The organism is Flavobacterium tibetense (genome assembly GCF_003293845.1).
GTDB classification, from domain to species: domain Bacteria; phylum Bacteroidota; class Bacteroidia; order Flavobacteriales; family Flavobacteriaceae; genus Flavobacterium; species Flavobacterium tibetense.
Map to the genome: position 1 here is coordinate 114,527 of NZ_QLST01000003.1, position 115,343 is coordinate 229,869.

The window sequence follows — 115,343 nt, forward strand, 5'->3', positions numbered from 1 at the left end:
CCAATGGTACTTCGAAAGAAGATAGTGTTGCTATTGTTAAATCTTTTATTGATCGCTGGGCAACACAAAAATTATTGTTTGAAGCAGCAGAATTGAATCTGAATTCGGAAAAGGTTGATGAACTGAATCAATTAATGAAGCAATACAAAGTAGATTTGTTTACTAATGCTTATTTGGAAGAGTTAATTATTAGAAAAATTGATACCGTAGTTTCTAACGATGAAATTAACCAATACTACGAAGCCAATAAGCAATTTTTCAAAAATCCAAACGAACTGGTTAAGTTGCGTTACATTAATTTAGTTAAAGAAAATCCAAAATTTGAAAAAATTAGAGCAAAATTTAATTCCTTTACACCGAAAGATAAAAAAGAATTAGCGGAAATGGCCATTCAGTTCAAAAGTTATGCTTTTAACGATTCCATTTGGGTTGATGTTAACCAAGTTTATCAAAAGTTGCCATTTATAAATGCAGATAACAAAGAGAACTACATTTCAAATGGAATGAGTTACCAATATCCAGATTCAACAACGGTTTGGTTAGTAAAAGTAAAGCAAGTCTTACCAAAGGATAATCCAACGCCATTGCAGTTTTTGAGACCAACAATTAAACAAGTTATCATCAATAAAAGAAAAGTAGAATTAATAAAAACAATAGAAAACGAGATTACAAACGATGCATTCAAAAATAACAAATATGAAATTTACAAATAAGAATACCTTTTTACTTTTAGCATTTCTAGCTGCATTTTTAACTTATGCCCAACCCAAAAAACAAAAAGTGGATGGCGTAATTGGGGTAGTGGGCGATTATGTTATTTTGGATTCGGACATTGACTTAGAGTTTATTAATTTAAAAGCACAAGGGATTGATACTAAAAACATCACACGATGTGAAATGTTTGGTAAACAATTAGAAGATAAACTATACGCGCATCACGCTATTCAAGATAGTATAGTGGTTACTGATATGGAAGTTAATGCCTTTTTAAATGAGCAAATTAATGTAGCAGTAGAGCAAATGGGTTCAATGGAAAAAGTGGTGAAATACTACAAGAAAAAAAGTGAAGAAGATTTACGTTCTCATTTCTTTGATGTTGTAAAGTTGAACAAGTTGACTACGCAAATGCAAAAACAAATAATCGATAAAGTTGAAATAACACCTGAAGAAGTTCGTAACTTTTTTAGAGAAATCCCACAAGATGAAATTCCAATTTTTGGAGCAGAAGTTGAGATTGCTCAAATCATAGTGAAACCTGTAATTAATGAAGAAGAAAAACAAAAAGTAATTACCAAGTTGAAAGAACTTCGTCAAGAAGTTTTAAATGGTTCTAGCTTCTTTTCAAAAGCCGTTTTGTTTTCTGAAGATCCAGGTTCTAGTTCTAATGGAGGTTACTATAAAATGAATAGAAAAACACCATTTGTAAAAGAATTTAAAGATGTAGCATTCAGTTTAGGTGAAGGTGAAATTTCAGAACCTTTTGAAACTGAATTTGGTTATCATATTATTTTAGTCGAGAAAATTAGAGGTCAAGAAGTAGAATTACGTCATATTTTAATGGCTCCAAAAGTGACGCCTCAAGCAATGAAAGATGCAAAAGATAAAATTGATGCTATTAGAGCTAAAATTGTTAGTGGTGAAATTTCTTTTGCCGATGCAGCTAAGTCAGATTCAGACGAAAAAGAGACCAAAAATAATGGTGGCGTTTTGCTAAATCCAAGAACTATGGAACCAAGATTTGAATTAACCAAAATGGATCCTTCTTTATATGGTCAAGTTTCAGCTTTGCAAGTTAACGATGTATCAAGACCAATTTTAGAAGATGATAGAGGAAAGAAGTTTTACAAAATTATTACTGTAAATAAGAAAACAGAAGAACATAAAGCCGAATTTTCTCAAGATTATATCAAAATCAAAGAATTAGCTTTAAGAGATAAGCAAATCAAAGAAATTGGTAAATGGTCTGAAGAAAAAATCAAAGAAACGTATATTAAAATTAACGATGAGTACAAGTCGTGTGAATTTACCAATAACTGGTTGAAAAACTAAACTAAATTTTAAATTAACCCTTTGAGTTTTCGAAGGGTTTTTTATGAATTTTTTTTCTATTTTAGTATTTTATTAAATGTAATTCAATTTCTGAATTCTAAATTCAAACTATATTATGTCAGACGTAGTAGCCATTCAAAATTTAGTGCAACGCCAACACCAACTGAAACAAGAAATTGCCAAAGTTATTGTAGGTCAAGACGAAGTGGTTAATCAAATTGTATTGAGCATTTTTTCAGGCGGACATGCCTTGTTAATTGGTGTTCCAGGTTTAGCAAAAACCTTAATGGTAAATACTATTGCGCAAGCTTTAGGACTGAATTTTAAACGTATTCAATTCACACCCGATTTAATGCCGTCAGATATTTTAGGAAGTGAGATTTTGGATGAAAACCGTCAATTTAAATTTATAAAAGGACCGATTTTTTCTAATATTATCTTAGCTGACGAAATAAATAGAACGCCACCAAAAACTCAAGCGGCTTTACTTGAAGCAATGCAAGAACGCATCGTTACAGTAGCTGGACATTCCTATCCATTGGATTTACCTTACTTTGTTTTGGCAACACAAAACCCTATTGAGCAAGAAGGAACGTATCCGTTACCAGAAGCGCAGTTGGATCGTTTTATGTTCGCAATTAAACTAGATTATCCATCGTTTGAAGAGGAAGTACAAGTTGTAAAAGCAACTACTACAGATTATAAAGCTTCTGTTAACGCGCTTTTTTCAGCGGATGAAATCATTGCTTTTCAAAACGTAATCAGAAAATTACCAGTTGCTGATAATGTTATAGAATATGCGGTTACTTTAGTTAGTAAAACAAGACCAGATAATCCATTGGCACCTGATTTTATTAAAACCTACATTGATTGGGGAGCAGGACCGCGAGCTTCGCAAAATTTAATTCTAGCTGCCAAAACACAAGCCGCATTAAATGGAAAATTTTCTCCAGATATTGAAGATGTACAAGCCGTTGCTTTCGGAATATTACGTCATAGGATTGTGAAAAATTACAAAGCCGATGCTGAAGGAATTTCAGATGAAACTATTATCAAAAAGTTGTTTTAAAATTGTTGCATGTTTGGACTAGCGATTGATTTAAATAAACGAATGCATGGTTTAGATATTGCTAGAGCTATTGCAATTTCATTAGTCGTATTTGCTCATTCCCTTTGGATTAGTGATTTTTTTCCACCAGTAGTGAGTTGGTTAATGCAATTGAGTGGTACTATCGGAGTTGAAATTTTCTTTGTAATTAGTGGATTTCTAATTGGTAAAATTGTACTTCGAATGCTTGAGAAAGAAGATTTTTCTTTTTCAGTAATAATGGATTTTTTAAAACGACGATGGTTTAGAACTTTACCTAATTACTATTTAATTCTCTTTGTTAATGTATTGCTTTGGTATTTGATTTATAAGGAAATACCAGAAAAACTATATCTTTATTTTGTTTATTTACAAAATCTAACCCAAACATCTCCTGATTTTTACAGAGTTTCATGGAGTTTGGCGGTTGAGCAATTTTGTTATATAATTGGACCTTTTACCTTGTTGTTTTTAGTTAAGTTATTTCCCAAAGCAAATCGAAGATATTTGTTTTTAGGAATGAGTTTGTTTATGATAGCTTTGTTTTTTGGGACTAGAATTTATTTTAATGCTACCTATGAATTGACTTCTATAGTAGATTGGAACCAATCCTTGCGAAAAGTTACTATTTACAGATTAGACGCCATTTACTATGGATTTGTACTTTATTATTTGTATTCTAGAAATTGTATAGCTGAAAAAATGAATTCCATTTTGTTTGTTTGTGGAGTTTTGGGAATTTTTATACTTCATATTTTAATTTTTGCTTTAGGAATTCAAGCAGAAAATCACCCTTTTTTCTTTAATGTACTTTATTTACCATTGAATTCTATTTCAATTTGCTTGACGATTCCTTTTTTGGTGGGCATCAAATTAAGAGAAAGTCTTTTTTTAAAATGGGTAACGCTTTTGAGTATTATCTCTTACAGTATCTATTTGTTGCATTACACAGTAATTCTTCACGCCATGAAAGTCTTGTTTCCGTCTGAAAGTCTTCGTGGATTTTCTCTTTTTGGATATACTTTTGTTTATTGGGCATTAGTAGTTGTCTTATCTTATTTTTTCTATCGTTTTTTTGAAAAACCAATGACTAATCTTAGAGATAAGAAAACTTTTAATTGATAGAAATTAAGGTTTTTTTGAACCGTTTTAAGAAATTAATAAAAAAAGACTTTATATTTAAGAATTCGTTAATAAATGATTCTTTTTATTGGTTTTGTTGAATTATATTTATCAAAATAGAATCTTTATAAATAATATTTCTTCTATTTAGCCTTTTTATTAAAAATTTTTAAATCTGATTAAGATTTATTAATTTTGTGCCACAAAAAAATACAACAATCACTAAAACAACCTATTTATAGTATGACACTAGATGTTGAAATGAATCTTTATAAAGAGTATATTAAAGAAATTGAAGAAAGAAAAGGTCAAGGATTACATCCAAAACCGATTGATAGTGCTGATTTGTTAAACGAAATCATTGCTCAAATTAAAGACACAAACAACGCTAATAGAGCTGATTGTTTGAAGTTTTTTATATACAATACTTTACCAGGAACAACTCCTGCAGCTGGTGCCAAAGCAAAATTCTTAAAAGAAATTATTTTAGGTCAAGAAGCAGTTGCTGAGATTACACCAACTTTTGCTTTTGAGTTATTATCTCACATGAAAGGAGGACCTTCAATTGTAGTTTTATTAGATTTAGCTTTAGGAAATGACGTTGCAATTGCTACTCAAGCTGCTGAAGTTTTAAAAACACAAGTATATCTTTACGATGCCGATATGGCTCGTATCAAAGAGGCTTATGAAAATGGAAATGCGGTTGCAAAAGATATTTTAGAGAGTTATGCGAAAGCCGAATTCTTTACTAAACTTCCTGAAATTGCTGAAGAAATTAAAGTAGTAACCTTTATTGCCGGAGAAGGTGATATTTCAACCGATTTATTATCTCCAGGGAATCAAGCGCACTCGCGTTCTGACCGTGAATTACACGGAAAATGTATGATTACGCCTCAAGCGCAAGAGGAAATTAAAGCCTTACAAGCACAACATCCAGATAAATCGGTAATGTTAATTGCTGAAAAAGGTACGATGGGAGTGGGTTCTTCTCGTATGTCGGGTGTAAATAACGTAGCGCTTTGGACAGGAAAACAAGCAAGTCCTTATGTGCCATTCGTAAACTTTGCTCCTATCGTAGGAGGAACTAACGGAATTTCTCCAATTTTCTTAACTACTGTTGACGTTACGGGCGGTATCGGAATCGATTTGAAAAACTGGGTTAAGAAAACAGATGCAAACGGAGAGCTAGTTCGTGATGAAAATGGAGAACCCATTTTAGAACAAGTATATTCTGTTGCAACTGGAACGGTTTTAACAATCAATACAAAAACAAAAAAATTATACAACGGTGATAAAGAATTGATTGATATTTCAAGATCTTTCACACCACAAAAAATGGAGTTTATCAAAGCTGGTGGTTCTTACGCAATTGTTTTTGGTAAAAAAATCCAAACTTTTGCTGCTAAAACATTAGGAATTGAAGCGCCTTTAGTTTACGCACCTTCAAAAGAAGTTTCAGTTGAAGGACAAGGACTTACGGCAGTTGAAAAAATCTTCAATAGAAATGCAGTTGGAACCCTTTCTAAAAAAGCATTACACGCAGGTTCTGATGTTCGTGTTACGGTAAATATCGTAGGTTCGCAAGATACTACGGGTTTAATGACGGCTCAAGAATTAGAATCGATGGCAGCGACTGTGATTTCTCCAATTGTTGACGGAGCATATCAATCAGGTTGTCATACTGCTTCGGTTTGGGATAAAAAAGCACAAGCTAATATTCCAAAATTAATGCAATTTATGAACGATTTCGGTTTAATCACCGCTCGTGATCCAAAAGGCGTTTATCATGCGATGACCGACGTAATTCATAAAGTATTAAATGATATTACTGTAGATGAATGGGCTATCATTATTGGTGGTGATTCACATACAAGAATGTCAAAAGGTGTGGCGTTCGGTGCAGATTCAGGAACGGTTGCTCTTGCTTTAGCAACAGGTGAAGCTTCAATGCCAATTCCAGAATCAGTAAAAGTAACTTTCAAAGGACAAATGGCAAGTTATATGGATTTCCGTGATGTGGTTCATGCAACACAAGCACAAATGCTACATAAATTTGGTGGAGAAAATGTTTTCCAAGGAAGAATTATCGAAGTACATTTGGGAACATTAACTGCTGACCAAGCGTTCACATTTACAGATTGGACTGCCGAAATGAAAGCTAAAGCTTCAATTTGTATTTCAGAAGATGAAACGTTAATCGAATCATTAGAGATTGCTAAATCAAGAATCCAAATTATGATTGATAAAGGCATGGACAATAAAAACCGTGTGCTTCAAGGATTAATTGATAAAGCAAACCAACGTATTGCAGAAATCAGATCAGGTGAAAAGCCAGCTTTACGTCCAGATGCTAATGCAAAATACTACGCAGAAGTAGAAGTAGATTTGGATGTGATTAACGAACCAATGATTGCTGACCCAGATGTAAATAATAAAGACGTTTCTAAACGTTATACTCACGATACAATTCGTCCACTTTCTTTCTACGGAGGTGATAAAAAAGTAGATTTAGGTTTCATCGGTTCTTGTATGGTTCACAAAGGCGATATGAAAATCTTAGCGCAAATGCTTAAAAATATCGAGAGACAACAAGGTAAAGTGGAATTCAAAGCTCCATTAGTAGTTGCTCCTCCAACATACAATATTGTTGACGAATTAAAAGCTGAAGGTGATTGGGAAGTATTACAAAAATATTCAGGTTTCGAATTTGATGATAATGCACCAAAAGCTGCGGCTCGTACTGAATATGAAAACATGTTGTATTTAGAGCGTCCAGGTTGTAATCTTTGTATGGGGAACCAAGAAAAAGCGTCTAAAGGAGATACGGTTATGGCAACATCAACACGTTTATTCCAAGGTCGTGTAGTAGAAGATTCTGCAGAGAAAAAAGGAGAGTCTTTGTTGTCATCTACTCCTGTGGTAGTTTTATCTACTGTTTTAGGAAGAACACCTTCTATTGAAGAATACAAACAAGCTGTAGAAGGAATTAACCTAACTAAGTTTGCTCCATCACACAAATTATTAGTAGGATAATTGGTTTACTATAATGTTATTAAAGTCTAAGTTTCACGCTTAGACTTTTTTTTATGCTCTTTTTTTCGTAACTTGTGTGTTTAATAACTAAACAAACAAATAAATATATGGCTTTTGATATTGAAATGATTGAAAAGGTGTACGCAAACATGGCTGCAAGAGTTGATATAGCTCGCGAGTTAGTTGGTCGTCCACTTACTTTGTCTGAGAAAATTTTGTATTCGCATTTATGGGAAGGAACTCCTTCTCAAGCATTCACTAGAGGAAAAGATTATGTTGACTTTGCTCCAGATCGAGTAGCATGTCAAGATGCAACTGCGCAAATGGCTTTACTACAATTTATGCACGCTGGAAAGAAGACAGTAGCTGTCCCAACAACTGTTCACTGTGATCACTTGATTTTAGCAAAAAATGGCGCTAAGCAAGATTTAGAGCTAGCCAATAAACAATCTAAAGAAGTTTTTGATTTTTTATCATCAGTATCTAATAAATACGGTATTGGGTTTTGGAAACCGGGTTCAGGAATTATTCACCAAATTGTTTTAGAAAATTACGCTTTTCCAGGCGGTTTGATGATTGGAACCGATTCACATACGGTTAACGCTGGTGGTCTAGGAATGTTAGCCATTGGTGTTGGTGGTGCTGATGCAGTAGATGTAATGTCGGGCATGTCTTGGGAATTGAAATTTCCAAAATTAATCGGAGTAAAACTAACAGGAAAATTATCAGGTTGGACTGCTCCAAAAGATGTTATCTTAAAAGTAGCCGATATCTTAACCGTAAAAGGTGGAACAGGTGCTATAGTAGAATATTTTGGAGAAGGTGCTGAAGCAATGTCTTGTACAGGTAAAGGAACCATTTGTAACATGGGAGCTGAAATTGGCGCAACCACTTCAACTTTTGGTTATGATGATTCTATGAGAAGATATTTAGCAGCAACCGGTCGTCAAGATGTGGTTAATGCAGCTGATAAAGTAGCTTCTTATTTAACGGCTGATGCCGATGTTTATGCAAATCCAGCAAATTATTTCGATCAACTAATTGAAATCAATTTATCAGAATTAGAACCACATATCAACGGGCCATTTACTCCAGATAGAGGAACGCCAGTTTCAAAAATGAAAGAGGAAGCTGCAGCTAACGGATGGCCATTAAAAGTAGAATGGGGATTAATCGGTTCTTGTACCAATTCTTCTTACGAAGATATGTCGCGTGCGGCTTCGATTGTTAGACAAGCAGTGGCTCACGGAATTACACCAAAAGCAGAATTTGGAATCAATCCAGGTTCAGAGCAAATTCGTTTCACTATTGAAAGAGACGGTATTATTGCTGATTTCGAGAAAATGGGAACCAAAGTATTTACCAATGCTTGCGGCCCTTGTATTGGCCAATGGGATAGAGAAGGAGCTGATAAACAAGAAAAAAATACAATCGTTCACTCGTTTAATAGAAATTTTTCTAAACGTGCTGATGGTAATCCCAATACACATGCTTTTGTAACGTCTCCAGAAATGGTAGCGGCTTTAGCAATTTCGGGTCGTTTGGATTTTAACCCAATTACAGATACTTTAATTAATGATAAAGGAGAAGCAGTTAGATTAAATGCGCCTTTTGGTGACGAATTACCTACCAAAGGTTTTGATGTAGAAGATCCAGGTTTCCAAGCGCCGGCTGAAGACGGTTCGTCTGTTCAAGTGGTAGTTTCACCAACATCTGATCGTTTGCAGTTATTAGAGCCATTTTTACCTTGGGACGGAAAAAATATTACAGGAGCTAAATTGTTAATCAAAGCTTTTGGAAAATGTACCACCGACCATATTTCAATGGCTGGTCCTTGGTTGCGTTTCCGTGGCCATTTGGATAATATTTCCAATAATATGTTGATTGGTGCCGATAATGCTTTTAACAGAAAAACAAATTCAGTTAAAAATCAATTAACAGGTGCTTATGATGAAGTCCCGAAAGTACAAAGAGCATACAAAGCAGCTGGTGTCCCTTCAATTGTTGTGGGTGACCATAATTACGGTGAAGGTTCTTCTCGCGAGCATGCAGCTATGGAACCTCGTTTCTTAGGGGTGAAAGCAGTTTTAGTGAAATCTTTTGCACGTATTCACGAAACGAATTTGAAAAAACAAGGAATGTTAGCCTTAACTTTTGCTAACGAAGCGGATTACGATAAAATTCAAGAAGATGATACCATTAACTTCTTAGATTTAACCGAATTTGCTCCAGGAAAACCACTAACATTAGAGTTTGTGCATGCTGATGGTTCAAAAGACATTATCATGGCAAATCATACGTATAATGATAGTCAAATTGGTTGGTTTGTAGCTGGTTCAGCTTTAAACTTAATTGCAGCTGGTAAAGCTTAATAGCAATAACTAAATAGTAAAAATGCGTTTGTGATAAGCAAACGCATTTTTTTTGAAAATAACTTAACGATATATTTCCAATTGGTTTTAGAAATTACATATTCAAAATTCAGCTTTTCAGTTTCACCATGATAGGCAACATTAATTTCTCTAACTTTTATTGCTCCTAATCGCTCCATTGCAATTTGCGAACGTATATTTTCTGTACCAACGTGAAAATATACATGATCAATAAATTGAAAAGCATAATCTAACATCATTTTCTTTATCATTGGATTGTACTTTGAGCCCCAATAGTTTCTCCCGTAGAAAGTATAGCCAATTAGAACACTTTTTTCGTCAGGATTCCAATCGTAAAAACGCGTACTTCCAATGATTGCATTGGTTTCTTTATCCACAATAATAAAAGCTCCTTTAGAAAGTAAAGCACCATTAAAAAAGTTTTGAAAAACAGCTTTTTGGTAGCGGTTTTTATTGGGATGTTGTTCCCAAATCAAAGGATCAGACGCCACATCATACAGCGCTTCAAAATCGGAAGCTTGCAAAGGAATAAGTTGGATGGTATCGTTTTCTAAAAAAGGTTGTAAGTTCATGATTGGCTTTTTGTAAAAATACAAAATCCGTCTCAATTGCTCAAGACGGATTTGTTAAATGCTATTTTTATGACTACTAGTAGTACATATATCTTCTTACTTTTGCAATGTATTTTGCCAAACGAATTACTTGGTGGCTATAACCATATTCGTTATCATACCAAACATACATAACCACGTTTTTACCATCGGCAGAAACGATTGTTGCATTGCTGTCAAAAATTGCTGGAGCTGATGTTCCAACAATATCTGAAGAAACCAATTCGTTGTTTAAAGAATATTTGATTTGCTCTACTAAATTACCTTCCAATGCATATTTTTTCATGATTGCATTCAATTCTTCTCTAGTGGTAGTTTTGTTAACTTCTAAATTCAAAACCACTAATGAACCATTTGGAACTGGAACACGAATTGCGTTAGAAGTTAATTTTCCAGCTAAACTTGGTAAGGCTTTAGCAACGGCACTTCCCGCACCAGTTTCGGTGATTACCATATTCAAAGCAGCTGCTCTACCACGACGGTATTTTTTGTGCATGTTATCTACCAAGTTTTGGTCGTTGGTATATGCATGTATTGTTTCTAAATGTCCTTTAACAACACCTAAAGTTTCTTCCATTGCCGCTAAAACGGGTGTAATAGCATTGGTCGTACATGAAGCTGCCGAGAAAATATTTACATTATCTGGGTTGTAATCGCCGTGATTAACTCCGTAAACGATATTTGGAACTCCTTTCCCAGGTGCTGTTAATAATACTTTCGAAGCTCCTTTTGATGTTAGGTGGCGACTTAAAGCTTCTTCTGTTGTAAATGCTCCTGTGTTATCAATTACCAAAGCATCTTCAATACCATATTGCGTGTAATCGATTTCTTCTGGACCATTTGCTGTAACAATGTAAACTGTTGTTCCGTTGATAATTAAAGCATTATTTTCTGGATCTGCATGAACCGAACCTTCAAAATCACCATGAACCGAATCATAACGCAATAGAGACGCTCTTTTTTCTAATAAAACCGCATCACTTTTATCTCTAGTTACAATCGCTCTTAAACGTAATTGTTGACCTTTACCAATTTTACTCATCATTTCACGAGCCAATAAACGACCAATTCTACCAAAACCATAAAGCACTACATCTTTTGGTTTGATTTCCGAATATTCTTTTGCATGCTTTAATTTGTCGATTACAAAAGCAGTAGCATCATTGTATTTATCGTCTTCTAAATGGAATTCATAAGTTAATTTTCCAATATCAATTCTTGCTGGCGGCAAATCCAAACTCTGAATAGCTTGTGCAATTTCTACCGAATCGAATACATTGATTGGTTTTTGAACAAATTCACCAGCATATTCATGTAAATTGATGATATCACTCACACTTCTGTCGATTAATTGATTTCTAAAAAGGATCAATTCGATAGATTTGTCGTACCATAAATCACTGATGATTTTAATAAATTCCACGCAAGCTTTCCTTCTATCTGCTTGAAAAGCAAGTTCTTTCTCGTATAAAACAGTGTTACTCATGAAGTAGTTTGTATAAAGTGTTGTTTGAAGGTGCAAAAGTAAAGATTTATAATGTTTTAGGGAAATTTTTTGCATAAAAAAACCAGTCGCATCGGACTGGTTTTTGTGGTTTTAACGTTTTTACATGATAATACTGTAGCGTTGTCCATTTTGTGTAATAATTTGATAACGCGCTTTCGTATTTTCTTTTCTTGACAAATAATTGGAAATCGTTTCAACATCTTTAGCCTTTACACCATCTACGCTAAGAATAATAGCTCCTTCCAAAGATTCTGCATATTCAATATAATCCGGATTATTCAATTTTTTGATTTTAATTCCTTCTTTTAAATTGAATCGCTTTTTATCGTCGGTATCAATGTCTTCAAATTCAATTCCGTTGAATTCGTAATTCAAAAATTCTTTTTTGGTTAGTTGTACCGAAATGTTTTTGGTTTTTCCTTTTCTTAAAATGGTAACTTCAACAAAATCGTTTGGTCTTTTAGTATTCAAATGCATCGTTAAGTCTGAAAAACTAGAAACTTTCTTGTTGTCAACGGCAATAATTACATCACCTTTTTCAATTCCTGCTTTTTCTGCTCCCGAATTTTTAGTCACATTACCCACATAAAATCCTTGGGTTTCATTGATGCCAATTTCTTTCGAGAAAGCACTGTTCAATTCGCGACCTTCAACACCCAAAACGCCGCGTTGTACGTTTCCAAATTCCATTAAATCTTCAATAATTTTTCGAGTCACATTGGAAGGGACAGCAAAAGAATAACCAGCATAACTTCCTGTTGGAGAAGAAATCATCGTGTTAATTCCAATTAATTCGCCACGAGTGTTGACCAATGCGCCACCACTATTTCCGGGATTCACAGCAGCATCCGTTTGAATAAAAGATTGTAAGCCTTGATTGCTTAAATCTCTGGCCTTGGCAGAAACAATTCCTGCAGTAACGGTTGAGTTTAAATTGTATGGATTACCAACGGCTAAAACCCATTCCCCAACTTTGATGTTATCTGAGTCTCCAAAAATAATATAAGGTAATTTTTCATCAGCATCTACTTTCAATAAGGCAATGTCCATTTTGGAATCTGTACCAATGAGTTTTGCTTTGTATGATTTGTTGTTGTTCATCGTTATTTCTAACTCTGTTGCATTTTGAATCACATGATTATTAGTTACAATATAACCATCTTCCGAAATGATTACTCCCGAACCTGTTCCAATTTGCGTTTGCTCTTGATTGCCTCGGTAACCATAAAAATATTCCAATATTGGATTCGATGGCATTCGAGAAACTGTTACGTTTTTAACGTGAACTACCGTGTGAACCGTGTTTTCAGCTGCCGATGTAAAATCGATTGCTTCCGCTCCAAGATTCACATTTCTTGAATAATTAGGAGCAACCGTGGTGATGCCATTGGTAGTTTTTGGCTCAAAAAATAACTTATAGGCTCCTAAAGTAATTCCGCCACTTAAAAGCGAAATAAAAAATAAACTTCCTAACTTCTTCATATTTTTTCGTTTTTACTAATGATAAAATTACACACTAAAATTTAACAAAAAATCACTTTAACGCTCGATTAACAATGTTTAACATCTTATTAATATTCGTACTTTTGTGCTAGAATTTGCAATTATGAAACTTACCTTTTACAAATACCAAGGCACTGGAAACGATTTTGTTATGATTGATAACCGACAAAATATTTTCCCCAAAAATAATACCAAACTCATCGCGCAGTTGTGCGACAGAAAATTTGGCATTGGTGCTGACGGTTTAATTTTATTAGAAAACCATCCACAATACGATTTTAAAATGGTATATTACAATTCCGATGGTAATGAAAGTTCGATGTGTGGCAATGGCGGTCGTTGTTTGGTAGCTTTCGCAAAGCAATTGGATGTAATTTCAGAAAAAGCCAAATTTGAAGCCGTTGACGGTTATCATTTCGCAACCATTGATTCTAAAAATATAGTTTCATTGCAAATGATTACAGTTGATAAAATTCAAGTGAATCCTGAGTATTCGTTTTTGAATACGGGTTCTCCGCATCATGTAGCATTGGTAGAAAACCTAAAAACATTTGATGTAAAAACCGAGGGAGCCAAAATCCGTTATTCCGATTTATACGGAAAAGCGGGAAGTAACGTGAATTTTGTAAACCAATTAACCACTGACAAATTTGCAGTTCGCACTTATGAAAGAGGCGTTGAAGATGAAACCTTGTCTTGTGGAACTGGAGCAACAGCAGTAGCTATAGCGATGCATAAAACCAATAAAACAGCAGCAAAAACTATCCAAATTCAAGTAGAAGGCGGCGAGTTAGCAGTAAGTTTTGATGAAGAAAACGGTGTGTATTCCAATGTGTTTTTGATTGGACCAGCTACTTTTGTGTTTGAAGGAACAATTGATGTTTAGGATTTTCGGATGTTCTGATTTCGGATGTTTGATTTTTTTGCCACGAAGACGCAAAGTCGCAAAGATTTTTTTAATTTTTTAATTTCTTAAATCTGTGTTCCAAAAAATGAGATTTTATATTAAGTTGTTGGAATTTGGAATTTAAGATATTGGAATTTATAAATTTGATTTTTTTGCCACGAAGACGCAAAGGCGCAAAGATTTTTTTAATTTTTTAATTTCTTAAATCTGTGTTCCAAAAAATAAGATTTTATATTAAGTTGTTGGAATTTGGAATTTAAGATATTGGAATTTATAAATTTGATTTTTTTGGAACACAGATTTGTGAAATTTCAGAAATAGTTAAAATCTTATATGAACTTTTAACAGCAATCAAATGTTTCTTAAAAAAAAACTTTTATGCCTTATATGGTTTAATATTTTGAACTTGAACTTGATTTTTTTGCTCGCAAAGACGCAATCCGAAAATTTTAATCAACTTTTTGGGACTTTGTGTTAAACTTTGTGATACTTTGTGAAACAATACTTGAACTTGAAAATGAAAACACTAACAGGAAATACCATCTACTTAAGAGCACTCGAACCCGAAGATTTGGAGTTTATCTACAACATAGAAAACGACGAATCTATTTGGGAAATCAGTCATACCCAAACACCATATAATCGGTTTTTAATTAAGCAGTATTTAGAAAATGCGCATCAAGATATTTACGAGGCCAAGCAATTACGCTTGGTAATTTGTGAAAAAGAAACGCAAAGTACTTTAGGATTGATTGATTTGTTTGATTTTGATCCTAAAAATCTTCGTGCTGGCATTGGAATTTTACTTCAAAATCCCGAAAGTCGTCAAAAAGGTTTTGGTTCTGAGGCTTTGGATCTTGTAATTGCTTATGCCTTCACACATTTGCAGTTGCACCAACTCTTCGCAAATATTAGCACAGAAAATGAAGTTAGTTTGGCACTTTTTGCTAAATTTGGCTTCGAAACTATTGGAATTAAAAAACAATGGAATAAAGTTGGAAATTCCTATAAAGACGAGTTGCTAGTGCAATTAATTAACCCAAATTCTTAAATTTTGAACGCAAAAAAAATCTTCACTTTAGTAGCGGTTTCAGGCGTATTTGTTGCCTTGGCTATTTCCGCTTATTTGTATTACATGGCATTTACTGCCAATACCAGCTTCAGTCAAAATGAAGTCTATGTGTATATTCCAACGGATGCTACTTACGAAATGGTTTTAGAAGAAGTAAAACCGTTTGTGACTGATATTGATAAGTTTGATTTTGTAGCTCAAAAAAGAAATTACACCCCAAAACCAGGAAAATATTTGCTAAAAAAAGGAAGCAATTCGTTTGCTTTAGTTCGTGCTATGTATGCCAATATTCCTGTGAAAGTGGCTTTCAATAATCAAGAAACCATTAATGATTTAGCTGTTCGTCTTTCCGCTCAATTAGAACCAAGTGTTGCAAGTTTTGAAACTGCTTTTACTGATTCTACGTTTTTAGCAAACAATAATTTGAACAAAGAAGCCGCTTTAGCGCTTTTTATTCCTAATACGTATGAGTTTTATTGGAATACATCTGCTCAAAAAGTAGCGGATAAATTAGCGAAAGAATACCAAAAATTCTGGAATCACGAACGTTTAGCTAAAGCCGAAGCCAAAGGTTTAACGCCAGTTCAAGTAGCAATTTTAGCTGCTATCGTTCATAAAGAAACCGCAAAAGTCAGCGAAAGACCAACAGTGGCTGGTGTTTATTTGAACCGTTTAGCTACCGGAATGCCGTTACAAGCAGATCCAACAGTGATTTTTGCCATCAAAAAAGAATCAGGAAATTTCGACCAAATTATCAAACGTGTTTTTTATAACGACTTGAAAATCAATTCGCCATACAATACGTATTTGAATACAGGTTTGCCACCAGGATTAATCGCAATGCCTGATATTTCTGCTATTGATGCCGTTTTAAATGCGCCAAAACACGATTATTTGTATTTCTGCGCTAGTCCAGAACGCCCGGGTTATCACGAATTTGCAGCAAATTATGCCCAACACCAAATCAACGCTAAAAAATACAGCGAATGGGTAAATAAATTAGGAATTGAACGCTAATTTTTTGAAACGAATCGTCAGTGTGTGTCAGCAATCCCTATTCCTGCTGTCCGTTACAATTTTTTGTAAAATGGTAACATTTCACAAAAAGATTTCCACTACCATCAGGGTTATGGGGCTGACTATTGGATTATTGGGAAGCTTTTGGGCTAATGCACAATCCGATAGTCTTTCTACTTCTTTTTTCAAACCGTCAGATACACTCAATAAACCACGTAGAAATGCAGTGTATATTGGAGAATCAGTAGTTTTGGGAGCTACATTAGTGGGTTTGCATCAAATTTGGTACAAAGATTATCCCCAATCCAATTTCCATGTCATCAACGACAACAACCAATGGAAACAAATGGATAAAATGGGACATTTTTATTCCACGTATCATTTAGGAAGAGCAGGAGCGGAGTTGTTGCAATGGAGCGGTGCCAGTCAAAAAGAGCGATTAGTTTATGGTGCTGGAATAGGATTCACATTTCTAACTGCCGTAGAAGTCTTCGATGGATTTTCACAAGAATGGGGTTTCTCTTGGGGCGACATGCTAGCTAACGCATCAGGAACCGGATTATATATTGGACAAGAATTACTTTGGAACGAACAACGCATTATTCCAAAATTCTCTTTTAACCAAACGAAATTTGCAGCACAACGCCCAGAAACATTGGGAAGTTCGTTTCAAGAACAAATTCTAAAAGACTACAACGGACAAACGTATTGGTTGTCGTTTAATTTGCATGCATTCACTAAAAGTGATTTTTTTCCTAAGTGGTTAAATCTAGCCATTGGTCACAGCGCTAATGGAATGCTTTACGGAAATACCACCGAAGCCAATTTGAATGGCTACAAGCAAAAAGCCTATCGTCAATTCTTGTTGAGTTTGGATGTTGATTTGACGAAAATTGAAACCAACTCCCATTTTTTGAAGACACTTTTTAGTGTTTTTAACACCATTAAGGTACCTGCTCCAGCACTTCAACTCGATGAGTTTAACGGACTTAGAGGGCACTTTATCTACTTTTAGAAAAAATTAACACACTGTAAATCAATACTATAATATTTTTCGTATCTTTGCCTCGCTAATTTCAGATGGGTGACAGACGCTGAGAAAACAAAAAATATGATAAAAAAAAGTTCTTATTTTTTAGGAATTGGAATTCTTGTTTTAGTAGTTTCATCGGGTTTTAACTCGTTTAAAATTGAAAAATTAGAAGGATTTCATTTGGAAGATGGAGAGACAATCGTTTACCATGTTCCTTCCGAAGAAGAAGAAGTTGAGGAAACAGTTGAAAATACAATTGCTGTTCCTTACGTAGGTAAGACATATGCAGGTTTTAAACAAGCAATGGCTTATAGAGAATCAAGAGGAATTTTACATTTAGTAAATCCTTATGGTTACATGGGAAAATACCAATTTGGAAGAAGTACATTACGAACCATTGGTATTTATGATTTTCAGGAGTTCTTAAGAAATGCCGAGTGGCAAGATAAAGCGTTCAGAGCTTTATTAGAAAAAAACAAATGGGAGCTTCGTAAAGAAATCGAAAAGTATTCTGGTAAAGTAATCAATGGTGTTCAAATTACAGAATCAGGATTATTAGCAGCAGCGCATTTAGCGGGAGCTGGTTCAGTTAAAAAGTACTTAAGAAGTAATGGTTCTAACGGATTTAAAGACGGTTTTGGAACTAGTTTAAGAAGTTACATTAAATTATTTAAAGGCTATGACGTTTCGCACATAGAAGCGGATGCCAATGCAAAAGTGCTTTTAGACTAAAAATTACACGAGTTGTAATTAAAATTTATGGATAATAAAAATGCAAGGTCGCTTATGTAAGTCGACCTTGTTTTTTTTCCAATCGTTTACCGTTAGCGTTTTTATGAATTCTGTGGGTAAGGTGATATCACAAGCCACACAAATATGGGTGTTGGGCTGAAGTGTTGCCAACATATCTTCAAAAATTTTATTGTTTCGATACGGTGTTTCAATAAACAATTGCGACTGATTTTTTTCAAAAGAAATGCGTTCCAATTGTTTTAAGGTGCTTTTCTTTTCGCTAGCATCAATGGGTAAATAACCGTTAAAAGTAAAACTTTGACCATTCATACCGCTAGCCATTATGGCTAATAAAATAGAACTTGGTCCTACTAATGGCACCACTTGAATCCCTTTTTCATGAGCTAATTTTACAATAACAGCGCCAGGATCAGCTATACCTGGGCAGCCGGCTTCACTCATTAACCCTATATTTCTTCCTTCTAAAAGAGGTTGAATCATATTTTGATAATCGGCAACCTCAGTGTGTTTGTTGAGTAAAGAAAGTCTTAATTCGGCTTGTTTTTTATCGGGAGCAATGCTCTTTATGAATTTTCTTGCGGTTTTGTCGTTTTCCACAATGTAATCATCAATGAAATCGATACTTCTTTTAATAGTTTGCGGCATTACATCTTCAGGATTCATTTCGCCTAAAGTGGTTGGAATAAGATATAATTTGCCTAAAAAAGTGATGGGTTTCATGGGATTTTATTTATTGCAAAAATACAAATAAAAAAAGTCCCACCGAAGCAGGACTAAAGATTTTCATCTACGGCATATAGCCTTATTGTGATAAGATTAAAGATTTGAAAGTTTAATCTGTTGCAAATTAAATACATTTATTGTTAATTTGCAAATTAAGATAAACAATTCGAGAGTGTTTGGACTTTTGTTAATGATACAAAATCTAATTACTTTTCAACTAGGATATTTTTTCTAGTCATTTTAATCAAATTATTTATAAAACACCTTTGCAGAGGTGTTTTTATTTTTCAAATCACAATTTTATACAAATAATACATAAATTAGGATTCTTTATACAAATAAATACATTATTATATAGCAAAGATATTTTTTTTATTTATATTTGGACTATAAAAAGAGGAAAAAATATCAATTATTTTGTAAAATATTCATTATGAGCGGTTTAAAACTTGGATTAGATTTAGGAACGAATAGTATTGGATGGGCAATTCGAGACACAAATAAAAAAGGTAATCAAATTATTGGTGCTAATGTGATTGTGTTTCCACAAGGAGTTGGAGAAGAAAAAGGAGTGGAATTTTCTTTGGCTTCTGAAAGAACAAAACATAGAGCTTTAAGAAAATTATATAAAAGAAGGAAAAAGAGAAAAACTGATTTATTAAAACTTTTAATAGAAAATGGCTTTTGTCCTTTAACCAATGATGAGTTATTGCTTTGGTCTGTTTATAAAAAAGGACAGGAAATGAGATATCCAACAGGGAATTATGATTTTTCAGAATGGATAAAAATTAATCCTTATGAAGTAAGAGCAAAAGCAGTTAATTCTATTGTTTCAAAGTTAGAGTTAGGACGTGCTTTGTATCATATGTGTCAAAGAAGAGGCTTTAAAAGCGGGCGAAAAGATGCTGATGCTGGAAAAGACTTAATTCAATTTCAAAAAGAAAGAGAGTTATTAGAAAAAAATGGTTTCAAAACTTTAGGCGAATATTACTTTGATTTACTTGTAAAGGGTGAAAAAGTAAGAAAAACAAAATTTAGTGCCGACGATCAAGAGGTGAATTCGTCACGAATTAGTTATGTTGAAGAATTTAACTTTTTAATGAAGAGCCAGAACATTGAGAAAGAATTAGCAGATAAGTTTTTTGATACTATCTTTTTTCAAAGACCATTAAAATCTCAAAAAGGGTCGGTTGGTAAATGTACTTTAGAGAAAACAAAGTCACGCTGCGCTATAAGTCATCCATTGTTTGAAGAGTTTAGAATGTTTCAGTATTTGAATTCTATTAAAATTAAAGAGAGAAACAGCGAAAAGTTTATTTTTCTGTCAGAATATCCAGAATATTATAAAATAGCCGAAGATAAGTTCTATAGACTTAGTGCCAAAAATTTCAAATTTGTTGATATTTCAAAAGGTATTAATAATCAAGCAAAAAAAGAAAGTCTGTTTTTTGAGTTTAATTATAATGATAAATACCCAGTTGTAGGAAGCCCAACGGTTAGTAAGTTGATTGAGGTTTTTGATGCGGAAAATTGGAAGGATTGTAAAAGAATAATTCAATCAAAATATAAAAAACAAGACAATAAAAGTGTTGATGAATTGATTGATGAACTTTGGCATACACTTTTTTTTTCGGGAGATTTTGTTAATGATGTTACTTCGGATAAAATAAAAAGTTTTATTAGAAACCGTTTTTCGATTTCTGAAGAAAAAGTAAATTACTATGAAAGTATAAATTTAAAACAAGGCTATTCTTCGTTGAGTAAAAAAGCAATTGTAAAGATTTTACCTTATTTAGAAGAAAAAATAATTTATCCGTATGCTGTTTTCTTCGCAAATATTGATGTTATTATTGGAAAAGAAAAATGGAATGAAAACAAGCAATTTATTCAGGATACTATTATTGATATTATTTCGAGATATAAAGATGAAATATTAAAAATTGATATTGTTAATGGTTTGGTTGGTGATTTTATTAAAGAATACGACAATTCCAATTATGATTATTTTCTGGACGAAACAGATAGAAAGAATGTTTTAGAAAAAATCAAAGTTTTTTATGGAAAATATCTTTGGGATAAAATGTCTGAACTTGAAAAAGAAGCACTTCAGAATGAAATTGAAATCACTTTTCAAAACCAGTTACAGAAAAGAAGAGTTGGAGGATATTATTTATCTAAACCAAGAATAGATGAAATCATCAAAGACTTTTTAATTCAAGAATATAAAGTTTCAAGAGAACAAGCTGATAAATTGTATCATCCATCAGCAATGGATGCTTATCCGCAAAGTCAAGATGGTTTTTTAGGGTTGCCTTTTACTAATTCGATTAAAAATCCAATGGCAATGCGAACACTGTTTTATTTGCGTAAATTGGTAAATACATTATTAAAAGAAAAGAAAATTGCTCCAGATACAGAAATTATTATAGAATTAGCTAGAGAATTGAATGACAAAAATAAAAGGTTGGCAATTGAGAGATGGCAACGCGAAAGAGAAAGTGAAAATAAGAAGTTTAGAGAAAAATTAGAAGAATTAGCAAAAGATACCAATTCAATTGTCACCGAAACAGATGTAATTAAATACAGATTATGTCAGGAACAGAATAATAAGTGTTTATACACTAATGAAACTATTAATTGCGAAAAATTATTAGGGTCTAATCCTCAATTTGATATAGAACATACTTTTCCTAGAAGTAAATCATTTGATAATTCATTAGTTAACAAAACATTGGCTGATAAAAAATTCAATCAAATAAAAGGAAATCAAATTCCACAAGAATTGCCAGATAGATACAAGCAAAATTTCATAAATAATACAAGCCATTGGAAAGAAACAATTGAAAATTTAGAAGAGAGAATTGAGCAGCAAAAATATTTTTCCAAAGTTGCCAGTACTGTTGAGCAAAAAAATAGGGCTATCCAGCAACGACATTATTTGAAATTGGAATTGGATTATTGGAAACAAAAATTATATAGATTTACTGCGACTGAAATAAAACCTAATTTCAAAAACAGCCAGTTGGTTGATACAGGAATTATTACAAAATATTCTGAATTGTTTTTAAAATCGTTATTCCAAAGAGTCTTTCCTGCGAAAGGAACAATGGTTGCAGATGTCAGAAAATCTTGGGGTATAGAAGCAAAAGACAGAAACTATCATTATCATCACGCTATTGATGCGATTGTGCTTTCGTGTATGGATAAAAGTATTCGTGATGGATTGGCAGAAGCATTCAAAGAATCGGAGGAGAATAGATATAATGATAAGTTTAAAATCAAAAAACCTTGGAATACTTTTACAGAAGATGTTAATCAATTAAAAAATAATATAATTGTAGTTCATAATCATAAAAATACGATTGATAAACAAACGGTAAAGAAATTAAGAAAGAGAAATAAAATTCAATATGATAAATTAGGAAATATTATCTATGAGAAAGGTCAAGGCATAAGAGCATCATTACATAAAGATACTTTCTATGGCGCAATTGAAAGAGAAAATGAAAATAGTGAAAAGGAAATATGGTTTGTTATTCGAAAACCTGTTACAAATGCGTTTTCTGATGCTGAAGTAAATGCTATTGTTGACGAAGGAATTAAAAGTAGAATTATAAAACATGGACTTAAAAATGTAAAAACTGAAGAAGGATGGATTTTATTGCCAAGCGAAAAGGATAAACAAGGAAAGGAAATCAAGGAAATGTTGATAAAAAAAATCCGGGTAAAAACGGCTAATAAAAATCTTCCAAAAATAAAAGCGCAAAGTCATGTTGCTCAGGGGAAAAGAAAAGAGTATAAAGAAAGTTATTATGCTACTTTAGAAAATATTTTCGCAATGGCAATTTATGAAACGGTGAATGATAAAGGTAAAAAAGAACAAGCTTTTAATACTATTTCGGCTTTTGATTTGGCAAAACATAATCAAGGAAATGTTAAATTAGAAATGCCAGTAGAAGAAAATGTTTTTAAAAATAAAGGAAAAAAAAGTGAAATTTTAATTCCGTTATCTAAGGTTTTAAAAGTGAATCAAATGGCTCTTTTTTATGAAAATAATCCAGAAGAATTAAAAACTATTTCTAACGAAAGTTTGAGTAAGCGATTGTTTAAAATAACACAATTTGAAAGTGATGGCAGAATTCAATTTCGTCATCATGCTCAAGGTGGAGCCGATAAAGATTTAAAAAAGGAATCTTCTTTGGATTTTGAAAAATCAGCTCAAAAATTGAGGATTAGTTTAAGTAATATAAAGGCAATTTATGAGGGAAAAGATTTTATAATACATCCTTCAGGAAAAATTGATTTTTTGATTTAGCAATATTGGTGTATATTTACACCACTAAATAAAAATAGTATGGCACGTCAAAGTATCACTTTAGCCAATCAAAACGATGAATGGTTAAAACAACAAGTAGCAAATGAAGAATTTACCAGCAAAAGTGAAGCTGTAAATTATTTGATTAAACAAGCACGTGAACAAGATGCTTATGTAGAGTTTGTTCGAATGAAATTAGAGAAAGCAGAAAAAAGTGGTTTTAGCACAAAGACTAAAGAAGAATTATTAGCAGAAATTAAGAAAAAATTGAATGTATAGTTATAAACTTAATGTTCAAGCTGAAGAAGATTTGACTCGGATTTTTGAATATGGTGTTGGTAAATTTGGATTGGAACAAGCGGAGAAGTATTATGAGATGTTTTTTGAATCTTTTTCCTCGATAGCATTAAATCCTTTTCTTTTTCCCAATGCAAATCATTATAAAAAAGGATATCGCTACTGTGTTTGTGGTGTAGATACCATTTTTTATAAAGTAAATGGCGATGAAATCGAAATCATGGCGATAATAGGAAGGCAAAATTTTTAAAGTTCATTGACATAAAGTTTTTCAAAAGCTTAAACAACTAAAACCACAACAGAGTTTCTGCGATAGCGCACTCAGTTGTGGTTTGATTAAAGATTTGAAAACACGATATTCATTGTAATTGACTTGATGCCACCAGAACCGTTGTGGTTTGATTAAAGATTTGAAAACACGATATTGCCCTTTAAAAATTGTGGATGGCGAACTTGGTTGTGGTTTGATTAAAGATTTGAAAACACGATATTTTAAAAAAAGTCAACAATGCAGTTAATCAAGTTGTGGTTTGATTAAAGATTTGAAAACACGATATTTACTCCGTATTTTTCAACATAATCCAACCAGTTGTGGTTTGATTAAAGATTTGAAAACACGATATTAAGTTACAGGATCATAAGCCTTAACTCTATGTTGTGGTTTGATTAAAGATTTGAAAACACGATATTTTGGAGTTGAAATTATTAAGCAAACCACCCGTTGTGGTTTGATTAAAGATTTGAAAACACGATATTGATTTAGAATTGAAAGTTCAGCAGATTTACGTTGTGGTTTGATTAAAGATTTGAAAACACGATATTTAAAGCCGCCTTAATTTGTGGAAGCTCTGCGTTGTGGTTTGATTAAAGATTTGAAAACACGATATTAACGTAAACGAATACGGAATCGTGCAAGTAGTTGTGGTTTGATTAAAGATTTGAAAACACGATATTGAACGTAACCAGTTACAGGACCATATTCATGTTGTGGTTTGATTAAAGATTTGAAAACACGATATTAAGATTAAAGAGGACTACATCAGACATGATGTTGTGGTTTGATTAAAGATTTGAAAACACGATATTCGTGAATTAGGAATGGCAACAGGCGACAACGTTGTGGTTTGATTAAAGATTTGAAAACACGATATTTTGTTTCGGCTTCCATTAATGCTAGTTCAGTTGTGGTTTGATTAAAGATTTGAAAACACGATATTAACGATACATACAATGTGTGGCGGAAAACAGTTGTGGTTTGATTAAAGATTTGAAAACACGATATTTTACCGATTAAAAATATTATTGACATCGTTGTTGTGGTTTGATTAAAGATTTGAAAACACGATATTTCAAACGCAAACTAGAATCAGGCGGTTATGGTTGTGGTTTGATTAAAGATTTGAAAACACGATATTCCCGAAAGAAATCACTGATGGCTTTTATGGTTGTGGTTTGATTAAAGATTTGAAAACACGATATTTACCAGTTCCAACATTGTTTTCGTCCTCTAGTTGTGGTTTGATTAAAGATTTGAAAACACGATATTCAAGTTCTACAGCTACACGAGTTTTACCAGTTGTGGTTTGATTAAAGATTTGAAAACACGATATTATTCTGCTTTTTTTAGAGTGGCCATAGCTGTTGTGGTTTGATTAAAGATTTGAAAACACGATATTAAACTCACCATCAGCAGTAAGTACATCATAGTTGTGGTTTGATTAAAGATTTGAAAACACGATATTTTGTACGGCAAACTGCCAACATAACCGAAAGTTGTGGTTTGATTAAAGATTTGAAAACACGATATTGAAGTTTATCAGAGTAAATTCCTAGATCAGTTGTGGTTTGATTAAAGATTTGAAAACACGATATTCTTTGTTTATTCCAAATCCACCGCCAGCTAGTTGTGGTTTGATTAAAGATTTGAAAACACGATATTATGTTGAAGGAACTATCTTTAAAAACGATGGTTGTGGTTTGATTAAAGATTTGAAAACACGATATTGAAATATTATCAAACCAAACATTCTCGACAGTTGTGGTTTGATTAAAGATTTGAAAACACGATATTAATAACTGATTTTCATCTGCTAAAGGCAAAGTTGTGGTTTGATTAAAGATTTGAAAACACGATATTAAAAATTATTCAATCAAGAGGTTGGGATAAGTTGTGGTTTGATTAAAGATTTGAAAACACGATATTCCCTAACTCCTTTACCTCATGGATTTGATAGTTGTGGTTTGATTAAAGATTTGAAAACACGATATTTACAGATAGTTTTATTAACCCATATTCATGGTTGTGGTTTGATTAAAGATTTGAAAACACGATATTATGTGTTATAATAAGGCAACAAAAAAGGTAGTTGTGGTTTGATTAAAGATTTGAAAACACGATATTTGCCGACATACGATTAGTAAAAGACGAAAGGTTGTGGTTTGATTAAAGATTTGAAAACACGATATTCTAAAAATGTTTGTATTCTGCCATGTTATGGTTGTGGTTTGATTAAAGATTTGAAAACACGATATTGGACAACTCAATTTGCGACATTAATAGGTAGTTGTGGTTTGATTAAAGATTTGAAAACACGATATTGGCGACGCCTTTATCGATTGACTATCAATAAATTATCGTGTAATTTGCAAATAAAAAATGCTTCTTTTTTGTGGTGATAAGGCAAAATTGACGCATTTTTTGTTTTCTGTAATAGTAGCTTTGCTATTTTAACTAAAAAAAGCGACTTATAAAGCCGCTAATTGTAGAAGCTAGGTAATACCATGCTTCGTTTTTGTAATGTATTTTCTTGGAACAACCCGCGAACGTAATTACAATACAAATATACAAAACTAGTTGCAAATTGACCTTTTTTATATTATTGATTTTATGTACTAAAGTAACGAGCATATTTCTGCTATTTTTAAAATAAATAAATATCGTTTTTTCTTTTTTGTATCTTTGTAAAAATACCTTGATTATGAGAGTAGTAATAGAAGCAGATAGTCAATTTAAAAAAATGTTAGAAGAAATTGCTATTGCTATAAAAGCTAAAATAACTTTTGAAGAAAATGAAACTGATTTTTGGGATGAGTTGCCGGCTCATGTTCAAAAAGGAATTTTAGATGCTAAATCTCAAGTAGCACAAGGCAATTACAAAGTACATGAAGATGTAATGGAGGAATACAAAAAGCGTTACAAATAATGCAAATTATTTGGTCTAAAAATGCTCAAATTACTTTTGATGCTATTGTAGTTTATCTTGAAAATAATTTTGGCAATACTGTTGCAAAGAAATTTATTGCCAAAGCCAATTCAAACATTCAAGTTATTGCTAAATTTCCAAATCTTTACAAAGCCATTTCATTAAAACAAAGCGTAAGAAAAGCAACCATAAGTAAAGTTTGTTCTTTTTACTATGAAGTAAATGAAGATACAATTGTTGTTTTATACTTTTGGGATAACCGACAAGAACCCATTGATTTTTAAAATAATTCTAATTGGGTAGGTTGTGGTGCTTTTGGTACTTCGGCTTTGCCCCAAAAATTTAAAATATTACCAAATTGTTTATCGGTTATTCGTAAGATGCTCACTTTGCCTAATGGTGGAAGTAATTGGTGAATTCTTTTTTCGTGAACATCTGCACTTTCGCTACTGGCACAATGCCTAACATAAACCGAATATTGCATCATAGAAAAGCCATCTTTTAAAAGATTATTTCTAAAACCAGAAGCATTTCTTCGGTCTTTTTTAGTTTCGGTTGGTAAGTCAAAAAATACAAATAGCCACATAATTCGGTATCCATTTAGTTCCATAATTTGGGATATTTAATTTTCTTTCTATCGCCCGTGTAACATTGTTGTAAAGAACTTGCCGTTTTTTGTAATGCTACCATCAACGGACTTTTTTCTTCTTTAAAATACACCGTTCGGGTTAGAATTTGCAATAATTCAGCTTTTATTGCTGTGTTTAATTCTTGTTCAGTATAGTTTTGCATTATTTCAGCAACTTTTTCATCAACAATTGGTCGGAAAGGTTCCATGATATCATCTGCCAATGCGAATGCGTTGTATTTACTTTTATGGTGAATGCCTAAAGTGTTTAATAAGCCACTTCCCGAAAGTGCTCTAGCGGTTGCAGCTCTTAAAATAGCATAACCATAATTTAAGAAATTGTTGGGATAATCGCCAAATCGTTCTCTTTTGAAATTGTGTTCAAAAAATGATTTCCAATAAAAGTTGGCTGCAACACCTTCCATATTTGAAGTATCACCGCTCAATACTTTTGAAGCAAGAAAATCAAAATTATTGGTTTTGGAAGTTATGTTTTGAAGTAATATACCTTGATTGGTAATTTTTTCCATTACGGTTTGTTGCCAAAGTTGTTTTTTTAGTGGAACACTTGCATTGATTTGATTTTTAAAAATCTCTTGTTGGATGTGATGGCTGTTGAGGTTCAAAAACATGCCATTAGGTAAATGATTGGTGTTGCAAATGATAACCGCAGTATTGTTATCAACAAGTAAATTTAATGCTGGAACACTCAAATAGATTTCTGGATGATCAATAACAATATAGCCAATATCTTCTATCGGAATATTGGTTTCACGCGTATCGGTTTTAATTACAAGTTGTAAATTTTTGGTAGTAAGAGAGGCTTTGTTTTCGAGTAAAATTGATTTTTTTAGCATGAAAAAAGAGTTAAAATTTACTCTAATTTACTAAAAATCAATTTAATGGTTATTTTTTTTTTGATTTTCTTACTTGATTAATCGCTTTGCTATTTGTTCACAAACTTCATCTAATAATTGAAAAACATGTTCAAATCCGTCTTCACCTCCAAAGTAAGGATCTGGAACTTCTGCTTTTTTATTGGGTGTAATTTCGTCTAAAATTAGCTTCACTTTTGATTTTACGATTTCATTAGGTGCTAATTGCAATACATTTTGATAATTGGATTGGTCCATTACATAAATGTAGTCAAAAGTATGAAAATCTTGAACTTGAAATTGGCGTGCACGTTGGTTCGAGATATCAATTCCATATTTTGAAGCGATTTTCATAGAACGACTATCGGGCAATTCGTCTGCATGCCAACCACCAGTTCCAGCAGAATCTACGTGGAATTTATCTTTGGGTAATTTGGATTGTAAAATGCCTTCTGCCAATGGCGAGCGACATATGTTTCCCAAACAAACCATTAAGATTTTAGTAGCCATTACAACGACAATTTCTTGTTGATATCGTCAACGAATTTTTTAAATTGTTTATCGGTAGTCACCAAGTTGTCTACAGTTTTACAAGCATGCAATACAGTAGCGTGATCGCGATCTCCTATTTGTGATCCAATATTAGCTAATGAAGCTTTGGTAAATTTCTTAGCAAAAAACATGGCTAATTGTCTAGCTTGCACAACGTGACGTTTTCTAGTTTTAGATTTCAATGTTTCTAAATCCAATTGAAAATAATCCGATACTACTTTTTGAATATAGTCAATAGAAACTTCTCGTTTTACATTTTTAACGAATTTTTCTACTACTTGTTTCGCCAATTCAATTGTAACTTCTTTCTTGTTGAACGAAGATTGGGCTATTAAAGAGATTATAGCACCTTCTAGTTCACGAACGTTGGATTTGATATGTTTGGCTACATATTCAATAATATCTTCTGGTATTTCAACGCCATCTCTGTAAAGAATGTTTTTTAAGATAGAAATACGGGTTTCAAAATCAGGTTGGTTCAATTCAGCAGACAATCCCCATTTGAAACGTGATAATAAGCGTTGCTCAATATCTTGCATGTCAACAGGTGCTTTATCAGAAGTTAGGATAACTTGCTTGCCATTTTGGTGCAAATGATTGAAAATGTGAAAAAACACATCTTGTGTTCCCGATTTACCTGATAAAAATTGGACGTCGTCTATAATTAAAACATCGATTAATTGGTAAAAATGAATAAAATCATTTCTAGTATTTTTCTTAACCGAATCAATGTACTGTTGGGTGAAAATTTCAGCAGAAATATACAAAACCGTTTTTTCTGGAAATTTATCTTTGATTTCCACACCAATAGCGTGTGCTAAATGCGTTTTTCCAAGTCCAACTCCTCCAAAAATCAACAAAGGATTGAAAGAAGTTCCGCCTGGTTTATTGGCAACAGCCATGCCAGCACTTCTTGCTAAACGGTTGGAATCTCCTTCTAAGAAATTATCAAAGCTATAATTGGCATTCAATTGCGAATCAATGTTGATATTTCTTATTCCAGGTATTATGAACGGGTTTTTAAGTTCTGGGTTTTTTTGAACAATTGGTACATCAACCTCTTGCATTTTTACAGCTTGTCTGTTGTTGCTAGGAATTTGTTCAGTAAATGGAAGTTTATTGCCATAAGTGTTTTCCATCTTAATTTTATACAATAACTTTGCATTTGGTCCTAGTTCTTTGGTTAATGCAACTTTTAAAAGTTTTACATAGTGTTCTTCTAGCCATTCGTAGAAAAACTTACTAGGCACTTGAATAGATAATGCGTTATCGTTAAGGTCAACTGATTGGATAGGTTCAAACCATGTTTTATAGGCTTGCTCCTGAATATTATCTTTTATAAAAGACAGACAGTTTTCCCATACTGATTGCGCAGTTTTATTCATAGATGTAATTTTTATAGTTGTTTTTTTGTTCGATTAACCAAGGAAGTCTTACAGAGTAGGGTAGACTATCCTCGTAAAGTTTGGGATGACAAATATGTGAACAAAATATTGTAAAAAAAAACTAAATGCCTATTGATTTTTTAAAAAAATTATTGTAAGCCTATAGACTCTTTTTTTAAGAAATTTTTAAGAATAGTTTTTTTGTTGATAAATATCTTACAATTGTGTTTTTTGTCGATTATTGTTTTAAATAGTTATTGTAAAAAGTATAAATAAAAAGAATGAAAGAATATCAATTTACCGTAAGAGTGCGTTATGCAGAAACGGATCAAATGGGAGTGGTTTACCACGGAAATTATGCGCAATATTTTGAAATGGGACGCGTGGAGTGGCTACGAAATATGGGGGTTTCTTATAAATGGATGGAAGAAAATGGGGTGATGCTTCCAGTAGTTTCTTTGCAAATGAATTATAAGAAACCTGCTCGTTATGACGACCTTTTAACGGTTAAAACTATTTTTAAAAGTCAAACTTCGGTTAAGATTGAGTTTGATTATGAAATATATAGTGAAGCAGGTGAGTTATTAACAACAGGCTACTCGATGTTGGTTTTTGTTGATATGAAAACAGGACGTCCAATGTTACCTCCAACGTATGTATCGGAAAAGTTAATTGGTTTATAACTCTTCTTTTTCTTGAATGGTTATTTCGAATAAATTTTCAAAAATGTCGGCAATAGTGTCGGCATTTTTTTTTCTAGTCTTGATTTCGATTTCGCAACTCAATTCCATTTTTTGATTGACAATGTCTAAGTTTTTTTCTTTGATGATGCGCATTACTTTGTTCATGTTTTTATAATCAAAATGAATCAGAAAATGTTTGTCGATTGTTTTTTCAATGATAGTAGCATTTTCCAAAGCCATTTGAGCAGCCGTTTTGTATGCGGAAATCAATCCCCCAACTCCCAATTTCACGCCGCCAAAATAACGAACCACTACCACTAAAACATTGGTAACATCAAACGATTGAATTTGTCCGTAAATAGGCATTCCGGCGCTGTTGTTAGGTTCGCCATCGTCATTTGCCCGATATTGTATTTTTTCTGTTCCAATTTGATACGCATAACACCAATGACGTGCTGAAAAATGTGCTTTTTTAATTTCAGTAAGTATATTTTTTACTTCTTCTTCATTGGTTACAGGAAATGCCAAACCAAAGAATTTGCTATTTTTTTCTTTGAATAAAACTTCTTCTGAAGGCGCAGCAAGTGTTTTGTAAGTATCTTTTTCGTTAGGATTCATGCTAATAAGTTACTAGGAAAATAGCCAACAAAGCTAATAAAATTCCAAAAATATTTCGTTTGTTGAGATTTTCTTTAAAAAAAAGCATGCCTACTAAGGATGTTAATATAACAATGGAAATATTGTTAATCGTGAATAAAGTAGCACTTTGAAAAGCCTTGGCTTCAAGCATTTTAATTAAATAAAACAACGAAAAGTAATTGGGAATTCCTAAAATAATTCCTCCTAAAACATTTCGTCCTTTGATTTTTGTTTGTTGGAAAATAATTTTATAACCAATTAAAAAAATCCCCACAATGAAGGCAAATAAAAACGTTACTGTGGAAAAAATTCCTACTTGATTTTCTGGTAAATAATGACTTTGCAAGTATTTTAAACTAGCATCAATTGTTCCTGCTCCAACGAATACCAATGTTGGAAAAAGTAAATTACCAAAGGATTGAACTTCTCCTTTTTCTTTTTTAGATGTAAAATAAACAGCAATTAAAGCTAAAATTATTCCACCAATTTTTATACTATTCAATACTTCTTGAAATAGTAAAACCCCAGAGAGAATAGGAATAACTACAGACATTTTTGAAGCAACAGAAGCAACCGACAAGCCATTTTTCTGTGAAGTTATTGCAGTAGCATAAAAAGTTCCAATGAAAAGAAAGCCAAGAAAAACACTTCCAATTATCCATTCTTGATTAAAAATAGATGAAGAAAAGGTTTGATTGTCAAGAAATAGTACACCAACTAAAAAAGCAACTAAATAATTCACGACTAAAGCCTGAAGTGTATCAATGTTGAATTTTGCAAAGGATTTAATAATGACAAATAAAATAGCATTAAAAAAAATGCTTAAAAGTAGGTATAGCACTGGATTTTATAGTAAGTTTTTTTCGAATAATTGGGTTACATCTTCTTTGCCAACTTGCAAATTCCAGGTGACAAAGCCTAGTTTCTTCGCAGCATTTATATTCTCTTTTTTATCATCAATGAATAGTGTTTTTTTGGGAATTAAATTATGATTGTTGATTACAAATTTGAATGCATTTTCGTCGGGTTTTCTTAAATGAATGTCGTAAGAAAAATACACTTTTTCAAAACAGCCATAAAAATCTCTAGCAAATGATTGACCTACTTTATGTTCAAATTTATCAATATGGGTTTGATCGGTGTTACTCAACAGAAATAATCGGAATTTACCACTTAAAAGTTGTAAAAACTCCAATCGATACAAGGGGAAATCTAGAAGAATAGCATTCCAAGCTTCTCTAATAGCTAGAATATCACATTTTGCAATATGTTTTTGAATGCCACACATAAATTCCAATTCGTCAATCTTTCCGATTTCGTATTGGTAATTTAATTGTTCCAATTCTGGAGTCCATTCTTTTAAACCTAATTTCTTTAATTCACGAACGGTGGCTTCCTTGTCTAAATTCAGGAATACATCTCCAAAGTCAAAAATAATTGCCTCAATCATAATTTCTGAATAGTTTAAGTTGGTCTTTCTCCAATAAAAGACTAGTTAGAATTCTGCTTTTTGGTAATTTTGGGGAAATTACACCTTCATTAAAACTGTTTTCGGAAACAAAAACTCTAGCTTCATCCCATAAATTTGCATCAATAAAGGTTTGTAAAGTTTGACTTCCGCCTTCTACAATCACGGATTGGATATTTTCTTTATATAAAATATCTAATGTTCTTTTTGCAAGAAGGGTATCAAATATAGTATTTTTATAATAAATATTTTGTTTTTCTGTTAAATTTTTACTTTCTGTTAAGAAAAAAGTTGAAATTATTCCGTTTTTTATATGAAATTCCTCCGTTATTTTGTTCGACTTATCCCAAACAATACGAATAGGATTATTTCCTTTGAAATCGCGAGCATCTAATTTGGGGTTATCTTCTAAAACGGTACTGGTTCCCACTAAAATTGCTTGTTCTTCTGTTCGCCATTTGTGAGCCAATTGTCTGGAATAGGAATTGGTAATCCAAACGGGACTTTTTTCTGTTTTCGAAATTGGTGCAATAAAGCCATCGGCTGTTTCCGCCCATTTCAAAATAATATAAGGTCTTTTCTTTTGATGAAAAGTAAAAAAACGTTTGTTGAGTTCGTTGCATTCGTCTTCCAAAATGCCAATGGTTACATTTTTGCCGCTTTCAACTAGTTTTTTTATTCCATTTCCAGCCACTTTTGCAAATGGATCAATAGTTCCAATAACCACATTTGGAATTTTATTGGCAATAATTAAATCACAACAAGGTGGCGTTTTTCCAAAATGACTACACGGTTCTAAACTCACATAAATAGTAGCTTCTTTCAATAACGACTTATCTTTTACTGAATTCACCGCATTGACTTCTGCATGAGGTTCGCCTGCTTTTTTGTGCCAACCTTCGCCAATAATTTTACCGTTATGCACAATTACACTTCCCACCAATGGATTAGGATAAGTTGTTCCCAAGCCATTTTTGGCGAGTTCGATGCAGCGTTTCATGTAAAATTCGTGCGTTTTCATAATACAAAAGTAGTATTTTTAAGATTAAAATAATGAACATATAAGTCATATAAGTTTGAAAACGATTAAGAAGTTAATTTATAAGCTTGTATAAGTTTTTTATTTTCTTTTATGTGCTTTTTAAATCTTTCGAAAAGGTAAAAAAAACTTAAATGACTTATATGTTTAAAACAATCTCAAGTTAATTTATGTATTTTTACCCAACAATAAAAAACACCATGTTAATTAGAGAAATCCAACAAAAAGATAATGCCTCGATTGCCCAAGTAATTCGTGCTGTTTTTCATGAATTGGACGCGCCAAAAGTGGGTACTGCTTATGCTGATCCAATTTTAGATACTTTATACGAAGTTTATCAGGAACCACGTTCTATATATTATATCGTAGAAAACGAGGGAAAAGTAGTTGGTGGTTGTGGAATTGCTTCTTTAGAAAACAGTGATGCTTCCGTATGTGAATTGCAAAAAATGTATTTCGCTCCTGAGATTAGAGGAACCGGTTATGCGGAGAAAATCATTGAAAAGTGTTTGGATTTTGCCCAGAAACAAGGTTTTGAAATTTGTTATTTGGAAACCTTATCATTCATGACTGCCGCTCAAAAACTCTACAAACGAATAGGTTTTGAAAATATCGATGGTCCAATGGGAAATACTGGACATAACAGTTGTGAAGTTTGGATGACAAAAAGCTTGAATTCAAAAAAATAAATTCCAATGTTATTAAAACAATATAAAATCCACTTTTTCGATGCATTAAAAAATATCCAAGACGAGCGAGAAATCGAAAGTTTTTTCTTCATCCTGACGGAATATTTGCATAATTTAAAGCGAGTAGATGTAGCTTTGAATCCCGATTTTGAACTTTCAGAAGAAGCAATTGAAAAGTGGAACGCTATTTTAGCGGAATTACAACAAGAAAAACCTATTCAATACATAACAGGAGAAGCTTGGTTTTACGGTTTGCGATTTGAAGTCAATGAAAACACTTTAATTCCAAGACCTGAAACCGAAGAACTTGTGGAATGGATTTTGAATTCACCCATCACCCATCACCCATCACCCATCACCATTTTAGATATTGGAACAGGTTCTGGTTGTATTCCTATTTCGTTAAAAGTGAATTTGCTGCAAGCAAATGTTTCAGCGATTGATATTTCCGAAAAAGCATTGGAAGTAGCGAAAAGAAATGCTGCAATAAACAAGGTTGATATAAATTTCATTCAAGCCAATATTTTAGAAGTGGAAGATTTGTTTCAATTTCCATCACCCATCAACATCATCGTCTCCAATCCACCGTATGTTCGTGTTTTAGAGAAACAAGAAATCAAGAAAAATGTTTTGGATTATGAACCGCATTTGGCACTTTTTGTAGAAGATAATGATGCTTTACTTTTCTATAGAAAAATTGCACAATTGGCTTTGAAAAATTTGGCTCCAAACGGTTTGTTGTTTTTCGAAATTAATCAATACTTAGGTAAAGAAACAGTTGCATTATTAGAAAATCTAGGTTTCAAAAATATCGAATTGAGAAAGGATATTTATGGTAATGATAGAATGATTAGATGTTCGGTTTAGGTTTGTAGCACAACGTTTCTCAAATTTACACAGAGATTCACAGAGTTTTTTTGAATTTCATTCTGTTGAAAAGAGATACACAGAGCGTTTTACTCATTTTTATTTGAAACATATATTGAAATAACAGAATAATCTTAAGAATTTCTTAGCGCCTTTGCGTTTAAATTTATTCATATCTTAATGCCTCCACAGGATCCAATTTCGCCGCTTTAATCGCCGGAAATAATCCAGAAACAATAGTTACTACAAACGTCGTTATAAAAGCAGCAATAATAGCTATCCAAGGAATAATAAACTGAAAACCAATCGCTTTGGCAATTATAAAACCAATAGTAATTCCAAATAAAATTCCAACGATTCCTCCTAATTGACCAATAACAAGTGTTTCGGTGAAAAACTGCCAAGCAATCGTACTTCTTTTAGCGCCTAATGCTTTTCGAATACCAATTTCTCGTGTACGTTCCGAAACGGAAACTAGCATGATATTCATTAATGCAATCGAGGAGCCAAAAACAGTGATTACACCAATAATCCAAGCAATCCAACTCAAAGTTTTTGTATTGGAAAGTAAGCGCTGAATTAAGTCATCACTACGTTCAATTCCAAAGTTGTTTTTTTCTATTGGGTTTAGTTTTCGAACCATTCGCATGGTTACAATAGCATCTTCAACCGCTTCATTTAGAAGGGATTCATTGTTGACTTTTACGTTTAATTCGTAATTAATTAGCGGAGCAGAAAAAATAGAACGCGCTACTTGAGTTGGAATTAAAACTCGTAAATCTTGACTGTTGCCAAATGTAGAACCTTTTTCTTTTAAAACGCCAATGACTTTAAATTTGGCACCACGAATGGAAATGATTTTATCAATTGGGTTTTTGTCTTTGAACAAACCTTTCTCAAAATCGGAACCCAAAATACATACGTAATTGTTGTTAGTAACATCAAAAGTGTTGAAATTTCTTCCTTTTACAACATCCAAACCTTTATTGGGACAAAAATTTTCGTCTACACCAATGATGTTAATTTCAGGATCGGTTTTTTCGCCTTGGTATTTTACTTCCACTCCAGATGCGGCTGTAAATGATAGGGAAGTGGTTGTAAATGGATAGGTATATTTGTCTTGAAAAGCTCTAGCTTCTGGATACGAAATAATTGGATTAACCTTTTGTTCCACATCATTTTGGTTAATTTCTGCTGAAAAATCATAGCGACTAATAGAAAACGTATTGGCTCCCATAGAAGCAAAATCACTTAAAATGGTATTCTGTAAAGCCGAAACCACTGTAAGAATTCCTACCAATGCCGTAATTCCAAGCGCAATAATAAAAACCGTCAAAGAGGTACGCAACACCTGACTTTTTATAGAATCAAGTGCAATTTTCGTGTTTTCTTTAAATAATCCAATCATGACCATTAGACTAAAGAATGAGTTAAATGTTACATATTAAAAGTAAGAATTTAGAATTTAGAATTTAGAAAGTGAAAATCCTGAAATTTTAAATCTCTGAATTGATTTTTAATACTGCTAAATATATTCGATATTTGCAATGGAAATAACTGGCTAATGAAAGAATTTGACTTAAAGAAGCGAACAAAATCATTTACAATTTCAATATTGAATTTGGTTGATAATTTACCAATGAAAAATTCTACAAGAATTATTGCAAATCAGTTGGGGAAATCAGGAAGTTCTGTTGGAGCAAATTACAGAGCTTCTTTGCGAGCTAGAAGTGATAATGAATATTTATCAAAGATGAATATTGTTTTAGAAGAAACAGATGAATCTCATTTTTGGTTAGAAGTTCTTCAAGAATTAAAGGTTGTTGATCATAATGTATTAAATGAACTTCTAAATGAAGCAAATGAATTAACTGCTATTTTTGTAACGACTTTAAAAAATACAAAAAGCAGAATTAATAATAAATAAATTATTTTTTAGATTTCTCATTTTCAGAATTCTAAATTCTAAATTCTAAATTTAAAAATGGCACAAAAACCAAGTATACCAAAAGGAACTCGAGATTTTTCACCAGCAGAAGTGGCGAAACGCAATTATATTTTCAGTACGATAAAAACCAATTTTGAGAAATTTGGTTTTCAACCGATTGAAACGCCATCGTTTGAAAACTCAGAAACGTTAATGGGAAAATATGGGGAAGAAGGCGATCGTTTGATTTTTAAAATTTTGAATTCGGGAGATTATTTGGATAAAGTTCCAATGGAAGAACTACAAACCATAAACTACAAACAATTAACAGGTAAAATTTCCGAAAAAGCGCTTCGCTACGATTTAACTGTTCCATTTGCGCGTTACGTAGTGCAACATCAAAACGAAATTGAGTTTCCGTTCAAGCGTTACCAAATTCAACCGGTTTGGCGTGCGGATCGACCTCAAAAAGGCCGTTTTAGAGAGTTTTATCAATGTGATGCTGATGTGGTGGGTTCGAATTCACTTTGGCAAGAAGTAGAGTTGGTGCAATTGTATGACTCGGTTTTTAGTCAGTTAGGTTTAGGTGGCGTTACGATTAAAATTAACAATCGTAAAATCTTATCAGGAATTGCTGAAGTAATTGGCGCTTCGGATAAATTGATTGATTTTACGGTAGCTTTAGATAAATTAGACAAGATTGGAGAAGACGGTGTAAAAAAAGAAATGTTAGAAAAAGGCATTTCGGAAACGGCGATTGAAAAAGTACAACCATTGTTCAATTTTACAGGAAGCATCAACGAGAAAATAGAAAAATTAGCGCAATTATTAGCCAATTCTGAAGAAGGAATGAAAGGGGTTAATGAGTTGCAATTCATTTGTGATAATGTTACGACTTTAGGTTTGCAAACCGCTTTCTTGGATCTAGATGTTACGTTAGCGCGTGGTTTAAATTATTACACAGGTGCCATTTTTGAAGTCGCAGCGCCAAAAGGTGTGGCTATGGGTTCGATTGGTGGCGGTGGTCGTTATGATGATTTGACGGGAATTTTCGGATTGAAAAATATGTCGGGTGTTGGAATTTCCTTTGGTTTAGACCGAATTGCATTGGTAATGGAAGAAGTTGGTTTGTTTCCAGAAACCGTTTTAGCAACATCAAAAGCGTTATTTTTGAACTTTGGCGATAAAGAAGCGTTGTATGCAATGAAAGCCATCGGGAAATTACGTCAAAAAGGAATCAAAGTGGAATTATACCCCGATAAATCAAAAATTGACAAACAATTCAAACATGCGGATAGAAGAGGAATTCCATTTGCTGTAATTGTAGGTGAATCGGAAATGCAGCGCGAAGAATTTGGGTTGAAAAATTTAGCTACTGGCGAACAACAAAAAGTAGACTTTGCAACATTAGTTACGTTATTACAATAATTAAAAGCCGAACTTTGTCACACGCAAACTTGTCACGTTGAAAAACGTCTCTTTTTTACACAGAGATTAGACCTTAAATAATCTTAAAAATAATTTGATATGGATGTAGACGACGAAGCTAAAAAAGTAATTTGGTCCCTTCAGAACAATAAACGTACTGAAGCGGAACGCAATGTGTTTGAACCAACAGGCAAAAAACCGATGAATAGAAACGTGGTTTATGTTCTGTCGGCTTTGGGAATTACTTTTTTATTGAGTTTTGCTTTGTCTTTATTTTCTAAAGAAACTACGCATTTTTGTTTTCTGATTGATAGTTATTGCTTCAATTCCACAGAAAATCCAATCGCTTACACGTTTTATATTTTCATGAATCTTTGGATTCTAATTTTAGGAATTGGAATTGCTTATTTGATTGGAAAAAAGTTAGGAGATCGATTCAAAATTTAGAAAATCATACCATTTATGACACCAGAAAGTTTTCAAAACGATTTACAAATTGCTGAAAAATCACTTTATAATGAATGTGGTTTTCAACTTCAAAATCTTGTTTGGAATTCCGAGAGTACCAATTATGGCGCTTGTTCTTTTGAACTGAATAACTATAAAATTCAATATCGAGTAGCCAATATTACACCCACAAAAATTGGTCAGTTTGTAGCTATTTGGAAGCGAAATAACAACGGTATAACCGCTCCTTTTGATGTTGCTGATTCCTTGGATTTTATGATTATCTCAGTACGAGATTCTGGAAATTTTGGTCAATTTATCTTTCCAAAATCGGTTTTGGTTTCTAAAGGAATTATTTCTAAAAATGAAAAAGGTGGAAAGCGAGGCATTAGAGTTTATGCTCCATGGGATATTACTACAAATAAACAAGCGATACAAACTCAGGCTTGGCAAGCGAATTATTTTGTTGAAATTAAAGAAAATTTTCCAATAGACTTAGAAAAAGTAAAACGGATACTTTCGGTTTAAAAATATCCGTTTTTAGATTCTTTGATGTTTTTGTTTTCTGAATATTATTTGATGATGATTTTTTCGCTAAAAGAGTTGCCATCATTAGTTTTTACTTTTACTATGTAAACTCCAGTTTCAACATTTTTAACGGGTAATTTAATGCTGTTTTCGGAACTATTTACTTTCCAATAATCAACTTTTTGTCCCAATATCGAAAATAAAGTAATTGTTTCTATTGTTCTATTTTGTGGATTAACTAATTCAATTTTTTCTTCATTACTATTGTAGAAAACTAGTGCAGCATTACTTTCAAACTCATTAGTAGAAAGTGTTTGATTTGTGAATCGCAATGAAAATCTATTCGTAATATCTCCAGCAGGAATCACAATACTTAAATTAGATATTCTGATGTTGTGATAGCTGTCGTTAGTATTATCATGAATATAAATAGGTTGATTGGCATCAAAGTTTTCTAAATCATCAATCATGAAATGCACCATTCCCGTTTGACTCGATTTTACGGTTAACGGATAAATTGCATTTGGATTAAAAAAACCAACTCCTTGGATTACTAATTTGTAATTGTCTAATTGGAAGAAAATATCGTTAGGTTGAATGTCTATGATTTCGCCATCGTAACCCAAATTAAAATTATCATCAGCATTTTCATTCATAAAACCAATTAAGAGTTGGCGGTGAAAATTGGTGCTTCCAGTGTATCCCAATCGTATTCTTGCAAATGAATCAGGCGCTTCTTCGTCATCACTATTGTTATTTGAACTCACGAAATTATTTTCGGTTCTAAACATTTCGTTGGAGTTGGTATTGGTTTCTTTAATGAATTTACGTTGGCTATTTTGATAGATTATTTGTCCTCCATTTGAATTTCCTTTTACAAAATAACCTTGTGCTACAGTAATGTATCTTCCTGGAATTCTTGAACTTGAGCCTAATCCGCTAATTAACGCAGGAGCAACAGGAGGAACGCCACCTACTAAATTTCGAGCCGCATAACCCCCTTGGTAACCAGCTAATACATGTGTATTGTTTGATGCATAATGTTCCCAAAAATATAAAGTTCCAGTAATGGCATTTAAATTATCATTGATGAATTCATTGGCATCAAGTGCAGAAGGATAAGGATTCCCCGTTAAGTTGATATTGTTTATTCCAATTTGAATTCCTGTATTGTTAATTAAACCATTATTAGGTTTTCCTGTGAAAACATAGTTTTGTAGCTGAATATTTGGTGCAGTAACAATTCCACTTCCTTTCATAGTATAAGCTTGACCAGTTTGAAGCACAGTGTTTTCATTAATTTGTTGCCAATTGGCATATTCAGATGTTGTGTTAGTGAATTTATATAACCAATATCTAGCCAAACGCATTGGATTTGGTAAGCCATTAAACCCTGAAATCCAAATTATTGACTGTGGATTCGCTGAATTTGTGCCGTCTCGTAAAACACTTCCAACAGTAAATCCAGTGTTGTTATTTGTGGTACTAGTAACTGAACTAACTGGTGATGACCAATAATTGTAATTGAATAAATTTCCAGTTCCTTTTTGATCTTTTTCAATGGTTCCAATGCTACTTGGGTCTAAATCACTTTCGGTTGTTTGAAGCAATTGAGAATAATCATGTAAATCGATTTTTCCATCTAATTTTAAATACCAATCGTTTTGCAACTTCGTATCATTTATAACGTCAATTTGCGCATTGGAAGCAACAAACATTCCCAAATCAACATGATTAGCATCGGATAAAATGTTATGATTCACTTGAATTATGGACCAATCGTAATCATTCACATCTAAACCTCGAATTTCTTTTGCAATTGAATGTACAGCTGTTGGGAAATCTCCTGTTTGTTCTGTTACAAATGGCATTGGTGCTTCTTGTGGTTCAATTGTTTTTACGTTGAAAATTCTTGCTCCTGGCGATGTGTCGATTGCTACAGTTGTATGATTGTCTATCACATCATCTTTGTAATTATCCATTTTAAAATAGCGTACTAGATTGCCCCACGGTAAATTTGGAATGTCTTTTGGTATAACCGCACCGCGAATTTGACCGCCATTATCTTCAATTTCTTGGTATACCATTTTTTGGAATTGCGAATCCGTTAGCGCAACATTGAACAGTCGCACTTCATCTATTTTTCCTTTAAAGAATTGCGTGTTAGCAATTGGGTTTTTACCAATGGTAAATAGCGATGCATCAGTAGCAATACTGCCAGAAATAGCGACACTGTTTACCAATTCACCATTAACAAATAATTTTAGTATTTCATTTGCGCCATCGTAAACTGCTCCAATATGAATCCATTGTGAGGTGTTTAAAGTAGTGTTGTTGCTTAGACTAATCCCATTTGCAACTGTTTCAACGTGTCTTGAATTATTGATTTTTAGGTGAAATTTATCTTGTCCAACAACAATTCCTTCGGAAGAAAATGCTGTGTTAATGTTAATCCAAGCCATCATAGAAACTTGAGACCAATTATTTATTATGTTATAGTCGGTAGCGTAATCGTTTCTTCCATCGAAGGAAAGAAATAGTTTTCGTTCTAAGTTTCTTGGTGATCCAAAAACAGTATTGTCGGTATCAAAAGCATCTAAAATTCCGTCGCCATCACTATCTATGTTACCATCAATTATACCATCATTATCAGCGTCTAAATGTGCATATAGCGTATGTGAAATATCAAAAGTTACACCATCCGACATCACATCCAAATAATCGGGAATGCCGTCGCCATCTGTATCTTTTACATAATAAGCAAATGGTGCTACATTAGTTCCTTGTTCGTTGTTCCCATAAACATTAAAAGCATAGTCATAAATGTCCAAAATACCGTCTCCAAAACCTTCTAAAATTCCGTCTCCATTTGTGTCTTTGTTTCTAAATGTTTCTGATTCTGGTCCGTCGCCAACGCCGTCGCCGTTAATATCACCATCACCATTTTCATAGCCTGGATAGGCATTTGGGTTTCCTGCCCAAGATTCATCTACATCAAAAATACTGTCGTTATCACTATCTAAATCTAAATAATCAGGAACACCATCGCCGTCTGTATCTGGTATTTGATGTCCTTCTGCTAAATCATGCATGCCATTTTGGTTCACATCTACCCAATTGTATAGATAGGCTTTTCCTTCTGATAAATAACCTAATCCTGCTTCCACAACATCTGGTATTCCATCATTGTCTGAATCTAAATCAAAAACATCAGCAATTCCGTCGCCATCTAAATCACACAACGTTTGAGAAATTAAAATATCATCAAGTGCTAAATCATTACCTGTTCCACCTGTTTCATTATTGATGAATATTACTTGAAAAGCACTCACGTTTAAATTTAAGTCAGCCGTAAAATGATGCCAATCTCCAGCTAGATTTCCAGCAGTTGTTGGAGGAATATCTCCAGTTTCTACAACTGTAAGCAAATTGTTACTCATATCTCTAAATTCAACTCTAACATTTGGTCGTAAACGAGTAGCAATTCCAGGAGCATCGGTTCTGTCTAAATTTAGTACCCAAAAACTGTATGTAATTGGAATATTGGGTAAAGCACCAGTTATTTTTGCTGTGTAGAAAATTCCAGGAGTATAGGAAGCATTGAAAATTGCCATTCTACCATTAGGATTCCCTGTGTGATCTCCTCCCATGTGCCAATAAGATGGAGCCCATGAAGCAATTTGTGCCGATGGACCAACGGTGTATTTTCCGTCATTTAAATCGATTAAGTTTAGATTAGGACAATCAGGAGTGTTTACACCAACGGTTCCATCTTCATAACAATAAGTTGTTAAGGCATCATAAGTTGTATTAATTGTTGTTCTTGTTCCAGCACCAAAAGTTTCGTGTAGAAATTTATAATTTACTTTATTTCCATTTAAGGAATTACAGTTAGCTTCTTCCACCTCATCTGGTATTCCATCGTTGTCATCATCAATATCTACATTGTCAAAAATCCCATCTCCATCACTGTCAAAAAAGGTTTGAATGCCTTTTCCAACGATTTCAAATACATAAGGATTGGCATTTTCATTATTACTTGCAATTGAAATTTGGGCCGTTTTATCTCCTATTGAACTTGGGTTGAATTGTATTTGAAAAGTTGAAGAGTTATTGAAATTGATTGTGTTATTTGGGTTTTGAACAACTGTAAAATCGGAACTTCCGCTAATTTCAATTAATGGATTTCCTGTTAGGTTGATGGTATTGGTACCAATGTTTTTTATGGTAAATGTTCTCGTAACAGGATCGGTTACAATTTGTGTCTCTCCAAAGTTAGTGCCATTAGTAGGTGTAGCCGATGCATTATGAGGAATTTTTACATTATTAATACCAATGACTTCAAGATGATTACCAACTGGAGTTCCGTAAAGACTTACATTATCAATAAAGTAATAATCTGCCGTGTTGTTTTGACCATTAAGTTCGTCAAATCGGATTCTAACGCTTATTTGAGTATTCCCATTTGGAACGGAAAATGTATACGGAGAACCTACGGTATTTCCAGCACTTGCGTTGTGATTAAACGCATAAACATCAGAAGTGGTACTGTTTTTTCCGTCTATCAATTTTATTGAGGTTGGATATGTAGCCCCATTATTATAAGAAATATCTAAGTATAAATCATCATTGTCGTCTGGAGTACCATTGGAAGAAAAGAAAACGTTTACATAAACATTGGTATAAGCACTTATTGAAATATTGTCGAACGTAATAAATGGGTCATCTGGAGAACTGCTATTTGAACCACCTAGTCGAAGTCCATTTGGAGCAGAAACATAAGTTGAGGTAACCGTTTGAATAGTACCCGTGTTTAGTGTAGCGGTATAATTCCAAACGTCTTCAGTTTTGTTGTCAAATCCTTGATAAGTAATTAGAGTTTGTGAATAAACTAAAGAAAAATTGAAAAGTAAAAGAACAATCAGTACGATTTTATTTACTTTTAAAGTGTATTTTTTTTTCATAGTTAGCTTTTTTAAAAATATTGACTCAATAGATTTAAAACGTTTTGTGATTTATCTAAATATTATTTTATTGATAATCAGTGTTTTAAATTTTTAAATACAAGCAAATATTTGTAAAAAATCTAAGAAAATGAATGGCAAAGTAATAAGTGTGTGGATTCGTTTAATAACTGCTTAGTTATGAATGAATTTCAAAATAATTAATTGATTTTCAGTTAATTACTGTACTTTTATTCAGAGAGAAAGTTATGTTTAAAAAGCTCTTTAACGAATTACCCGTTTCTAAAAATCTCTTTCACAGCAGCTTCATAATTCTTACTATTTCCTGCCTTTTTAATCTTTTTAAAAGTTTTTTGCGGATTGGAAAAGGATTCTGAAAAGTATTCCCAAAAACCCAACATTTTCATACGAATAGGTGTTGGACCTGACAAATAAGCATCATATTCTTTATAAATTTCATCATGAAAAGCTTCGAAAATTTCATAACGATTTTCAGGATACTCAGTTGTATTGTTTTTAATCATAGAAGGCAAAAACGGATCAGCAATTAATCCTCTTCCTATCATCCAATGGTCAATGGTTGGGAAGCGTTCTTGCATGGTTCTGAATTTTTCAACAGAAGTAATATCGCCATTGTAGTAAATCTTTTGTTTGGAAGTAGCTAAACATTTTTGGAAGGAATCCAAATCAACGCCACCTTTGTATAATTGTTTTCCAATTCGCGCATGAATGGCGATATTTTTAATTGGATATTGTTCCAAAATTGGGAAAACATCTAAAATTTCGGTTGGATTTTCGTAACCCATTCGCATTTTCATGGAAACGATAATGTCGGTTTCGTTGTGCACGCGCTTTAAAATATGTTCTATTTGTGATGTGTTGCTAATTAATCCCGAACCCATGCCGCATTTAGCAACCATTGGATACGGACAACCCAAATTCCAGTTCAATTCTTTATAACCAAATTGCTGCACATATTTGGCAACGAATAAAAATTCTTCTGCATCATTGGTAATAATCTGTGGAATGACTTCCAAAGTACTGTTGTTTTCGGGAAGAATATCACGTTCATACGAACCTTTCACTACCAATTTACCATTCAACTTGATATATGGTGAGTAGAAAGTATCAATTCCGCCAAAATATTTATGAAAAGCATTTCGAAACCTGAAATCGGTAAAACCTTGTAATGGGGAAGAAAGTAACGTTGGCATCATGCCGCAAAGATAGTAGATATTTTTATTGGAATTGCGTTATTTTACCAATTCGATTTTATCTAAGACCAATTCAAACGACTCATTTTTCTTATTGCCAATTAAAAACACAATTTCTTCTAGAAAATCACCTTTAAAATTTGGAAAATTTAAGGTTTGACCTCTGAATGAAGGATACAAATCATTTAAGTTGATAGTTACAGTTTCCCATTCACCAGAAGTTTTGAAAGTAGTGATATAAGAATAATAGGAGTTCACATTGTCTTTAATTCGGAATTGGTACTCTTTTCCATCGCCTTTTAATCGAATGGCAACTTTTGTGTAATTACCAATAGCTTTTCTATTCATTTGGTAACGAACCGATGAAAATCCACCATTATTTGCAATGGAAACATCTCCATAAAAAACACCATTTCCTGCATCATCCATTTTGAATTTTCCATACGAACGACCACCCATTACGGTGTCATCAATGATTCGCCATTCTTTTGCGTTCGTATTTTTATTAAAATCAAAAAGTAGTGCTTCATTCATAAGTATTGGAAAAAGAAAAATAAAAAGTGCCAGTTTCATAGTATTTTTTATTAAATGTAATAAATAACTTAATTGCTATGAAAATTTTAACCAAAGGTTGGGAAGTGTTTGATGGAGATTAAAGTAAACATTTAATCTAATTTTAATTAAAATCGTTTACGGTTTTGTTTACGGTTTGTAAAACTAAGAAATATTTAGACATAAAAAAACGGATTAGAAACACTAATCCGTTGATTTTTAAAAACTTACTTTTCGTAGCGAAGACGGGAGTTGAACCCGTGACCTCAGGGTTATGAATCCTGCGCTCTAACCAACTGAGCTACCTCGCCAAAATGTTGGTCTCACATCCTTGCTGAATGCGGGTGCAAATATAAAACTATTTATTTTTAGTGCAAATAAAATTTCAGAAATTATTTATTCTTTTTTCTTTTTGCATTTTCAAATTATTCTCTATATATTTCCGAAAAATTCAAAATCTATGGAAGTTAAAGTTAAATACGAATTAGAATTCCCCATTCATGCCTCACCATCGCTACTATATCAATATATTTCAACACCTTCTGGCTTGTCGGAATGGTTTGCCGATAACGTAAATTCTCGTGGAGAAATCTTTACCTTTATTTGGGAAGATTCTGAAGAACGTGCCAAACTAGCAGCCAAAAAATCAGGAGAACGTGTAAAATTTAGATGGATGAACGAAGATGATTCTGATAGTGAGTACTTTTTTGAGTTACGAATCATGGAAGATGAAATTACAAAAGACGTTTCTATTGTAGTGATTGACTTTGCCGAAGAAGATGAATTGGACGAAGCAGCCTTGCTTTGGGAAAATCAAATTTCCGATTTAAAACATGTGATTGGCTCTGTTTAAACTCAATTATAAAGGTTATATTTGTCCCGATTTTTAAATCGGGATTTTTTATGGTAAATAGTAACGGAACTATTGAGCAAGAAGCTACATTTTCAGTAGCAACAAATAGAGGATTTTTATTCGGAGATAGTGTTTTTGAAACAATAAGAACTTTAAATAACAAGGTTTTGTTTTTAGAAGATCACTATTTTCGCTTAATGGCATCTATGCGAATTTGTAGAATGGAAATTCCAATGCAGTTTACCATGGAATATTTTGAATCACAGATTTTAAGTTTAATCCAACATTCCAATGCTGCTGCTAACCGAGTACGTTTCTCTGTTTTTAGAATTGGCGATGGGTTTTATTTGCCCTCTACCAATGAAGTTGAATTTTTAGTTACATTTCAACCTTTGGAAAATGAACTATACATTTTCAACGAAACCGATTATGAAGTGGAATTATTTAAAGATTCGTATGTGACCAAACAATTGCTTTCTACTTTGAAAACCAACAATAAAATGGTGCAAATTACAGGAAGCGTTTTTGCACATGAAAATGGCTACCAAAATTGTTTATTACTCAATGATGATAAAAATGTAGTGGAAGCTTTACAAGGGAATTTGTTTATGAAAATGAATAACCAATTAATCACACCACCAATAGCAGACGGTTGTTTAAATGGTATTATGCGAAAGCAGATTTTAACTCTTGCAAAAAAAGTGGAAGGTTTAGAAGTAATTGAGAAATCAATTTCACCATTTGATTTGCAAAAGGCGGATGAATTGTTTGTTACCAATGTAATTCAAGGTGTTCAATCTATAACGAAATACCGAAAAAAGACTTACGAAAATTCATTAGCTAAAGAATTACATGTGAAATTAAATGCTTTGGTGCGTCTTAGTTAAGCATAGGATCGGATGGTGCATTGGAAAATAAAACATAATCACCACCTTGTTCCATAATTTTTTCTTTCCAAAAATGTTGAGCCGACTTGGAAAGTATCTTGCTTTTCAGTCCATTTTCAACTACTAACCAAGCATTTTCTTTTAATTCTTGTTCTAATTGATTGGCGTTCCAGCCACTATAGCCAAGAAAAAAACGGATGTTGTTTTTGGTTAATTTTCCTTCGTTAATTAGGTTTTTTGTAATTTCAAAATCGCCTCCCCAAAAAATACCATCAGCAATTTCTACGCTGTTAGGTATTAATTTAGGTGTGTTGTGAATAAAATATAAATTGTCTTGTTCTACTGGTCCTCCATTGTAAACAATAAAAGAAGCTTCAATCTCTGGAACCAAATCTTCGATGGTATAGCTCAAAGGTTTGTTCATAATAAAACCAACCGAACCTTCAGTATTGTGTTCAGCTAAAAAAACTACCGAACGATTAAAAGAGACATCTCCTAGTGTTGAAGGTTCTGCAACTAATAAGTGTCCTTTTTTTGGTAAAACAGCTATCATAAGTTTCAGATTTGATATAAAGTTATCAAAAAAATGGTACAAAATCAAATTATTTTCAAAAAAAAAGTCCCGACTAATCGGGACTTTAATTGTATTCTAGTAAATTATTTTTTGTTTACAGCACCTTCTAATTCAGCACCAGCTTTGAATTTTACTACATTTTTAGCAGCAATTTTGATAGTTTTACCAGTTTGAGGGTTTCTTCCATCTCTTGCAGCTCTTTTAGAAACTGACCAAGAACCAAAACCTACTAAAGATACTCTTCCACCTTTGTTTAAAGTTCCTTCAACATTGCTTAAAAATGATTCTAAAGCTAATTTTGCAGCTGCTTTAGTGATACCAGCAGAAGCTGCCATTGCATCGATTAATTCTGATTTGTTCATAATGATTTTTATTATAATTGGTTAAACTTAATTTATTTCCTTACAAATTTAGCGGTATAACTGAATTACACAAGTGTTTGACTATTTTTTATTCAAAAATGTTAATAAAACATCAAAAATGTTAATAACATTATTTGTTTTATTCTAAATTCTTGAAAATATCAGTGTTTTAAGGTGCTAAAAAGCTAATGTGCTATCAGAAAAATGAATTCCATTTAGCAACTCATGGGTTTGCATTTTCTTCTTTCCTGGAAATTGTAGACTATTTACCTTAATAAAACCGTCTTTGGTAGCCACTTTTAATTCTTTTTTCGTTGTTAGTAATTGTCCAGCAGTAAAATTATGTTGTGCTGCTTCAAATTCGCAATCGTACAGTTTTACATTCCATTCATTATCACCATCTTTTATAAATGTCCAAGCTGCTGGATACGGACATAAGCCTCTAATATGATTGAAAATGACACTACCTGATTGGTTCCAGTCAATTTTGCAATTTTCTTTATTCAATTTGTAAGCGGTTTTTATTTCCCCTTTTTCTTCTTGAAGTGTTGTTTGTACGTTTCCTTTTTCTATGAGCGCTAAGGTTTCAATAACGGCTTCACTTCCTAAATGCATTAAGCGGTCATGCAATTCACCTGCTGTTTCATTGGAAGCAATTTCCGTTTCCTTACTTAAAATCATTGCGCCAGTGTCAATTTTATCATCAATGAAGAAAGTGGTAACTCCAGTTTTGCTTTCACCGTTAATTATAGCCCAATTGATAGGTGCCGCACCACGATACTGCGGTAATAAAGAAGCGTGTAAGTTAAAAGTTCCCAAATTTGGCATTTTCCAAACAACTTCTGGTAGCATTCGGAAAGCAACTACTACTTGTAAATTGGCATTTAAACTTCGTAACTCTTCTAAAAATTCTTCCGATTTTAAATTAGTTGGTTGTAGTAAACGCAAGTTTTTTTCTAAAGCATAGACTTTAACCGCGCTCATACTTACTTTCTGACCTCTTCCAGCAGGTTTGTCTGGTGCTGTGATTACGCCTACGATTTCATAGTTATTTCGGTAAATGGTATCGAGAATTCCAACGGCAAAATCGGGAGTTCCCATGAATACAATTTTAAGTTTTTCCATTATAGTAAGTAATATTGGTTGTGATTATTGATGGCTATTTTGTTGTTTTCCAATAAAAGTTGGATTCCCAATAAAATTTCATTGGTAGTAAAAGACAATTGACTTTCCAATTCTCTAGAAGTTTGTGGTTGTTTGTTTAAACAGGCTAGAATTTCTTCCAAAACTATTTTGGGATTCCTTTTTTCTTTAGATAAGCAATAGGAACAAATACCACAATCATTTATGTTTTTTTCATCGAAATAGGAGAGTAGCAGCTTGCTTTTACAAGTGGCTTCGTTATTTGCGTAGTCAATTACACTTGCTAATTGATTGGTTTTTAATTCGTTTTGCTTTTCTAAATATTTAGCAACACGATTAATGGTGTGTTCGTCTTCTCTAACTTCATTAAACGTAATACTTGCATCATTGTTTTGAATGGTAGCGATTACACAGTTGTTTTTTTCTAGATTTTTGATGGCTTCCAATACCTGTTCTGAATGGCAATTGGATTTTTTGGCAACTAAATCAATATTAATGGTACTACCAATGTCAAAAATACCACTGTAAGTTCTTAGGATAGTAGTAATAATTGCTTCATCTTTTGGATGCAAACTGATATAACGAATAATCTCTTTACTAGGTAGAATAAACTGTAAATTTACTTTTTCTGAAAACTCATTAGATAGCGTAATGATTCCTTGTCGGTCCAAAAATTGCATAGCATTTACCGTTTTGATAATTGGGAATTTGTACTGCTGAGCAAAATGATTGACATTGAACGAGAAATTTTCTCCAAAACCTTCACCATAAGCAATTCGGAAGTAATTATTCAGTTTGATGTAAACTTCTTTTAGGAATTTTTTATCGGGTAAATTCGCAATAAATTGTTTTTTAGCAGTTTCCACATCGCCCGAACTCACTAATAAAATTCCAAAAGCTTTTTCTCCATCTCTTCCTGCTCTTCCTGCTTCTTGGTAATAATTTTCTAAATTTTCAGGAAGTTGAATGTGAATGACGGTTTTTACATCGGGTTTGTCAATTCCCATTCCAAAAGCATTTGTTGCCACAATAATTTGCACTTCGTTTTCCATCCAAAGTTGCATGTTTTTTTCCTTTTCTTTTAAAGGTAAACCGCCATGGAAATATGTGCTTGTGTGACCTAAACTATTCAACTGCTGCGAAACTTCTAAACAAGATCTTCGGTTTCTCACATAAATAATGCTCGATTGCTTGTTTTTGGAAACTATTTGCTGAATTTTATGCAGTTTGTCATCAGTTTTTATAACATGGTAACCCAAGTTTTCTCGCGCAAATGATTTTTTAAAAACAACCGGATTTTTTAATGCCAAATGTTCAATAATATCTTGTTGCACACGAAACGTAGCAGAAGCTGTTAATGCAATAAAAGGAATCGCTGGAAAATGCGTTTTTAAGTCTTTAATTTTAAGATAAGCAGGTCTAAAATCATGTCCCCACTGACTCACGCAATGCGCTTCATCAATAGCAATTAAAGAAATAGGTAAAAGTTTTAAGCGTTCCACAATCCATTCTTGTTGCAAACGTTCTGGAGATAAATACAAAAACTTGTAATTACCAAACTGACAATTGTCTAATAAATCACTGATTTCATTTTGATTTATTCCGCCAATTAATGCTACGGATTTAATATCTTTTTGTTGGAGATTATTTACTTGGTCTTTAATCAAAGCAATTAAGGGAGAAATCACTAAAGTAATTCCGCTCGAAATCATACCCGGAACTTGGTAACAAACCGATTTTCCACCACCAGTTGGGAGTAATGCAAAAGTATCATTTCCATCTAAGACCGATTGGATAATCTCGTCTTGAGGCTTTCTAAATGCACTATGTTTCCAATATTTCTGAAGGATTTGTAAAGCTTCAACCATTGTGTATCACAAAATTGATGTAAATATAGGATTATTTACCAATTTGTTCCAATACAAAGGCCACTCGATTTTCAACAGTATCTTTTGGAATTTCAATTAAATCATATCCATAATTGCGATAGGTTTCTTCCAAATGTTCGTGAATCAAAACAGCTTGGTCGTAGGTTTCGTAGCGTTCGGCATCACTTATGTAAATTTCTTTCCATGGCGGTAACATGAAAATTTTAGTGTAAGAATGCGTTTTGCAAGCTTCATCAAAAAAAGCAGGATAACTGTCGCCAATGTAATGCATGTAAGCTAAAATATCAGGAATTCCGCGGTCTAGAAAAACAATTTCACTTGGCTCAAGTAATGCTTTTTGGTGTTGTTTTTTTCTTCCTTCCAATAAAAGTTCGCTAAACAAAAGTGGTTTTTCTAAAAACAACTGTTCAATGCCTTGTTCCTGAGCTTCTCTAATTACTTCACGAGAAATTTCAGGATAACAAATGAATCCTTTGTTTTTTAACGCTTCAATCAGAGTGGTTTTTCCTGAACTGGGTCCGCCAACTAAAACTATAATTTCCTTGTTCATGCTTTTTTTGTAAAGCGCAAAAGTAAACTATTTTAAAAATCTATTCAAGTTTGAAAATTTTATAGTTTTGAAAAACGGTTTTCTGAAGTTAAAAAAGTATATTTGCTTTTAAAATGAAATGAACAATGGATAAGAAAACGGAAGATTTTTACAATCGATTAAGAGAAGAATTAGCCAATACTTCTATGTGGCCAACGTCATATTTATATAAGTTTATAGTTCCTTCAGATACGAATAAAATTAATAAAGTAGAAGCAGCATTTGATAATATGGGGGCCGTTATTAGTACCCAACAATCAAAAACAGGAAAATATACGAGTATCTCCATTACCGTTGATATGTTAAATCCTGACGCTGTTATCCAAAAATACCAAGAATTAGCCACTATTGAAGGCATAATATCGTTGTAATATGAGTTACTTAGAAGAAAGTTTAGCTAGTTTAGAATACAATTCCCAGCGCTCCTCTTTAATTATTCCAGAATATGGAAGACACTTGCAAAAGATGATTGACCAAGTTAAAACTATTGAAGATAGAGAAAAACGAAATAAAGCTGCGAAATATGTGATTTCAGTAATGGGAACTTTGAATCCACATTTACGTGATGTGCCTGATTTTCAACATAAATTGTGGGATCAATTGTTTATTATGTCCAACTTTGAATTGGATGTAGATTCTCCCTATCCCATTCCTTCTCGTGAAGTGTTGAGTTTGAAACCGGAGCGATTGAAATATCCGCAAAACTTTCCAAAATATCGTTTTTATGGAAACAATATCAAATACATGATTGATGTGGCTATCAAGTGGGAAGCAGGTGATATGAAAGATGCTTTGGTCTTGGTTATTGCCAATCACATGAAGAAAAGTTACTTAAGTTGGAATAAAGAAACAGTAGAAGATGAAGTGATTTTCCAACATTTATTAGAGCTTTCAGACGGAAAAATTAATTTATTTTCTTCCAATGAAGAACTTTCTAATTCACAAAATTTAATGAAAGTGAACAAGAAAGTATCTAATAAATCCCAATTTGGAAATCCTGCCAATAAAAATCTTGGTGGAAAAGTCAACTTTAAGAAAAAAATAAACAATCCAAAAAACAACAATCGAAAATAAGACCAAATGGGAACATTTAAAATTGAAGGTGGAAAAGCATTAAAAGGAGAAATCACACCACAAGGCGCAAAAAATGAAGCCTTACAAGTGTTGTGTCCAGTGTTGTTAACGGCTGAAAAAGTTAGAATCACCAATATTCCAGATATTATTGATGTTAATAAGCTAATAACACTTTTAGGTAATTTAGGGGTTAAAATTCAAAAAAATGGTCCTGGTGATTATACGTTTCAAGCCGATGAGGTAAATGTAAACTACTTAAAAACGGAAGCATTCAAAAAAGAAGGCGGAAGTTTACGTGGTTCTATTATGATTGTGGGTCCTTTATTGGCTCGTTTTGGTTGTGGTTATATTCCAAAACCAGGTGGTGATAAAATTGGACGTCGTCGTTTGGATACGCATTTTGAAGGCTTTATCAACTTAGGAGCTAAATTCAGATATGAAAGAGAAGACCATTTCTACGGAGTGGAAATCGACGGTAGATTACAAGGAAATTACATGCTTTTAGATGAAGCTTCTGTAACTGGAACTGCCAATATTGTTATGGCAGCCGTTTTAGCTGAAGGAACAACAACAATTTATAACGCTGCTTGCGAACCATACTTACAACAATTGTGTAAAATGTTAAACTCAATGGGAGCTAAAATCACTGGCGTTGGGTCTAATTTACTTACAATTGAAGGCGTGGAAAGTTTAGGAGGTTGCGAGCACCGCATTTTACCCGATATGGTAGAAATCGGTTCGTGGATTGGTCTTGCTGCGATGACTAGAAGTGAAATTACCATTAAAAATGTGAGTTGGGATAACTTAGGACAAATTCCAAATGTATTTAGAAAATTAGGAATTACTTTAGAAAGAAGAGGCGAAGATATTTACATTCCAGCACATACCGAAGGATACGAAATTAAAACTGACATTGATGGCTCTATCTTAACCATTGCCGATGCGCCATGGCCAGGATTTACGCCAGATTTATTGAGTATCGTTTTAGTGGTGGCAACGCAAGCTAAAGGCGATGTTTTAATTCACCAAAAAATGTTTGAAAGTCGTTTGTTCTTCGTAGATAAATTAATTGATATGGGAGCCAAAATTATGCTATGTGATCCACACCGAGCCGTAGTTATGGGGCATAATTTCCAATCGCAATTAAAAGCTACAACTATGAGTTCGCCAGATATTAGAGCTGGAATCTCATTGTTAATTGCCGCTTTAACCGCAAAAGGAACGTCAACTATTCAAAATATAGAACAAATCGACAGAGGTTACGAACGCATCGATGAAAGACTTCGCGCAATTGGAGCTAATATTGTAAGAGTTTAATCTAGTTTTCAGTACTCAGTCGCAGTAAGCGGTTTTACTGTGACTGAAAACTGTGACTGAAAACTATAATATGGAAACCTACATCATCATTTTTCTCTGCATAGCATCCTTCGTAGCCGGTTTTATTGATGCTATTGTAGGTGGCGGTGGTTTAATTCAAACACCAGCAGCTTTAATTTTGTTGCCTAATGTACCTGTTGCGTCCATTATAGGAACATTAAAAATTCCGGGTTTTAGTGGAACGAGTATGGCAACCTATCATTATTTAAAATCGGCAAAAGTCAATTGGAAGCTGTTTTTGGTAATGGCAATTATTTCTTTCGGATTTGCTTATTTAGGTTCTAGTTTGCTCAATGTCATGCAAAACGATTTCATGAAACCCTTACTTTTTGTGGTTTTAATTTTGTTGTTGCTTTATACGTATTTCAAAAAAGATTTTGGTCAATTTCAGATTGATAAATTAACAAAAAAACAAACCTACATTTACGGAAGTATAATTTGTGTGTTCTTAGGTTTTTACGATGGATTCATTGGGCCAGGAACTGGAAGTCTATTAATCATGGCGTTTATTGCGATTCTCGGTTTTGACTTTTTAAAAGCTAATATTTATGCGAAATTAGTCAATTTATCAACAAATATTGGTTCTATCACTTTATTTGTATTAAAAGGAAAAATCATTTGGACAATTGCTATTCCAATGGCAATTTGTAATGTAACAGGTGCTTGGTTAGGAGCGCGGCTAGCGATCTCAAAAGGCAATCAGTTTATTCGAGTGTTCTTTTTAGTTGTGGTTGGGTTGATGCTGTTAAGGTTTGCTTATGATGTAATTTTGAAGTAAAAATTAGTTTAATAACAAAATCTTACTTTCTAATAAACCATTAAGAAATTAATTTTCATTTAGAAAAACCTAAATTTCCTTAATTTCTTAATGGTTTAAAAATAAATTTTAATCCCTAAAACTTCAATCCAAACATCACGCCATCACCTTGATAGCCGTTTTGATACGCTCTAACATAATCAATTCGTAAGAAACGGAATTTTCCAAAACCAATATTATCAAAACCAACAGTAAACTCTTGATACGGTTTGATATCGGGAACATTAATTTGGTGGAAACTCGTAACTAAATTCCATTGTAATTTGTTTAACAACGGAATTTTATTCATAATGTAGCCTTTAAAATTATGCTCCATGTGTGTTTCTACGTAAGCATCATTGGTAGAATTAGAATAATAAGGCAACAAATTGAAACTATTCAAATATTCGCCGCGGAAATTCACATGTGTTTGGTTACCATTGAAATGTTTGTAATCCATAAATGCTATGTTTTCTGCATTAAAGAACTTTCCACCGCGAATTCTTATACCAAATTCTCCTTTATTTCCAAAAACTTTATCATAGTCTAATCTGGCTGCTACAAAATCAAAATGGTAGTTGCTATTGGTAGCTCCGAAGGCTTTTTGGTACGATAAACTTAAAACCGGATAAGCATCATTCTGGATGTTTAATTTTCCATCAGGACGCGAAATGTATTTTTGTCCAAATCGAATGCGTGTTCCAATGGTAGCCTTCATAATATCATGATTCTCAAAAGGCGCTGAGGTGAAATTATTCGGTTGTAGCGGATCATTGGAAGTGTAACTATCGCTGTTTTTAATAATGGTATAATCGGTATTGTTGAATAAAGCACGACGATTTTCGTAATTCCAATTGGCATACCCAAAAATACCATTCACCACTTCTTGTCCGTAGGTTAAAGTAGCAAATTCTTTATTGTATAATTTCATGAAATTATTTTTGAAGAATAATGTACTTATACTATTGATAAAAGGAGAAATAGGTTCGTTATTGTTAAATTGACTTACCGCACTTCCTCCAGCGGCACTAAAGTAAGCTCTATTTTTATTATTGAATCGATGGTAAAAATTACCTTGTACACGCAAACGATCTTCGGCTAAACCATAATTGAAATTGGAAGAAATGGAAGTGAATTTTCCTTTTTCTTCATTCGTTTTTCTATAGGAAAATCCAGTATTCAAACTCCAACCTTGCACTGTATTGAAACTTGTTGCACCTAGACCAGCAATTCCTTGGTAGTTGAAACTCCATTTTTCATAGCTGTTTTTATAGGTATAACCCGTTAGAATCTTACCCAAATGAAAACGATTGCCTTTAGCATCAATAGAATCCAAATACGTTTGCGATTTTCTTAAGGTTTGAATGCTGTCTTTCTTAATGTAGTTAGTAGCTTCTTCTTCGGTTAAAGGAACTGGTCGGAAAGTAGTCCAATAGCTGTCCTCTTTTTTGTTAGAATCTTCTGCAAATGAAACAATTTCTTTGCCAAAAGTTTTTTTGTCGAAAGCGTCTTTAAATTGGTAATTACTAAAAACATAAGTAAATTTTCCAGTGAATTTCATCCCAAAAATACCTGCATCAAATTCTAACGATTGAATGTTTTTAATCCAAAGTTGGTTATTGGTATTGAAGCTGAAATTTTGTACCAAAGTCATGGTTTCCAAAATAGGTTGTTGCATGCGATACCCTTTCATGTCCAAATCAATACCGTAAATAGCCCAACTATCTTCTACGATATAAATATGTCCTTCAAAAACAGGTTCTTTATCGCGTTTTGGCGTGACTTTGATTTTATTGATGAGTTGGTTGTTTTCATCGTAAAACGTACTTTCTAATTGGTATTTGTAGTAATTAAATGCATTATTGGCAATAGGAGAAACCATATTAATGCCAAAATCTACATAGTTTTCGTAGAAATCATAATTGGTATTTAAAGCCGTATTGTAGCTAAAGCCGTTGTCGTTTCCAGCAACTTTTGAAGCGATGATTTCTTCTTTTAAGTTGTTTGGTTTTTCAAATTTGATTTTAGAAACGGTTTCAGAAAGATAAATTACGCCACTTCTTGTAGAATCTAAATTACCTTCTAAGTCACCAATTTCAACACCAAGAAATTTCTTTGGAATGTCTTTCGCTCTAAAAATACCTCTCGAATAAAAATCGGCTTCAAATTTATCGGTTTTTTCCGTGTTTTTCTTTTTGGAAGCAATAGCTTTTCGGATAATTTCATTGGCTGGATTTTCCCCGTTTTGTAATGTGATTTCATTTAAAATAAAATTTTCTTCTTGTAAAGTTACATCTAATTGGTATGGGAAATTGGTAATTTCAATTACTTGCTTTAAAGTTTTGTAGCCCAAGGATTGAAACAATATTGTTACGGTTTTAGTAGTGGTGTAATTCAGTTCGTATTTTCCGTGTTCATTGGAAGCTGTTCCTATGTAAGTTCCTTCAATATAAATATTGGCATAAGGAATCGGTTGGTTATTGGAATCAGTTACGATTCCTTTAATTTGAGCTAATGCAAAAGAAGAAAAGAATAAAATTATATACAAGTAGAAGTTTTTCATAGAAGTTGAATGTTGTTGACTGTTTATTGTTGTGTAGTAAATTCGATATAATTATAAAAACGAATACAAAGCCAATTTGTAACTATCCAATCCAAATCCAATAATTACTCCTTTGGCATTAGGTCCAATATACGATTGATGACGGAATAATTCTCGTGCATAGGTATTGGTAATATGAACTTCTATAACAGGTGTTGGAATAGCTTTTACGGCATCTCCAATTCCTATGGAAGTATGTGTGTAAGCTCCAGCATTTAGAATGATACCGTCGTAATGAAAACCAACTTCGTGCATTTTAGAAATAATTTCCCCTTCAATATTGCTTTGGAAATAACTCAATTCGATAGTTGAAAATTGTTCTTTTAATTTATTGAAACAATATTCAAAAGTTTCTGTGCCGTAGATTTCGGTTTCGCGTTTGCCTAGCAAGTTTAAATTAGGGCCGTTGATAATGATAATTTTCATACGAATTACTTTATGTAAAAATAAAAAAACCATTCGTTATTTCGAATGGTTTTGACAAAATATTGTGATTCTTTTTTTAGAATAGGTAACCAACGCTCAACTGAACTAATGAGTTTTTTACATCAGCTTCTTTTTTGGGTTCAGTTAAACCTGCAGCATAACGAGCGGAAACAAATAAGCCTTTTGTGATTTTATAGCTCAATCCACCTGCAATAGCGAAGTCAAAAGTATTGCTGTCTCCAGTATCCACATTATTTCGTTCACTTACCAAAACAGAAGCTTGTGGGCCTAATTCTAAACTCAATCCATTACTAGTTAGATAAAATTTTGCTAAAACAGGTAATGAAAGGTAACCTAATTCGTTTTTAATTTGCTGACTGAAACCATCTAGTTCAGAACCTTGAGTAGAGTATAACAACTCAGGTTGAATAGCGAAGTTTTCAAAGATTTTCACTTCCATAACGGCGCCAAAATGATAGCTAGTTATGGTTTTAAAATCAAAACCTTCCACATCGCCACCTGTGTAATTAGCGAAGTTTAAACCTCCTTTAACCCCAAATTGTAACATTTGTGCTTGTGTAGTGCTAATTCCTAGAACTAGAACAGAAAGTAATAATAGCTTCTTCATATTGTTTTTTGTTTATGTTATAACGAATGAATACTTAATTTTATTGGCTAAGTTAATAAAAAATGGCAAAATTAGACATTTTTAATACTTACTTTTACTACAAATGATTTTTATAAATTGTTAATAACTTTAAGTTAGTATTATTTGTTAAAGCCTTTTGTTTACTAGAGTTATTCTAATTCATTGACTGTCAATAAGTGTGAAAAATATGCTTAAAAAAAGTGTTAATAAGTTCACTTTTTTTGAGAGTTATTTTAAAAAAAACATATAAATTTGCCTCGATAACTTTAAATTAAATTAAACATGAAAAAAGTTTTATTATCTGCTTTAGCAGTATTCGCTTTCACTTTCGCTAATGCGCAAGAGGAAGAAAAAGGAAACGGTGGTTTCTCTAAAGGTGATGTTTTTGTATCAGGTTCTTTCGGATTTGGTTCTGAAAAATTTGGTGATTTTTATGATGCAAGTTCATTCAACTTCTCTCCAGCTGTTGGATATTTTGTTTCTGAAAACATTGCAATTGGTGCTATGTTGAAAATTTCTTCTGCTGAAAATGTAGAAGTTGATTTAGGTCCTTTAGGTTCAGGTTTTGTTGAGAAATTTTCTAGCTTCGGAGCTGATATTTTTGGACGTTACTACTTTACACCAGCTGATAAATTTTCTGTATTTGCTCAGGCTGCAGTAGGTTTTGGATCAGACAAGTATGAGGATGGTGGAGAAATTAAAGCTACTTCTTTCGGAATCAATGCTGGTTTAGGTCTTAGCTACTTTGTATCTAGTAAATTTGCTATTGAAGCTTCATGGGCAGGTTTAGGATACAATTCATACAAATTTGAAGATGCTGATGATTCTTTGAATTCTTTCGGTGTGAACGGTAACTTATCAAATATTAATTTAGGTTTAGTTTACAAATTCTAATTTGTAAAACAAATAAGATGAAATCTCGAGCTTGCCTCGGGATTTTTTTTAGTAAAAAATTATTTATTATTATTAATTTAATTATATTTGTGGCGATAACTTTAAATTAAATTAAACATGAAAAAAGTTTTATTATCTGCTTTAGCAGTATTCGCTTTCACTTTTGCTAATGCGCAAGAGGATTCAAAAGGTTCTTCTTCTGATATTAAATTTGGTGTTAAAGCTGGTTTTAGCTCTACTAACTTTACAGGTGATGCTGATGGTGGTGATGCTAGAGGTGGTTTTTATATTGGAGGTTTAGCAGATATTGCCATATCTGAGAAATTCCATTTTCAACCTGAATTAATGTATTCTACTGAAGGTGCAGATGAAGCAGGTGTGGATTATTTAAGATTACCTTTAATGGCTAAATATTATGTAATTGAAGGATTGTCTTTACAAGCTGGACCACAAATTGCTTTTAAAATTGGAGCTGAAAATGATTTCGTAGATGAAGCTGTTAAGTCAATTGATTTTGGTGTAGGTTTTGGAGCTGGTTATGAATTATCAAATGGTTTAATGTTTGATGTTCGTTATAACTTAGGTTTATCTAATATTTCTGAAATTGATGGTGCTGATTTTGGTAATACTGGTTTACAAATTGGTTTAGGTTACAGATTCTAATCTGAACAATAAATAATAAGAAATCCCGAGCTTGTCTCGGGATTTTTTTTGTTCCAATTTTGTTATCTTTGAATCATGAGTGCATCGTGGTTGTCTTATTTGAAAGAATATCAAAATTATTTGCGTTTGGAAAGAGGGCTTTCCGAAAATACCATTGCTAATTATAGTTTTGATATTGAAAAATTAGTTGCTTTTTTAGTAACAAATAGTATTCAAGAATCACCACTAACTATTTCTGAAGTAACCGTTCAACAGTTTATTTATGAAATTGCTTCCCAAGTCAATGCTAGAAGTCAAGCAAGAATTATTTCTGGTTTAAAAAGTTTTTTCACCTTTCTTGTTTTTGAAGATTACCGCAAAGATTTCCCAATGGAGTTAATTGAAGTGCCCAAAGTAGGTAGAAAATTACCAGATACTTTAGCAACTTCCGAGATTGATGCGCTTATTGCTGTCATTGACTTGTCTACTCCAGAAGGAGAACGCAATAGAGCCATGCTGGAAACACTTTACAGTTGTGGTTTACGTGTCTCTGAATTGATAAGTTTAAAGATTTCTGATTTATTTTTTGAAGAAGGTTTTATCAAAGTAACTGGAAAAGGAAATAAAGAACGTTTTGTTCCTATAGGTTCTAATACGGTTAAGTATATTTCTTTATATCAAAATACCATCAGAAACCATCTTAAAATTCAAAAAGGGTTTGAAGACACCTTGTTTTTAAACCGAAGAGGGAAACAACTCACTCGCGCTATGGTTTTTACCATAATTAAAGATTTAGCCGAAAAAATAGGCTTACAAAAAGTAATTTCTCCTCATACCTTCCGACATTCGTTTGCAACACATCTTTTAGAGAATGGTGCTGATTTGCGTTCCATTCAATTAATGTTAGGTCATGAATCCATAACAACAACTGAGGTTTACATGCATTTGGATAGGAAGTTTTTGGCTGAAGTTTTGAATAGTTTTCATCCGCGTAAGTAGTTTTCAGTCGCAGTATTCAGTCTCAGTATTTTTTGTGGTAAATAGTTTTTTTCAAAAAAAAAAAGGAACTTTCAAATTTTGAAAATTCCCTTTTATATTATGTGCTGTCAACTGCGACTGTCAATTGTGACTAAAAATTACTTCGCAATATTTACTGCTCTAGTTTCTCTAATAACTGTAATTTTCACTTGTCCTGGATACGTCATTTCAGTTTGGATTTTTTGAGAAATTTCGAAAGATAAATTAGAAGCCATATCATCGCTCACTTTTTCACTTTCAACAATTACACGCAATTCTCTACCTGCTTGAATAGCATAAGCATTTTTAACTCCGTTAAATCCGAAAGCGATATCTTCTAAGTCTTTCAAACGTTGGATATAAGAATCTAATACTTGACGTCTTGCGCCTGGTCTTGCACCTGAAATAGCATCACAAACTTGAATAATTGGCGAAATCAAAGATTTCATTTCAATTTCGTCGTGGTGTGCTCCAATAGCATTACAAACTTCTTCTTTTTCTCCGTATTTCTCCGCCCATTGCATCCCTAAAATAGCGTGCGGTAATTCACTTTCAGTATCTGGTACTTTACCGATATCATGTAATAATCCAGCACGTTTGGCTAGTTTTACATTTAATCCAAGTTCCGCTGCCATGATTCCACATAAATTAGCAACTTCTCTAGAGTGTTGCAATAAGTTTTGTCCGTAAGACGAACGGTATTTCATACGACCCACGATTTTAATTAATTCAGGATGTAATCCATGAATTCCTAAATCGATTACGGTACGTTTACCTACTTCAATAATTTCTTCTTCAATTTGTTTCGCTGTTTTACCTACAACTTCTTCAATACGTGCTGGGTGAATTCTACCATCAGTCACTAATTTATGTAAGGCCAAACGAGCAATTTCTCTTCTAACTGGATCAAAACAAGAAAGAATAATAGCTTCTGGTGTGTCATCTACAATGATTTCTACTCCGGTTGCTGCTTCTAAAGCTCTAATGTTTCTTCCTTCTCTACCAATAATTCTACCTTTTACATCATCCGATTCAATGTTGAATACAGAAACGCAATTCTCAACCGCTTCCTCAGTTCCAACACGTTGAATAGTGTTGATGATGATTTTCTTCGCTTCTTGTTGAGCAGTCATTTTTGCTTCTTCCATTGCATTTTGAATGAAAGACATCGCGTTAGTTTTAGCTTCTGCTTTTAAACTTTCTACTAATTGTTCTTTAGCTTCATCGGCAGACAATCCAGAAATAACTTCTAGTTGTTCTACTTGGCTACGGTGTAAACGATCAATTTCTTGTTGTTTTTTATCTAGTAACTCTAAACGATTGTTGTAATCGGTGATTTTAGCTTCTGCATCATCAGCGGCTTTTTTCGCCTTAGCTAGCTCACTAGAAACTTGAGATTCTTTGTCGCGTGTTCTTTTTTCAGCTTCAGCTATTTTTTTATCACGAGATAAAATAACTTGTTCGTGTTCTGTTTTTAATTCTAAGAATTTTTCTTTTGCTTGAAGAATTTTATCTTTTTTAATTGCTTCTGCTTCTGTTTTAGCGTCTTTTAAAATAGAACTTGCCTCTTTTTTTGCGTTCTTAATTAAGTTAGAAACATTGCTTTTTTCTAAAAATTTAGCAATTCCAAACCCAAGACCTAAACCAACAATAATTCCAATTATAATGCTTACTATTTCCATGTTTTGTTAAAGTGTTTATATAAAAAAAGCCTACATTAGATTGTTGTATAAACTCGTGATGACAAGTTTTGAGTTAACTCACATTTCAAGCTTCCCACTTAAGGGCTTGCTATAGCTGCGAAGATTCACTCATTTTAATTTGTTAGTGTTGAGTTTATCAAATATATACTAATGTAGGCAGTATCTTTGTTTTTGTGTAAGAACGTATTTATTTTGAGAGTAACTCACTCAATTTTTTATCCAAACTTTGCAAACGAGTCATCGCATTTTGTATTTCTTGCGAATTGTCAATTTGTTTTTGTTCAGCTTGAGAAGCAAATTGTAAAGCACACATGGCTAAAACATCTTGTTTATCTCTTACAGCATAGTTTTGCTCAAATTGCGCAATCATAGTATCTATCTTTTTAGAGGCTGTTCGAAGCGCTTCTTCTTGTGTTCCTTCAACGGTTAAAGGATAAACACGGTCTGCAATAGATATTTTAATTTTCAATTTATCACTCATAAGCTTTCTTAATCAGAAAGTTGGGCTATGCAATAATCGATTTCTCGAATTAATGAATTTATTTTGAGTTTTGTTTCTCGTTTATTTTCGTCACTGCCTAATAGCGAATTGACCATTTTTAGATTGTCTAATTGACTTTGCAGTTGGGCAATTTCTTTGTTTTGCTTGGCTGCTACAACCGCCGATTTATCTAGCAATTGCTGCAATTCTTGATTCTTTTTTTCTAACTGAACCAATTTTTGGTTGAGCTTGAAAAATTTAACTTCAAGAGAATCAATTAATTCAGACAATCCGTTCATTAAGGATACAATTCAATTCTATTTCTACAAATTTAGCATTAGTATTCAATTAACACAATACTTTTTGGTTTTTTTTAATGAAAACTTTTATTTTTTTGTAATATTTTGGTTTTAAGTTAGTTATAAAATGGTGTGATTCTTGTTGTATAACTCTAATAAATTTTAGTATTTTAGCCTAAATGCACAATTATGAAGTTAGTATTTTTTATCGCCTTATTTTCTTGTTTGAGTTTTGGACAGCAATATCCAAAAGATTTTATTTCTCCGTTAGACATTCCGTTGGATGTTTCGGGTTCGTTTGGTGAATTAAGAAGCAATCATTTTCATTCGGGTTTGGATTTAAAAACCCAACAAAAAGAAGGTTTGCCAGTTTATGCTGTTGGTGATGGCTATATTTCTCGAATTAAAATTTCTACATACGGTTATGGAAAAGCAATTTATATTACGCATCCAAACGGTTATACCACGGTTTATGGACATTTGCAAAAAGCGAATGGTGCTATTGAAAACTATATCAAAAAAACACATTACGCCCAAAAATCATTTGAAATTGAACTGTTTTTAAAACCTGATGAATTGCCAGTAAAACAAGGTGAAGTAATCGCTTTTTCTGGAAATTCGGGTGGAAGTGGTGGCCCTCATTTGCATTTTGAATTCCGTGAAACTACTTCTGAAAAAACTGTAAATCCTTTGTTTTTTGGTTTTAATAAATTGGTAGAAGATAAACATGCTCCAGTAGTACAAAGTGTTATGGTGTATCCAATGGATTCTACTATCGTAAATAAATCACAAAGACCTATTCCTGTTTCTATTAACAAACAATCTGACGGTTCTTTTTTGGCAGCAAAAGTCATTGCTAATGGGAAAATTGGTTTTGGAATCAATGCATTCGATTATTGCACCAATTTGTACAATAAAAACGGTTTGTATAAAATCAATGCATATTTAAATGGTATTTTGTATTACCAGTTTGAAATCGAAAAATTCGCTTTTGATGAATCACGTTATATTAACAATTTCATTGATTACGAACATTTTAAAAGCAGCAATCAAAGAATTCAAAAATTGTTTCATCATTCGCCTTATCCGTTGTCGGTTTTAAAAGCTAATAAGAACAACGGAATCATCTATACGCAACCGAATACCAATTACAATTTTCGAATTGAACTATTTGATTTTCATGAAAATAAGACGGTTATCAATATTCCAATTGAATTTGGTGTACAACCAGTTTCTTTAACCAAAAAGGAGCAAAAAACACCGTATTTTTTAAAAGCAAAAAACGAACATAATTATTCCAAAGACAACATTTCGGTTTACATTCCCGAAAATACGTTTTACGATGATTTTTATTTGGATTTTGATGTAAAAGACAATGTGTTAACCTTGCATAACTCATCGGTTCCTGTTCATAAAAATATGACGATTACATTTGATAATGTACAAGGATTAACCGAAGAGCAATTGCAAAAATCGTTTATTGCTTCCGTTTCTGGACCTAGTTTGAGTTACAATAAATCCACAAGAAAAGGAACAATTTTTAAAGCGTATACCAAAAATTTAGGCAAATTTAAAATTGCCCAAGATTCGATACCGCCACGAATTTATAATGTGAATTTTGTAGAAGGTAAAAACCTGAAAAACCAATCCACATTGAGCGTTTTTATTTCGGATAATCTTTCTGGAATTAATTCATACAACGCTTATTTGAATGGTGAATGGATTTTAATGGAATACGATTACAAAACGAAAAAACTGGTACACCAACTTTCCGATGGAAAATTTAAAGAAGGAAGAAATGATTTTAAAGTAATTGTGGTAGATAATATGCAAAATTCTACTACCTTTGAATCTCATTTTTTTATGAATAATTAAAATTCAACGTTTGAAACAGCTATTTTTATTGTGGTTTTTTGCTGCATTTGGTTTTTCTTCACTGGCGCAAACCGCTCGAGTGAAAGGAGTAATTTTAGATGAATTTAATTTACCAATTGAAAATGTAACCGTAAAAGTAGGTGATAAGGGAACTGTTACCAATGCCAATGGTTTTTATTTTTTAGAAATTTCTGCGAATACAAAAGTAACCCTTACTTTTTCGCACGTTTCATTTAAGAAAACAACTGTTGAAATTACATTAAAACCCAATGAAGACTACGAATTGAACCCTGTTTTAAGTTCGAAAGTAGAGCAAATTGGCGAAGTGACCGTAACGGGAGCCAATAAAAAACGAGTAGAAGGAATAACTACAATTGATCCAGTAATAATAAGAAGAATTCCCGGTGCTAATGCTGGAATTGAAAATATCATCAAAACATTACCGGGAGTTTATTCTAATAATGAATTAAGTACTTCATACGCCGTTCGTGGTGGAAATTACGATGATAATTTGGTCTACGTGAACGAAATTGAAGTCTATCGTCCGTTTTTAATTCGTTCGGGGCAACAAGAAGGGTTGAGTTTTACCAATACCGATATGGTTGAAGCGGTTGATTTCTCAGCTGGAGGTTTTCAATCTAAGTATGGCGATAAAATGGCATCCGTGTTAGATATCACGTATCGTAATCCAACCAAATTTAAAGCGGGATTAGAAGCCAGTTTATTGGGCGGAAGTTTAACCGTTGAAGGCGTTTCTAAAAATCAAAAATGGAATAATATTACTGGTGTTCGTTACCGCGATAACAGTTTGTTAGTAAATAGTCAAGAAACCGAAACTAATTTCAGACCCACGTTTTTTGATGTACAATCCATGGTGAATTTCAATGCTTCGGCGAAATGGCAATTTAGTTTTTTGGGAAATATTTCGCAAAATCGCTACAATTATCAGCCTTTAACCAGACAAACGAATTTTGGAACTATCGATGAGCCCATTGCTTTATTGGTTTTTTACGAAGGACAAGAAAATGATGAATATTTAACGATGTTTGGTGCTGGAAAAGCGGTTTATCAATACAACGAAAAAAACAAATTGAAGTTTATTGCTTCAGGGTATCATACGCAAGAACAAGAACATTACGACATTTTAGCCCAATATCGTTTGGGAGAAGTAGATTCAAATATTGGTTCAGAGACTTTTGGAGATGTTTTTTTTACGCGTGGTGTTGGTTCGCAATTGAATCATGCTAGAAACAATTTAGATGCGCTAATTTTCAATGCTGAAGTGAAAGGTTTTCATGAAGTAAGCGAAAAATCGCAAGTAGAATGGGGAATCAAATATACCAGAGAAGATATTAGAGATAGAATAGTGGAGTGGGAAGTTATTGACTCTGCTGGATTTTCCTTACCAAATCCTGAATTAGACTATATTAATGACCAACCATACAATCCATACACAGGACCACTGGCTCCTTTTCAAAGTGTTCGTGCTACAAATTTTACGGTGATTAATCGTTTTTCGGGTTATGCACAATGGAATTACAGAGGAAAAATTGGTTCGCATCAATATTGGTTAAATGCTGGAATTCGCGGTCATCAATGGCAAGTTTTAGATCGAAATGAGAATGGAAAAAGTCAGGTTGTTTTTTCACCAAGAACCCAATTTGCATTAAAACCGAATTGGCAAAAAGATATGGTGTTTCGATTTTCGCTTGGAATGTATCACCAACCGCCATTTTACAGAGAATTACGTGGTAACGACGGAATTGTAAATCCGAATGTGAAAGCACAGCAATCGGTACATTTGGTATTGAGTAATGATTACAGTTTCAAATTGTGGGATAGACCGTTTAAGTTGATTTCGGAAGCGTATTACAAACATTTTACCGATGTGAATAAGTATACGATTGATAATGTTAGAATTCGATACCAAGCCAATAACGATGCAGAAGCTTACGCTTATGGTTTCGATGCTAGATTAAACGGTGAATTTGTTCCTGGAACAGAATCATGGTTTAGTTTTGGGTATTTAAAAACAGAAGAAAATCAAGATGGTAAAGGTTTTATCGCTCGTCCAACAGACCAACGATTGAAATTTGGTATCCTATTTCAAGATTATATGCCGAATATTCCAAACGTGAAATTGTATTTGAATTTGGTTTACAATACCGGACTTCCTGGTGGTTCGCCAGCTTATGCTGATCCTTATGAGTATCAATTGCGTTTGAACGATTACCGTAGAGCCGATGCTGGTTTTTCGTATATTTTCAAAGACGAATCGTTAACTTCTTCCAAAAAATGGTTGCAACCGTTTAGCGAATTTTCATTGGGATTTGAAATTTTTAACTTGTTCAACAATCAAAATGCGATTACCAATACTTGGGTTAGAGATGTGTATACCAAAACCCAATACGGCATTCCCAATTATATGACCACGCGAGTTTTTAACTTGAAATTAATTGCACGATTATAAATCAAAGGAAGTTTTTTAAAAATTTAGTATATTTGACTATAAATTCACTCGGTATGAAAATATTTGCACGATATATAGGTTTAGTTGCTTTTGTAGTTTTGGTAGCTTGTAAACAAGAAAAAGAGACACCAAAAGTGATTTACGAAGAGCCAAAAACCAATAATAGTTCGCGAGCAATTGATACAACATCTATAAAAATTGCGGATTTGCCTATCCACATGGAAGGAACCAAATATTTGATTCATCCTGTTGGTGATGTTCGTGTGTATGACGACTTTAGTAAAGTTTACGGTTCAAGTAAAACGAATACAGTAAGTTATGCTATTTCCAATTACAACCGATTTGAAATTACAGGTTATTTTGAAAATTTGAAATTTCAACATCTAGATTCTACTAATGTAAAATCTTTAACTGATGAGAAAATTCAAATTCAAACCGTAACGTATTTGGATAGAATTGCAGCCAATACCAAAAGACAAATTTTAGTTTACAGCGTGGTTGATAAAGACACCAATAAGGATAATAAAATTGATCAAAAAGACATCAAATCCTTGTATATAAGCAATATTGATGGCTCAAATTTCACTAAATTAACCGAAGATTACTTAGAATTTATCGATTGGAATATCATTGAAGCTAAAAATAGATTGTATTTTCGTTGTATTGAAGATATCAACAAAAACGGCGCTTTTGATAAAAACGATAAAGTGCATTACCATTATGTGAATTTATTAGACGCAGAATGGAAAGTAGAAACTTATATGCCGATTTAGTTTAGTTTCATTGATATGAAAATCTTTTTAATGAAAATTTTATACTTTTTGCTGTTTTTGATTATTATATCTTGTAAAGGTGAAGATAGAATTGAAAGTGAAACTTATGATAGATTAAGTAATGAAGGTTTGTATAGGAGAGAATATTTAAAATTACACTATACTGATTCTTCTGTAGATTATGAGATTTATGTTTCAAAAGATAATGATACAATTTCGAATCAATACAGAAAATATAAAAATGGGGTTTTAGATTCTTTAAATAGCGTATTTTACAATTTAAAAATAACTAAAACAAACAAACCTAACATCTATAAAGGGACTATAACGCTTTATTCAAAATACAAGAATTTAAAATTAGATGAAAATAATCAAAGAGAGTTTGAATTTGGATATTGTATTCAAACTAAAGACAGTATTGATATTGTTTATTTGAATTCTAAATCAGAAACTACTTTTGAGTTTGAGTTTGAAAACTATTATAATAACAAACTTCAAGGTGTTTTATACCAATTAGTCCAAAGAGATACCATAGTAAACAATGAAGAAATGGTTAACATAAACACAATTAATATCCTAGTCGATAATGATACTATAACTGATAATTTGTTTTTGAAATCTTATGATCTTATTAAAGAAAAAAAGTTTTCATTTGATAAGAAAGCTTTTAAAAAAATTAATTCAAATTAAAGTAAATCATTTTTCAACATAAATAAGTTTTAGAATAAATTTGCGACTTGGCGTCTTTGCGAGCAAAAAAATCCGTTTAATCTGTGTTCCAACTCTAAATCAAAATATCACTCTCTAAATCCGATTTTTCAATCGTAATGTCATAGCCTAATTTCTTCACCAATTCAATAACCAAGTTTTTATACCAGTTTTCACTTTTGGGGTGAATGTAGATTTTTTCAATTAGTAAACTTAAATCCACGTCAATTTTTAGTCCGTTATCAATTTTTAAGTTATTGGAAGTAACATCGGAAATGATACGAACTTCTCTTTCATACTGAAAACTTTTACGCTTAAACAAAAACGGGAAAAATGTATCATCAAACGGAATGTATTCTTTTTTGTAATCAATGTATTTCACTTCGCCAATATATTGTTCCACTTTTTTCTCGGGATACAAGGCTTCTTTTAGTTTGCCAATCGTGGTTTGAATAGCCAAACCTTCCGTGTTTTGAGTAAAAATCTGCCACATGGCAAACGATTCGTATTCGTTTATATGCCAACTACTTATCACCACTTTCTCCCGATGTGATTTGTAATAGTCCAAAAATTTCGGATTATTAGCAGCAATCTTCTTGATTTCTTCGAATGTTGGTTCCGAAAACGTACCTTCGTATTGGTCTTCAAACTTATCCGAGCGCGACATAAACAATTGCCTCGATAAAAGCATATCAAGAAATTTAGACAAATCCAAATACTTCCAAACAATAGTGTTAGGATCTTCAGGAAGTGTGATATTTGAGTTGTTTATGTACATTTATAAAATTCCAATATTTTAAATTCCAAATTCCAAATTCCAAAATTAGTCGCAGTCGCAGTTTTCAGTCGCAGTAAAAATCAGTAAAAATCCGCTTTTCGTTAAAGCGAATCAGTTTCATACGCGTGCCAAAAAAAATCTTAATTTCAAGTTTTAAATCTTAGATGAACTCATTCTATAAAGATAATCAACTTCAAAAAACTTATCTGACTTTTATGTTTAAAAAATTAAAAATATTAGGTCTTAGCGAGTAAAAAATATCCGTTTAAATCAGCGCTGCGAAGCATCAGTTTCATCCGCGTGCTAATTACTCGAAACTCTGCATCATCACCAATTTTGAATACGTTCCGTTTTTAGCTAGTAATTCGTCATGGGTTCCTTGTTCTACGATTTCGCCTTTTTGCATGACTACAATTTTATCTGCTTTTTGAATCGTTGACAAACGGTGAGCAATTACGATAGATGTTCTATTTTGCATCATGTTTTCTAAAGCCACTTGAACGAATTTTTCACTTTCCGTATCCAAGGCAGAAGTTGCTTCATCCAAAATCATTATTGGTGGATTTTTCAAAACGGCTCTCGCAATTGATAAACGTTGTTTTTGTCCACCCGAAAGTTTTCCGCCGGCATCACCAATATTGGTTTCAATTCCGTTAGGTAAATCTTTTACGAATTCGTAAGCATTGGCTACTTTTAAAGCTGCGATTATTTCTTCATCAGTTGCATTTTGTTTTCCTAAAAGTATATTGTTTTTTATTGTATCATTGAATAAAATCGAATCTTGAGTAACTAACCCCATTAAGTTTCTTAATGAATGCATGTCCCAATCACGAACATCAACACCGTCAATTTTGATGCTTCCTTCGTTAACATCATAAAAACGCGTCAATAGATTGGCTATCGTACTTTTTCCTGATCCTGATTGACCTACCAAAGCTATTGTTTTTCCTTTTGGAACTTCTAATGAGAAATTCTTCAAAACATTTTCGTTTCCGTATCTGAAATTGATGTTTTCAATAGTAATTTTGTTTTCAAATGTTTCTTTTTGGAATGGATTTTCTTTATTGACGATAGCGTTTTCCACTTCCAAAATTTCAAAAACACGCTCAGCAGCTGCTAAACCATTTTTTACTGCATAAGAAGCTTTGGAAATAGCTTTTGCTGGAGTTAAAATGTTATAAGCCAAACCTAAATAAACAATAAATAACGCACCATTTAAGGTTTTGTCTACTAAAACCAAGTTTCCACCGTACCAAAGTAAAACAGCAATAGTGACAATTCCCATAAATTCACTCATAGGTGAAGCTAAATTGTTTTTCTTTCCAATACTGTTGTTTAGTCGTAAAAGTCTGTCGATGGAAGCATTAAAAGTCTTTTTGAAGTAACTTTCTGCGTTATAACTTTTTACCACTTTTAAACCGCTCAAACTTTCTTCTACTATGGAGATAAGTTGCCCGTTTTCTTTTTGAGCATTTCTTGATTTTGCTTTTAAACTTTTGCCAATTTTAGAAATGATAAATCCAGATATTGGAATAAAAATAAAAACAAAAACGGTCAACTCTAAACTAATTTTCATCATGGCAACAATTGCAAAAACAATAGTTAATGGTTCTTTTACAATAAGTTCCAAAACCATGAAGAATGAATTCTGTACTTCATTAACATCGCCAAGCATTCTAGCCATTACATCACCTTTTCTTTTTTCTGAATAATAAGAAATGGGTAAATCAACAATTTTAGCATACATTTTTTCACGTAAATCACGAAGTACTCCGTTTTTAACTTTGGTTAAATGTTGGGATGCCAAATAATTGAAAAGGTTTTTAAACAAGAAAGTTGAAATTACTAAAGCAACTGTAAGTAGTAATGCATATTGCGTACCATTTTCTTCCGATAATTTAGTAATGTAATATTGTAAGTAATTTTTTCCGTACGAAGCTATTTCCCAAATACCATTGTATTTTGGTAATTCAGTTACTTTTTCATTCATTTTGAAAAGTACTTCCATCAAAGGGAATAATGCCACAAATGAAAGTGTGCTAAATAATGCATAAAGAACATTAAAAGTGATATTCCAAAAGATATGACCTTTAAACTTTTTTGCAAACGGAATTATTTTCTTTAAATTTTCGTCCATTTAATTTAGTTTCATTGCTGAGATAATTGCAGCAATTTTGTTATCTAATGCTTTTTCTACTTTTTCAGCGTTTTTGATGTTGTCTAAATGACTATTCACGCTGAAATAGAATTTAATTTTTGGTTCCGTTCCGCTTGGTCTGGCACAAATTTTACTTCCATCTTCTAAATAGTAAATTAGTACGTTTGATTTTGGAATATTAATTTCAAATTCTTCGTTGTTCATAAAATCTTTTCCTTTCGAACTTTGGTAATCTTCAATGCAAACTACGCGCTGTCCGTTAATTTCCTTCATTGGATTTTCGCGTAAATCAACCATCATTTGCTTGATTTCATTGGAACCTTCCTTTCCTTTTTTGGTAATTGAAATCAAATGCTCTTTGTATAGTCCAAAATCTATGTATAAATTTAATAATTCTTGGTACAACGAACTTCCCGAAGCTTTTGCCTGAGCAGCAATTTCACTTACCAATAAAATAGCAGCAACGGCATCCTTATCACGTACGGCATCGCCCACCATGTAACCAAAACTTTCTTCGCCGCCGCCAATAAATTTTTGATTCGGAAAATCTTTAATGAATTTTGCAATCCATTTAAAACCAGTTAACCCAACTTTACATTCTACGCCGTAAGCAGCTGCTAATTCCATCATCATTGGAGTAGAAACAATAGTAGAACCAATGAATTCGTTTCCTTGAAATTTGTCTGCACGTTTCCATTGTTCTAACAAGAAAGTCGTCATGATAACCATGGTTTGGTTTCCGTTTAGTAATTTGATTTTTCCATCTAAATCACGAACAGCAACACCAAGTCGATCACCATCAGGGTCAGTTCCAATAACAATGTCAGCATTTGTTTCTTCTGCAATTGCAATTGCCATTGACAAGGCTTCTGGTTCTTCTGGATTTGGAGATTTTACTGTTGGGAAATTACCATCAGGAATGGCTTGCTCAGCAACAACGTGTACATTGGAATAACCAGCTTTCGCTAAAGTATCAGGAACTAATGTAATTGATGTTCCGTGTAAAGAAGTAAAAACAATTTTTAAATTTTCTTTAGCTTGTTGAGGGGTATTAAAACTTGCATTTTCAATTGAAGAACTAATAAACGCCTCGTCAATTTCTTTATCGATGTATTGAATTAAATTCTCGTTTGCCTCAAAAGAGATAGCATTGTATTGTAATTCTTCAATTATCGTTATAATTTCGGCATCTTGAGGTGGTACTAATTGTCCGCCATCTTGCCAATATACTTTGTATCCGTTATATTCTGGTGGATTGTGAGAAGCGGTTAATACAATTCCAGCATGACAATTCAAATAACGAACAGCGAAAGATAACTCTGGTGTTGGACGCATATCTGAAAATAAATACACTTGAATTCCGTTTGCCGAAAACACATCTGCAACTACTTTTGCCAATGTGTCACTATTATGGCGACAATCGTAAGCAATAGCCACTTTTAATTGTTCATTTGGAAACGATTTATGTAAATAATCCGATAGACCTTGTGTGTTTTTACCCAAAGTGTATTTGTTGATGCGATTGGTTCCAACGCCCATTATTCCACGCATACCGCCCGTTCCAAACTCCAGATTTTTATAAAAACTATCTTCGAGTTCTTTTGGAGCTGAAGTCATCATTGCTGTGATAGCTTCTTGAGTGGCTTCGTCAAATGTTGGGGTTAACCATTCATTTACTTTGTTTAAAATATTTTGTTCGATATGCATTTTTAATTTTGATAATTTTAAAAATCTTAAAGCGATTTTTTAATTCATTATTTTGGTATCACAAATTGTGATAGCAGTTTAAAACTAAAATTCTTCAGAAATCTTGTAACGTTCTTCGTTGTTTTTGGTTCTTAGGATAATTTCACCTAAAAATCCGGCTAAGAACAATTGTGTTCCAATAATCATGGTGGTTAGTGCAATGAAAAACCAAGGATTATTAGTTACTAAAATTGTAGGTTCGTTGTGATACAATTTCCAAAGTTTCATTACGCCTATACTTCCAGCTGAAATAAAACCTATTAAAAACATAATGACACCAAGTGCTCCAAACAAGTGCATGGGGCGTTTTCCAAATTTAGATAAGAACCAAATGGTGATTAAATCTAAAAAACCATTGATAAAACGTTCCATTCCAAATTTTGTTGCGCCATATTTTCTAGCTTGATGAATTACGACTTTTTCGCCTATTTTGCTAAATCCAGCATTTTTAGCTAAAACTGGAATGTAGCGATGCATTTCACCTGAAACCTCAATATTTTTGATTACTGTATTTTTATAAGCTTTCAGTCCGCAATTGAAATCGTGCAGTTGAACGCCAGAAGTTTTTCTAGCAGCCCAATTGAATAATTTCGAAGGAATGTTTTTAGCTACAACTGAATCGTAACGCTTTTTCTTCCAACCCGAAATTAAATCGTAGTTGTCTTCCATAATCAATCGATACAATTCTGGAATTTCATCTGGACTATCTTGTAAATCAGCATCCATAGTAATGATTACATCACCTTGTGCTTTGGCAAAACCTGCATGTAAGGCTTGTGATTTGCCATAATTTCTTAAAAAGCGAATGCCTTTCACACTCGGATTCGTTTGTGATAGGTTTTGTATGATGTGCCAAGAATCATCCGTACTGCCATCATCAATGAAAAGGATTTCGTATGAAAATTTGTTTTTATTCATTACAGAAACCAACCAATCATGTAGCTCAGGCAACGATTCTTGTTCGTTTAATAACGGAATGATTATGGATAAATTCATTTGTTAGAATTGGTCTTTTGATTTATTTTTGAATATAGCAGCTAGAATTAAATTGAAAAACGAACTGAATAAAATGGAGAAAACACCGCTTTTTCCTAAGTTAATTATTGAAAAATTGTCGTTTTCTGCAAGTTCTTTAATTTCATTAGTTTCTCTACCCATAATTTTAAATAATTCAACCATTGATGAATTCATAAAGTCATTTAATTCAGGTTTAAATTCAGCTACTATAAAATTATAAAAGACAAAATTAAAAAGTATGGATATTAAAATACCTAAAGTTGTAGAAATTAATAATGCTGTAAATACTTCTTTTAAAGAAATTATATTGTTAAATTCTTTTTTAATAACGCTGCTTTGATAAATCCTAATAATCCAATAAACCAAACCAATTACTAAACCAACTACAGGCATTTTATAAATCGCTAATCCACCTAAATATTTAATTACTTCAAATACTATGGCTAAAAGTCCTATAATAATACCAAATTTAATTCCGTTTTTCTTAATAATTTCGTTCATAGTAGTCTAGTTTAATTAATTTACAAATATAACAATAATAAGGAATAGGACTATTAGTGAAAAAAAATAAAAAAAAGTTACACTGTTGCTTGTAATTTCAAAATTAAATGTAAATTTGCACTCTCAAAATAAAACGATTATAAACAAAAGGTTATAAAGCGTTTATACCTCCGAAGATTCGGAGCCGCGAAACAACTTTATAATTATTAATAAAAAAGATTTACAAGATGAAAAAAGGAATCCACCCAGAAAATTACAGATTAGTAGCTTTCAAAGACATGTCTAACGAAGACGTATTTATTACAAAATCTACAGTAGAAACTAAAGAAACTATCGAAGTTGATGGTGTTGAGTATCCTGTATTTAAAATGGAGATTTCTCGTACTTCTCACCCGTTTTATACTGGTAAATCTAAATTAATTGATACAGCAGGTCGTATCGATAAATTCAACAGCAAATACGCTAAAAAAGCAAAATAATTTATTGTTTTTTCAAAATAGAGAAAAGCTTCACTTACGTGAGGCTTTTTTTGTGGAAATAATTGTATTTTTGATTTCATAATTAAATGAAATTATTGATAAAATAGAGTACAGACAAGTCATTGACTTGTCTCAATAAATAAATATAAATATGAACTATATACTTTTTGACGGAACTGTTCGTAATGCATTACTTCCGTTTACTTTTACTCGTCCAGTAGCGGATATTCGTGTGGGGATTTTAACCATTCGTGAAAAATGGGAAAAATATTTAGGAAACACCACAACTACTTTAACAGAGGAATATTTAATGGGAAAATATCCTATGGTTGAAATGGAAGCCAATGTGATGATTAACGCCTCTTTTTTTCCTAATGCTATTTTGGTAGAAATGGTTACGAATTTGGAGAAAAATCAAGCTATTATTGCAGGTGAAGAAATTATTGCATTTTATACCAATGATACCCAAGAAGACATTGATTTTGATGCTTATGACTTGATTGATTATGAAGGTGATTTGCTTCGAATTGAAAATACTTGGGATATTTTTGCCAAAAATGATGTCGCTATTCGTGAAGATTTTGAATTGTTAACTGAAGACAGATTCTCTCAGCCTATTCCAAAAAGCGTCAACGTAATTGCACCAGAAAATATTTTTATTGAAGAAGGTGCAAAGCTAGAATTCGTAACTTTAAATGCATCAACGGGTCCAATTTACATCGGGAAAAATGCCGAAATCATGGAAGGTTCGGTTATTCGCGGGCCATTTGCTTTGTGTGAAGAAGCGCAAGTGAAATTGGCAACCAAAATTTATGGAGCAACAACTGTTGGTCCGCATTGTAGAGTAGGTGGCGAAGTGAATAATTCGGTATTATTTGGCTATTCCAATAAAGGTCACGACGGGTTTTTAGGGAATTCTGTTTTAGGCGAATGGTGTAATATTGGTGCTGATTCTAATAATTCCAATTTAAAAAACAACTACGAAGAAGTGCGTTTGTGGAGTTACGAAACTGAAGGATTTGCACGCACTAGTTTGCAATTCTGCGGATTGATGATGGGCGATCACAGCAAATGTGGTATCAATACGATGTTCAATACAGGGACTGTTGTTGGGGTTTCAGCCAATATTTTTGGATCTGGATTTCCAAGAAATTTTGTACCCAGTTTCTCTTGGGGTGGCGCTTCTGGATTCACTACGTATTTGACCAAAAAAGCCTTTGAAGTGGCTAAAGTTGTAATGAGTAGAAGAAATGTGGAATTTACGGAACAAGATGCAGCCATTTTAGAACACGTTTTTGAGGAAACTAAGAAATATAGAAAAGAGTAGTTTAAAATAGATGAATTTTAATAAAAAATCTACACTTTATGTTTTTTATTGTTCTGGATATTCAATTAATTCATCGTAGTTGATAGTTTTTATTAGCCTTATAAAAATGTCTTTCATTTCAAAGCATATACTCCAACTCGTAAATGAAAAATCTTCTTTATTGATAATTTTAACTGTATGATTCTTTTTAAAGATGAAAGTTGAATTGAAATATGTTTTTTCAAAATCATTATTGCAAATCCCATTTGAATGAATAATACAATTTCTATAGTCTGATATAAATTTTATAAATTCCAAATCTGTAGTTCTTATTTCTTTTGAATACTTATCTTTTGATAAATATCTGAATTTTTTATGCAGAGTTAATTTATCAAAAAGTTTTTCAATAATTTTTCCTTTTTGATTTTCATTGAAATCATTTTGATTTAAAAATTTAGATTCATCTTTTTTTATTTCTTGTATGACAAATTCATGAAATTTAGATTCTTCATAAATTTTATTAAAAATCAGATTTACACATGTTTCGAAAACAGCAAAACAACCTAATATTAAATTTTTTTCTAAGTTGTTGATGTATTTCTTCTTTAGAACTTCATTTTCTTTTATTGCAAACAATTTTCTGATATGATTATCAAGTAATTTTATTTCATTCTCATAGACATAAATTTTATAAATATTAACTGGATTATTAGTTTTGAAAAAAATAAATGTATTTAATCCCAAATAATATTCATCAATTACAGTTTGAAATAATCCAAAAAAGTCTTTTCTGGCATCATTATTTTTTAAATTTAGTTCTTTGGTTAAATATTCAGTTTCATTGGTTATATTTTCAATGTCTGATTTTAATTTATCTAATAATTCTCTATAAGTCATTGAGATAGTTTCTTCCAAAATTAAAATTTATTTTGATATACATTGGGTAATGTCTCTGATTTTATTGAAATAAAATATTAAATTTGCACTCTCAATTTTTTGACAACGATTTCATTAATTGAGTGAACTTATGGAAAACAAGAAAAAAGTCGCATTCTACACTTTAGGATGCAAATTGAACTTCTCAGAAACTTCTACTATTGCACGTGATTTTCAAAATGAAGGTTTTGAACGTGTTGGTTTCGAAGAAATTGCAGATATTTATGTAATCAATACCTGTTCGGTTACAGAAAATGCGGACAAACAATTTAAGCAAATTGTCAAAAAAGCAATGAAGTTGAACGATAAAGCGTTTGTTGCTGCCGTAGGTTGTTATGCCCAATTAAAACCAGAAGAATTAGCCGCAGTTGATGGAGTAGATTTGGTTTTAGGAGCAACCGAGAAATTCAAAATTACAGATTACATCAACGACTTGTCGAAAAACGACATGGGCGAAATACATTCTTGCGAAATTGAAGAAGCGGATTTTTACGTGGGAAGTTATTCTATTGGCGACAGAACTCGTGCTTTCTTAAAAGTGCAAGATGGTTGTGATTATAAATGTACGTATTGTACCATTCCATTGGCAAGAGGAATTTCTCGTAGTGATGCTCTGGAAAATGTATTGAAAAATGCTTCTGAAATTTCCCAACAAGGCATCAAAGAAATTGTTTTAACAGGTGTAAATATTGGAGATTACGGAAAAGGAGAATTCGGAAATAAAAAACACGAACATACTTTTTTAGATTTAGTAAAAGCATTAGATGAAGTGGAAGGTATCGAGCGTTTACGAATTTCTTCCATCGAACCTAATTTATTAAAGAACGAAACCATAGAATTTGTGTCCCAAAGTCGCACGTTTGTGCCGCATTTTCATATTCCATTGCAGTCAGGTTCTAACGATATCTTGAAGAAAATGAAGCGTCGTTATATGCGCGAATTGTATACAGAACGTGTTGGTAAAATTCGCGAAGTAATGCCTCATGCTTGTATTGGAGTAGATGTAATTGTTGGATTTCCAGGTGAAACAGATGAACATTTCTTAGAAACCTATCATTTTTTGAATGATTTGGATATTTCGTATTTGCACGTTTTCACCTATTCGGAAAGAGATAATACGGAAGCCGCAGCAATGGATGGAGTAGTGCCAATGAATGTGCGTTCGAAAAGAAGTAAAATGTTGCGCGGACTTTCCGTAAAGAAAAGAAGAGCGTTTTATGAAAGCCAGATTGGAACCAACAGAACCGTTTTATTTGAAGGCGAAAATAAAGAAGGCTATATTCACGGATTTACAGAAAATTATGTAAAAGTTAAAACGCCTTGGAATCCTGAATTAGTGAATACCTTACACGAAATTAATCTAACCAAAATTGACGAAGACGGAAGCGTGCGAATGGAATTTTTGAATGTAGAAGTCTAATTACTTTTCAAAAACAATTAATCGACCATCAATGTAAAAATTGCTGAAACCTATGTTTTTAGCAATCCATTCTATTGTTCTTGGTGTGTATAAAAAAACATGTGTTGGATCTTCTTTGTAGTACCAAGTGTCAAAATTTTTATCTTCCGAAAACAAATCTGTTTTGCAAAACAATTTTCCTTTTGGAAGTAACAATTGGTAGAGCTTTTCAAATTCTTTTTTTGGAAAGTAAAAATGTTCCATTACTTCGCAACAAGTGATGTAATTGTATTTGTCTTTTAAAACTTTTGGATTATTGGAAAAATAAGGGTCAAACTCAACGACATTGAAAGATTTATCTTTTAACATTTTAATGATTGCTGAGTTGGTTCCAGAACCGTAATCCAAACCTTTGTCTGAAGTAGTAAAATTTTCTAAAACGCCATTAACAATTGGAGAAACAAAATTTTGGTATCTGCTGTCATCAGGATTATTTACGTGAGTTTCGTAAACCTGTTTTTCGGTTGTAGCATCTACATAATTGGTTGGATCTAAAAAAATAGAAGCACAAGTAGAACAGTAAAAATATTTTCTATTTTTTTTGGTATAAAAGTGTTCAGCGTTTTCAGAACAAAGAGGGCATAACATGACTAGATTTTAATTCCCGGAGGCAACATTTGTTGAAATTTTCTGTTTTTTCTAAAGAAACTGATGAATTTAACATGAGTTGGGACTACCTTCAGTTTTCTTTCTTCGGCTATTTTTAAAACATTGAAAATGAATTCGGAATGTAATTCTTCGTCTTGATTTTCGTTACTACAAAACTTGGTTAAAAACAATTTTCGTTCTTGTATAGCGTATTCAATAGCTACTAAACCCGTTGTAGTTTGAATTTCAAATTGGCGAAGCAATTCATTGTCTTTAATTTCCATAATTTTTAATTTTATCACAAGGTTTTAAAAAGTAAATTTCTCAATCCTTAGTTTTACTGTTAAAAGCAGTACTATTCTACAAAGATAGTGATTTTTGAGTTTTTATACAATCCTTTTGTAATGTTTTGTTGCTGAAACCATTACTTATTGAGACGTTAAATCTTTTCAAAAAAATGGTTAATTTCTTTGAAATCAATAAAGAATTAAAGACCTTTAGAAAATAGAAAATAAAAGTGGTGTCAATGGCTAAAATTCCTGTTTATTTCATGCCTGGTTTGGCAGCAAGTAGTACTATTTTTGAATATATTACTTTACCGGAAGATCAATTTGAAATGGTGTTATTGGAATGGTTTCTTCCAGAAAATAAAGAAACTTTGCAGCAATATGCATTGCGAATGACAAAACAAATCAAACATGAAAATCCAGTTTTAATTGGCGTTTCGTTTGGTGGAATTTTGGTACAAGAAATGAGTACTTTGATTCCAACTCGGAAAACCATTATAATTTCTAGTGTGAAATCTAACAAGGAATTTCCAGCGCGTATGCTTTTGGCTAAGAAAACATTGGCATATAAATTGATACCTACAAGTTTGTTAGCCAACATTGAAACTTTGGTTCGTTATGCTTTTGGAGAGAATATAGTAGCTAAGCGAATCAAATTGTATGAAAAATATTTAAGTCTGCGTGAAAAAAGCTATTTGGATTGGTCAATAGAAAATGTAATTTCATGGTCGAGAACCAAGCCTGATGAAAAGGTTGTTCATATTCATGGCGATAAAGATGGTGTTTTTCCAATCGATAAAATCAAAAATTGTATCGTAATTAAAGGTGGAACACACATTATGATAATCAATAAATTTAAGTGGTTCAATGAAAATTTGCCCACAATAATAACCAATTAAAACCAATGAAAATGAAAAAGATTGCTGTGTTGTTAGGAGTCATTTTAGTAAGTGGTGTTTTTGTTTTTTCAACAACTTCCCCAAAGAAAGAAAGTATTCACGTATTGTATCCTAAGCAAATGAACTTTGCTGGAGAAGCAGTTCCCTATTATATTAATGATGTGCAAGAGCGTTTGGATAGGGAAATGATTACCAATTTAAATTACCATACCAATACTACTTTAGTTTTAAAACGTGCCAATAAAGTATTTCCAGTAATTGAACCGATTTTAAAACAATACGGAGTGCCAGATGATTTTAAATATTTAGCAGTTATTGAAAGTAGTTTAGTAAATGCAGTTTCTCCAGCGGGTGCACGAGGCGTTTGGCAATTTATGCCTGAAACGGCAAAAGAAAAAGGAATGGAAGTAACCGATCAGGTTGATGAAAGATATCACCTTGAAAAATCTACTGTTGCTGCTTGTAAATATTTATTGGAAGCTAAAAATAAATTCGGTAATTGGACATTAGCAGCTGCTTCTTACAATGGTGGAATGGCAGGAATTTCAAAACGTTTACAAGAGCAAGAAGTTGCTGATTTTTATGATTTATTGTTAACCGAAGAAACTTCAAGATATGTTTTCCGAATTTTAGCTTTGAAAGAAATCATGCAAAATCCAAGTAAATATGGTTTTGATATGCCAAAAGAAGTTTTGTACCAACCTATTCCAGTAAAGAAAATTGAAGTAGATTCTACTATAAATAATTTGGCTACTTTTGCTAAATCGCAAGGAATTAATTATAAAGTTTTAAAAATCCACAATCCGTGGTTGCGCGATAAAAAACTTATTAATAAAACGGGTAAAAAATACGAACTTGAAATTCCCATTTCAGGTTATTCAAAACCTTAACTCATGAAACCAATGACAACACAAGTAATTGTATCTCTAATTTTAATTGGATTATTAGCCGGAATATTAAGTGGATTAGTTGGTGTTGGTGGTGGTATTATTATGGTGCCGCTTTTGGTTTATTTATTAGGTTTTAACCAATTTCAAGCGCAAGGAACTAGTTTGGCTGTTTTAGCGGTTCCAGTTACGGCGATAGCTGCGTTTACGTATTACAAAGAAGGTCATTTGGATTGGCGATTTGCTTTGGTAATTGCTGTATGTTTTGTTGTTGGCGGATTTATTGGCAGCAAAATAGCCATTGGACTAGATCAAAAAATGTTAAAGAGAATTTTTGGTGTTATTTTATTGTTGATTGCGGGAAAAATGCTCTTTGGGAAATAAAAAAAGCACTATTTTCTAATTATTTTTAGCTTTTTAGGACGAAAGGCTAGACAACATTGAATTGGATATTAATTGACCGGTTTAAAATAATAAGAAAATATCTTAGCTGATTCCGAGTCTTGTTTAATTAAGCCTAGGGTTTCAATATTCACTAAATTTTGATAGTAAACAGTTAATTCAATTTTATAGATTATTGTTTCATTTGCCTTATTTATAATAACTCTCTCAGTTTCCACTCTGTTAATATCTAACTTATTTAATAATCCAGACTTTTTTAAATTTGCATTGAACAAATCTTTAAACTCTCTATTATTGATAGAATTGTCCAATTTTAAAAAGACACTTGTTGTATCACCGTTTGATACTTTTTCATATAAATCTTTTACAAAATTTTCTGCAGTTTCAATATCTTCAGGAGAATTTTTTACTATCTCTTTTCTTTCACATGAAGAAAAAAAGATTATCAAAAATAAATAAATTGCATATTTCATAATTGTCTTCTTAAATTCACTTCTGGTGTTTTAAACCCTTATCTCGTCCTTAAATAAATTTACAACTTCTTCATTTGTTCCTTCATCATCTTGATTTGGTCTTTCAACATGTTGTGTTTGTCTAATTTTTTAGCTTCGTTCAACAAATTGGTAGCTTCCATTTTTCTTCTTTTTGTCATAGCAATTCCAGCTAGTTGTAGTTTTGCTAATGCCAAATCTTGATCCATAGATAAACCTAATTCAATGGCTTTCTTGAAATATTTTTCAGCTTGTGTTAAATTGGTTTGAGAAACCATTAATCCGTTTAAATAATTGAAATAGCCTTGTTGCTTTCTTATTAATGCCGTTTCCGGATTTTTAATATAAGCCAACCATTTTTGAGCACCAGGAAAATCTTGCTTTCTTAGTTTAAGGAAAGCTAACAAAATAAATTCGTTTTTGAAATATAAGAAAATGAATATAGTAGAAAATAACAATAAAAAGATTCCATTCCCAATGTTGCTTTCTGTGAATTGATAAATTCCAAACGCTATAATTAAAGCGGCAATTACTAATTTAATATTTTTGTGAAACATAATAGGTTTGTTTTTTAGATGTTGCAAAGGTAACAAAATCAATTAAAAATATTTTTAAAAAAGTACTTGCGAATGAAAAAAGTCTTTGTATATTTGCACTCGGTTTTCGGGAGACCTTATAACCTAATGAGTTTAAAAAAAAGATTTTTATTTATAGATTTTAAAAAATACTAGCAATGAGTAAGAGAACGTTTCAACCATCAAAGAGAAAAAGAAGAAATAAGCACGGTTTCATGGATAGAATGGCTTCTGCTAATGGAAGAAAAGTGCTTGCTCGTAGAAGAGCTAAAGGAAGACATAAATTGACTGTTTCTTGCGAACCAAGACACAAAAAATAATGTTTATAGCGTAAACAATATTAAGCCGTTACTTTTATTAGTAGCGGCTTTTTTTTAAACTTGTTTATAAAATTTAATAAGATTTCTGAAATTCAATCGGTTACTTTTAGAATTCTCTTTAAATTTAACGTCATTAAAAATAAAAATGTAGCGATAATTCAATAATTATTTCTGCTAAAACAACTACAAAACAACAACACAATGCCAAAAGACACAACTATCAAATCGGTATTAATCATTGGGTCAGGACCAATCGTAATTGGACAAGCTTGCGAATTTGATTACGCAGGTTCTCAATCGGCTCGTTCGTTAAGAGAAGAAGGAATTGAAGTTATTTTAATTAACTCCAATCCAGCAACCATTATGACCGATCCTTCAATGGCTGATCACATTTACTTAAAGCCATTAACTACAAAATCAATCATTGAAATCTTAAAAGCACATCCACAAATTGATGCTGTTTTGCCAACAATGGGCGGACAAACCGCATTAAACCTTTGTATCGAAGCTGATGAAAAAGGAATTTGGGAAGAATTTGGTGTGCGATTAATTGGTGTAGATATCAATGCTATCAATATTACAGAAGATAGAGACAAGTTTAAGACTTTATTAGACTCTATTGGAATAAGTCAAGCCCCTTCAAGAATTGCGAATTCATTCTTAAAAGGAAAAGAAATTGCGCAAGAATTTGGTTTTCCATTGGTAATTCGTGCTTCATTTACTTTAGGTGGTGCTGGAGCTGCTTTTGTGCATAGAAAAGAAGATTTCGACGAATTGTTAACTAGAGGTTTAGAGGCTTCACCTATTCACGAGGTAATTATTGATAAAGCGTTATTGGGTTGGAAAGAATACGAATTAGAGCTTTTACGTGACAATAATGATAACGTTGTAATCATTTGTACGATTGAAAATATGGATCCAATGGGAATCCATACTGGAGATAGTATTACGGTTGCACCAGCCATGACTTTGTCTGATACTACCTACCAAAGAATGCGTGATATGGCGATTTTAATGATGCGTTCTATCGGAAATTTTGCTGGTGGTTGTAACGTACAATTTGCGGTTTCACCAGATGAAAAAGAAGATATTGTTGCGATTGAAATTAATCCGCGTGTTTCACGTTCTTCTGCATTGGCATCAAAAGCTACGGGTTATCCAATTGCTAAAATTGCTTCAAAATTAGCATTAGGCTACAACTTAGATGAATTACAAAATCAAATTACCAAATCTACTTCGGCTTTATTTGAGCCAACATTAGACTACGTAATTGTAAAAATACCAAGATGGAACTTCGATAAATTTGAAGGTGCTGATAGAACATTAGGACTTCAAATGAAATCGGTTGGTGAAGTAATGGGAATTGGACGTTCGTTCCAAGAAGCATTACACAAAGCCACACAATCTTTGGAAATTAAGAGAAATGGTTTAGGTGCTGACGGAAAAGGATACAAAAACTACGAACAAATTATTGAAAAGTTAACTTTCGCTAGTTGGGACAGAGTTTTCGTGATTTATGATGCTATTGCGATGGGAATTCCGTTGAGTAGAATCCATGAAATTACTAAAATTGACATGTGGTTCTTGAAGCAATACGAAGAATTATTTCATCTAGAAAGAGAAATTTCGAAATTCACTGTTGATACATTACCAAGAGAATTGCTTTTGGAAGCGAAACAAAAAGGCTATGGCGACCGTCAAATTGCGCACATGATGGGCTGTTTGGAAAGTCAAGTGTATAAATTGCGTGATGAGCAAGGCATCAAACGCGTGTATAAATTGGTAGATACTTGTGCCGCTGAATTTAAAGCAGTAACACCTTATTTCTACTCTACTTTTGAAGCTGAAATTGAAAAAGCAGATGGAACCAAATACGTTCACAACGAAAGTATCGTTACCGATAAAAAGAAAGTCATCGTTTTAGGTTCTGGACCAAATAGAATTGGACAAGGAATTGAATTTGATTATTCTTGTGTTCACGGCGTTTTGGCAGCAAAAGAATGCGGTTATGAAACTATCATGATTAACTGTAATCCAGAAACGGTTTCTACCGATTTTGATACGGCTGATAAACTGTATTTTGAGCCTGTTTTTTGGGAACACATTTATGATATCATCCAACACGAAAAACCTGAAGGTGTAATTGTGCAATTAGGTGGACAAACCGCATTAAAATTAGCAGAAAAATTATCAAAATACGGAGTAAAAATCCTTGGAACTAGCTTTGACGCTTTAGATTTAGCAGAAGATAGAGGGCGTTTTTCTAATTTGTTAACCGAACTAGGAATTCCTTTTCCAAAATTTGGAATTGCAGAAAGTGCTGAAGAAGCTTCAGTTTTAGCCGATTCGTTAGATTTTCCACTTTTGGTTCGTCCTTCTTATGTATTGGGCGGTCAAGGCATGAAAATTGTCATCAACAAACAAGAATTAGAAGAACACGTAATAGATTTATTAAAATCGATTCCAGGAAATAAATTGTTATTAGACCATTATTTGGATGGCGCAATAGAAGCTGAAGCCGATGCGATTTGTGATGCGGATGGAAACGTGTATATCATTGGAATTATGGAGCATATCGAGCCTTGTGGTGTACATTCGGGTGATAGTAACGCTACTTTGCCACCATTTAATTTAGGTGAGTTTGTAATGAACCAAATTAAAGGACATACCAAAAAAATTGCAAGAGCACTGAAAACAGTTGGTTTAATCAACATTCAATTTGCCATAAAAGATGATATCGTTTATATTATTGAAGCCAATCCAAGAGCTTCTAGAACGGTGCCTTTCATTGCAAAAGCATATGGTGAGCCGTATGTAAATTATGCTACCAAAGTCATGTTAGGTCATAATAAAGTTACTGATTTTACTTTCAATCCAAAGTTAAATGGGTATGCGATTAAACAACCGGTTTTCTCATTTAATAAATTCCCGAATGTAAACAAAGCATTAGGTCCAGAAATGAAATCTACTGGGGAAAGTATCTTATTTATTGATGACTTAAGAGACGATCAATTCTACGAATTGTATTCGAGAAGAAAAATGTATTTGAGCAAATAAAATAGTAAAAGCCGCCAGAAAATATCTAGGCGGCTTTTTTATTTAGTAAGAAGGAATTTATTTTAATATAAAATCAAGTTCAATATTTACTTTTTTAGAAACTTTTTTACTTACAACACTAGGGATTTTGATGTCAAAATCATCTGAGTTGACTGAAAAGTTTGATAGTATTTCTAATCCATCTTTTCCTCTTTTAATTTTAGCAATTATTGTGATGTCTTTACTTTTCCCGTGAAGTTCTAGCTTTCCATTTATTTTAAAATCTTTAGCTTCTGTTGTTATTTTGGAATAATTAAATCCTTCGATTTTTCCTTTGAAAGTAGCTTTTGGATATTTGTCACTTTCAATATAGTTTTCGTTGAAGTGCTCTTCCATTAAAGCAATTTTGAATCGGAAACTTTTAACTAATACCAATGCGGCTATCTCTCCAGTATTGGTATTTACAATACATGATGCTATATTAGATTTAGCTTTAATTTCTTCGAAACTTGGTACAGAAGCCTCAAATGTTACTATTCCATTTTTAGTGAGCATCTTATCTTGAGCTTTACTAAGTATCGAAATACTTATTAATAATAGGGTGATATATTTTTTCATAGTGTGTTTTTTATTGAGCAAAACCTTCTTCGCTCCATTGTATTATGATGTTAATTTCATTTTGTGATAATCTAGGACCACCCAAAGGCATTGCACCTGAAGTGTTTTCTGGTCGTGTAATTCTGTCAATTAAACCTTGATTTAAAACCGCATTGCGTACATTTTCGTATGTAGTGTATGAAGTTGGTGCACCAAAAGTGGGGGGATTTCCGTGACAGTTATTACATTTTGAACCAATTAAGGGTTTTACATCTCTCTGATAAGAAACTTCATCAATGGTTTCAATAACGGTTAAATCTGAGATACTGTCGGTTGTACAACTTAGAAAAAGGGTAGTTCCTAAGATTAACATTGGAATTTTTAAACTTAATAAATATTTTCTCATGAGTAAAAAAGGTATTATTTTAATTAGTACAGCTTTATTTTTTTTAATTGGTTTTGTGCTTGTTAGGCAGTTTATTTATCAACCACATCGCAATATTGCTGAAGAAAAAGTTTTCAAAGAATTAACTTCTGAGCAATTTATTCATGCATTTGATAGTGATTCTACATTTTCTGAAACATTTACCAATCAAACTATTTCTATATACGCAAAGGAAATAGAATTGGATTTTGAAAATAAATCAGGAATGATTGACAATAAAATTTCAGTAAGATTTGATACCATTCAAAATATAGCGGAATCAACTTTAGAAAATGTTTATGTAAAAGGAAGGTTTGTGGGTTATGATGAATTATTAGAAGAATTTCAGTTGGATCAATGTATATTAATAACTAAAAAGAACTAGTAATGAAAAATAGTGTATTGTTGATTTTATATTTTTTCTGTATGCAAGGTTTTTCCCAAACGGATATTTTTCAGATTGCTAAAAACGGAACTGTTGATGAATTAAAAGTTTTATTAGAAGAAAACCCAAGTGCTATAAATTCCGTAGATAAAAGAGGAAGTACACCATTAATATTGGCAAGTTATTATAATAATCAAGCTGTTGCTTTTGAATTAATAGATAAAGGGGCTAAAATTGATACAGCTATAGAAATGGGAACAGCGCTAATGGCAGCAGTTGTAAAAGGAAATTATGAGATTACTAAAATACTCTTAGAAAATGGCGCTAATCCAAATTTAAAAGACGCGAATCAGTCAACAGCTTTGGTTTATGCAACGTTATTTAAAAACAAAGAGATAATGTTGCTCTTGGTCAAACATAATGCAGATGCAACCATAAAAGACGCAAGAAATTTTTCGGCTTTGGATTATGCAAAACAATTTAATGACAACGAACTTATTCAAATTCTAAAATAAAAAACTATGAAGAAAATTACTTTTTTGAGCTTGTTGTTTTTAGTAACAAGTGCAGTAATTGGACAAACCTATTCAACAGGAACGATTACATTGAGTAACACCACTGGACTCGCTATGACATTACGATTAGACATTGGTTCACAAGTAAACATGACTTTAACTGGTCCAGCTGATCGCTGGTTTTCTGTAGGTTTTGGAGCAACATCAATGACTGCAGGAACAGATGTTGTTTTAGTTCACACAGGTGCAACATTAACCTCTTTTGATAGGTTTTTGCCTGGTTTTGGCGCTCCAACTGCTGAAGCGGTTCAAAATTGGACAATAAATTCAAATACTGTTTCTGGAAATGTTAGAACCATAACCGCTACAAGAGCATTGAATACGGGTGATACAAATGATTTTATTTTCCCATCCATTCCATCAACTTTAAATATTATTTGGGCTAGAGCGAATACTAATAATTACTCATTAGTTTATCATGGAGGAGCAAACCGAGGAGTAACTGCTGTTAACTTTGCCTTAGGGAGTAATGATTTTGCAACTTCAAACGTGAAAATGTTTCCAAATCCTGCTAGTTCAATGGTCTATATTGAATTGCCAGAAATCCTGCAGCTTGCTGAAATCCAAATTTTCGATATGCTTGGAAAAAAGGTAAAACATTTGATTTACGATCAAAACGTATTAGCTGTTCCAGTTGATGATTTGGCAAAAGGTTTTTATCAAGTAAATATAACGTCAAATGGCCAAGTATTGAATCAGACTTTACTAATCAATTAAAATTAGAATACATGAAAAATATTATACTATCCTTGTTATTGCTTCCGTTTTATGGTGTGGCACAAGAAGATTTATTGGATGAAATTGGCACTAATGAGACAAATACAATAGTTGAATCCGCATTTAAATCATTAAAAATTGTAAATCTAGAGTCTACAAAACTAGCTTCAAAAGGAGATTTTTACTTTATTGTAGCGCACCGATTTGGCTTTGTCAATAATGGCTTCGATGATTTTTTTGGATTAGATAATGCAAATACACAATTAAAATTTCTATATGGTATTAACGAATGGTTAACTGTTCACGCTTCAAGAAGTGGTTTTCAGGAAACGTATGATTTGGCACTTAAATATCGCTTAGTAGCTCAAAGGAATGAAGGATTTCCAGTAACAATTGTTGGATTTAACAGTTTAGCTATTAACACTGAGCTTAAAGAAAAAGATTTTCCAGAATTAACTTTTGAAAATCGTTTAAGCTATGTGACACAAATTTTGATTTCAAGAAAGATAAGCGATAAGTTGTCATTTGAAATTGCACCGACTTATTTTCATGAAAATACTTTACGTGATATTTTAGATGAAAACAACCAAGTAATAATGCCAAATCCACAAGACAATAGTCAATTTGCAATAGGAATGGGAGGTCGCTATAAATTAACTAATCGTTGGTCTTTAAATATTGATTATGTTGCACATTTGAATAGAACTAAAGAATCCATTTATAAAAATCCGTTGTCTATTGGTTTTGATTTAGAAACTGGCGGTCATGTTTTTCAAATGCATTTTACCAATTCAAATGCAATGCATGAGGCTGGATATTTAGGACAAACTACTGGCGATTGGGGAAAAGGGGAGTTTGGATTTGGATTTAATCTTGTTAGAGTTTTTTAGAAAATTTAGTTATAAAAAAGCCTGAAATAAAATTTCAGGCTTTTGCTTTTATTTTTTTATAAAACTTTCTGAATATTTTTTGTTATCAGTAGTTTCTATGGTTAGTATATATAATCCTTCAGATAAATTGGAAACGTCAATTTGATTTTGTGAAGAACTACTTTGCATTAATCGTTGTCCAAGATGGTTGTAAATTGTAATATTCTTAACACTTAATAAATCTAAATTTGTAATATTTAAAAAGTTTGTTGTTGGATTAGGATAAATTGTAATTTTATTTCCATTAACATCGGCCAAACTTAAAGGTGAAGAGCCTTCAATAACAACAAGCGCTTGATTAATATTTGGGTTTTCAATAACATCAACAATTCCTGAAGGCCATAAAATGTGAATTTCATCAATTGAAGTAGCTGTACCAATACCAAAGTGAACGTTTAGTGTGTTCATAAATCTAAAACCTTCTCCACTTCTTACATCTCTAATTTGTTTACCCCAACTACCATATATTTCTACTCTAGCTCCAATGCCATTACTGTTACTCTGAATTCCTTGCAAGTTGATTTTAATCCAATTATTACTATTACCACTATTATAATATATAGTGTTTCCGTTTTGGATATCTAAAAATCCATCGTTATTTAAATCTCCAATTGCACCACTTGTAAAAGCATAAGTAACAGGTGAAAATGTAAAATTCCCATTGTTAAACATGATTTTTCCATTTCCTCCTAAAACATCAACAAATCCATCATTATCAAAGTCATAACTAACATGCTCTGTACTTAATGTTGGGTTAGTATCCCAGCCACTACCAACAGTTACATTACTGAATGTGCCATCTCCGTTATTTTTCATTACCTTATGAGAGCCATCGGAAGTAGAACTTGCGCCTACTACAATATCCATAAATCCATCATTATCATAATCATTCCAAGCCGAAGACCAAGTTTGTAAAGGATCATACAAGTTTGCTTGAACTGAAACATTTGTAAATGTTCCATCGCCGTTATTTCTATGTAATTCATTAAATTTTGCAGTAGAACTTCCTCCGCGACATTTTGCTAAAAATAAGTCTTGATCACCATCATTGTCATAATCAACCCATATTGATCCGTAATTACCACCTTCAGCATGGTCTCCAATTCCTCCTTGAATAAAGTTTAAGTTTCCATTTCCGTCATTTAAGTAATAAACATTTGGCTGTACATCATGACAAACAAATGCATCTAAATGTCCGTCATTATTAATATCTACAAAATTGGTTCTCTGTGAAAATACATATTGTGAACCAGATGTTTGTGTAAATCCTGTTCCTGTTGCGTTGGCTTTCATAAAGGTCACACCAGATCCTCCACCATAAACTAAATCGTTAAATCCGTTTTTATCATAATCAGCAACTGCCATACTCCAAGTTGGAAGAAAAGTAGCAGCTGTTGTTGGTATATTACTTAAAGTAAACCCACCACCTGATTGTTGGTAATGCACCTGAACATTAGTGTTTGAAACAGTAACAATATCGTCTAAATAATCACCGTTTAAATCTACTACACAAATTTGGTATGAACCCGAAATCGTTCCAATGGTTTGAGGGCTAAATGTTACTGGGTTGCTAATAGGTGGAACATAGGCCGACTCAATAAGTTGAAAAGTGAATCCTGCTGAACTCCAACGATTGTCAAAAGCAATGTAATAGGTTGTTCCACCAATTACAGGAAACGTTTTGACTGATGAGAAATTTGCTCCAGAATCATCATCCCCTTCATAACAAACTAAAGCACCGCAATTCCCTGTATATACATGAAATCTAGTATCAATTCTTGGTGTATTTTGAGCAATGTCAGTAGTTATAGTTAAATTGTAATTTTGAGTAGGAGTGTAAATATACCATTCACCAGCTGGACTTCCATGAGTAATTGCACCATTTCCAGCACATATTGGTGTTGGAACATCTGTACCGTTTACTGATGTTACAACGTGTAATCCAGTAGTTATGTTTAAAGCGCCTGCGCACGTATCTTGACCGAAACTAAATTGGGAAAATAAAATCCCCAATATTAGTAAATAGGTAGTTTTTTTAATTTTCATATTTTTTGATTTAGGTTAGTTGCAAGGAGTTAAAGTATTAATCCAGTCTTCAATTAATTGAACACCTTCTGTATGAATTAAATTTCTACCAATAAGAGGCATTCTTGTAGCTTCATCAGTGGTGTTAATTCTAAAATGCATTACAGAACGATTAAAGTTGTTTGGGGTTATAATGTTGGTTAATGCACTGTTTATGTTCTCTTCAGGAGCAATGCAAATTCCTAGATTAGATGGTGTCGTTGTTTCGTCAAAAGCCAAACGAATAGGTCTGTAATCACAGTGGCTTCCTTCTTTATGACAGTGTGCACAATTGATATCCAAATAGGAACGAACTCTAAGTTCTAGATTTTGACTAGTATCTGAATAATCTACTACTGAGGTAATATTGGAAGGTAAATTATTTTCAAGATAACCCACATTAATCCATTTCTGAAGTTGGTTCATACTACCAGTAGCATAGGTATAAGTAGCGTTTAAACTTTGAGGTTTTATCCCAATAGGAACAGCCACATTGTTTTCTTTATGACAAATGAAACACTCAGCTTCTGAAGGAATTCTGTAATTAATTGAAATTGGTTCGCCGTTTTTAATCCAATCTAAAGTGGTTGTGCTTCCATTCATATCTAAAAAAGCATCGGTTTGTTCATCATTCCAAACGTATTCAGCAAAAATCCAACCAGTTGCTTTTTTTATCATGATACGGGTTTCAATAATTTTGGTTGTGTTATTGGGTTGTACATTGTCATAATAAAAAGTTTTAATAATGGCTGACCCAATAGGTAATTCCAAAATTTCTCCTGCTCCGTTGTACGTTGCTTTCGTGTTTTTTGGCATCCAAACAAATCGATTTTTTGAAGCGTAATCTGTAAATAAACTACTAATAGGTGAATAGGGAAGAACACCTAATGCTGGTGTTTGATTTTTTAAATCTCCATCAAAGAAATTGTAATCCGATAATTTCTCGTAAGGAACTTGAGTTAAGTCAACTTGAACTGTAGTAATGTTTTCGTAAGTATCATCTCCATCCTCCGAACAGGATAAGTAAGTGATAGATGATAATAAGAGTAAAAGAATTAGTAGGTAGTTTTTTGTCATGTTTGTTTTTGTTTAAACCAAATATAACAATTTTTTAATATTATATTAAAAAAAATAAAAATTTAACAATACTAAAGTTTAATAACAACATTATAATTGGCTAACAATTTCAACGCTTCTGGTGATTGGTAATCAAATTTTTCTTCCAAAGTTTTGAGTTTCTTTTTTTGGTTAATGCGTCTTACGGCATCAAAAAATCTACGAACTTCATCAAAGTTTTTTAATTCCAAATGCGGAACTTTGGTTGGGTTTCCGTCTTCGTCTTTGGCAACCATCGTAAAATAACTCGAATTACAATGTTTTATTTTTCCCGTTCGTATGTTTTCAGAAACAACTCGAATACCAATTACCATTGATGTATTTCCCACATAATTTACGGAAGCTTTCAGCGTTACTAATTCTCCAATTTCAACGGGATTTAAAAAATCAACCGTATCAACCGAAGCGGTAACACAATAACTTCCTGAATATTTTGAACCACAAGCAAATGCTATTTGATCCATCAATTGCAATAGAAATCCACCATGAATTTTTCCACTGAAATTAGAATGTGAAGGCAACATCAATTCGGTAAACGTTACTTTCGATGCCGCTACTGTGTTGGATTTTCTTGTTTTATTCATTTTCTTTATATATACCAATAGTTAATTTACCTTTTGTATCAATACTAGCTCTGTACATTCCAGCGGTGTTAAATTCCATTACAATAGTTCCATTTTTATCTAAACCAATAATTCCTCCATCACCGCCTAATTTTGTCAATTTCTTTTGAATGACTTCATTAGCAGCTTTCTCTATAGTTAATCCTTTGTATTCCATCATGGCCGAAATATCATAGGCTACTACATTTCGCATAAAAAATTCACCCCAACCGGTAGCAGAAATACCACAAGTTGCATTGTTTGCATAAGTTCCAGCACCAATAATTGGAGCATCACCAATTCGTCCCCATTTTTTATTCGTCATTCCACCAGTTGAGGTTCCTGCTGCAATATTCCCTTTTTTATCTAGAGCAACGCAACCTACAGTGCCAAACTTTGCATCTTTGATATTGGAATCATAAAATTCGGATTGACCATTATGGTCTAAAGTTGTTTTATCTTTTTCTTGTGCTCGAAGTAACGATTGATAACGACTTTCTACATAAAAATAAGCTGGATTTACAAGTTCAATATTATGTTGGCTTGCAAAAAACTCAGCACCTTCTCTGGAAAGCATCACATGTTCTGATTTCTCCATAACAGCTCTTGCTAAGTTAATTGGATTTTTTACGGTAGTGACTCCAGCAATTGCTCCCGCTTTTAAGGTTTTTCCATCCATAATGGAAGCGTCTAATTCATTTTTTCCTTGATTGGTAAACACAGCTCCTTTTCCAGCATTAAATAAAGGAGAATCTTCTAGAATGTTTATCGTTTTTTCTACAGCATCTAAGCTAGAACCTCCGTTTTTCAAGATTGCATAACCTGTTCTAACTGCTTGTTCTAAAACGCGTTTGTATTCCAATTCCATTTCAGGAGTCATATTCTTTTTCAATATGGTTCCTGCACCACCATGAATTACAATGGCAAATTTTTGATTGGTTTCAGATTCCATGTTTTTCTTTGCAGTATCACATTGGGTGAAAATCAAAATGAAGAGTAAAAAGAAAGTGTATTTTTTCATTATTTCTTGCTCTAAGTTACTATTGTTCATTCTCAATTGATACGTTTGTATCGCTTTCAGTAGCTCTTTTTAAAACCGATTCGGGAAGCGCTTTTTTTGCTTTGGCTCCCATTTTTTTCAACTTTTCAACGCTGTTTACTAAATTACCTTTGCCATCAACCAATTTATTCATGGCATTACCATACTCGATTTTCGCTTCGTCCATTTTCTTCCCAATTTTAATCAAATCGGAAACAAAACCTTCAAATTTATCATACAAAGCTCCAGCCTGACGTGCAATTTCAATCGCATTTTCTTGCTGTTTTTGGTTCGTCCACATGCTGTCAATTGTACGTAAAGTAGCTAATAAAGTAGACGGCGTTACAATCACAATATTTTTCTCAAATGCTTTGTTGTACAAGGTTGTGTCTTCGTTTAATGCAATAGCAAAAGCCGATTCTATTGGAATGAACAACAATACAAAATCTGGACTTTCCATTTGGTATAAGTCGTGATAATTTTTGTTCCCCAATTGCTCCACATGACGATTAATAGAAACAATATGTTCTTTCAAATATTGATTTTTTACATCCGAATCTTCTTCGTTAATGTAACGCTCGTAAGCGGTCAAAGTTACTTTTGAATCGATAATCATTTTCTTGCCATCTGGAAGATTAATGATAACATCTGGAAACACACGATTACCTTCTTCGGTTACAAAACTTTGTTGCACGAAATATTCTCTATCTTTTTCTAAACCTGATTTTTCTAACACGCGTTCTAATACCAATTCACCCCAATTCCCTTGCATTTTGCTATCGCCTTTTAGTGCTTTGGTTAAATTGATGGTTTCTTTACTCATTTGTTCGTTCATTTCGCGAAGTCCCAAAATTTGTTGGCGTAAAGCTGCATGATAATCGATACTCTCTTTGTGTGTGTCTTCAACTTTCTTTTCAAAAAGTTGAATTCTATCTTGTAATGGTGACAAAATATTTTTTAAATTCTCCTTGTTTTGCTCGGTGAATTTTACGGTTTTTTCTTCCAATATTTTATTAGCCAAATTTTCAAATTCTTTGGTGAATTTTTCTTGAAGTTGCTCTACTTCTTGTTTTTGCTCTTTATTGCGTTCCAATAAATTATCAAAATCATTTTCTTTTTTGGCTAGATGAATAGCTAGACTTTCCTTTTCTCTTTGAAGATTATCTTTTTCGGAAGTCAGTTGCAAAAATGATTTTTCAAACTGATTTCTCTCGGTTTGAAATTGGATTTTCAATTGCTCGATTTGATTTAAAAGTCCATTAATTCGTTCTTCTAAACCTGATTTTTCTGATTGTGATTTGGCGGAAAACAATATTTTTCCAATAAAAATTCCAATTCCTAAAGCAATAATAAATGCGGCAAGTACTAAAAGTGTTTGTGACATGGTTGCTGATTTTATTTAATACTGTAAATGTAGCAAAAAATAAAATTTTGAAGTCATATTAACAACTAAAAGTCTTCCAAATTTTATTAAAAGTAGGTTAATCGATAGAATGATTCATTCATCGAATTTTAATGGTAATTAAATGTTAAACAATTAAAATTCAACAACTTATTTTGGAAAATTTCATACTTTTACGTTGTGATTTTGATTAGTTATTGAATATATCGTTAGTTTTATATCTAAAAAGAGATTCAGCCGTTTTTTCTTCCCGATTAACAGAGGATCAGAAAAACATAATAAATCAAAATCGACACAGGGAGGTCTTAAAAGGTCTCCTTATTTTTTATTTTACTCCATCTGTTTTTAGTATCTTCGTTTTTTCTTAATATTATTTCAAAAATGCATCGTCATTTCCTCATTCACAAGCCTTATGGTTATTTGTCGCAGTTTATTTACGAATTAAAACGCAAGAAAAAGCTATTGGGCGAATTATATGATTTTCCCGAAAATACCATGGCAATTGGTCGTTTAGATGAAGATTCGGAAGGTTTACTTTTGTTAACAACAGATGGTATGATGAGCGAAATTGTACGAAGTAAAAAAGTAGAAAAAGAATATTACGCCCAAGTCGATGGTTTAATTACTGAGGAAGCCGTTGAACTACTGCGAAATGGAGTTGAAATTGGTTTACATGGGAAAAAGTACAAAGCAAAAAAGTATATCACTAAAAGATGTAAAGCGACCATTTTAGAATCAATTCTCAATTTAGGCGAACGCGGAAAAAAGATTCGAGATGAACGCCATGGTCCAACGTCTTGGGTTTCGATAACTTTAACCGAAGGAAAATTTCGTCAGGTGCGGAAAATGACATCAGCGGTTGGTTTTCCTACGTTGCGATTGGTTCGAGTTAGAGTAGGAAACATTCATTTGAATGATTTGAAAGCCGGTGAAGTTTTGGAGGTGAGTGGTTTTGATGTGTGAAAAAAACAGCTATTTCAGGTGAAATAACTCTTTTCTGTTTTGGGTTAGAAATAATTAAAAGATTTCTTCAAAAAACATTTTCATCGCTTCCCAACTTCTTTTATCGGCTAATTCGTTGTATGCAGCGCCTTTGCTGCTATCTGTATCCAAATCTTTATGTGTAAAAGCGTGAACTGCATTCGCGTAATAAATCATTTGCCAATCGGCTTTGGTTTCACGCATTTCATTTTGGAACGCTTCAATTTCTTTTGTAGGAACATAAGGGTCATCGGCACCATGTAAAACTAAGACTTTCGCTTTAATTTCATTCGTTGGACTATTCGCTGCTTTACCTAAACCACCATGAAACGATACAACACCTTTTACATTTAGGTTTCCTCGAGCCGCTTCGATAGCACCCGTTCCACCAAAGCAATACCCAATAACTGCGATTTGATTTTTATTGGCACCCGCTTTTACTAATTGGTCAATCGCCAATTGAATTCTTTTTTGATATTCCGCTGGATTGTTTTTATAAAAACCGGCATTTTTCCCAGCTTCACCTGTGTTTTTTGGATTGTTTCCTACTCCATAAATATCAGCTACAAAAGCATGGTAGCCTAATTTAGCTAAAGCTTCCGCTGATTCTTTGGCATGTGAATCAACGCCCATCCAAGCAGGTAAAACAATGATACCAATTTTCTTAGGATTTGCTTTTTGTGCTTTGACAAAAAAGCCTTCTAATTCTTGATTTCCATCTTTGTAAATCACTTTTTGTATTTGGGAATAACTCATAAATGAAGTTAATATAAGTAATAAAATAAGTTGTTTCATTTTCTTTTTTCAGTAAAAGTAGCAAACAGTATAGAAAATTACGTTAAACAAAATGTAAAAATTAAACAAACTTACACAATCTTAAACTTGCCAATGGTTGCATCAAAAACAATGTTTTCGTTTTGGAATAAATTGGCAAAAGTGCCATCTGCAATAAGATTACAAGGCTGATCTTGTACTACTTTGTTTTCTGAAAACACAATAATTTCATCGCATAACTGAATGGCTAAATCCACATCATGTGTAGAATATAAAATGGTTTTTCCTGTTTCGTGTGTAAGTTTTTGTAATAGTTTTAGAACCGTGACTTTGTGTACCAAATCCAGATGGGTTGTAGGTTCATCAAGAATGATTATCGAAGTATCTTGTGCCAAAGCTCTTGCTATCAACGCTTTTTGTAGTTGACCATCGCTCACTTCATAATGTTTCTTATGTTGGTAAGTCTCTATTCCAGTTAAGTTAATAGCGTTTTCGATGTGCTTTTGATCTTCTTCGGTTATTGTTCCAAGCCAATTGGTATAGGGTTGGCGACCTAAAGCAACAATTTCATAAATCGTTAAATTACTTGGTGGTAATTGCTCTGTTAAAACCAAACTCAGTTTCTGTGCCAATGCTTTTCCATCATATTGCGAAAGTAGCTTTTCATCCAAAAAAATAGTACCTTCAACTGGTGGAATAATTTGGGTTATGGTTTTCAAAAAAGTTGATTTTCCAATACCATTTTTCCCAACCAATGCTATTAATTTTCCTTTTTCCAATTGAATATTAATCGAAGAAGCAATAACAGTTTTCTCCTTTTTGGAAGCATATCCAATAGAAAGATTAGAAGTTTTTAGTATGTAATTTTGTTTGTGCATTGTCAAATACAAAAATAGGTTTTACCACATAGAAACATAGTTTTTTTTGAGAGTTTTATTTAGAAACTAAAGTTTTTGATAGTATTATTATTTTTCTAACTTTTTAAAATATTCATTTACAAATGTTTTTTGACCTTCTCTAAAAATATTAAAACAATTAAAGTTGATTATAATACCTTTTGGAACTTTTAACAAGTTCATATAATTTAAAACTTGAGCATCATGAATAGGTTTTATTTCAGAAACTGATTTCAATTCAACTATTAAACAATTTTCTACAAATAAATCACAACGAAATTCAATATTTAGTTCTTTTCCTTTGTAAACTACAGGAACTTTAAATTCAGATATAAAGTTTATATTTCGATTGGTTAATTCCTCAATCATACACTTTTGGTAAACACTTTCCAATAAACCACTTCCCATGTTTTTATGAACTTCAATTGCGGCTCCAATAACATTAAATGTTAGTTCGTCTAAATATTTTTGTGTCATTTTCAATTTAGGCTTTTATCATGTAAATAATTGATTAGAATTATATTACTCTATGAGTAAAAAAATGTTTTCTATGTATTTCTCAATATTAAATTAACCTATGTTTCTATGTGGTTTTATCTCAATTCTATAACGTTAATCTAAAATCGTTTTTTCCTAACTAACAACCAAATCACAATTGGCGCACCAATTACTGAGGTAATAGCATTAATCGGTAAAGTTAAATCGGAGCCCGGCAATTGTGCTATACAGTCGCAAAGCAGCAAAATGGCAGCACCTAGTAACAAGGTTCCTAGCAACAAAACGGCATGATTACTTGTTTGAAAAATCAATTTTGCTATATGTGGAACTGCTAAGCCAATAAAAGCAATGGGGCCAGCAAATGCGGTAATACTTCCTGCTAAAATACTAGTGACTAAGATAATGATGATTTTGGTTTTTTTATAGTTAATTCCGATGCTTTGTGCATATTTTTCACCAAGAAGTAAGGCATTTAAGGGTTTGATCACCCAAACACTCAAAAGGACACCGATGCACACAAAACTTCCTAAAATTCCAACTTCTTTCCATGATAAATTACTGATACTTCCTAGTGACCAAAAGGTGAATTTCTGTAATTGTTCGGCAGTTGAAAAATACGATAATACATTGACAATTGCACTAGTAAAACTTCCAAACATTAAACCAACAATCAGAATTGCCATGGTGTCTTTTAATTGTTTGGCAACTACTAAAACAGCTAAAAGTACTAAGAAGCTTCCTAGTCCAGATGCTAAAACCAAACCAAATGGCGATAAAAAAAGAGTTGCGACTGATTGCGGTAAAAAAGCAACACCTAAAATTACAAAAGCAACGCCTAAACTCGCACCCGAACTCAATCCCAAAACGTAAGGCCCGGCCAAAGGATTTCTAAACAAAGTTTGCATCAATAAACCACTAATAGCAAGTCCGATTCCAACAAAAATTGCAGTAAAGGCTTTAGGTAAACGAAAATTCCAAAGAATAATTTCCCATGAAGATTTATCAAGCGGTTGCCCAAAAATTCCTTTTGTCAATTGTTCTAAAGGAATTGCAACCGAACCCAAGCTAATATTAACAAAAAATAAAATTACTACTGAAAATAGCAATAATAAAAGAAATAAATTTTGTTTTTTGGTAAACGGCATGCATTGAAATTTTGGCTAAATTACGGTTTTTAGAATATATTTTGGAGAAATTGAATTTAATTAGTTTTAAATTTTAAGACTCAGTATCAGTTTTCAGTCCCAGTTTGTCACGCTGTAAAGCGTCTCTTTTATGAACTTTTCACAACAATCAAAATCGTTTTTGACTTATCTGACTTATATGTTTAATTTATAGCATGTAATAACCACAGATTACTTCGTCTGTTCGACTTTAGGTCTCGAGTCGCAGATTTTTGACCTTTGAGTAACTTTGTGAAAAACTTCGTGGTACTTTGTGTTACTAAAGTTTTACAATTATCCAAATTCTTCCAATCAGTGTTTCTATAAACTATTTTATTACTTTAAACTATTTTATTACTTTTTCCGAAGTTTTGTCCTTGATTTGAAATTACGACATGTCACTTCGAGCGAAGTCGAGAACACCTGAAAACAGTCTCGACTTCGCTCGACTTGACAAATCAGAATTATATCAATTAAAAAACCACTTTCATTCTTGCGAAATCAGTGGTTTTTAAAGTTAGGGTTGGTTATAAAATTGTAAGTAAGAAGTAAAAAGTCTAATCTCTAACTTCTAACATCTATCTTCTTTTTTTTAGTTGCTCAACATTACCGGCATTACTAACATAGTAACCGTTTCGCCTTCGTCTAAACCGTCTACTGGAGTTAAGATTCCTGCACGGTTTGGCATCGACATTTCCAGTTGGATTTCGTCGCTAGTTAAGTTGTTTAACATTTCAGTTAAAAATCTTGAGTTGAAACCAATTTGCATGTCATCACCTTGGTAATCACAAGTTAAACGCTCGTCTGCTTTGTTTGAATAATCGATGTCTTCTGCAGAAATGTTTAACTCAGTTCCAGCAATTTTCAAACGAATTTGGTGAGTCGTTTTGTTAGCAAAAATAGCCACACGACGCACAGAATTCAAGAATTGCACGCGACTAATTAATAATTTATTTGGATTTTCCTTTGGAATAACTGCTTCGTAGTTTGGATATTTTCCATCAATTAAACGACACAATAACACATAATTTTCGAATGAAAAAGTTGCGTTAGAATCGTTGTATTCGATTTTTACATCAGCATCAGAAGCACCTAAAATTCCTTTCAAAATGTTCAAAGGTTTCTTTGGCATAATAAAATCAGCTACTTGCGATGCATGAACATCTGTTCTAGCGTATTTTACTAATTTGTGTGCATCTGTAGCTACAAAAATTAATCCTTCTGGAGAAAATTGGAAGAAAACACCGCTCATTACTGGACGTAAATCATCGTTTCCGGCTGCAAAAATCGTTTTACTAATAGCTGTTGCTAATACTTCAGCAGGAACTAATGTAGACGATGGATCATCTAAAGAAACTGCTTTTGGGAACTCTTCTCCTGGCGCATAAGCTAATGCATATTTACCTGAATTAGAGCTAATTTCAACCGTATTGTTTTCCTCAACCGTAAACGTTAATGGTTGCTCAGGAAAGGTTTTTAAAATATCTAATAATAACTTTGCAGGAATTGCCACGCTACCTGTACTTGTAGAATCAATTTCTAAAGTTGCCGACATGGTAGTTTCTAAATCAGAAGCAGAAACCGTCAAAGTGTTGTTGTTCAATTCAAATAAGAAATTGTCTAAAATAGGCAACGTATTGCTGCTGTTGATGACACTTCCTAAAACCTGTAATTGTTTTAATAAATACGAACTCGATACTATAAACTTCATCATCTTAATTTTTAAAATCTGTTGGATTTTATTTTCACAAATATATTCTATTTATTGCCAATACCAAAAACAATTTATTAACAACTATTTGCTATACGCTCTTTTACGTAAATAGGTAAATAGAAGCCCGAAAACAAATACAATTGCAATTGGTAATCCGATAGTTATCAGTTGTGCCCAAGTGTAATTTTGGTATACTTTTTCTTTGTCTAATAAAGGCAAATCTACATCTTTACTTCTAATGTTAATAAGTCCGGTGTCGTCTAATAAGTAATTGACGCAGTTCATCATGAAGTCTTTGTTGCCATATAAGTTGTTGGTCCACTTATCAAAACCTAATTCCAATGGAACGCCTTTATCGATTTGATTTTTAATAACATCGCCATCCGAAATCACAATCATTTTGTTTTCGATTCCATTCGATTTAAAATTAGCATCTTTAAAAGGTAAAATTCGATTTTCGTACATCGATTTAAAACTTCCTTCCAAAAGTACTGCAACAGGCATCAAACCTTTACCCGCATAATCTTCTGGATTCACTTCTTCGGTTAACAAATCCAACGAAATTTGTGTTGGTGTTCCCACTGGTTTTGAATATTCTGAACTCGTTAATAAAACCGTTTTCTGAATGTCATTTTTCAACAATTCAATTGGAGAAGCAAACTCAAATTTTATTCCTTCCATATTTTTTACAATAGGATGCGTGGTCGCAGGATAAATAAAAGGTGAAAACTTCCAAAAAAACTGTTGGTATTGCGTTTGACTTCCTTGTTCGCCAGTAGCCACTTTAATTGGGATAGCATATTCATCTTTCACTAATAACGGATTCATTCGAATGCCGTACTTAAAGAACATATCTGTCAAATTCAGCTCATTACTATGTGCCAAAAGCGCGCCAGCTTCGCTATATAAATCTTCGTAATTGGCATTAACATTATCAATTAACCAAATCGTTTTTCCGCCGTTAATGATATATTGGTCTAAAACCTGTTTTTCTTCTTCTGAAAAAGCTTCTGTTGGTTTGGCAATAATAGCTAAATCATATTTTTTTAAGGCTTCCAAAGTTTCCGTTGGTTGTTGTTTCGCAACTGAATCCAATGTAAACGGACCAATGAAATAACTTTCTCTAACCGTTCGTAAGAAATCAGCAATAAAAATATCTTCTAATTGACCATTTCCTTTGATGATGGCTATTTTTTTCTGTTTTTCGTTGATGATTTTATGGAAAGCTTCAGCAAAAGCAAATTCTAAATGCTGCACCGAACTAATCACTTTTTCTTCGGTAGAAGCACCCATTAAGTTTTTAAGTAACCCAACTTTACTACTTCTATCACCATAACTCGCAACAGCCCATGGAAAAACGACTTCTTGGGTTTGTTTACCTTTATTATCAACGGTTACACTTAGTGGTTGCAAACCTCTTTCGTAGAATTGTTTCATTACTGCAACGCGTTCTTCTTCTTTTTCAATTGGATTGACGAATTGGAAAATAATATTGGGATTATAAGCGGTAAACTCTTCCAATAATTGTCGGGTTTCAATTTGCAAACGCTTGAAATCGGCTGGAAAATTTCCTTCCAAAAACACATCCACATACAACGGACTATCGATTTGCTCGATGATGTTCATAGAAGTTTCAGAAAGTGTATAGCGTTTGTCATGCGTTAAATCGAAACGCTTGAAATAAAACTGATTTCCGTAATTGATGGCTACCAATACGATTAAAGTAACCAAAAGTTGTTTCATTGGCTTTTTCATTAGGCTTTACTGGCTTTTAGTTTGTAAACAGTGATTGATAAAAATAAAAAAGTAGCACTTAAAAAGTAAACCACATCACGGGTGTCAATCACACCGCGACTCATACTTTTAAAATGAAAATCCATACCTAAACCAGCTACAAATCGGCTGTTATCTCCAAAGAATGAAGCCATTCCGTCAAACCCGAAATAGAAAACGAAACACAAGAAAACTGCAACAATAAAAGCTACAATTTGGTTATCTGAAAGGGTAGAAGTAAAAATACCAATTGCCGTATAAGCTGCAATTAAAAATAACAAGCCAAAATAAGAACCCATCGTACTTCCCATATCGATATTTCCAGCAGGTTTTCCTAAGCTAGAAATTATCCAAACGTAAACCAATGTCGGTAAAATAGCTAATACAATTAGAATAAAAGCACCCAAAAATTTTCCACCAACAATTTCCCAAATAGATAAAGGTTTAGTAAACAACAATTCAATAGTTCCTTGTTTGTTTTCATCCGAAAAACTACGCATGGTTACTGCTGGAATTAAGAAAATTAAAATCCAAGGCGCTAATTTAAAAAACGGACTCAAATCAGCAAATCCAGAATTTAAAATATTGAAATCGCCATCAAAAACCCATAAAAATAAGCCATTCAGCAATAAAAAAACCGCAATGACCAAGTAGCCAATGGGCGAACCAAAAAAGGATTTAATCTCTCGAAATAATAAGGCTTTCATCTTTATTTAATTTTGTTTAAAGTTTAAAGTTTAAGGTTGTTCAACTTGGAACGTTAAACCTTAAACTAATGTAACTAACTTATTTACACTCCACGCTTCGGGTTTAGCACTGAACAAACTTTTAGTATAACGCCAAACGCCTTCAAATAGTGCCGATTGTCTGTAATTTTCTAAAGCGGCTTCGTTTTCCCAATAACTGTAAGTGAAAAAAGTACAAACATCGTTTTTATCTTGGTACAATTCTAAGAATAAATTGCCTTCGAAACCTCTAATTTTATCTTTATTTTCTTCAAAATTGGCTAAAAAAGCAGCAATTTTATCTTCTTGAAAACGCATTTTTACAATTCGTACTAGCATTTTTTAATTTTTAAATTGAATCGTTATGGTATCTCTAAACTTCAATCCCAATAAAGTGTGTGCTGAACTAACGGTTTTAGAAATACTTTTGTAAACCGCAATTTCCAAATAGCCGTTTTCGTTGAAAAGTGCCAAACTCGAACCTTCAAAAGACTTTAAAGTGAATCTTTCTGAAGTTTTAAAATCACTATATTGGTTATGAAGTGTTGTAATTTTTTTGTTGTGAAAACGAATTTCGAAATTTCGTCCTAAAGCGATTTCAGTAAATAGTCTTTTGGAAATATTCGTCACGCAATTGCCAAAATGATCGATGTAAATCACGCTACCTTTAATGGTTTTTCCATCATCGGAAACTGTTGCAATGAATTCGTTTATTGGTTTTAATTCCTTGATTTCTTTCCCAATAACATTCAACAAACCACCACGAGCAATATGACAAGCCACAGTGGTAAAAACATCCATATCAGTAGCATCAGAATGTAATCTGTCATGAATATTGATAGCTACAATTTTTTGGGCTACTTTTTTTTGTGTCAATGCACTTAAAATTCCGTTATCGGCACAAATAAAATAATGGTCGTCCCATTGCATAGCAATATGTTGTGTGTTTTCACTACGTTCGCTATCTACTCCTATAAGATGTACAGTTCCTTTTGGGAAACTTTTATAAGCCGCTGCAATGCAATAACTCGCTTCGAAAATGTTGAATAAATCGATTTCGTGAGAAACATCAATAATCGTAACTTCCTGATAAGCAGAAATGATTTTGCCTTTCAAAGCACCCACAAAATGGTCCTTCAATCCAAAATCAGTAGTAAGCGTAATTATTGACATAAATTTGTTTATAACTTATTCTTGAAACAACAATTGTTTTTCTTAAATTTGAATACAAAGCTAATGTATTTTCAGCATTTCAAAAACAATTTAAATAGAAAGCCTTTGAACGAAAGAGTAATTGAATTAGTAGAGATCACGCCGAAAGATTTTTGGGGTGCTCAAGATGTTCATTTAGAAGCGATTAAAAAATATTATCCCAAATTAAAAATCGTAGCTAGAGGAACGATAGTCAAAGCCTATGGCGAAGAAGAAATCTTAGACGAATTCGAAACACGCTTTCGAAGATTGATGCAGCATTTCACCCGATTCAATAGTATTGATGAAAATGTGATTCTTCGCGTATTGGAAAGTAGCAGTCAAGAAACGCAATACATGCAAGACAGCGACAAAATTTTGGTTCATGGTGTAGGAGGAAAGCTGATTAAAGCGATGACACCAAACCAACAAAAATTGGTAGATTATATTCATAAAATGGATATGGTATTTGCTATTGGTCCAGCGGGAACAGGAAAAACCTATACTGGAGTTGCTATGGCAGTAAAAGCGTTGAAAGAAAAGCAAGTCAAACGAATTATCCTAACGCGACCAGCAGTTGAAGCCGGTGAGAATCTTGGTTTTCTTCCAGGCGATATGAAGGAAAAACTAGATCCGTACATGCAACCTCTATATGATGCGCTGCGTGACATGTTACCACCACAAACCTTGGAAGATTATATTTTAAAAGGGATCATTCAAATTGCGCCATTGGCTTTTATGCGTGGTCGTACTTTAGATAATGCGTTTGTGATTTTAGACGAAGCCCAAAATACGACGCATTCGCAAATGAAAATGTTCTTAACCCGTATGGGAAAAAATGCCAAATTCATGATTACTGGCGATCCAGGACAAGTAGATTTACCAAGAAGAACTATTTCCGGATTGAAAGAAGCAATTTTGGTATTGAAAGATGTGGATGGTATTGGCATCATTTATTTGGATGATAAAGATATTGTACGTCATAAACTGGTTAAGAAAATTATTGACGCGTATAAGAGTATTGAAAATCATGATTAGTTGATAAAGTGAAAATAGTTATTTCGGTTTTTTTAGTATTTTTTATTTTAGTGTCTCTTTCAGAGTTCATTCAGGTTTATTTTATCAGTGATGAAGGTTATCCGTTTGGTTCAGATTTTTTTGGCACTTATTCAACATATAAAAGTAAAGTTCGCTATCTTATTTTTAATAGTTTAGTTGTGATTTTTGGTTTATTGGCTTTTAAGAATTATAAAAAAAGGTTGTTTTATCTTTTTGCTTTTGCTCTTTTTTTATTGGAAACATACAACTTAATCACATAATTTTAATATGAGACTATGGCAAAAATAAATGTAAAAGAAACAGAAGTTGCAATTATCAATACTAATGAAAAGGATTATATCTCAATAACTGACATTGCAAAACATAAAACAGATGATACTAGTGCAGCGATTGGTAATTGGATGCGCAATAGAAATACCATTGAATTTTTAGGACTTTGGGAAACTATACACAATCCAAATTTTAAACCCATCGAATTCGAGGGGTTTAAAAAAGAGGCAGGATTAAACGCTTTTACAATGTCTCCTCAAAAATGGATAACTGCAACAAATGCAGTTGGCTTTATTTCTAAATCGGGCAGATATGGCGGCACTTACGCACAAAGAGACATCGCTTTTAAATTTGCAAGTTGGATTTCTGTTGAGTTTGAACTATATTTAGTTAAAGAATTCCAACGTCTAAAAGAAGAAGAACAAAAACAAATAGGTTGGTCTGCCAAAAGAGAATTAGCTAAAATTAATTATCGCATTCATACCGATGCTATAAAACAGCATTTAATTCCGCAAGAACTTACATCACAACAAACCGCTAGGGTTTATGCTAATGAAGCAGATGTGTTAAATGTAGCATTGTTTGGAATAACCGCTAAAGAATGGCGCGATAAAAATCCAGATTTAAAAGGAAATATGCGTGATTATGCCTCAATTAACGAATTGATTTGTTTGAGTAATATGGAGAATCTGAATGCGATTTTAATTGATGAAAATTTACCACAACTAGAGCGATTAATCAAACTCAACCGCATTGCTATTCAGCAAATGAGTGTTTTGGAAAATGTAGACAACAGGAAATTTTTGAAGTAAAACCAATTTCAATTTTCTGAGTTAATGAAGAAAATTAGTATTATTTATAAGAGTATTGAAAATCATGATTAAGATGTTTTTTCATTGAATTATGTAAGTTTTTACCAAAAATGTATAATTTATTTCATTTTGGTTTATAGACATTTGTAGAACATTTTTTAAAGAAAAAACATGAGAAAATTATTTTTATTTATTGGGTTATTTAGTTTGAGTTCTATTATTGGTCAAGAAACAACAATGGACATTACACCTGATAATTCTTGGTTCAAAGCAGGTATAACTGCTGGTATTCCTGTTGGTGATGCAGGTGATGCTTCATCGTTTGCTTTGGGTGTTGATTTAAGAGGTCAATACTTAATCAATCCAAATTTTGGAATTGGTTTAGCTTCAGGTTATAATCACTTTTTTGCAAAAGACGAGTTTGAAGATTTCGGACTTATTCCTGCAGCTGTTTTTTTACGTTATTATTTCACTCCAAGTGGTTTGTTTTTTGGTGCTGATTTGGGTTACGGATTCTTAACTAAAGTAGAAAACAATGATGGTGGTTTGTATGTTAATCCTCAAATTGGTTACCATAATAACGATTGGAATATTTTTGCTTTTTATCAAAACACATTTGCTGCAAATGATATCAATATTCAAACCGTTGGTGTAGGTGCTACTTACAACATTCGTTTTAAATAAACCTCATAAAAATTATAAGAGAAGAGAAGTTCGAAAGCGCTTCTCTTTTTTTGTGAAATTATTTTTGGAAGAAAATAAATAGTTTACTTTTGCACAACACAAACAACAACACAACAAATGAATACAATTACGGCAACCCAATTCAACTTCCCGGGTCAAAAATCAGTTTATAGAGGTAAAGTTAGAGAAGTATACAACATCAATGACGACTTATTAGTCATGATTGCTACAGACCGACTTTCCGCATTCGATGTAGTTTTACCAAAAGGAATTCCATATAAAGGACAAATTTTGAATCAAATTGCTACCAAATTCATGGAATTGACTTCAGATATCGTTCCTAATTGGTTAGTAGCTACTCCAGATCCAAACGTAGCGGTTGGGCATTTGTGCGAACCTTTCAAAGTAGAAATGGTGATTCGTGGCTATTTATCAGGTCATGCGGCTCGTGAATATGCTGCTGGAAAAAGAACACTTTGCGGTGTGGAAATGCCAGAAGGATTGAAAGAAAATGATCAATTTCCAACGCCAATTATCACGCCTACAACCAAAGCCGATAACGGTTCTCACGATGAGGATATTTCTCGCGAAGCTATTTTAGCAAATGGAATTGTTTCGGAAGCAGATTATTTGGTGCTAGAAAAATACACCAGAGCTTTATACCAAAGAGGAACTGAAATTGCTGCCTCAAGAGGTTTAATTTTAGTAGATACCAAATACGAATTTGGGAAAACCAAAGACGGACAAATCGTTTTGATTGACGAAATTCACACACCAGATTCTTCGCGTTATTTTTATGCAGAAGGGTATCAAGAAAGACAAAATAACAACGAAGAGCAAAAACAATTATCAAAAGAATTTGTACGCCGTTGGTTAATAGAAAATGGTTTCCAAGGCAAAGAAGGCCAACAAATTCCATTCATGAGTGACGCATACATTGAAACCGTTTCCGACCGTTACATTGAATTATTCGAAAATATTTTGGGAGAAAAATTCATTAAAGCTGATATTTCAAATATCAACGAACGCATTGAGAAGAATGTGTTGGAGTATTTAGCGAGTAGATAAGAATTTTAGTTGTTTCTTTTGAAATAATTTATTGGTAAACATACCCTTGTCAAGTCGAGCGGAGTCGAGACTTTTAGTTTAGAGTCTCAACTCTGCTCGACTTGACAAAATTAAGTCATGAAATAATGAACTGGAAAGTATTAAAAACAGAAGAAATCATTCAACAGATTAAACAAGCCAGAAAAAGAAAGTAAAAAAAATTCCGCAATAGAGGGATTTTTTTGTTGCTAAAGTTGGCTTTTTATATTTTTTATTATTTCACTTACTTCTTGAGTTGAATAAATACAACCATGACATACTTTTATTGTTCCTTTTTTATCAGTTACTTTACGAAATAAGTCTAATTCTTGTTTGCTAAATTGACTTCCTGATTTTATTAATTTCAAAATCCCCTCAACTGCATAAAGTTGTTTTTCAGAATTTGTAGACTTCAACCAGTTTAAAATACTATTCTTGTTGTTCTTAACAACAAAATCATTTAACTCTATTCTTTCTTTTGAGTTCATTGCGCCAACTCCACAATTTTCGCCATAAGTGTAATCTTTTAGAAATAATTCTTTTTCATTTAATTCAGCTTGAAAATTGTTTTTAAAAGTTGTTTTTAAATTATTAAGTTTTTTTTCGTTTTTGAATCTCTCTATTAAAACATAATAAGGTTTCCAAATGTAAGAATCAGACCAATCAGATTTAACTTTTTTATTTTTTTGTTCACTAAATTCATAATGAATAATATCATTCTCTGCAGTGATTAATTTAATTTGAAAAACTTCATAAGAATCTGATTTTTTTCCATCCTTATAGATGTGTTGGTAATATTCAAAAATACCTTCTTTAAAATCAGGAGAGAGTTCTCGAAGGTAGATCCAACGACCTCTTATTTCATCTTGAACGGTTAGTTTTTTGATACAATTCTCAAGTTCTGTAAAATCTTTATTTGAAAGCACACATGGTAAATCGTTTTTTTCTTGAAAAAACAATCTGAATGTTAAAAGTCCAATTAACAGAATGCTTAAAGAAATTATTAAAGTGTTTTTTCTCATATTGAGGTTGATTAAAACTTTAGAATGATAGGGAAATTATTAAAATAATAACAAAAATTTTAATTAAAGAATCAATCCATAAATTAAATGGAAAATAATAAAATTGAATGTCTGATTGTTTACTCATTTGATTTATTAATAGATTGATTTTTAAAATAGAAGTAATTATTCATCTTCGTTTGATAAAAGACCTTTTCCTGCCGGTTCTAATTGTACCGTTTTCTTTAAATCTTCTAATTTTGAATAAAAAGTCTTTAAACTATAATTATTTTCCATTCCATGATCAAATATGTGTTTTGTTTTATTATCATTATAAGTGATTGTAAGATCGCACATTATTTGACTAGAACTTCTTTCAAAATAGTCTTCTTTTAAACTTGGGAAATCTGAATAATTCAGCAATTCGATTAACTCCTTATATTCCTTCAAAGTTAATTTTCTATTGGCTTTATAAGAATTTAAAGTTTTTGTTAGTTTAAAATTAGCATTGAGATTTTGGTCTATTATTATTTCATATTTTCCTCTAATATCATATCCTTTAAATGAGATTTTTTCAATGTTATATTTTTTTGGATTGTTGTTATAATTAACAAAACCACCATATTTGTGAATTAATATATCGTTGCTAAAATGAAATCTAGAATTTCTTTTTACTAATAAAAGATCCTGATTATTTTCTCTTGTAGTACTAGCAATCAAATTTACATCTTCATGAAGATTAGAAATTTTAATGGAGTCTTTACCAAAGCTCATAAAAGCATAGGAATATATAAAGCCGTATTTGTCTTTACCAACTACAAAAAGATCTTTATAGCCGTTATTGTCAAAATCTCCTATGCAAAAAGGTTGAACCAACCGAGTTGAATCTTTTATCATTTCTAATCGGTAATTTTCTTTTGAAAATTTAGAATCCAATAGCATTATAAAGTTTTCAACATCAGTCAATGAAGTTAAATTATCTATCTCAGTAAGCATAATATCTTCTTTTAATTGTTTTTTACAAGAGATTAAAATTAATACCAATGTTAAAAATATAAGCTTTTTCATTTTAAAGAAGGTTTGTTGAAAAAATTAATGTGCTGTTTGATTTGAAGAATTACACTCTGCAATATACCAAAATTCCTATAAAATCACATTTCATCAAAACAAAAAAATCCGAAGTGCATTCGGATTTTTAAGATATCATTTATTCATAAGTATATTTAAAATAACTAAACGTCTCGTTATTCTCAATTTTCAATAAACTTTCATAAATCAGTTTAATTACATTTTCCACATCATCGCGGTGTACCATTTCCACTGTTGTGTGCATGTAACGTAGCGGCAACGAAATCAAAGCCGAAGCCACACCGCCATTACTATAAGCAAAAGCATCCGTATCCGTTCCAGTAACTCTAGAAGTTGCATTGCGTTGGAAAGGAATTTTATTAGCTTCCGCCGTGGCAACAATCATTTCACGCAGAATGTTTTGAGTGGCAGGCGCATAAGCAATCACAGGACCGCGACCCATTTTTAAATCGCCTTCAATCTTTTTATCAATCATGGGAGTAGAGGTGTCGTGGCAAACATCAGTAACTATCGCAACATTAGGTTTAATAGTATGCGTAATCATTTCCGCACCACGCAAACCAATTTCCTCCTGAACCGAGTTTACTATGTACAATCCAAAAGGTAATTTCTTCTTATTTTCGTGCAACAAACGCGCCACTTCAGCAATCATAAAGCCGCCCATACGGTTGTCAATAGCTCTACAAACAAATTTGTTTTCGTTTAAAATCTCAAATCCATCCGGGTAAGTAATTACACAACCCACATGAACGCCTAATTCTTCTACTTCTTTCTTGCTTTCACAACCGCAATCAATAAAAATATTTTCAATTTTTGCAGATTCTTCCGCTTTTCCGCTTCTTCCTCTAGTGTGAATCGCAGGCCAACCAAAAACGCCACGAACAATTCCTTTTTTGGTATGAATATTCACGCGCTTCGATGGCGCAATCTGATGATCCGAACCACCATTTCTAATCACATAAATCAATCCGTCATCCGTAATATAATTCACATACCACGAAATTTCATCCGAATGACCTTCAATTACCACTTTATAAGGTGCATCAGGATTAATTACCCCAACAGCACTTCCGTAAGTGTCCGTAATGAACGTGTCAACATACGGTTTCAAATAGTCCATCCAAATTTTCTGACCTTCCGCTTCATAGCCTGTTGGAGAAGCATTGTTTAAATATTTTTCTAAAAAAGTTAAAGAACTCTTCTTTAAGATTGATTTTGTGCTCATATATTATTTTTTTGCTAAATTATAAAATTGGTATCATAATTGTTCAAAATTATTTACATTTGGATAACTATTTTACGGCAATGAAACTATTCTT

111 protein-coding genes, 1 tRNA gene and 1 CRISPR repeat array (2 of these 113 running past the window's edge) are annotated in these 115,343 nt (G+C 32.6%); of the genes, 55 read left to right on the forward strand and 57 right to left on the reverse strand.

The features are described 5' to 3' along the window. The 6 genes from DPN68_RS03415 to DPN68_RS03440 all read left to right on the forward strand — a co-directional run. On the forward strand, positions 1–713 hold the 3' portion of the coding sequence (locus DPN68_RS03415) for a hypothetical protein (protein ID WP_113988191.1). It extends 133 nt beyond the left edge of the window; 713 of the gene's 846 nt are visible here — the last part of the coding sequence; its start codon lies beyond the left edge, outside the window; it ends in the stop codon at positions 711–713. Beyond that, a complete protein-coding gene (locus DPN68_RS03420; protein ID WP_113988346.1) occupies positions 697–2,049 on the forward strand; it encodes a peptidylprolyl isomerase in 1,353 nt (450 codons plus the stop codon). The genes DPN68_RS03415 and DPN68_RS03420 overlap by 17 nt, the downstream gene beginning before the upstream one ends. Positions 2,050–2,164: 115 nt before the next feature. Then, on the forward strand, positions 2,165–3,118 hold the full coding sequence (locus DPN68_RS03425) for an AAA family ATPase (protein ID WP_113988192.1): 954 nt from the start codon (positions 2,165–2,167) through the stop codon (positions 3,116–3,118). A gap of 9 nt (positions 3,119–3,127) precedes the next feature. Beyond that, positions 3,128–4,258, forward strand: coding sequence for an acyltransferase family protein (locus DPN68_RS03430; RefSeq protein WP_113988193.1), 1,131 nt, complete (start codon positions 3,128–3,130; stop codon positions 4,256–4,258). A 261-nt stretch (positions 4,259–4,519) separates the two neighbouring features. Then, complete coding sequence (locus tag DPN68_RS03435; RefSeq protein ID WP_113988347.1) at positions 4,520–7,291, forward strand: bifunctional aconitate hydratase 2/2-methylisocitrate dehydratase; 2,772 nt, start codon at positions 4,520–4,522, stop codon at positions 7,289–7,291. A 107-nt stretch (positions 7,292–7,398) separates the two neighbouring features. After that, positions 7,399–9,663 carry an aconitate hydratase gene (locus DPN68_RS03440; protein WP_113988194.1) on the forward strand — a complete coding sequence of 755 codons (2,265 nt, stop codon included), beginning with the start codon at positions 7,399–7,401 and terminating at the stop codon, positions 9,661–9,663. Here DPN68_RS03440 and DPN68_RS03445 read toward each other — a convergent pair. The 3 genes from DPN68_RS03445 to DPN68_RS03455 form a co-directional block, all read right to left on the reverse strand. Next, the gene (locus DPN68_RS03445; RefSeq protein ID WP_113988195.1) at positions 9,660–10,256 is read right to left on the reverse strand and encodes a GNAT family N-acetyltransferase; all 597 of its coding nucleotides are present in this window, start codon (positions 10,254–10,256) and stop codon (positions 9,660–9,662) included. The two genes, DPN68_RS03440 and DPN68_RS03445, sit on opposite strands and share 4 nt — an antisense overlap. Before the next feature lie 76 nt (positions 10,257–10,332). Then, a complete protein-coding gene (locus DPN68_RS03450; protein WP_113988196.1) occupies positions 10,333–11,781 on the reverse strand; it encodes a glyceraldehyde-3-phosphate dehydrogenase in 1,449 nt (482 codons plus the stop codon). A 120-nt stretch (positions 11,782–11,901) separates the two neighbouring features. Next, on the reverse strand, positions 11,902–13,284 hold the full coding sequence (locus DPN68_RS03455; protein WP_113988197.1) for a S1C family serine protease: 1,383 nt from the start codon (positions 13,282–13,284) through the stop codon (positions 11,902–11,904). A gap of 124 nt (positions 13,285–13,408) precedes the next feature. Between DPN68_RS03455 and dapF the strand changes: the two genes are divergently transcribed. From dapF to DPN68_RS03480, 5 genes are all read left to right on the forward strand, one after another. Continuing rightward, positions 13,409–14,191: a diaminopimelate epimerase gene (gene dapF / locus DPN68_RS03460; RefSeq protein ID WP_113988198.1), complete on the forward strand. Its 783-nt coding sequence runs from the start codon at positions 13,409–13,411 to the stop codon at positions 14,189–14,191. 538 nt (positions 14,192–14,729) lie between these two features. Beyond that, positions 14,730–15,263, forward strand: coding sequence for a GNAT family N-acetyltransferase (locus DPN68_RS03465; RefSeq protein WP_113988199.1), 534 nt, complete (start codon positions 14,730–14,732; stop codon positions 15,261–15,263). Positions 15,264–15,266: 3 nt separating this feature from the next. Next, a complete protein-coding gene (mltG, locus tag DPN68_RS03470) occupies positions 15,267–16,301 on the forward strand; it encodes an endolytic transglycosylase MltG (protein WP_113988200.1) in 1,035 nt (344 codons plus the stop codon). Positions 16,302–16,371: 70 nt separating this feature from the next. Continuing rightward, entirely contained in the window at positions 16,372–17,316 is a 945-nt protein-coding gene (locus DPN68_RS03475; RefSeq protein ID WP_239987002.1) for a DUF2279 domain-containing protein, read from the forward strand. A 96-nt stretch (positions 17,317–17,412) separates the two neighbouring features. Then, positions 17,413–18,066 (forward strand): peptidoglycan-binding protein LysM, encoded by a 654-nt coding sequence (locus tag DPN68_RS03480; RefSeq protein ID WP_113988349.1) that lies wholly within the window; start codon positions 17,413–17,415, stop codon positions 18,064–18,066. 18 nt (positions 18,067–18,084) lie between these two features. On the opposite strand, the gene DPN68_RS03485 is transcribed toward DPN68_RS03480, so the two are convergent. Beyond that, positions 18,085–18,807, reverse strand: coding sequence for an SAM-dependent methyltransferase (locus DPN68_RS03485; RefSeq protein WP_162298392.1), 723 nt, complete (start codon positions 18,805–18,807; stop codon positions 18,085–18,087). Positions 18,808–19,243: 436 nt separating this feature from the next. Here DPN68_RS03485 and cas9 point away from each other — a divergent pair, with 436 nt between their 5' ends. The 5 genes from cas9 to DPN68_RS03510 all read left to right on the forward strand — a co-directional run bounded on the left by cas9 (position 19,244) and on the right by DPN68_RS03510 (position 26,909). Continuing rightward, entirely contained in the window at positions 19,244–23,125 is a 3,882-nt protein-coding gene (cas9, locus tag DPN68_RS03490) for a type II CRISPR RNA-guided endonuclease Cas9 (protein WP_113988201.1), read from the forward strand. 39 nt (positions 23,126–23,164) lie between these two features. Beyond that, positions 23,165–23,404, forward strand: a complete 240-nt coding sequence (locus tag DPN68_RS03495; protein WP_113988202.1) for a ribbon-helix-helix domain-containing protein — start codon at positions 23,165–23,167, stop codon at positions 23,402–23,404. Next, on the forward strand, positions 23,397–23,672 hold the full coding sequence (locus DPN68_RS03500) for a type II toxin-antitoxin system RelE/ParE family toxin (RefSeq protein ID WP_113988203.1): 276 nt from the start codon (positions 23,397–23,399) through the stop codon (positions 23,670–23,672). Before DPN68_RS03495 ends, DPN68_RS03500 begins: the two co-directional genes overlap by 8 nt. A gap of 74 nt (positions 23,673–23,746) precedes the next feature. Further along, positions 23,747–26,021: direct repeats of the CRISPR family, unit length 36 nt; unit sequence GTTGTGGTTTGATTAAAGATTTGAAAACACGATATT. A 379-nt stretch (positions 26,022–26,400) separates the two neighbouring features. Further along, positions 26,401–26,625, forward strand: coding sequence for a hypothetical protein (locus DPN68_RS03505; RefSeq protein WP_113988204.1), 225 nt, complete (start codon positions 26,401–26,403; stop codon positions 26,623–26,625). Next, positions 26,625–26,909 carry a type II toxin-antitoxin system RelE/ParE family toxin gene (locus DPN68_RS03510; RefSeq protein ID WP_113988206.1) on the forward strand — a complete coding sequence of 95 codons (285 nt, stop codon included), beginning with the start codon at positions 26,625–26,627 and terminating at the stop codon, positions 26,907–26,909. Before DPN68_RS03505 ends, DPN68_RS03510 begins: the two co-directional genes overlap by 1 nt. Here the strand turns inward: DPN68_RS03510 and cas2 are convergent. The 4 genes from cas2 to dnaA all read right to left on the reverse strand — a co-directional run bounded on the left by cas2 (position 26,906) and on the right by dnaA (position 30,065). After that, positions 26,906–27,235, reverse strand: coding sequence for a CRISPR-associated endonuclease Cas2 (gene cas2 / locus DPN68_RS03515; RefSeq protein ID WP_113988208.1), 330 nt, complete (start codon positions 27,233–27,235; stop codon positions 26,906–26,908). The two genes, DPN68_RS03510 and cas2, sit on opposite strands and share 4 nt — an antisense overlap. After that, complete coding sequence (gene cas1, locus DPN68_RS03520) at positions 27,226–28,110, reverse strand: type II CRISPR-associated endonuclease Cas1 (RefSeq protein WP_113988210.1); 885 nt, start codon at positions 28,108–28,110, stop codon at positions 27,226–27,228. The genes cas2 and cas1 overlap by 10 nt, the downstream gene beginning before the upstream one ends. Positions 28,111–28,179: 69 nt before the next feature. Further along, positions 28,180–28,638 (reverse strand): low molecular weight protein-tyrosine-phosphatase, encoded by a 459-nt coding sequence (locus tag DPN68_RS03525; RefSeq protein ID WP_113988212.1) that lies wholly within the window; start codon positions 28,636–28,638, stop codon positions 28,180–28,182. Next, a complete protein-coding gene (gene dnaA, locus DPN68_RS03530) occupies positions 28,638–30,065 on the reverse strand; it encodes a chromosomal replication initiator protein DnaA (protein ID WP_113988213.1) in 1,428 nt (475 codons plus the stop codon). Before dnaA ends, DPN68_RS03525 begins: the two co-directional genes overlap by 1 nt. Before the next feature lie 281 nt (positions 30,066–30,346). Here dnaA and DPN68_RS03535 point away from each other — a divergent pair, with 281 nt between their 5' ends. Further along, a complete protein-coding gene (locus tag DPN68_RS03535) occupies positions 30,347–30,748 on the forward strand; it encodes an acyl-CoA thioesterase (protein ID WP_113988215.1) in 402 nt (133 codons plus the stop codon). Here the strand turns inward: DPN68_RS03535 and DPN68_RS03540 are convergent. The 4 genes from DPN68_RS03540 to ribD are packed head-to-tail and all read right to left on the reverse strand — an operon-like array spanning position 30,743 to position 33,876. Next, a complete protein-coding gene (locus tag DPN68_RS03540; RefSeq protein WP_113988216.1) occupies positions 30,743–31,366 on the reverse strand; it encodes an IMPACT family protein in 624 nt (207 codons plus the stop codon). The genes DPN68_RS03535 and DPN68_RS03540 overlap by 6 nt on opposite strands. 1 nt (position 31,367) lies before the next feature. After that, the gene (locus tag DPN68_RS03545; RefSeq protein WP_113988218.1) at positions 31,368–32,228 is read right to left on the reverse strand and encodes an EamA family transporter; all 861 of its coding nucleotides are present in this window, start codon (positions 32,226–32,228) and stop codon (positions 31,368–31,370) included. 6 nt (positions 32,229–32,234) lie between these two features. Further along, positions 32,235–32,837 carry an HAD family hydrolase gene (locus tag DPN68_RS03550; protein WP_113988220.1) on the reverse strand — a complete coding sequence of 201 codons (603 nt, stop codon included), beginning with the start codon at positions 32,835–32,837 and terminating at the stop codon, positions 32,235–32,237. Next, positions 32,830–33,876, reverse strand: coding sequence for a bifunctional diaminohydroxyphosphoribosylaminopyrimidine deaminase/5-amino-6-(5-phosphoribosylamino)uracil reductase RibD (gene ribD / locus DPN68_RS03555; RefSeq protein ID WP_113988221.1), 1,047 nt, complete (start codon positions 33,874–33,876; stop codon positions 32,830–32,832). The genes DPN68_RS03550 and ribD overlap by 8 nt, the downstream gene beginning before the upstream one ends. Positions 33,877–34,094: 218 nt before the next feature. Here ribD and DPN68_RS03560 point away from each other — a divergent pair, with 218 nt between their 5' ends. Continuing rightward, positions 34,095–34,583, forward strand: coding sequence for a GNAT family N-acetyltransferase (locus tag DPN68_RS03560; RefSeq protein ID WP_113988223.1), 489 nt, complete (start codon positions 34,095–34,097; stop codon positions 34,581–34,583). Between the two features lie 6 nt (positions 34,584–34,589). Then, on the forward strand, positions 34,590–35,450 hold the full coding sequence (gene prmC / locus DPN68_RS03565) for a peptide chain release factor N(5)-glutamine methyltransferase (protein WP_113988225.1): 861 nt from the start codon (positions 34,590–34,592) through the stop codon (positions 35,448–35,450). Positions 35,451–35,616: 166 nt separating this feature from the next. On the opposite strand, the gene DPN68_RS03570 is transcribed toward prmC, so the two are convergent. After that, positions 35,617–36,858, reverse strand: coding sequence for an ABC transporter permease (locus DPN68_RS03570; protein WP_113988226.1), 1,242 nt, complete (start codon positions 36,856–36,858; stop codon positions 35,617–35,619). 156 nt (positions 36,859–37,014) lie between these two features. On the opposite strand from DPN68_RS03570, the gene DPN68_RS03575 reads away from it, so the two are divergent. The 4 genes from DPN68_RS03575 to DPN68_RS03590 all read left to right on the forward strand — a co-directional run bounded on the left by DPN68_RS03575 (position 37,015) and on the right by DPN68_RS03590 (position 39,780). Beyond that, complete coding sequence (locus DPN68_RS03575; RefSeq protein WP_113988227.1) at positions 37,015–37,377, forward strand: four helix bundle protein; 363 nt, start codon at positions 37,015–37,017, stop codon at positions 37,375–37,377. A 57-nt stretch (positions 37,378–37,434) separates the two neighbouring features. After that, complete coding sequence (gene hisS, locus DPN68_RS03580; protein WP_113988229.1) at positions 37,435–38,805, forward strand: histidine--tRNA ligase; 1,371 nt, start codon at positions 37,435–37,437, stop codon at positions 38,803–38,805. A gap of 99 nt (positions 38,806–38,904) precedes the next feature. Further along, the gene (locus DPN68_RS03585) at positions 38,905–39,252 is read left to right on the forward strand and encodes a hypothetical protein (RefSeq protein ID WP_113988230.1); all 348 of its coding nucleotides are present in this window, start codon (positions 38,905–38,907) and stop codon (positions 39,250–39,252) included. 15 nt (positions 39,253–39,267) lie between these two features. Further along, positions 39,268–39,780, forward strand: a complete 513-nt coding sequence (locus tag DPN68_RS03590) for a MepB family protein (RefSeq protein ID WP_113988232.1) — start codon at positions 39,268–39,270, stop codon at positions 39,778–39,780. A 44-nt stretch (positions 39,781–39,824) separates the two neighbouring features. On the opposite strand, the gene DPN68_RS03595 is transcribed toward DPN68_RS03590, so the two are convergent. The 4 genes from DPN68_RS03595 to DPN68_RS03610 all read right to left on the reverse strand — a co-directional run bounded on the left by DPN68_RS03595 (position 39,825) and on the right by DPN68_RS03610 (position 46,821). Further along, complete coding sequence (locus DPN68_RS03595; protein WP_113988233.1) at positions 39,825–44,744, reverse strand: LamG-like jellyroll fold domain-containing protein; 4,920 nt, start codon at positions 44,742–44,744, stop codon at positions 39,825–39,827. Between the two features lie 272 nt (positions 44,745–45,016). Beyond that, positions 45,017–45,961, reverse strand: coding sequence for a tRNA dihydrouridine synthase (locus DPN68_RS03600; protein WP_113988235.1), 945 nt, complete (start codon positions 45,959–45,961; stop codon positions 45,017–45,019). Positions 45,962–45,997: 36 nt separating this feature from the next. After that, positions 45,998–46,492, reverse strand: coding sequence for a CIA30 family protein (locus DPN68_RS03605; RefSeq protein WP_113988236.1), 495 nt, complete (start codon positions 46,490–46,492; stop codon positions 45,998–46,000). A gap of 255 nt (positions 46,493–46,747) precedes the next feature. After that, positions 46,748–46,821 (reverse strand) — tRNA-Met (locus tag DPN68_RS03610). A 149-nt stretch (positions 46,822–46,970) separates the two neighbouring features. Here DPN68_RS03610 and DPN68_RS03615 point away from each other — a divergent pair. Together DPN68_RS03615 and DPN68_RS03620 are read left to right on the forward strand one after the other, a co-directional pair. Further along, the gene (locus tag DPN68_RS03615) at positions 46,971–47,363 is read left to right on the forward strand and encodes an START-like domain-containing protein (RefSeq protein WP_113988351.1); all 393 of its coding nucleotides are present in this window, start codon (positions 46,971–46,973) and stop codon (positions 47,361–47,363) included. 50 nt (positions 47,364–47,413) lie between these two features. After that, a complete protein-coding gene (locus DPN68_RS03620; protein ID WP_113988238.1) occupies positions 47,414–48,250 on the forward strand; it encodes an aminotransferase class IV in 837 nt (278 codons plus the stop codon). On the opposite strand, the gene DPN68_RS03625 is transcribed toward DPN68_RS03620, so the two are convergent. The 5 genes from DPN68_RS03625 to DPN68_RS03645 all read right to left on the reverse strand — a co-directional run bounded on the left by DPN68_RS03625 (position 48,243) and on the right by DPN68_RS03645 (position 52,768). Further along, positions 48,243–48,803 (reverse strand): YqgE/AlgH family protein, encoded by a 561-nt coding sequence (locus DPN68_RS03625; RefSeq protein ID WP_113988239.1) that lies wholly within the window; start codon positions 48,801–48,803, stop codon positions 48,243–48,245. The two genes, DPN68_RS03620 and DPN68_RS03625, sit on opposite strands and share 8 nt — an antisense overlap. A 104-nt stretch (positions 48,804–48,907) precedes the next feature. Further along, positions 48,908–49,186 carry an HU family DNA-binding protein gene (locus DPN68_RS03630; RefSeq protein WP_111567791.1) on the reverse strand — a complete coding sequence of 93 codons (279 nt, stop codon included), beginning with the start codon at positions 49,184–49,186 and terminating at the stop codon, positions 48,908–48,910. Between the two features lie 177 nt (positions 49,187–49,363). Next, on the reverse strand, positions 49,364–50,311 hold the full coding sequence (gene fmt / locus DPN68_RS03635; protein ID WP_113988240.1) for a methionyl-tRNA formyltransferase: 948 nt from the start codon (positions 50,309–50,311) through the stop codon (positions 49,364–49,366). Beyond that, positions 50,311–52,197, reverse strand: a complete 1,887-nt coding sequence (locus tag DPN68_RS03640) for a RecQ family ATP-dependent DNA helicase (protein ID WP_113988242.1) — start codon at positions 52,195–52,197, stop codon at positions 50,311–50,313. Before DPN68_RS03640 ends, fmt begins: the two co-directional genes overlap by 1 nt. Before the next feature lie 31 nt (positions 52,198–52,228). Next, a complete protein-coding gene (locus DPN68_RS03645; RefSeq protein WP_113988243.1) occupies positions 52,229–52,768 on the reverse strand; it encodes an AAA family ATPase in 540 nt (179 codons plus the stop codon). A gap of 125 nt (positions 52,769–52,893) precedes the next feature. Between DPN68_RS03645 and DPN68_RS03650 the strand changes: the two genes are divergently transcribed. The 4 genes from DPN68_RS03650 to DPN68_RS03665 all read left to right on the forward strand — a co-directional run bounded on the left by DPN68_RS03650 (position 52,894) and on the right by DPN68_RS03665 (position 56,036). Beyond that, a complete protein-coding gene (locus DPN68_RS03650) occupies positions 52,894–53,178 on the forward strand; it encodes a DUF493 family protein (RefSeq protein ID WP_113988245.1) in 285 nt (94 codons plus the stop codon). A 1-nt stretch (position 53,179) separates the two neighbouring features. After that, entirely contained in the window at positions 53,180–53,881 is a 702-nt protein-coding gene (locus DPN68_RS03655) for a DUF4290 domain-containing protein (RefSeq protein WP_113988246.1), read from the forward strand. 6 nt (positions 53,882–53,887) lie between these two features. Next, positions 53,888–55,198, forward strand: coding sequence for a UDP-N-acetylglucosamine 1-carboxyvinyltransferase (gene murA, locus DPN68_RS03660; RefSeq protein WP_113988247.1), 1,311 nt, complete (start codon positions 53,888–53,890; stop codon positions 55,196–55,198). A gap of 70 nt (positions 55,199–55,268) precedes the next feature. After that, on the forward strand, positions 55,269–56,036 hold the full coding sequence (locus tag DPN68_RS03665; RefSeq protein WP_113988249.1) for a sulfite exporter TauE/SafE family protein: 768 nt from the start codon (positions 55,269–55,271) through the stop codon (positions 56,034–56,036). 115 nt (positions 56,037–56,151) lie between these two features. Here the strand turns inward: DPN68_RS03665 and DPN68_RS03670 are convergent, their stop codons facing one another. From DPN68_RS03670 to DPN68_RS03680, 3 genes are all read right to left on the reverse strand, one after another. After that, on the reverse strand, positions 56,152–58,617 hold the full coding sequence (locus DPN68_RS03670) for a DUF5686 and carboxypeptidase regulatory-like domain-containing protein (protein WP_113988251.1): 2,466 nt from the start codon (positions 58,615–58,617) through the stop codon (positions 56,152–56,154). Positions 58,618–58,668: 51 nt separating this feature from the next. Continuing rightward, positions 58,669–59,082, reverse strand: a complete 414-nt coding sequence (locus DPN68_RS03675) for a type II 3-dehydroquinate dehydratase (protein WP_113988352.1) — start codon at positions 59,080–59,082, stop codon at positions 58,669–58,671. A 76-nt stretch (positions 59,083–59,158) separates the two neighbouring features. Next, positions 59,159–59,710: a porin family protein gene (locus tag DPN68_RS03680; protein ID WP_113988253.1), complete on the reverse strand. Its 552-nt coding sequence runs from the start codon at positions 59,708–59,710 to the stop codon at positions 59,159–59,161. A 303-nt stretch (positions 59,711–60,013) separates the two neighbouring features. Between DPN68_RS03680 and DPN68_RS03685 the strand changes: the two genes are divergently transcribed. The 3 genes from DPN68_RS03685 (at position 60,014) to xerD (ending at position 62,266) form a co-directional block, all read left to right on the forward strand. Then, positions 60,014–60,625 (forward strand): outer membrane beta-barrel protein, encoded by a 612-nt coding sequence (locus DPN68_RS03685; RefSeq protein ID WP_113988255.1) that lies wholly within the window; start codon positions 60,014–60,016, stop codon positions 60,623–60,625. 117 nt (positions 60,626–60,742) lie between these two features. Continuing rightward, a complete protein-coding gene (locus DPN68_RS03690) occupies positions 60,743–61,288 on the forward strand; it encodes a porin family protein (RefSeq protein WP_113988256.1) in 546 nt (181 codons plus the stop codon). A gap of 75 nt (positions 61,289–61,363) precedes the next feature. Further along, positions 61,364–62,266: a site-specific tyrosine recombinase XerD gene (gene xerD / locus DPN68_RS03695; RefSeq protein ID WP_113988258.1), complete on the forward strand. Its 903-nt coding sequence runs from the start codon at positions 61,364–61,366 to the stop codon at positions 62,264–62,266. A 137-nt stretch (positions 62,267–62,403) separates the two neighbouring features. On the opposite strand, the gene rny is transcribed toward xerD, so the two are convergent. The 3 genes from rny to DPN68_RS03710 all read right to left on the reverse strand — a co-directional run bounded on the left by rny (position 62,404) and on the right by DPN68_RS03710 (position 64,767). Beyond that, positions 62,404–63,966: a ribonuclease Y gene (gene rny / locus DPN68_RS03700; protein ID WP_113988260.1), complete on the reverse strand. Its 1,563-nt coding sequence runs from the start codon at positions 63,964–63,966 to the stop codon at positions 62,404–62,406. A gap of 208 nt (positions 63,967–64,174) precedes the next feature. Beyond that, positions 64,175–64,468, reverse strand: coding sequence for a cell division protein ZapA (locus DPN68_RS03705; RefSeq protein ID WP_113988261.1), 294 nt, complete (start codon positions 64,466–64,468; stop codon positions 64,175–64,177). Between the two features lie 8 nt (positions 64,469–64,476). Next, positions 64,477–64,767: a hypothetical protein gene (locus tag DPN68_RS03710; RefSeq protein WP_113988263.1), complete on the reverse strand. Its 291-nt coding sequence runs from the start codon at positions 64,765–64,767 to the stop codon at positions 64,477–64,479. A gap of 189 nt (positions 64,768–64,956) precedes the next feature. Here DPN68_RS03710 and DPN68_RS03715 point away from each other — a divergent pair, with 189 nt between their 5' ends. From DPN68_RS03715 to DPN68_RS03730, 4 genes are read left to right on the forward strand one after another with little or no spacing between them, the layout of a single operon-like run. Beyond that, positions 64,957–66,642 carry a M23 family metallopeptidase gene (locus tag DPN68_RS03715; protein WP_113988265.1) on the forward strand — a complete coding sequence of 562 codons (1,686 nt, stop codon included), beginning with the start codon at positions 64,957–64,959 and terminating at the stop codon, positions 66,640–66,642. Positions 66,643–66,652: 10 nt separating this feature from the next. Then, a complete protein-coding gene (locus tag DPN68_RS03720; protein WP_164496735.1) occupies positions 66,653–69,112 on the forward strand; it encodes a TonB-dependent receptor in 2,460 nt (819 codons plus the stop codon). A gap of 53 nt (positions 69,113–69,165) precedes the next feature. Then, complete coding sequence (locus tag DPN68_RS03725) at positions 69,166–69,885, forward strand: hypothetical protein (RefSeq protein WP_113988267.1); 720 nt, start codon at positions 69,166–69,168, stop codon at positions 69,883–69,885. A 30-nt stretch (positions 69,886–69,915) separates the two neighbouring features. Next, positions 69,916–70,575 carry a hypothetical protein gene (locus DPN68_RS03730; RefSeq protein WP_113988269.1) on the forward strand — a complete coding sequence of 220 codons (660 nt, stop codon included), beginning with the start codon at positions 69,916–69,918 and terminating at the stop codon, positions 70,573–70,575. Positions 70,576–70,669: 94 nt separating this feature from the next. Here the strand turns inward: DPN68_RS03730 and DPN68_RS03735 are convergent, their stop codons facing one another. The 5 genes from DPN68_RS03735 to DPN68_RS03755 all read right to left on the reverse strand — a co-directional run bounded on the left by DPN68_RS03735 (position 70,670) and on the right by DPN68_RS03755 (position 76,793). Continuing rightward, positions 70,670–71,371 (reverse strand): DUF2971 domain-containing protein, encoded by a 702-nt coding sequence (locus DPN68_RS03735; protein ID WP_113988271.1) that lies wholly within the window; start codon positions 71,369–71,371, stop codon positions 70,670–70,672. A gap of 307 nt (positions 71,372–71,678) precedes the next feature. Continuing rightward, positions 71,679–73,508, reverse strand: a complete 1,830-nt coding sequence (locus DPN68_RS03740; protein WP_113988273.1) for an ABC transporter ATP-binding protein — start codon at positions 73,506–73,508, stop codon at positions 71,679–71,681. Beyond that, positions 73,509–75,236 (reverse strand): phospho-sugar mutase, encoded by a 1,728-nt coding sequence (locus DPN68_RS03745; RefSeq protein WP_113988275.1) that lies wholly within the window; start codon positions 75,234–75,236, stop codon positions 73,509–73,511. 84 nt (positions 75,237–75,320) lie between these two features. Beyond that, positions 75,321–76,271, reverse strand: coding sequence for a glycosyltransferase family 2 protein (locus DPN68_RS03750; protein WP_113988276.1), 951 nt, complete (start codon positions 76,269–76,271; stop codon positions 75,321–75,323). A 3-nt stretch (positions 76,272–76,274) separates the two neighbouring features. Then, positions 76,275–76,793, reverse strand: a complete 519-nt coding sequence (locus DPN68_RS03755; protein ID WP_113988278.1) for a DUF4199 domain-containing protein — start codon at positions 76,791–76,793, stop codon at positions 76,275–76,277. 227 nt (positions 76,794–77,020) lie between these two features. Between DPN68_RS03755 and DPN68_RS03760 the strand changes: the two genes are divergently transcribed. Together DPN68_RS03760 and DPN68_RS03765 are read left to right on the forward strand one after the other, a co-directional pair. Further along, positions 77,021–77,272 carry a type B 50S ribosomal protein L31 gene (locus DPN68_RS03760; RefSeq protein ID WP_113988280.1) on the forward strand — a complete coding sequence of 84 codons (252 nt, stop codon included), beginning with the start codon at positions 77,021–77,023 and terminating at the stop codon, positions 77,270–77,272. Between the two features lie 151 nt (positions 77,273–77,423). Next, a complete protein-coding gene (locus tag DPN68_RS03765) occupies positions 77,424–78,599 on the forward strand; it encodes a GlmU family protein (protein WP_113988282.1) in 1,176 nt (391 codons plus the stop codon). A 45-nt stretch (positions 78,600–78,644) separates the two neighbouring features. Here DPN68_RS03765 and DPN68_RS03770 read toward each other — a convergent pair whose 3' ends face one another. Then, on the reverse strand, positions 78,645–79,493 hold the full coding sequence (locus DPN68_RS03770) for a hypothetical protein (RefSeq protein WP_133256559.1): 849 nt from the start codon (positions 79,491–79,493) through the stop codon (positions 78,645–78,647). Positions 79,494–79,605: 112 nt separating this feature from the next. Between DPN68_RS03770 and mtaB the strand changes: the two genes are divergently transcribed. Then, the gene (mtaB, locus tag DPN68_RS03775; protein WP_113988354.1) at positions 79,606–80,934 is read left to right on the forward strand and encodes a tRNA (N(6)-L-threonylcarbamoyladenosine(37)-C(2))-methylthiotransferase MtaB; all 1,329 of its coding nucleotides are present in this window, start codon (positions 79,606–79,608) and stop codon (positions 80,932–80,934) included. On the opposite strand, the gene DPN68_RS03780 is transcribed toward mtaB, so the two are convergent. Continuing rightward, positions 80,935–81,561 carry a class I SAM-dependent methyltransferase gene (locus DPN68_RS03780; RefSeq protein WP_113988285.1) on the reverse strand — a complete coding sequence of 209 codons (627 nt, stop codon included), beginning with the start codon at positions 81,559–81,561 and terminating at the stop codon, positions 80,935–80,937. 2 nt (positions 81,562–81,563) lie between these two features. Further along, the gene (locus DPN68_RS03785) at positions 81,564–81,845 is read right to left on the reverse strand and encodes an N-acetyltransferase (RefSeq protein ID WP_113988287.1); all 282 of its coding nucleotides are present in this window, start codon (positions 81,843–81,845) and stop codon (positions 81,564–81,566) included. A 242-nt stretch (positions 81,846–82,087) separates the two neighbouring features. Between DPN68_RS03785 and DPN68_RS03790 the strand changes: the two genes are divergently transcribed. From DPN68_RS03790 to DPN68_RS03800, 3 genes are read left to right on the forward strand one after another with little or no spacing between them, the layout of a single operon-like run. Beyond that, positions 82,088–82,747, forward strand: a complete 660-nt coding sequence (locus tag DPN68_RS03790; protein WP_113988289.1) for an alpha/beta hydrolase family protein — start codon at positions 82,088–82,090, stop codon at positions 82,745–82,747. Between the two features lie 5 nt (positions 82,748–82,752). Next, entirely contained in the window at positions 82,753–83,637 is an 885-nt protein-coding gene (locus DPN68_RS03795) for a lytic transglycosylase domain-containing protein (protein WP_113988290.1), read from the forward strand. Positions 83,638–83,649: 12 nt separating this feature from the next. Further along, a complete protein-coding gene (locus tag DPN68_RS03800; RefSeq protein WP_113988355.1) occupies positions 83,650–84,018 on the forward strand; it encodes a sulfite exporter TauE/SafE family protein in 369 nt (122 codons plus the stop codon). A gap of 68 nt (positions 84,019–84,086) precedes the next feature. Here DPN68_RS03800 and DPN68_RS03805 read toward each other — a convergent pair whose 3' ends face one another. Continuing rightward, the gene (locus DPN68_RS03805; protein WP_113988292.1) at positions 84,087–84,509 is read right to left on the reverse strand and encodes a hypothetical protein; all 423 of its coding nucleotides are present in this window, start codon (positions 84,507–84,509) and stop codon (positions 84,087–84,089) included. A 59-nt stretch (positions 84,510–84,568) separates the two neighbouring features. Further along, on the reverse strand, positions 84,569–85,084 hold the full coding sequence (locus DPN68_RS03810) for a DUF2892 domain-containing protein (protein ID WP_113988295.1): 516 nt from the start codon (positions 85,082–85,084) through the stop codon (positions 84,569–84,571). A 176-nt stretch (positions 85,085–85,260) separates the two neighbouring features. Between DPN68_RS03810 and rpmH the strand changes: the two genes are divergently transcribed. Beyond that, entirely contained in the window at positions 85,261–85,422 is a 162-nt protein-coding gene (gene rpmH / locus DPN68_RS03815) for a 50S ribosomal protein L34 (protein WP_007136275.1), read from the forward strand. Positions 85,423–85,623: 201 nt separating this feature from the next. Beyond that, the gene (gene carB / locus DPN68_RS03820) at positions 85,624–88,479 is read left to right on the forward strand and encodes a carbamoyl-phosphate synthase large subunit (protein ID WP_113988297.1); all 2,856 of its coding nucleotides are present in this window, start codon (positions 85,624–85,626) and stop codon (positions 88,477–88,479) included. Between the two features lie 57 nt (positions 88,480–88,536). On the opposite strand, the gene DPN68_RS03825 is transcribed toward carB, so the two are convergent. Together DPN68_RS03825 and DPN68_RS03830 are read right to left on the reverse strand one after the other, a co-directional pair. Beyond that, positions 88,537–89,076, reverse strand: a complete 540-nt coding sequence (locus DPN68_RS03825) for a YceI family protein (RefSeq protein WP_113988299.1) — start codon at positions 89,074–89,076, stop codon at positions 88,537–88,539. A gap of 10 nt (positions 89,077–89,086) precedes the next feature. After that, positions 89,087–89,461, reverse strand: coding sequence for a cytochrome c (locus tag DPN68_RS03830; protein WP_113988301.1), 375 nt, complete (start codon positions 89,459–89,461; stop codon positions 89,087–89,089). On the opposite strand from DPN68_RS03830, the gene DPN68_RS03835 reads away from it, so the two are divergent. From DPN68_RS03835 to DPN68_RS03850, 4 genes are read left to right on the forward strand one after another with little or no spacing between them, the layout of a single operon-like run. Beyond that, positions 89,460–89,864: a hypothetical protein gene (locus tag DPN68_RS03835; protein WP_113988303.1), complete on the forward strand. Its 405-nt coding sequence runs from the start codon at positions 89,460–89,462 to the stop codon at positions 89,862–89,864. The two genes, DPN68_RS03830 and DPN68_RS03835, sit on opposite strands and share 2 nt — an antisense overlap. 2 nt (positions 89,865–89,866) lie before the next feature. After that, entirely contained in the window at positions 89,867–90,379 is a 513-nt protein-coding gene (locus tag DPN68_RS03840) for an ankyrin repeat domain-containing protein (RefSeq protein ID WP_113988306.1), read from the forward strand. 6 nt (positions 90,380–90,385) lie between these two features. After that, positions 90,386–91,156 carry a T9SS type A sorting domain-containing protein gene (locus DPN68_RS03845; RefSeq protein ID WP_113988308.1) on the forward strand — a complete coding sequence of 257 codons (771 nt, stop codon included), beginning with the start codon at positions 90,386–90,388 and terminating at the stop codon, positions 91,154–91,156. A gap of 11 nt (positions 91,157–91,167) precedes the next feature. Beyond that, a complete protein-coding gene (locus DPN68_RS03850) occupies positions 91,168–92,046 on the forward strand; it encodes a DUF5777 family beta-barrel protein (protein WP_113988310.1) in 879 nt (292 codons plus the stop codon). A 48-nt stretch (positions 92,047–92,094) separates the two neighbouring features. On the opposite strand, the gene DPN68_RS03855 is transcribed toward DPN68_RS03850, so the two are convergent. From DPN68_RS03855 to rmuC, 5 genes are all read right to left on the reverse strand, one after another. Further along, positions 92,095–94,131: an FG-GAP-like repeat-containing protein gene (locus tag DPN68_RS03855; RefSeq protein ID WP_113988312.1), complete on the reverse strand. Its 2,037-nt coding sequence runs from the start codon at positions 94,129–94,131 to the stop codon at positions 92,095–92,097. 15 nt (positions 94,132–94,146) lie between these two features. Continuing rightward, positions 94,147–95,226, reverse strand: coding sequence for a hypothetical protein (locus DPN68_RS03860; protein WP_113988315.1), 1,080 nt, complete (start codon positions 95,224–95,226; stop codon positions 94,147–94,149). A 71-nt stretch (positions 95,227–95,297) separates the two neighbouring features. Further along, a complete protein-coding gene (locus DPN68_RS03865; protein WP_113988317.1) occupies positions 95,298–95,849 on the reverse strand; it encodes an acyl-CoA thioesterase in 552 nt (183 codons plus the stop codon). Then, positions 95,842–96,888 (reverse strand): isoaspartyl peptidase/L-asparaginase family protein, encoded by a 1,047-nt coding sequence (locus tag DPN68_RS03870; RefSeq protein WP_113988356.1) that lies wholly within the window; start codon positions 96,886–96,888, stop codon positions 95,842–95,844. Before DPN68_RS03870 ends, DPN68_RS03865 begins: the two co-directional genes overlap by 8 nt. Positions 96,889–96,907: 19 nt before the next feature. Further along, entirely contained in the window at positions 96,908–98,290 is a 1,383-nt protein-coding gene (rmuC, locus tag DPN68_RS03875; RefSeq protein ID WP_113988319.1) for a DNA recombination protein RmuC, read from the reverse strand. A 399-nt stretch (positions 98,291–98,689) separates the two neighbouring features. On the opposite strand from rmuC, the gene DPN68_RS03880 reads away from it, so the two are divergent. After that, positions 98,690–99,271, forward strand: a complete 582-nt coding sequence (locus DPN68_RS03880) for a pseudouridine synthase (protein ID WP_113988321.1) — start codon at positions 98,690–98,692, stop codon at positions 99,269–99,271. Between the two features lie 54 nt (positions 99,272–99,325). Here the strand turns inward: DPN68_RS03880 and DPN68_RS03885 are convergent, their stop codons facing one another. The 9 genes from DPN68_RS03885 to DPN68_RS03925 all read right to left on the reverse strand — a co-directional run bounded on the left by DPN68_RS03885 (position 99,326) and on the right by DPN68_RS03925 (position 108,005). Next, entirely contained in the window at positions 99,326–100,084 is a 759-nt protein-coding gene (locus DPN68_RS03885; RefSeq protein WP_113988322.1) for a dienelactone hydrolase family protein, read from the reverse strand. Between the two features lie 71 nt (positions 100,085–100,155). Beyond that, positions 100,156–100,941, reverse strand: a complete 786-nt coding sequence (locus DPN68_RS03890) for an ABC transporter ATP-binding protein (protein WP_113988323.1) — start codon at positions 100,939–100,941, stop codon at positions 100,156–100,158. Positions 100,942–101,028: 87 nt separating this feature from the next. After that, entirely contained in the window at positions 101,029–101,436 is a 408-nt protein-coding gene (locus tag DPN68_RS03895) for a GxxExxY protein (RefSeq protein ID WP_193477830.1), read from the reverse strand. 140 nt (positions 101,437–101,576) lie between these two features. Further along, entirely contained in the window at positions 101,577–102,602 is a 1,026-nt protein-coding gene (locus tag DPN68_RS03900; RefSeq protein WP_113988325.1) for an iron ABC transporter permease, read from the reverse strand. Positions 102,603–103,212: 610 nt separating this feature from the next. Beyond that, positions 103,213–104,331 (reverse strand): DNA polymerase III subunit beta, encoded by a 1,119-nt coding sequence (gene dnaN, locus DPN68_RS03905; protein WP_113988357.1) that lies wholly within the window; start codon positions 104,329–104,331, stop codon positions 103,213–103,215. Between the two features lie 84 nt (positions 104,332–104,415). Continuing rightward, positions 104,416–106,089 (reverse strand): gliding motility-associated ABC transporter substrate-binding protein GldG, encoded by a 1,674-nt coding sequence (gene gldG / locus DPN68_RS03910; protein WP_113988326.1) that lies wholly within the window; start codon positions 106,087–106,089, stop codon positions 104,416–104,418. Further along, positions 106,089–106,814 (reverse strand): gliding motility-associated ABC transporter permease subunit GldF, encoded by a 726-nt coding sequence (gldF, locus tag DPN68_RS03915; protein WP_113988327.1) that lies wholly within the window; start codon positions 106,812–106,814, stop codon positions 106,089–106,091. Before gldF ends, gldG begins: the two co-directional genes overlap by 1 nt. A gap of 60 nt (positions 106,815–106,874) precedes the next feature. Beyond that, positions 106,875–107,171, reverse strand: coding sequence for a putative quinol monooxygenase (locus DPN68_RS03920; protein WP_113988328.1), 297 nt, complete (start codon positions 107,169–107,171; stop codon positions 106,875–106,877). A gap of 3 nt (positions 107,172–107,174) precedes the next feature. After that, positions 107,175–108,005, reverse strand: a complete 831-nt coding sequence (locus DPN68_RS03925) for an SAM hydrolase/SAM-dependent halogenase family protein (protein WP_113988329.1) — start codon at positions 108,003–108,005, stop codon at positions 107,175–107,177. 105 nt (positions 108,006–108,110) lie between these two features. Between DPN68_RS03925 and DPN68_RS03930 the strand changes: the two genes are divergently transcribed. The 5 genes from DPN68_RS03930 (at position 108,111) to DPN68_RS03950 (ending at position 111,916) form a co-directional block, all read left to right on the forward strand. Beyond that, positions 108,111–109,061 (forward strand): PhoH family protein, encoded by a 951-nt coding sequence (locus tag DPN68_RS03930; protein ID WP_113988358.1) that lies wholly within the window; start codon positions 108,111–108,113, stop codon positions 109,059–109,061. An 8-nt stretch (positions 109,062–109,069) separates the two neighbouring features. Then, positions 109,070–109,342, forward strand: a complete 273-nt coding sequence (locus tag DPN68_RS13140) for a hypothetical protein (protein ID WP_113988330.1) — start codon at positions 109,070–109,072, stop codon at positions 109,340–109,342. 15 nt (positions 109,343–109,357) lie between these two features. Beyond that, positions 109,358–110,164 carry a KilA-N domain-containing protein gene (locus tag DPN68_RS03940; protein WP_113988331.1) on the forward strand — a complete coding sequence of 269 codons (807 nt, stop codon included), beginning with the start codon at positions 109,358–109,360 and terminating at the stop codon, positions 110,162–110,164. 171 nt (positions 110,165–110,335) lie between these two features. Then, entirely contained in the window at positions 110,336–110,848 is a 513-nt protein-coding gene (locus DPN68_RS03945) for a hypothetical protein (protein ID WP_113988332.1), read from the forward strand. 117 nt (positions 110,849–110,965) lie between these two features. Beyond that, positions 110,966–111,916, forward strand: coding sequence for a phosphoribosylaminoimidazolesuccinocarboxamide synthase (locus DPN68_RS03950; RefSeq protein ID WP_113988333.1), 951 nt, complete (start codon positions 110,966–110,968; stop codon positions 111,914–111,916). Positions 111,917–112,143: 227 nt separating this feature from the next. On the opposite strand, the gene DPN68_RS03955 is transcribed toward DPN68_RS03950, so the two are convergent. From DPN68_RS03955 to DPN68_RS03965, 3 genes are all read right to left on the reverse strand, one after another. After that, complete coding sequence (locus DPN68_RS03955; protein WP_113988334.1) at positions 112,144–112,956, reverse strand: hypothetical protein; 813 nt, start codon at positions 112,954–112,956, stop codon at positions 112,144–112,146. A gap of 165 nt (positions 112,957–113,121) precedes the next feature. After that, positions 113,122–114,003: a DUF6438 domain-containing protein gene (locus tag DPN68_RS03960; RefSeq protein ID WP_113988335.1), complete on the reverse strand. Its 882-nt coding sequence runs from the start codon at positions 114,001–114,003 to the stop codon at positions 113,122–113,124. A gap of 139 nt (positions 114,004–114,142) precedes the next feature. Beyond that, positions 114,143–115,249, reverse strand: a complete 1,107-nt coding sequence (locus tag DPN68_RS03965; RefSeq protein ID WP_113988336.1) for a M42 family metallopeptidase — start codon at positions 115,247–115,249, stop codon at positions 114,143–114,145. Positions 115,250–115,308: 59 nt separating this feature from the next. Here DPN68_RS03965 and DPN68_RS03970 point away from each other — a divergent pair, with 59 nt between their 5' ends. Further along, positions 115,309–115,343, forward strand: the beginning of a protein-coding gene (locus DPN68_RS03970; protein WP_239987003.1) for a DUF4294 domain-containing protein. It continues 655 nt past the right edge of the window; the window shows 35 of its 690 coding nt (coding positions 1–35); the start codon lies at positions 115,309–115,311; its stop codon lies beyond the right edge, outside the window.

Bases quoted from the DNA above. Each gene is read 5' to 3' on its own strand.
- DPN68_RS03550 (WP_113988220.1), bottom strand. From the start codon at position 32,837: ATGATTGAGGCAATTATTTTTGACTTTGGAGATGTATTCCTGAATTTA.
- ribD (WP_113988221.1), bottom strand. From the start codon at position 33,876: ATGAAAACGCACGAATTTTACATGAAACGCTGCATCGAACTCGCCAAA.
- DPN68_RS03440 (WP_113988194.1), top strand. From the start codon at position 7,399: ATGGCTTTTGATATTGAAATGATTGAAAAGGTGTACGCAAACATGGCT.
- DPN68_RS03890 (WP_113988323.1), bottom strand. From the start codon at position 100,941: ATGCACAAACAAAATTACATACTAAAAACTTCTAATCTTTCTATTGGA.
- DPN68_RS03845 (WP_113988308.1), top strand. From the start codon at position 90,386: ATGAAGAAAATTACTTTTTTGAGCTTGTTGTTTTTAGTAACAAGTGCA.
- DPN68_RS03420 (WP_113988346.1), top strand. From the start codon at position 697: ATGAAATTTACAAATAAGAATACCTTTTTACTTTTAGCATTTCTAGCT.
- DPN68_RS03685 (WP_113988255.1), top strand. From the start codon at position 60,014: ATGAAAAAAGTTTTATTATCTGCTTTAGCAGTATTCGCTTTCACTTTC.
- DPN68_RS03435 (WP_113988347.1), top strand. From the start codon at position 4,520: ATGAATCTTTATAAAGAGTATATTAAAGAAATTGAAGAAAGAAAAGGT.
- DPN68_RS03785 (WP_113988287.1), bottom strand. From the start codon at position 81,845: ATGGAAATTAAAGACAATGAATTGCTTCGCCAATTTGAAATTCAAACT.
- rpmH (WP_007136275.1), top strand. From the start codon at position 85,261: ATGAGTAAGAGAACGTTTCAACCATCAAAGAGAAAAAGAAGAAATAAG.
- DPN68_RS03790 (WP_113988289.1), top strand. From the start codon at position 82,088: ATGGCTAAAATTCCTGTTTATTTCATGCCTGGTTTGGCAGCAAGTAGT.
- DPN68_RS03860 (WP_113988315.1), bottom strand. From the start codon at position 95,226: ATGACAAAAAACTACCTACTAATTCTTTTACTCTTATTATCATCTATC.
- DPN68_RS03925 (WP_113988329.1), bottom strand. From the start codon at position 108,005: ATGTCAATAATTACGCTTACTACTGATTTTGGATTGAAGGACCATTTT.
- DPN68_RS03485 (WP_162298392.1), bottom strand. From the start codon at position 18,807: ATGAAACCCATCACTTTTTTAGGCAAATTATATCTTATTCCAACCACT.
- DPN68_RS03690 (WP_113988256.1), top strand. From the start codon at position 60,743: ATGAAAAAAGTTTTATTATCTGCTTTAGCAGTATTCGCTTTCACTTTT.
- DPN68_RS03570 (WP_113988226.1), bottom strand. From the start codon at position 36,858: ATGATTGGATTATTTAAAGAAAACACGAAAATTGCACTTGATTCTATA.
- mtaB (WP_113988354.1), top strand. From the start codon at position 79,606: ATGGAAAACAAGAAAAAAGTCGCATTCTACACTTTAGGATGCAAATTG.
- DPN68_RS03755 (WP_113988278.1), bottom strand. From the start codon at position 76,793: ATGAACGAAATTATTAAGAAAAACGGAATTAAATTTGGTATTATTATA.
- DPN68_RS03595 (WP_113988233.1), bottom strand. From the start codon at position 44,744: ATGAAAAAAAAATACACTTTAAAAGTAAATAAAATCGTACTGATTGTT.
- DPN68_RS03795 (WP_113988290.1), top strand. From the start codon at position 82,753: ATGAAAATGAAAAAGATTGCTGTGTTGTTAGGAGTCATTTTAGTAAGT.
- prmC (WP_113988225.1), top strand. From the start codon at position 34,590: ATGTTATTAAAACAATATAAAATCCACTTTTTCGATGCATTAAAAAAT.
- DPN68_RS03445 (WP_113988195.1), bottom strand. From the start codon at position 10,256: ATGAACTTACAACCTTTTTTAGAAAACGATACCATCCAACTTATTCCT.
- rmuC (WP_113988319.1), bottom strand. From the start codon at position 98,290: ATGTCACAAACACTTTTAGTACTTGCCGCATTTATTATTGCTTTAGGA.
- DPN68_RS03605 (WP_113988236.1), bottom strand. From the start codon at position 46,492: ATGAATGAAGCACTACTTTTTGATTTTAATAAAAATACGAACGCAAAA.
- DPN68_RS03840 (WP_113988306.1), top strand. From the start codon at position 89,867: ATGAAAAATAGTGTATTGTTGATTTTATATTTTTTCTGTATGCAAGGT.
- DPN68_RS03510 (WP_113988206.1), top strand. From the start codon at position 26,625: ATGCAAATTATTTGGTCTAAAAATGCTCAAATTACTTTTGATGCTATT.
- DPN68_RS03615 (WP_113988351.1), top strand. From the start codon at position 46,971: ATGGAAGTTAAAGTTAAATACGAATTAGAATTCCCCATTCATGCCTCA.
- DPN68_RS03525 (WP_113988212.1), bottom strand. From the start codon at position 28,638: ATGGCTACTAAAATCTTAATGGTTTGTTTGGGAAACATATGTCGCTCG.
- DPN68_RS03505 (WP_113988204.1), top strand. From the start codon at position 26,401: ATGAGAGTAGTAATAGAAGCAGATAGTCAATTTAAAAAAATGTTAGAA.
- DPN68_RS03560 (WP_113988223.1), top strand. From the start codon at position 34,095: ATGTTAATTAGAGAAATCCAACAAAAAGATAATGCCTCGATTGCCCAA.
- DPN68_RS03865 (WP_113988317.1), bottom strand. From the start codon at position 95,849: ATGAATAAAACAAGAAAATCCAACACAGTAGCGGCATCGAAAGTAACG.
- DPN68_RS03945 (WP_113988332.1), top strand. From the start codon at position 110,336: ATGAGAAAATTATTTTTATTTATTGGGTTATTTAGTTTGAGTTCTATT.
- DPN68_RS03655 (WP_113988246.1), top strand. From the start codon at position 53,180: ATGAGTTACTTAGAAGAAAGTTTAGCTAGTTTAGAATACAATTCCCAG.
- DPN68_RS03850 (WP_113988310.1), top strand. From the start codon at position 91,168: ATGAAAAATATTATACTATCCTTGTTATTGCTTCCGTTTTATGGTGTG.
- DPN68_RS03575 (WP_113988227.1), top strand. From the start codon at position 37,015: ATGAAAGAATTTGACTTAAAGAAGCGAACAAAATCATTTACAATTTCA.
- DPN68_RS03810 (WP_113988295.1), bottom strand. From the start codon at position 85,084: ATGTTTCACAAAAATATTAAATTAGTAATTGCCGCTTTAATTATAGCG.
- DPN68_RS03475 (WP_239987002.1), top strand. From the start codon at position 16,372: ATGGTAACATTTCACAAAAAGATTTCCACTACCATCAGGGTTATGGGG.
- DPN68_RS03665 (WP_113988249.1), top strand. From the start codon at position 55,269: ATGGAAACCTACATCATCATTTTTCTCTGCATAGCATCCTTCGTAGCC.
- DPN68_RS03625 (WP_113988239.1), bottom strand. From the start codon at position 48,803: ATGATAGCTGTTTTACCAAAAAAAGGACACTTATTAGTTGCAGAACCT.
- DPN68_RS03900 (WP_113988325.1), bottom strand. From the start codon at position 102,602: ATGCCGTTTACCAAAAAACAAAATTTATTTCTTTTATTATTGCTATTT.
- DPN68_RS03760 (WP_113988280.1), top strand. From the start codon at position 77,021: ATGAAAAAAGGAATCCACCCAGAAAATTACAGATTAGTAGCTTTCAAA.
- DPN68_RS03465 (WP_113988199.1), top strand. From the start codon at position 14,730: ATGAAAACACTAACAGGAAATACCATCTACTTAAGAGCACTCGAACCC.
- DPN68_RS03535 (WP_113988215.1), top strand. From the start codon at position 30,347: ATGAAAGAATATCAATTTACCGTAAGAGTGCGTTATGCAGAAACGGAT.
- murA (WP_113988247.1), top strand. From the start codon at position 53,888: ATGGGAACATTTAAAATTGAAGGTGGAAAAGCATTAAAAGGAGAAATC.
- DPN68_RS03600 (WP_113988235.1), bottom strand. From the start codon at position 45,961: ATGATGCCAACGTTACTTTCTTCCCCATTACAAGGTTTTACCGATTTC.
- DPN68_RS03955 (WP_113988334.1), bottom strand. From the start codon at position 112,956: ATGAGAAAAAACACTTTAATAATTTCTTTAAGCATTCTGTTAATTGGA.
- DPN68_RS03450 (WP_113988196.1), bottom strand. From the start codon at position 11,781: ATGAGTAACACTGTTTTATACGAGAAAGAACTTGCTTTTCAAGCAGAT.
- DPN68_RS03920 (WP_113988328.1), bottom strand. From the start codon at position 107,171: ATGCTAGTACGAATTGTAAAAATGCGTTTTCAAGAAGATAAAATTGCT.
- xerD (WP_113988258.1), top strand. From the start codon at position 61,364: ATGAGTGCATCGTGGTTGTCTTATTTGAAAGAATATCAAAATTATTTG.
- DPN68_RS03780 (WP_113988285.1), bottom strand. From the start codon at position 81,561: ATGTTATGCCCTCTTTGTTCTGAAAACGCTGAACACTTTTATACCAAA.
- DPN68_RS03670 (WP_113988251.1), bottom strand. From the start codon at position 58,617: ATGAAAAACTTCTACTTGTATATAATTTTATTCTTTTCTTCTTTTGCA.
- DPN68_RS03950 (WP_113988333.1), top strand. From the start codon at position 110,966: ATGAATACAATTACGGCAACCCAATTCAACTTCCCGGGTCAAAAATCA.
- DPN68_RS03800 (WP_113988355.1), top strand. From the start codon at position 83,650: ATGACAACACAAGTAATTGTATCTCTAATTTTAATTGGATTATTAGCC.
- DPN68_RS03870 (WP_113988356.1), bottom strand. From the start codon at position 96,888: ATGAAAAAATACACTTTCTTTTTACTCTTCATTTTGATTTTCACCCAA.
- DPN68_RS03855 (WP_113988312.1), bottom strand. From the start codon at position 94,131: ATGAAAATTAAAAAAACTACCTATTTACTAATATTGGGGATTTTATTT.
- DPN68_RS03430 (WP_113988193.1), top strand. From the start codon at position 3,128: ATGTTTGGACTAGCGATTGATTTAAATAAACGAATGCATGGTTTAGAT.
- DPN68_RS03650 (WP_113988245.1), top strand. From the start codon at position 52,894: ATGGATAAGAAAACGGAAGATTTTTACAATCGATTAAGAGAAGAATTA.
- dnaN (WP_113988357.1), bottom strand. From the start codon at position 104,331: ATGAAGTTTATAGTATCGAGTTCGTATTTATTAAAACAATTACAGGTT.
- DPN68_RS03680 (WP_113988253.1), bottom strand. From the start codon at position 59,710: ATGAAGAAGCTATTATTACTTTCTGTTCTAGTTCTAGGAATTAGCACT.
- DPN68_RS03740 (WP_113988273.1), bottom strand. From the start codon at position 73,508: ATGGACGAAAATTTAAAGAAAATAATTCCGTTTGCAAAAAAGTTTAAA.
- carB (WP_113988297.1), top strand. From the start codon at position 85,624: ATGCCAAAAGACACAACTATCAAATCGGTATTAATCATTGGGTCAGGA.
- DPN68_RS03765 (WP_113988282.1), top strand. From the start codon at position 77,424: ATGAACTATATACTTTTTGACGGAACTGTTCGTAATGCATTACTTCCG.
- DPN68_RS03455 (WP_113988197.1), bottom strand. From the start codon at position 13,284: ATGAAGAAGTTAGGAAGTTTATTTTTTATTTCGCTTTTAAGTGGCGGA.
- DPN68_RS03590 (WP_113988232.1), top strand. From the start codon at position 39,268: ATGACACCAGAAAGTTTTCAAAACGATTTACAAATTGCTGAAAAATCA.
- DPN68_RS03835 (WP_113988303.1), top strand. From the start codon at position 89,460: ATGAGTAAAAAAGGTATTATTTTAATTAGTACAGCTTTATTTTTTTTA.
- DPN68_RS03735 (WP_113988271.1), bottom strand. From the start codon at position 71,371: ATGTACATAAACAACTCAAATATCACACTTCCTGAAGATCCTAACACT.
- DPN68_RS03500 (WP_113988203.1), top strand. From the start codon at position 23,397: ATGTATAGTTATAAACTTAATGTTCAAGCTGAAGAAGATTTGACTCGG.
- DPN68_RS03750 (WP_113988276.1), bottom strand. From the start codon at position 76,271: ATGAATTTATCCATAATCATTCCGTTATTAAACGAACAAGAATCGTTG.
- cas1 (WP_113988210.1), bottom strand. From the start codon at position 28,110: ATGCTAAAAAAATCAATTTTACTCGAAAACAAAGCCTCTCTTACTACC.
- DPN68_RS03480 (WP_113988349.1), top strand. From the start codon at position 17,413: ATGATAAAAAAAAGTTCTTATTTTTTAGGAATTGGAATTCTTGTTTTA.
- dapF (WP_113988198.1), top strand. From the start codon at position 13,409: ATGAAACTTACCTTTTACAAATACCAAGGCACTGGAAACGATTTTGTT.
- DPN68_RS03620 (WP_113988238.1), top strand. From the start codon at position 47,414: ATGGTAAATAGTAACGGAACTATTGAGCAAGAAGCTACATTTTCAGTA.
- DPN68_RS03960 (WP_113988335.1), bottom strand. From the start codon at position 114,003: ATGAAAAAGCTTATATTTTTAACATTGGTATTAATTTTAATCTCTTGT.
- DPN68_RS03830 (WP_113988301.1), bottom strand. From the start codon at position 89,461: ATGAGAAAATATTTATTAAGTTTAAAAATTCCAATGTTAATCTTAGGA.
- gldG (WP_113988326.1), bottom strand. From the start codon at position 106,089: ATGAAAAAGCCAATGAAACAACTTTTGGTTACTTTAATCGTATTGGTA.
- hisS (WP_113988229.1), top strand. From the start codon at position 37,435: ATGGCACAAAAACCAAGTATACCAAAAGGAACTCGAGATTTTTCACCA.
- DPN68_RS03940 (WP_113988331.1), top strand. From the start codon at position 109,358: ATGGCAAAAATAAATGTAAAAGAAACAGAAGTTGCAATTATCAATACT.
- DPN68_RS03640 (WP_113988242.1), bottom strand. From the start codon at position 52,197: ATGGTTGAAGCTTTACAAATCCTTCAGAAATATTGGAAACATAGTGCA.
- DPN68_RS03880 (WP_113988321.1), top strand. From the start codon at position 98,690: ATGCATCGTCATTTCCTCATTCACAAGCCTTATGGTTATTTGTCGCAG.
- DPN68_RS03825 (WP_113988299.1), bottom strand. From the start codon at position 89,076: ATGAAAAAATATATCACCCTATTATTAATAAGTATTTCGATACTTAGT.
- DPN68_RS03425 (WP_113988192.1), top strand. From the start codon at position 2,165: ATGTCAGACGTAGTAGCCATTCAAAATTTAGTGCAACGCCAACACCAA.
- DPN68_RS03495 (WP_113988202.1), top strand. From the start codon at position 23,165: ATGGCACGTCAAAGTATCACTTTAGCCAATCAAAACGATGAATGGTTA.
- rny (WP_113988260.1), bottom strand. From the start codon at position 63,966: ATGGAAATAGTAAGCATTATAATTGGAATTATTGTTGGTTTAGGTCTT.
- DPN68_RS03730 (WP_113988269.1), top strand. From the start codon at position 69,916: ATGAAAATTTTATACTTTTTGCTGTTTTTGATTATTATATCTTGTAAA.
- DPN68_RS03705 (WP_113988261.1), bottom strand. From the start codon at position 64,468: ATGAGTGATAAATTGAAAATTAAAATATCTATTGCAGACCGTGTTTAT.
- DPN68_RS03630 (WP_111567791.1), bottom strand. From the start codon at position 49,186: ATGAACAAATCAGAATTAATCGATGCAATGGCAGCTTCTGCTGGTATC.
- DPN68_RS03805 (WP_113988292.1), bottom strand. From the start codon at position 84,509: ATGAAATATGCAATTTATTTATTTTTGATAATCTTTTTTTCTTCATGT.
- DPN68_RS03895 (WP_193477830.1), bottom strand. From the start codon at position 101,436: ATGACACAAAAATATTTAGACGAACTAACATTTAATGTTATTGGAGCC.
- dnaA (WP_113988213.1), bottom strand. From the start codon at position 30,065: ATGAATAAAACTGCGCAATCAGTATGGGAAAACTGTCTGTCTTTTATA.
- fmt (WP_113988240.1), bottom strand. From the start codon at position 50,311: ATGGAAAAACTTAAAATTGTATTCATGGGAACTCCCGATTTTGCCGTT.
- DPN68_RS03540 (WP_113988216.1), bottom strand. From the start codon at position 31,366: ATGAATCCTAACGAAAAAGATACTTACAAAACACTTGCTGCGCCTTCA.
- DPN68_RS03675 (WP_113988352.1), bottom strand. From the start codon at position 59,082: ATGAAAATTATCATTATCAACGGCCCTAATTTAAACTTGCTAGGCAAA.
- gldF (WP_113988327.1), bottom strand. From the start codon at position 106,814: ATGAAAGCCTTATTATTTCGAGAGATTAAATCCTTTTTTGGTTCGCCC.
- DPN68_RS03725 (WP_113988267.1), top strand. From the start codon at position 69,166: ATGAAAATATTTGCACGATATATAGGTTTAGTTGCTTTTGTAGTTTTG.
- DPN68_RS03715 (WP_113988265.1), top strand. From the start codon at position 64,957: ATGAAGTTAGTATTTTTTATCGCCTTATTTTCTTGTTTGAGTTTTGGA.
- DPN68_RS03585 (WP_113988230.1), top strand. From the start codon at position 38,905: ATGGATGTAGACGACGAAGCTAAAAAAGTAATTTGGTCCCTTCAGAAC.
- DPN68_RS03965 (WP_113988336.1), bottom strand. From the start codon at position 115,249: ATGAGCACAAAATCAATCTTAAAGAAGAGTTCTTTAACTTTTTTAGAA.
- DPN68_RS03645 (WP_113988243.1), bottom strand. From the start codon at position 52,768: ATGAACAAGGAAATTATAGTTTTAGTTGGCGGACCCAGTTCAGGAAAA.
- DPN68_RS03710 (WP_113988263.1), bottom strand. From the start codon at position 64,767: ATGAACGGATTGTCTGAATTAATTGATTCTCTTGAAGTTAAATTTTTC.
- DPN68_RS03885 (WP_113988322.1), bottom strand. From the start codon at position 100,084: ATGAAACAACTTATTTTATTACTTATATTAACTTCATTTATGAGTTAT.
- cas9 (WP_113988201.1), top strand. From the start codon at position 19,244: ATGAGCGGTTTAAAACTTGGATTAGATTTAGGAACGAATAGTATTGGA.
- cas2 (WP_113988208.1), bottom strand. From the start codon at position 27,235: ATGGAACTAAATGGATACCGAATTATGTGGCTATTTGTATTTTTTGAC.
- DPN68_RS03745 (WP_113988275.1), bottom strand. From the start codon at position 75,236: ATGCATATCGAACAAAATATTTTAAACAAAGTAAATGAATGGTTAACC.